Source organism: Paenibacillus glycanilyticus (genome assembly GCF_023715145.1).
Lineage (GTDB): Bacteria > Bacillota > Bacilli > Paenibacillales > Paenibacillaceae > Pristimantibacillus > Pristimantibacillus glycanilyticus_A.
Genome location: NZ_JAMBNP010000013.1, coordinates 57,672 through 173,014, shown reverse-complemented (window position 1 = coordinate 173,014; position 115,343 = coordinate 57,672). Strand labels below are relative to the sequence as shown.

Here is a 115,343-nt window from a genome sequence, read left to right as displayed (position 1 = left end):
ACGTTGCGCTCACTACGGCATTAACAAGCCAGGAATTCGCGTTCACGATGCCGGTTGGCGTTACGGACGAGGAAGGACAGCTGGTATTCGGACTCGGCGGCGATGATTCGGATGTAACGATCGACAACGTCTCCTTGATCCGTACGACCAATAACAACTTTGACTTTACTGGCGTGGATCTGTTCCCGCTGAAGAATGGCGATTTCTTCGCCGGCCTCTTGAACTGGGAGCAAAACTCGCAGGACGGCGGAGCCTCACAGTTCATTGCGGAGAATGGCGCTGCGAAAATCAACGTAACAAGCCTTGGCAATCAGCCGTACAGCAATATGCTCATTCAAGGCGGCATGAGCTTCAAGAAAGGGCTAACCTACACGCTGGAGCTTGATGTCAAAGCATCGGTTGCCCGCGATTTGCAGGCAACCCTTGAGAATGCCTCGTATGTTCGGAGATTTGATTCCGGCGTGCAGGCCGTTGGTACGGAGTGGACACATCTCAAATTCACCGTTCGCCCGACAGCGGACGAATCGCTTGCTCTCAAAATCATGCTTGGCAAGACCCCTGGCGGAGCGGTTGGCACCGTCTGGATCGACAATGTAGTGCTTGAAGTGGAAAATGCCCCCGTCAAGCGTCCGCCGACGATAGTAGCGGATAGTACGGATAATCTGGCAGGTCAGGAGATGGTGATCCCGTTTGCCGATGACGTTGCCTGGAGAGGCGCCGTAACATCGGTGTCCGTAAACGGTGCGGCGCTGAACGCATCGCAATATGCGGTGACGGAAGGAACGCTGACACTTCATTCGGATGTCTTCTCGGTTGACGGCAACTATCCGGTGAAGGTAACGGCAAACGGCTATGGAGATGCCGTCATTACGCAGCAAGTGTTTGCCGGGGACGGGAACCTGGTGCTGAACGGCAGCTTCACGAACGGCACTACGAACTGGGAAGCCTGGAAAGGTGCCGACGACTACTCTTCAATCTTAGTAGAGGATGAGAAGGCGAAAATCCAAATCAACTATAACGGCGGACTGGATCCGCAATGGCATGTTCCTTATACCTGGTCTACGCAGTTCATGCAGTCCGGCATCAAGCTGAAAGCAGGCAAGACGTATGAGCTTAGCTTTAAAGCATCCTCTACGGCTAACCGTCCGATTCTGGTGGAACTGACCGGCTACAACAATAATCAGCAAGTGGCGTTCTTTATTACGGGTGATGAGGCGGTCTATTCGAAGGTGCTGAAGCCAACCGCTGACATCACATTAACCGTGAAGTACTTGCTTGGCAACGTCATTAACGGCGATCAGGTAACGCCGGATGGCGAGCATACGATCACTATCGATGAGGTAGCCGTACGCGAGAAGGTATCGCCGCCGGCCATAGCCGCAGATTCGACGGACAATAAGCTTACCCATCCCATCGAGCTTACCTTCACGGATAACGCGGCTTGGAGAGGCGCAATTACGGGGATTACCATCGACGGGGCAACCGTGAACGCAAGCAACTATGCAATAGCGGCAGGCAAAATCACAATCGACACCGCGCTTTTCCCAGCGGTCAAGACTTACTCGATCGCAATCCTTGCGAATGGTTATGCGGCTGCGGAAGTATCGCAGGAAGTGAAGACCAACGCGAACAATATCGCGCTTGGCAGCACGGCTACCGCATCATCGGGCAATTCGGGCGCCGCAAATGCCGTTGACGGGAAGACCGGTACCCGATGGGAAAGCAGTGCCGAGGATCCGCAATGGATCTCCCTCGATCTGAAGAAGCTTTATAAGCTCGACAGCATCATATTGAACTGGGAAGCGGCCTATGGCAAAACGTATACCGTTCAAGTCGCAACCGCGGATAATCCGGGCGATAGCGACTGGGCGACCGTTTTCACCGAGCCATCCGGCAATGGCGGGCTCGACAACATTACGCTCCACGGAGAAGAAGCCCGCCATGTGCGCGTCTACGGTTCATCGAGAGGCTCGCAATGGGGCTACTCGCTTTGGGAATTCGAAGTATACGGTAATCCGTCTAGCCCGGACCCGGTGCTGCCTGCGGGTCCCGCAATAACAGCCGATTCTACGGATAATAAAGTAGGCAACAGCATTGAGCTTGCCTTCGCCGGCAATGCGGCATGGGAGGGCGCTGTTACGGCAGTGAAGGTGAACAATGCGGCTCTTGCCGCCAATCAATATGCGGTTGCAGCGGGCATTATCACGCTGAATCCAAGCGTATTTGCGGCGGCAGGCAGCTACGCGATTGCCGTAACGGCAACAGGCTACGCGGATAATGAAGTGACGCAGGTCATGACGGCGGATGCTCCGGCAGTTAATCTGGCGCTGAACAAATCGGCAACGGCCTCTTCCGTGCAAGGCGTATTCCTGGCAGCAGAGGCCACTGATGGCGACCAAGGCTCCAGGTGGGGAGCAGACTGGACGGCTAACGCGGATAACCATCCGGAGTGGATTTATGTTGATCTTGGCGCAATCGAGACGTTCAATAAGCTTGTATTGAACTGGGAAGGGGCTTATGGGAAGTCGCTTGAAATTCAGGTGGCACAGCCCGGTGCTGATCTAGCAAGCAATGACAGCTGGACGACTGTTCATGCGATTTCCGGTCAATCGCTCAGCGGCGAAGGCTTGAAGCAGACCATTAACCTATCCGCTTCGGCACAAGGACAATACGTACGAATCTACGTAACGGAGAAAGGCTTTGCGAACTACGGCCCTTCGTTATACGAGATTGAAATCTACTAATCTATTAACTAAAAAAGCCGCCTCATCTACTGCCTGCTGGCAGCCGTTGAGGCGGCTTTTTTTTGCATTGTCTATTAGAGCCGGGAGAAGGCTTGATCAGCTGCCGCTAATGTAACCTCGATATCTTCTTTCGTATGAGCGGTTGTAAGGAACCAGGCTTCGTATTTGGAAGGGGCGAGGTTGATGCCCTGCCCCAGCATCAGCTTGAAGAAGCGGCCGAACATTTCGCCGTCCGTATCCTGCGCTTCATCATAGTTGGTCACCGGATGACTGCAGAAGTGGGTGGAGAATGAACCGCGGATCTGGTTAATCGTCAGCGGAACGCCATGCTTCGCAGCAGAAATGCGAAGACCTTCCGCGAGTGTTGTCGCCAGCTCGTTCATGCGGTCATACACGCCGGCTTCCTGAAGCACTTCCAGGCAAGCGATGCCGGCTGAGATGGATGCGGGATTGCCCGCCATCGTTCCCGCCTGATAAGCCGGACCAAGCGGCGCTACCTGCTCCATAATTTCTTTGCGGCCGCCGTAAGCGCCGATTGGCAGGCCGCCGCCGATAATTTTGCCAAGCGCCGTAAGATCCGGCTCGATGGCTTTGAAGTCCGGGAAGACGTTAAACGTCTGGGTCGTGCCGTAATGGAAGCGGAATGCCGTGATAACCTCGTCATAAATAACGAGCGCGCCAGCTTCGCGGGTCAGCTTGCATACCCCTTCGAGGAAGCCGGGCTCGGGCATAACCATGCCAAAGTTGCCGACAATCGGCTCAATCATGACGGCCGCGGTATCGTCGCCCCAGCGCTCGAGTGCTTCTTTTAAAGCCGGCAGGTTATTAAACGGCACGGTAATCACTTCTTGCGCGATCGAGGTTGGGATGCCGGCGCTGTCCGGAATGCCAAGCGTGGAAGGGCCGGAGCCCGCGGCAACCAGAACAAGGTCGGAATGGCCGTGGTAGCAGCCTGCGAATTTGATGATTTTGTTGCGTTTGGTATAGGCGCGGGCTACGCGGATCGTCGTCATCACGGCTTCGGTGCCGGAGTTGACGAAGCGCACTTTATCCAGAGAAGGGATGGTTTCCTTCAGCATGCGCGCCATCTGAATCTCGAGCTCCGTAGGCGTGCCGTACAGCGTCCCGTTCCGGGCTGCGCGGACGATTGCCTCGGTAATGTGCGGATGGGCATGTCCGGTAATAATCGGGCCGTAAGCGGCCAAATAATCGATATAGCGGTTATCGTCAACATCATAGAAGTAGGCGCCTTCCGCACGCTTCATGAATACCGGCGCACCGCCGCCAACGGCTTTGTAGGAGCGGGACGGACTGTTGACGCCTCCGACGATATGCTGCAGCGCTTCCGCATAAAGCGCCTCCGAACGTGTACGTTGCATAGACATAAAATAAATCCTCCGTATTTCGTATTATGTAAGCCGCTGTTGGAAAGACGAACGGCCTGATTGAAAGAAAAATCGATACTATCCATTATCGCGCAAGCGGAGCAAAAAGCAAGTCATGCTCGCGAGGGTTTCTTGCAAAACAGTTATCTTCCGCCGCGCTGCACGCAAAAATAGGCTGCGCCGCTATGGCAGAGCTTCGTCCGACAAATGCAGGGTCCCCCAGCTCTTTACCCTGCACGAAGTGCAGTATATTTGCCTTAAGGACAGGCAACTGGTTAGTTATGCTGTACCAAATGCAGGATATCATTCGGAAACTAGCTCAACGGGGCAGTTAAGTTTATCTTATCCTGTATTTCGTGCAGGATATATCTGCTCACCGGGCTCAAATTCGTCAATATGCTGTAATTCGTGCAACGTAATGCGCAACTGCCAATGATTAAGTTAATAAATGGTTAACGATCTCCAACTTTAATTGCATGAATGCGAAAGAACCTCCGCATCTGCCGGCTGGCGGACGCGAAGGTTCTTTTTTTCTAATATCTATATCCCTATTGTGTGCTGCTGTTATTGGTGGTTGTGTCTGTTCCGTTCTCCGCCCCTGGGGAAGGAGATGGCGTTGTTACCGTATCGTCCTTCGACAAGGTGTCCTGAACGGAAGCCTTCAGTTCATCCAGATCGCGAACGCCAAGGACGGAAGCGCCGCCAACATGCTCTTCGGCGATGAGGTCCATTGGAGGAACCTGCTGCGTGCCTGCCAAATGCGATTCAACACCCAGCTGGCCAAGCTTCAGCATATCCGTAACCTGCAGGTTGGTCTCGATGTAAGGCGAAACGCTGTCCAGAATTTTTTTCATCTGAACGATGTTCCAGCCGGATTTAAGCTTATCGGCTACAGCGCCAAGAAACTCGCGCTGCCGCTCCGTACGGGTAAAGTCGCTCATCGCATCGTGGCGGAAACGAACGTATTGCAAGGCCTTGTCGCCGTCAAGCAGCTGGTAGCCCTTCTTCAGATCGATATCGTACTTGTTCTCATCCGCATTATCGGTGTAATGCATGTCCTTCTCGACATCGAAGTAGACGCCGCCGATGGTATCGACCAAAGCTTTGAATCCTTCGAAATCGGTGTAGACATAATATTGAATATCGAGGCCAAGCAGATCGCCGACCGTCTTCATGGCAAGCTGCGGTCCGCCAAGCGTAATCGCCGTGTTGACCCGGCCTCTGCCATGACCTTCAATATCGATATAGGTGTCACGGAGAACCGAGAAAAGATGAGCTTTCTTGGTTACCGGGTCAAACGACGCGATCATGATGGAGTCGGAACGCGGTACCTGGTTTTCTTCTAAGCCCCGGGCGTCACCGCCAAGCAGCAAAATGTTGACGCGCTCTTTGCCTTGCCATTCCGGCGGAGCTTCGACGGTTGGGTTGTTCTCGAATTGGCCAAACCGGGAATCATCTTTGTCCTTGCTGAAGTCGTCTAACGAATTGTATACGCCGGTGCCCCAATATACGAGGCCTGCGACGGCAATGACTATAACTACGAGAAAACCGCTGAGTACCCATTTCCAAGGTTTTCTTTTCTTTTTAGCTTGTGTAGCCATGACTGTAGTAGTGCTCCTTTCAGCAACTCATCCTCATAAGTGTGTAAACCCAAATCAGACAGGCAATTCATCGCTCCCGAACCGATGATGCCTGCCATTTACGCACAACCATAACTAATGTAATATTACATATCATAAAATTATAAAGCGGAACGATGGATAGAAGCAAGTTTTATCGTTTTCCTTGGAAAAATATCATAATTCCCCGGGAAATGTCGACCGTTCTAAACGGAGAGGAGAAATTTCGAGCTATGCTGGCAATTGATGTCAAAGATCTGCGAAAACAATTTAAAGTGCAGAAGAACCGGGAAGGACTGTCCGGCGCACTCAAAGACCTGTTCAAACGCGAATATAACGAGGTAACAGCCGTTAAAGATATTTCGTTCCAAATTCCGCAAGGCGAGATTTGCGGTTATATTGGCGAGAATGGAGCAGGCAAGTCTACAACGATCAAGATGCTTACGGGTATTCTTGTACCGACGTCCGGCCAATTAAAAGTAAATGGTTATGTACCGTTCAAAGACAGAGAGAAGTTTGTAGGAGGGATTGGCGTTGTTTTCGGCCAGCGCTCACAGCTTTGGTGGGATATCGGTGTTATTGAGTCTTTCCAGTTGCTGCGCAAAGTATATCGCGTGTCCGAGGAAGATTTCCGCAAAAGATTGGACAACCTGGTGGAACGCCTCGATCTGGGCGATCTGCTGAACCGTCCGGTCCGCAAGCTTAGTCTTGGTCAACGGATGCGCTGCGAGCTGGTTGCATCGCTTCTGCATAATCCGTCGATTCTGTTCCTCGATGAACCAACCATCGGTCTGGATATTGTCGTGAAGACGGAAATCCGCGAATTCCTGAAGGAGCTGAACCGCGAGGAAGGGACAACCATTCTGCTCACGACGCATGATCTGCAGGATATCGAAGCGTTATGCTCGCGTGTCATTATGCTGGATGACGGCCGGATTATATATGACGGGGGGCTTGAGGATCTGAAGAACCGCTGGAGCAAAGGGCGGGAGATCCAGTTCCAATTCAGCACGCCTACCTCGCTCGCCAAGCTTCAGCTGTTAACGGCGGGGCTGGATGTCACTTGGACGATGAGCGAGCAGGGGGCTTCGATGTGGCTGCCTCATACCATTAATGTCTCCGATGCGCTTGGCGTCGTTGTAGGCGGAGCGGATATCCGGGATATCAAAATCCTCGAGACGAACACCGACGATATCGTTCGGGAGATCTATCGCTCCGGATCGGCTTCGGCGACTGCTGCCGCAACGCTTCTGGAGGCAGACTCCCCAAAGCAGGAGGCAGAGGCTGAGGAGCCCGAGAAGGAGACTTCTCTCCGATGATGAGCGCTTATCTCGATTTTATCCGAATCCGGTTTCTGACGATGCTTGCTTACCGCGTTAATTATTACAGCGGTATTGTTATTTATGCGATTAATATTGGCGCTTACTATTTCCTGTGGAAGGCGATCTTCGGCTCAGCGGAGACCCTCCAGGGCTTTACGCTTGCCCAGATGACCACGTACATTGCGGTGTCCTGGATGGCGCGCGCGTTTTACTTCAATAACCTGGATCGCGAAATTGCGAACGACATCCGGGACGGAAGCATAGCGATGCAGCTGATCCGCCCGTACTCGTATTTGTTCGTGAAAATGATGCAGGGTCTTGGCGAAGGGCTGTTCCGCCTTATCCTGTTTATGGGACCGGGGCTCTTCATCGTCTGCCTGCTGTTCCCGGTGAAGCTTCCCAAGGATCCGTCCGTTTGGATTATTTATTTCATCATGCTGATGTTCAGCTTGTTTATTAATTCGCAGCTTAATATTCTGACTGGTCTCGCCGCTTTCTTCGTGGAAAATAACGAAGGGATGATGCGCATGAAGCGGGTGCTGGTTGACCTGTTCTCCGGCGTCCTCATTCCGATTGCTTTCTTCCCGGGCTGGCTGAAGAGCACGATGGAATGGCTGCCCTTCCAGGCCATCACGTATCTGCCAAGCGCCGTATTCACGGGGCGTACGCCGATGAGCGAGGCTTGGGGAGTTCTCGGGCTGCAGGCGTTATGGTTCTTTATTTTGCTTGTGCCCATCATGTTTACTTGGCGTGCGGCCCGCAAGCGGCTGTTCGTGCAAGGAGGTTAATTCGATATGTTGTATGCCGTATTATTCTGGGAGTACATTAAAAACTACGCCAAAACGCGTCTGACGTACCGTGCCGACTTCTGGGTCGAGGTGCTGTCGGACATGATGTTTCAGGGGATGAACCTGATCTTCATCCTGGTCGTGTTCCAGCATACGCCGTCGCTTGGCGGCTGGACGGAGTCGGAAGTGGTCTTCGTGTATGGCTTCTTCATGATCCCGTACGGGATCTTCTCCACCTTCTTCGGGATGTGGAACTTCAGTGAGCGTTATATCGTAAAAGGCGAGATGGACCGCATCCTGACGCGTCCGGCTCATAACCTTTTCCAGGTGCTGCTCGAGAACGTGGATCCGCCGTCCCTGATCGGCTCCGTAGTTGGGGCCATCATTATGGCGGTCTGCTGGAATGATCTTGGACTGGCCTTCCATTGGTATTACGTGCTGATCATGCTCCTGTTCGTGCTTGGCGCCGTGCTTGTGTATGCGGGCATTTATACGGCGCTGTCGGCCATCTCGTTCTTCTCGGACGCGCCGACGGGGATCGTGCCGCTAATTTATAACGTTCAGAACTATGGCCGTTATCCGGTCAACATTTATAATAAAACGATTCGTTTCGTCCTGACCTGGCTGCTGCCGTTTGCCTTCGTTGGCGTTATTCCGGCATCCTACTTCCTGGAGAAAAAGGCGGATGATTTGTCCCAGCTGGCCTGGTTTACGCCGGTGATGGGCATTATCGTGTTCTCGCTTGGGCTGGCCGTATGGAATTACGGCGTTAAGCGGTACCGCGGCGCGGGCTCTTAGGATGTGCAGGTTAAGGAAGGCATTGGAGGTTATATAGGATGAGTGCATTAGAGATAGGCAAGAAGGCGCCGGACTTCAAGCTGCCGGCCTCAAACGGCGAGACCGTGAAGCTGAGCGATTACCGCGGGAAAAAGGTCGTTATTTATTTCTACCCGAAGGACAATACGCCGACCTGTACCCAGCAGGCCTGCGATTTCCGGGATGCCTATCCGGCGATGGCAGGCAGCAATACGGTGGTGCTTGGCATCAGCCCGGATCCGGTTCCCTCGCATGAGAAGTTTATCGCGAAGCAAAGCCTGCCGTTTCTGCTCCTGTCGGACGAGAAGCATAAGGTATGCGAGAAGTACGGCGTATGGCAGATGAAAAAGCTGTATGGCCGCGAGTACATGGGCGTTGTCCGCTCGACCTTTCTCATCGACGAGAAAGGCAAGCTGGTCCGCGAATGGCGCGGCGTAAAGATTAAAGGTCATATCCAGCAGGTTGCGGACGAGGCTGCAAAGCTTTAAAGGATTGGAAGGCGGGCCCGTCGGGGGTCCGCTTTTTTGTTGCGCAATTTCGGTCATTTGCTAGATTTGCCGCTCATATACTCTATTAGATTGATTACGAGAGTAGAGAAGGGTGGCAGAATTGATGCGCTTGCTCATGCAGACCGCGTTATGTTTGGTTGTGATTTGGTTTGGGCTTCTGGGAGCCGGTCCTGTAACGGAACGTCAGGGAGAGGTCGCTCTCGATGCGGCATACGCGGGGCTGGCAAGCGAGGTGGCAACCGCCGCAGAGCGCGTAGCTCCTGGACAAGCCGTTCAGTCTGAAGAGGGCGCGGGCAGCTTGATTCTGGCGGATCAGCTGGTCGACTATAGCGCGGAAGAAGCAAAGGCCGCTGCCAAGCCAACGGTCTACTTGACGTTTGACGACGGGCCAAGCGAGCTCACCAAGGAGGTTCTGGCCATCCTGAAGCGGGAAGAGGTGAAGGGAACCTTTTTCATGCTGGGCAAGGAAGTGAAGCAGTATCCGGGCATAGCCAGGCAAGTCTTGCAGGAAGGGCATGCGATCGGCAATCATACGTATAATCATGTGTACGGGGAGCTGTACGGCGATTTCGCCGTGTTCGCGAAGCAGGTGATGGACACCGATGACGCCATCTTTAAAGCGACGGGTGTGAGGACGAATCTGCTCCGCGCGCCGGGAGGGACGTTTGGCAACTTTGATCAGGGTTATTTCGACGCTCTTGCCAAGGCCGGTTATATCGTGAACGACTGGAATGTGGACAGCGGCGATTCGAAGCGGGTGGGCGTCCCGGAGAAAGAAATCATAAGCGCCGTAGAGGGCTCCAGGTTATCGGGCAAAGTGGTCGTGCTGATGCATGACAGCTCGATTCACGGGGAGTCGGTGAAGGCTTTGCCGGAAGTGATCGCTTTTTTCAAAAAGAAAGGCTATCAGTTCTCCGTCTTGACCGATCAGGTCAAGCCTATCCAGTTCCGGCTCGCGGCTACGTTGAAATGGAAGCGCGCGAAGGTGACGGCGGCCGAGACGTTGACCCTTGTTCAGTATACGGCAAAGACAAGAGCCAAGCCGGCTGCTCCAAACACGCAAAGCCTGCTTGTCCATGCGGGCGAGCGTGAGCTCCAATTTGCACCGCAGGAGTACAGCATGCAAAGCGGCACGATTGCCGTGCCCTTGCGCCAACTGGCTATTGGGCTGCAAGGGATTATTCGCCTGGACATGACGAACGGCATCGTTGAAGCGGTGGTCAATAATCAAAGCGTAAGCTGGACGGCCTCCGAGGCAGGAGGCAGCGGGAAATCATTGCCAAGCCGTATTATGGTCCCGTTGCGGGAGACGCTTCAGAAATTCCATATTGTCATTAATAGAATCGCCGTAACGGCGGATAGAAGGGAGATTTGGGCAGAGCCTTCCGCAATCTAGCAGGTCTAAATAGAACGGGGCATGGCGATACTGAAAGATAGAGAAGCTATTTTTCAGGAGGTCGGTGGAAGAGATGATAGTGCCCAAGTTCGAAGGATCATCGGGGAGACAGGAAGCGCAGCCTTGGCCCGAGTCGCCGCAAGTGCTGCTGCAACGGCTTATTCATAGAGTAGATCATGTATTGCTAGGAAAAAGAGAGACGGTCACCCAGCTGCTGACGGCCATGCTTGCGGGCGGTCATGTGCTGCTGGAGGACGTGCCCGGCGTGGGGAAAACGATGCTGGCCGGCGCTTTTGCCCGCGTTCTCGGCGGAGAGTTCAAGCGAATCCAGTTCACCTCGGATATGCTGCCCGGCGATGTGATAGGCGGAGCGGTCTGGGATTCCCGCATTGGCGAGCTTGTCTACCGGCCGGGGCCCATTATGGCCAATATCGTCCTCGCCGATGAGATCAACCGTACTTCCCCGCGTACGCAGTCCGCGCTGCTTGAGGCAATGGAGGAGCGGAGAATCAGCGTGGAAGGGGAGACCCGCAGGCTGCCGGAGCCGTTTGTGCTGATCGCAACGCAAAATCCATTAAGCTATGAAGGAACCAATACGCTGCCGGAAGCGCAGCTGGACCGGTTCATGATGCGGCTGTCCATCGGTTATCCGTCTATGGAGAATGAAGCCAGGATGCTGGAGCAGTATGCTTCCGACTCCCGGCCCGAGCCTCAGCAGCTGCGCCCGGTGCTGATGCTGGAGGAATGGGTGCGGATGCAGCGCGAGGTAAGGCAGGCGCATGTTCATCCCGGATTATTGGAATATATGGCGAAGGTGACGGACGCGACAAGACGCGCACCTGAGCTGGAGCTTGGATTAAGCCCGCGCGCGGGACGCGACTGGCTGCGCGCCTCGCAGGCCAGAGCTTATGTGGAAGGCAGGCGCTACGTGCTGCCGGATGACCTCTTCGCTACGGGAGAGGCCGTGCTTGCTCACCGGCTGAACGGAGTAAGCGCCGGAGGCAGGCAAGCAGCGGAGGCGTTGAACCGGATTATGAGAAGCACGCCTCTTCCTGCGTCGATTGCGCCTGGTCAAGCCGGGAGGCAGAGATGAAAGCGCAGCAGAAGACCGCGAATGCGACGGCATCGGCTACAAGCCACCAAGTGGTGCAGGGCTCACTTGCTGACGGGAGTAAGGCTGGGGATGCCGAACAAACGGAGGCAGCGCCGGAACAAATGTTCTTTTACCGTACCCGGTGGGGGGCGTGGCTCATTATTACAGGTGGCTGGTCCTTTAGTCTGGTAGGTTTTCTGACCCGCGGCGGAGCGGTGGAGACCTTTATGCTGATCGTGCTCAGCCTGCTGCCGATTTTATCCGTTGCGTTGCCGTTGATCTCGGCTATAGGGCTATCGGTCGGCCGGGTCATACCCGATCCAAACATCAAGGACGGCGGAGAGGCTGCCGTAAAGCTGACGTTGAAGCGCACTTCAGCTGTCCCTTTTGTCTGGCTGGCCGTCCATGACGGAATGACCAACGCGAGTGCGGCCGGAAAGCCCCGATTGGACTACCGGTATATCGTGATGCCTTTGCTTCGGAAAGAAATCGAGATCAGCTATTCGGTCCTTGCGGTAAGGCGCGGGGAGCATCAATTCGGCCAGGTGACGGTGACGGTTGGGGATTGGCTGGGTCTTACGGCTATTCACCGAAGGCTGGAATGTCCGGGTACCCTTATCGCCGTACCGGCGCTTCCGGAAGAGCTGGGGAGACGCGCGGAACGATTGCATGGAGCGGTTGCGGAGCAGATATCCGGCGATTCCTCGGCGGCTTATATAAGCGACAGCGGGGAGATCAGCGAGACCACGGCAGACAGGCTGCTGCAGCAGGCTGGCATTGGACCTGACAGCAGGCCTTACCGCGAGGGCGATTCGATGCGGCATATCAATTGGCGTGCCGCGGCCAAAGGGCGGGGCATGTTCACGAAGCAGCATATGGTTGAGCAGCCGGCGGTAATCATGATGATTGCCGACACGTTCTCGGCCGCTTATAGCCATGACGGCCGGTTATTCGATGCTTCTCTTGCGTGGATGGCAAGAGGCATTGAACGGGCGGCAGCGGAGGGCTGCGAGATCCGTCTTATTGCGGGAGCAGAAGAGGCGAAGCCGGATAAAAAAGCATCCTTCCGCAAGGGAGAGAAGAAGCGGGGCGGTGTGACGGGCCAGCAGGAGAAAGCTTTGCTGGAGCGTCTTGCGAGGCTGAGGCTTGCGAAGTCCGCCGTTTCCGTCGACAGTCTTCGGACCGAGCTAGGCGGCTTGAAGCCGGGCGGAATTGTCCATGTCTATACGGCAGACTGGAAACGCGGCCAAAGCTGGATCCAGCTGGCGGGCTACGCTGCCGATCATAGCTGCCGGATTGAGCTGCATGTCGTGACGAAGCAGTCTGTCCTTACGTATGCGATGCGGGAACAGCAGCGGCTGCTGGAGCAGGCGGGCTTGCTGGTGAACTGGCTGGCTTATCCGGAACGGATGAACCGTCAGCCGCAAACGGCGGAAGGAGGCGGACGGCATGCGTGAAGCAAGGCAAGAGAACGGATCGCTTGGCTTCCGCCTGCTGACGACAGTACTGCTCTTTGGCTTATTGGCGGAATGGATGCTGCCGTGGCTGCATTACGGGGAATGGGCGGATATCTATCAGATTGGTCCGCTGATGACCGTTGTTGGCTGCGTGATGATTACGGGGCTCTTCCGCCCGGCCTGGTATATGTCGCTTCTCATGAACAGCGTATTATGCGTCATGACCCTTATGCTTCTATTTAAAGGCGACGACGAGAATGCCGTGCAATGGCTGGCGAACTATCCCGGCATGCTTGCCGGAGATATCAAAGAGCTGTTTGCTTACGGCATGTGGACCATGACAAACGAGCTGCGGACGCTGCTGCTGTTCGTAGGCTGGGTGATGCTCGCCCCCGCGCTGCAGGCGCTTGTATGGATCAGGCAGATGGCGTTGGGCTTGACGGCCGTTACGGCTTCCTATCTGCTGATTCTTCATACCTGGGTCGGGATGGACGTGTTTGACGGACTGCTTCGAACTTCGGCGGAGGGTCTGCTGCTTGGGGCGGTCGTGACGATTGCAAGAGTAAAGCGCCTGCATGGCGGCACCAGCGAATATGACCGCCAGTTAAATCCGAAATGGGTGGCTGCGGGCGAGTTTCTCGTGCTGCTATGCGTTGGCATCGGCATGCTGATCTCCAGCGGCCAACCTAGGCAGACCGAGCCTTCGGAGTGGACGGTGAACGCGGCGAACCGGCTGGAGCAGGCGATGGCGGAGCTTGGCAAAGCGGATTATTCCGCCGCTATGCAGGCGGCCGTCGGCGCAGCGGGGCAAGGGCGTGCCGTTACCGGCTACGGCTTGGATGACCGCGAGCTTGGGGCTTCAATTAAGCAGGATGATACCGTTGTATTCAGCGGCTTTTCTCCTGTGCAGACCTATTGGCGGGGCGAATCCAAATCGGTCTATGACGGCCGCGGCTGGAGCAGCAGCTGGAGCGGCAAGGTGCTGCATCCGGTGGAGTACGGAGATAAGCTGCCTGAGATTACGGTCAGCACGTCAGCGGACAGCCGGACGATTAAGCAGACCGTCGTGATGACCGAGCCTTCGGGTTCGCCGGGGCTGCCGTTGTTTTTTGCGGGGAGCGCCGGACGCGTAGTCAGCTTGTCCGCCGTTGACCCGAACCGGCAATTAAGCACGTATGTCGAGGATGAACTGGCTGAAGCGCTGTATGCGGCGGATAAGGAAGCGAAGGTCGAGCGGTATACGGTGGAAAGCCTTCTTCCCGTAACCGATGACGCGGCACTTCGCAGCACGGACAGTTCGTCTTCCGCCGGGGAGACCGCCGCGCTGAATCCGAAAGCCGATGAGCCGGATCTCTCGGAGTATCTGCAGCTGCCGGATTCCTTGCCGGGCCGCGTGAAGGCGCTGGCCGACGAGATAGCCGGAGCGGGCCTGACCAGCCGTTATGACCGGGTGAAAGCGGTCGAGCAATATTTGAAGAACAGCTATGCCTATTCGCTGGACAGCGCCGTTCCTCCGAAGGGAGCCGACTTTGTCGACGACTTCCTGTTTGAGCAGCAGCGCGGTTATTGCGTGCATTTCTCAAGCGCGATGGTGATTCTGCTCCGCGAGGAAGGGATTCCGGCGCGCTGGGTGAAAGGGTTCGTATCCGGTACGCCGGTATCAACGGCGGCGGGCGGGGATGTGGCCAGCTCGACCGGGACCCTCTACAACGTGCGCGCGAAGGATGCGCACGCTTGGGTAGAGGTGTACTTCCCCGGCGCTGGCTGGGTGCCGTTTGACCCGACGCCGGGCTTTGCCGGCGGAATGGGTCCAGCGGAGGCGGACGCCGGGTCATCGGCGTCCGGAGGAGCGGCATCGGCGGGCGGAGCCGCCGATGATGCGGGGGCGCCAGATCATGCCGTCGCCGGAACGGACGGCATGCTGGCGCGGTTTGAGGCGGCAGTGGAACGCGCCGCCTCGGGCGTGGCGCGAGGGGCGGATGCCCTCGCGCAGGCGGCGCAGAGCGCCGCCAATGGCGCGGCGGCGGCTTCGCCCGCCGCGCTGGCCGCCGCAGGCGCGGCCGCGCTCTTGCTCGCGGCCGCTGCCGCGGCAGCGGCGCAGCGCAGGCGGCTTCGCCTCGCGCTCTCGCTGCGCCGGTACGGCATGGCGTACGCTGCTGGCCGCGCCGCCGCCGTGCAAGAGCAGTTCGCCGCGGTATCCGCCGCGGCGTGGAGCCTGCTCGGCCGCCGCATGATGGCGCGGCCGCCGCATCATACCGCGCGCGAGTACGCGGACGCCGTATCGGCGTCCATGCCCGGCGCGCGCGCCGAAGCGCTCAAGCGGTTCATCGCCTGGGACGATGCCGCAAGGTTCGGGCAGCGGGCCGACTGGACCGCCCCGCCTCCGGAGGAGCTTGCCGCCGCGATGCATACGCTGCTTGGCAAGCCCGGCAAAGCTGTCCCGGCGGCAGCCGTTCAAGCTGCCGAATAGCTCTAACACCAGCCCGTCACCGTTTCCATTCGGAGACGGGCTTTTTTTGCGTTGAAATAAAAGAGATAAGGGCCCTGAGGGACCTTAAGAGCGGGAAAGAGGGAACTAGCTGGGTGTTTAAGGTCCCTGGGGGACCTTAAACACGGAAAAGAGTTGGCTTCGTGCGCTGAAATAGGGACGAATAACAGAGATAAGGGCCCTGAGGGACCTTAAGAGCCGGAAAGAGTGAGCTAGCTGAGCGTTTAAGGTCCCTGGGGGACCTTAAAGACGGCAGAGCGGCAGATTCATGCCACTAAAATGCAAGCGGAAGAGGCTGTTGGCCGCCTTTATGAATAGACTTTCCGCCAATTGCCATTCTAATAAAATGGAAAACTACGACATGACTATGCGCAGAAGGAGGATTTACCATGTTTAGAGGGTTAGCCGTTGTGCTTATAGCCGGCATGCTTGCGCTTGCGTCAGCAGGCTGCGGCAGTCATTCGGGCGCGGCGCAGAATGAGGGCAAGGAAGCACAGCCCCAGCCTAATGCTTATTCCGATGAAGGAGTGCCGATCCGAATTCAGGAAGACGGGGATGACGATACGCCTGAGCTGGTAGACGGCTCGGAGAAGGCGGTCCGCAAGGAAGAGCCTCTAACGCTTGCAGAGCTGCGCGAGAAGTATAGAAGCACGTTTTTGCTGGAGGGCGATTCCAAGGAGAAGCGGGTGGCGCTGACCTTCGATGACGGTCCGGATGAGACGTTTACCCCGCTGGTACTGGATGTCCTCAAAAAAGCCGGCGTCAAAGCGACCTTTTTTGTCGTGGGCAACCGGATCGAAGCGAACCCGGAGATTTTTCAGCGGATCTTGAACGAAGGGCATGCCGTCGGCAACCATTCCTACAGCCATCCGAATTTTTTGAAGCTGTCCGATGAGGACTTCAGAGACGAAATCAACGCAACCGATAAGCTCATCAAGACCTATATCGGTTACCTTCCTTCGCTCGTAAGACCGCCTTACGGGGGGGTGACGGAGGATCAGATCAATTGGCTGGCCAGCATGGAGAAAAAAATCATTAACTGGAACGTGGATTCCCTGGATTGGAAAGGGCTGAAAGCCGAAGAGGTCTACGCCAATATTATGAACGCAACCAAGAACGGCAGCATTATTTTGCAGCATTCGGCGGGCGGGGAGGGCGAAGATCTGACGGGGAGCGTGGAAGCTCTTGGACGGGTGATCGCCAAGCTGAAGGCGAAGAACATGGAACTTGTTACCGTGCCCGATCTTATCCATTTGAAATAAAGCCCCGATAAGTCGACAGAAATCGAGCTTTCCTCTGCTTCCTGCCTTGACTCGTCCAAAGGGCTATATATATAATTACTACATTAATTGAGGGAGGCTCGGTAATGAACAAGAATGAAATTATCATTGTTCTCGACTTTGGGGGACAGTACAATCAGCTGATCGCACGCCGCATCCGCGATTTGGGCGTTTACAGCGAACTGCTGCCATTTAACACGTCGGTGGAACGGATCCGCGAATTGCAGCCGAAAGGCATCGTATTCTCGGGAGGACCGGCAAGCGTATATGAAGAGAAATCCCCGCTGGTTGATCCGGCAATCTATGATCTGGGCATTCCAATCTTTGGTATTTGCTACGGCATGCAGCTGATGTCGCATCAGCTCGAAGGCAAAGTGGAGCGCGCTGGCAAACGCGAGTACGGTAAAGCAGAAGTTGACTTTGCGGAAGGCAGCCATCTGGCACAAGGCCTGGAAGCGCGTCAAACGGTATGGATGAGCCATAGCGATCTTGTAGTCGAGCCGCCTGCGGGCTTCCGCGTCGACGCAAGCACCGAGCATGCGCCAATCGCTGCAATGAGCCATCCTGATCGCAAATTCTACGCGGTACAATTCCATCCGGAGGTTCGTCACTCCGTGTATGGCAACGAAATGATTCACAACTTCCTGTACAACATCTGCGGATGCGAAGGCAACTGGACGATGGAATCGTTCATCGAAGATACGCTCCAAGAAATTCGTAACGAAGTTGGCGACAAAAAAGTACTTTGCGCCTTGTCCGGCGGCGTTGATTCTTCCGTTGTAGCGATCCTGCTTCACAAAGCAATCGGCGATCAACTGACTTGTATGTTCATCGACCATGGTCTGCTGCGCAAAGGCGAAGCAGAAGGCGTAATGGATACCTTCGTTGGCAAGTTCGACATGAAGGTTGTGAAGATTGATGCGCGTGACCGCTTCATGAGCAAATTGGCGGGCGTAGACGATCCCGAGCAAAAACGCAAAATCATCGGCAACGAATTCATCTATGTATTCCAAGAAGAATCCGCGAAGTTTGACGACTTCGAATTCCTGGCGCAAGGCACGCTTTACACGGATATCGTAGAGAGCGGTACGGCTACGGCTCAAACGATCAAATCCCACCACAACGTAGGCGGATTGCCTGAAGACATCAAGTTCAAGCTGGTTGAGCCTCTTAAAGCATTGTTCAAAGACGAAGTTCGCAAAGTCGGCGAAGAATGCGGTCTGCCTGCTGAGATCGTATGGCGTCAACCGTTCCCGGGTCCGGGTCTTGCGATCCGCGTGCTGGGCGAAGTAACAGAAGACAAGCTGCACATCGTTCGCGAATCCGATGCGATACTGCGCGAAGAGATCGCAAAAGCCGGTCTAGACCGCGAGATCTGGCAGTACTTCACGGCTCTGCCTGGCATGAAGTCCGTTGGCGTTATGGGTGATGCTCGTACGTATTCGTACACGGTCGGCATCCGCGCGGTAACGTCCATCGACGGCATGACAGCCGACTGGGCTCGCATCCCTTGGGATGTTCTCGAGAAAATCTCCGTTCGTATCGTTAACGAAGTCGACAACGTTAACCGTATCGTGTACGACGTAACTTCGAAGCCACCGGCTACGATCGAGTGGGAATAGGCGGAAGAAATTCAATCTTATAAATCGCTTGGAAGCCTTGATAAATAAGGGTTTCCAGCGTTTAGGAAATTGGAGTCTTAAGTACACTGCAACAATAGAGTTCAAAAAATTACTCTCTTTTATTTGCGTTGTTTAGCAAATAGAAGGGAGTAATTTTTATGACCAAAATCAAAGAACGGATTGACGATTTCAAGTTAAACCAAGAAATTTTGGGTATGTGGTAAAGGGGGATGTCGACCTTTGCATGTTTCGACTGCATAGATGGGAGAAGTTCACTGTAGGTGGATTAGGCATTACGGAGATTCCTTTGTCGGGCCTCAAGGCCGATTCGTTCAGCGTCCCCATCGCGCCTTGGAATTCGGTGATTCTGCCATTTTGTTATTGAACGAATTTGAAATCAGAACTGCAGCAGTGAAATGTATTGGATTTCCTCATTCTCCCATTGACAGCAAATGGGGGGATTTTTATGTTTATTTGTTACTACAAAATATAATTAAATAGGAATCATCATTACCATTGACTGGAGTTAATGTGGTTATTATAATGAGGCTTACAATCGGATTAGAGAAGGGGAATCGTAATGGATAATTTGATCGTTCAAGGAGATCCGGATCAAGGGCTATGCGCATTTACATTCGACGATGGACCGCACCGTTACCCGATCGAGCTTTGGCTGGACATTTTGGAACAGGGCGGGGCGACAGGCACGTTTTTCTTCACCGGAGAGTGGATCGATCGCCATCCGGATCAGGTCAGGACGATCCTTGCCCGCGGTCATGTCCTTGCCCCGCATTCTTATCATCACCGCCGCATGGCTCAAATTCCAAGGCATGTGTTCTTCGAAGAATTAAAGCTGACCGAGCTCGCCTATCAGGATGCTGCGGGACAGCCGTGCCCTGCCTTTATGCGGTTTCCCTACCGTTCCTTTATGCCGGAAAACCTTGCTTGGCTTGCCGAATGGGGTTATACGAATGTGGAGGGGGAAGACTCCGGGGATTGGGCGGGCATATCGGCCGAGAGTATTGTCTTGCGGATCGAGCCGCTGCTCCGGAGCGGAACCATCGTCGTCCAACATTGCAACGATATTGCGCTCGGAACGCCTGCAGCGCTTAAAATATTGCTGCGCAAAGCGCACGAAAGAGGACTGGATCCCGTCGGAATTCCCGAAATGCTCAAAGCTTTGGGGAGGAAGATAAGCTTCCGCGCATGGAAGCTGGTTATTGACGTTCCGGCAGAACCGGACTATCCCGCCGATAACTGGGAGCCGGTATCAAGCGATGAGGCGCTGCTCAGGCTGGCCCATGAATCGGCGGATTGGCGTGCGCCTCAATTTACGTTCGCGCATACGCGCGAACGCGATTGGTATGAGCATTTGAGAACGCCGCTGAACTGGGGTGCAATTACGGAGAAGCGCGAGCTGTTGTCTGCCCGCCGTTTCATGGATGCTTACTGGGGTTACGTAAGGGCGGGCGTCGACGGCGACAAACTTGTCTTAATGGATTATGACGCAAAAGAAGCGCAGGCCGATACGCTGGTTTATCTTCTTCGCTGGGCCGTCCAAACTGCGAAACGTTTCGGCTGCGTCCGGATCGAAGCGGTAAGAGATATTCGGAGAATGAGTGAAATGTGCCGTCAGCTCGGCTTCAAATCGGAGCTCGTCCCCGATTCGGAGGCGGCGCTGCGCTTCGGCGTCAGGTAGGCGGCAAAACAATATTGCGATCTAGAGCCTTTTCAAGCTCCTTTTCTATATATGATCATATTTGCGCTCAATGACGAAATGGGACATTTCGGTGCTAAATATGCTTTCGCTGTATTCAATTGGTGTATTATCCTGCAGGAACGAAATGGTTTCGATGTGAATGGAAGGGGAGCCCGGCTCAATATTGAGCAGCTTCGCGATCTCTTCGTCCGCGATGACCGGCTTCAGCGTATCGACGGAACGATCGATACGGTGACCGTATTTATCCTGCAGCAGCTTAAATAACGACCCGATTTCCTTCTCGTTCGAGAGACCCGGAGCGAGGGACCAAGGCAGATAGATGGTTTCATGAGCGACCGGCTGATCGTCCGCCAGGCGGAGCCGGACCAATTTCGTGACGGGCGATTGCTCCGGAATATCAAGATGCAGTTGAAAAGGATGCACGGCCGGTATGACGGAAGCCTCCAAAATCCGGGTCTCCGAACGGCGGCCCAATTCTTCCATGTGATCGGAAAAGCTGACGATCGGAGCGAGCATATGATGAACGATTTCCGATTTGGATGTCGAAATAAACGTCCCCCTGCCTTGTATCTTATTGATACGGCCTTCCAATTCCAACTGCTGAAGCGCCTGACGGATCGTCGTCCGGCTGACGTTGTACATTTTGCACAATTCATCCTCCGTCGGCAGTTGTTCTCCAGGTTGATAATGGCCGGATTTAATGGAATCCAGCAGTTTCTGCTTCACAATGGCATATTTGCTTGTAGACATATCGATACTCCTCAATATTTCTTTTGGATCCATAAGTACAAATGATAATGGAGAGGTATTCATAATAACATATCCGTCAGAACTTCGAAAGTAAAGAATGTATACTTCGCCTATGAATACCAGAGCCGTCATGCGAAAACGTCCTTCGCCCGCTTGATAATGCCCTTGAAATCGCATATTCAAAACGACTGCCGCTAAAAAAATGGGATCAATTGGATTGACTAATTGTAATAACAAATTTATAATTAAACTATAAAAGTAATAACAACTAGGCGGAGCGAGTTTTGCCGACTTTTAATGATGGAGGCTTCAAGCGAATGAAAAAAGATCAGTTGAAAGTGGCGGTTATGGGCGGGGGATCATCCTACACCCCTGAATTGATAGAAGGATTTATTAATAATTACAGCGTATTCCCCGTTCGGGACTTGTATTTGGTCGATATCGAGGCGGGAAGAAGCAAGCTGGAGACGGTAGGCAGTCTAGCGGGAAGGATGATCGAGAAGGCTGGCGTTCCAATTCGGCTTCATACCACCTTTAACCGCAGGGAGGCGATCGAAGGCGCGGATTTCGTCACGTCCCAAATGCGCATCGGCATGCTGGACGCCCGTTCCCGGGACGAGAAAATTCCGCTCAAATACGGATTAATCGGTCAGGAAACGACGGGGGCGGGCGGCTTTGCCAAAGCGCTTCGCACGATCCCGGTCATCTTGGATATCGCCAAAGAGATGGAGGAGCTGGCTCCGGACGCTTATATGATCAACTTTACGAATCCGGCGGGGATTGTTACGGAAGCCGTGCTCAAATATTCGAGCATCCGCACGATGGGGCTGTGCAACCTTCCGATCGGCACCAGAATGCAGATCGCGAGACTATGCGGCGTGGATGCATCCAAAGTAAGCGTTGAAATGGTAGGCATCAATCATTTGACTTGGACGACCCGTATCGTCGTAGACGGTATCGATATTACGGCCGACGTGCTGAACAAAGCGGCAGGAGCAAGCGGACTCACAATGAAGAACATTCCCGATTTCGGATGGGACGCGGAGTTTTTGCAGTCCATGGGAGCTCTGCCGTGCAGCTATCATCGTTATTATTATTTGAAGGATCTCGTGTTTGAAGATATGAACAAGAAATTTCTGGACAAAGGTACAACCCGCGCCGACGACGTCAAAAGAGTGGAGGCCGAGCTGTTCGAGCTGTACAAAGATCCGAACCTCGCGATCAAGCCGCCTCAGCTTCAGCAGCGCGGGGGCGCCTACTATTCCGAAGCGGCCGTGAACCTCATGACGTCCATTTATAACGACAAGCAGGACATTCAAACGGTAAACATCCGAAACAACGGCGTTCTGCCTTTCTTGCCGGAAGACGTTTCCGTAGAGGTTAATTGTGTGATCGATTCCCAGGGGGCGCATCCGGTTCAAATCAATACGCCGATCTCGCCGCAAATAAGGGGGCTGATGCAAGTCGTCAAAGCGTATGAAGAGCTTACCGTGAAAGCGGCCGCAGAAGGAGATTATTCGGCGGGCTTGCAGGCGCTGACGATGCATCCGCTGGTTGGCAGCGCGAGGCTGGCCAAACTACTGCTGGATGAGATCATTGACGCCAACAAGGATTACCTCCCGCGTTTTCAATAAAAGGGAAGAGGAATTATCCATGTCCACGATTATCGACCGCACTTCTCGTGCGGTCGATAATCGTGGACCGGGCGGAATAAACGCTTCAAATCTTTGTTATAACAAATATTTATGAAAGCGTTTACATAATTATGAATTTGGTTATTTACATAAAAGGTAATAACACATATAATGGAACATGCAATGTTATAAAAACGAACATGTACATATCATGAGGAGGTGTGGTTTTTCGAAAATCGATTGTGTTGGAACTGTGTAGTTGGAAATTGTGGATAAAGTGTCCAATTTTGATGGAAGGGGTGAAGATCCTATATGGCGGGTATGCGTCTTAGCAGGAAGACGGAATTTCGTGAGACGAAATATTTTTACTTGTTCATTTCTCCTTGGATTATCGGACTTATTCTATTTACGGGCGGTCCCATTCTGGTATCCGGCTACTACAGCTTTACGCGTTACGACATCGCTCACGATCCCGTGTTTATCGGTTTTGAAAACTACATCAACCTGTTTCATAACGATCTCTTCTGGAAATCTTCAGGTGTAACATTATATTACACAATAGTGGGAGTTCCGGTCGGGCTCGCGGCTTCACTCGCTCTGGCCATGCTGCTTAACGTCCGCATTCCGGGACAGCGCATATTCAGCACCATTTTCTACCTGCCGTCGGTTGTTTCCGGTGTCGTGCTTTCTTTATTGTGGGTTTGGCTGCTGGACCCCGACTTCGGTGTAGTGAACGTCTTGTATTATAAAATTACCGGCATGGCCGGCCCCCAGTGGCTGTCAGATGAACACTGGGTCATTCCTTCCCTGATCATGATGTCGTTATGGACACTGGGCAATAACGTGATCGTCTATCTCGCCGGTCTAAAAAGCGTCCCGGCCAATTTGTACGAAGCGGCCCAGATTGACGGCGCATCGCGATTCCGTCAAATGATCAACATTACGCTCCCGATGATTTCGCCCGTCACGCTGTTTCTTCTCATCACCGGAATTATCGGATCGTTCCAAGTATTCGTCCAGGCGGACATCATGACCAAAGGCGGTCCGAACTATGCGTCGTACTTTTATGTCTACTATCTGTATCAACAGGCGTTCAGGTCGTTTAACCTCGGGTATGCTTCGGCGATGGCGTGGGTGCTGTTCATTTTCGTCGGCGTTCTGACTTGGCTGATGATGAGAGTGTCCAAACGGTGGGTTCATTACGAAGGAGGGGGAGAGTAACGTGTCAACGCAAAAGGTTTCCCGGAGCAGCTCTATTTCTGCAGGCGAGCGGACCGTCAAAGTTGCGGCTTTCAGCATTCTGATCATTTTGTCTGTGCTCATGATTTTGCCGCTTTATATTATGGTAAGCACCGCACTCAAAACGCAGCAGGACGTCTTTTTGTTTCCCCCCGAATGGGTTCCCCGCCCGGCGGTTTGGCACAACTTTATCGATGCGATGCATGCCCGGTCGTTCGGCCGTTTTTTTTACAATACGACCACGTACTCCATTCTCGGAACTTTCGGGGAAGTCATTTCATCGGCCTTCGTTGCCTACGGGTTTTCGCGGTATCGCGGGATCGGCCGCAACTTCATGTTTATGATTTTGCTGGCTACGATGATGATTCCTTATCCCGTAACGATGATTCCGCAGTTCGTGCTGTTCAAAAACTTTGGCTGGATCGACACCTACCTGCCGCTGGTCGTTCCTTCTTTTCTCGGTTCCGCCTATATCATCTTTTTGCTGAGGCAGTTTTTCAATACGGTGCCGGTCGATTTGTTCGAAGCGGCAAGACTTGACGGCTGCAGCGAGCTCCGCACCTATTGGAATATCGCGATGCCCTTGTGCGCACCCGCTTTGGCCAGCGCCGCCATCTTTGGTTTCATGTATAGATGGAACGACTACCTGGGTCCGCTGATCTACCTGAACACCGAATCCAAATTTACGGTCTCGATCGCACTGTCTTCCTTTACGAGCATGTTCAATATCGTGCCGTGGCATCTGCTGATGGCCGCCGGACTTGTCGCCGTTCTGCCGCCGATCCTCCTCTTCTTCGTGGCGCAGAAATATTTCGTTCAGGGGATTGTCGTCTCCGGATTGAAATAGGCCGCCGCTCGATTGGCAGGGAGGTGATGTAGGTCGGGGGAAGCGCTGCATCGCAGCAAAGACGGGTTTTATTATTCAATGTTATGGGAGGGTTACACATGGCGAAGAAGTGGGTAAGCATGGCAACTGTGTTCAGCATCGGGGCGGTTTTGGCGCTTAGCGGCTGCAGCTCGAGCACGGACAATACCAGCAATACCGGCAATACGGGTGAGGGCTCCGCAGGCACAGCCAATGCGCCTGCGGGCGGCAGCAATGCGGACAGCGGCAAAAAGGTGACGATCACCCTGCTTAACGCTCAGGATAACGGGATTCGCGACAAGTTTCTGCCGGACGTTGTAAAAAAGAAATTCGAAGAAGCCAACCCGAATATCAAACTTGAAATTATTAGCGTGCCGTATGATCAGTTCGACTCCAAGATGAACACGATGGTTGCGGGCGGAACGCCGCCGGATGTATGGAGCCATTGGGGGCAAAGCGGGTTCGTCGACTACAATGTCCGCGATATGGTGCTCGATCTGACTCCTTATATGAATGACTTCAACAACCCCAATATTTCGCAATCCACCCTCGACATTTACAAGATCGACGGCAAGCAAAAGGGTATTCCGCTTAATATTTATTCCAGCATGATTTTCTACAATAAAGATTTGTTCGACAAAGCCGGCGTGACGGTTCCGAACTACAAGCCGGGAGACCCCGCATGGACGTGGGATGAATTCGTCGAGCTCGCTAAATCGGTAAGCAAGGATTACGGCAAGCCGAGCGCCGTTTACGGCTTCACGTATGGCATGGGCGAGCATTTTCTGACCTACAGCTGGGATTGGGGACTCGATATATTCGATCCGGCGTATGCAACCGGATTTCTGGGTAAGGCAGACCTGACCGACCCTAAACTCGTTGATGCGACGAAGTTTTTCCAGGACCTCATCTTTAAAGACAAAATCATGCCGACAAAAGCCGCCGAAGAATCAATCAGCAAAATCGGCGATCCTTTACTAACGGGCAAAGTCGCGATGTCGCTGGTCGGCAGCTGGGCCATGGGCGGCTTCAAAGACACGAATATGAAATTCGGCGTTCTGCCGCTTCCGACCGGATCAGCCGGAACGTCCACGCCATTCATCTATGCCGACCCGCTTATGATTTCGTCCAAATCGAAAAACCCGGACGCCGCATGGAAGCTGGTTCAATTCATGACCAGTCCGGAAATGCAGTTGGAAATGACGAAGGCAACCGGTTATCCGCCTTCGGACAGCGTAGCTTACAAAGAATGGTTTAATCAGTATAAGGATCTGACTGATATCCAGTATTTGGAGGAAGTCAACACGGCTGCGATCGAGAAGGGCAAGGAGTCGCCTAACCACCTTATCGCCGGATACGGTGATATTACTTCATTCATACTGAACGAACAGCAGGCGATATTCAATAAGGATGAGGATCCGACGGCCGTTCTGAAAGAAATGAACCCCAAATTCCAACAGCTGCTTGACGATATTAAGCAGAAAGCCGGTAAGTGAGCAGGGTGGCAATTCGCAGCCGGGAGGATCGAGTTTCCGGAGCTCCCGGTTGCGAAATCATGGTTATCAGGCATAGGCCTATTCCACCGACCGGAAGGAGAAATGAGTCATGAAATTCGAACCGTTATTTAACCCTTATCCGTCACAGCGGATGACGACTTACGGTCGTAAAGGCATGGTTGCGACATCTCAGCCGCTTGCCGCCCAGGCGGGGCTGGACATTCTTAAGAAAGGCGGAAACGCCGTCGATGCGGCGATCGCGACGGCAGCTTGTCTAACCGTCGTCGAGCCGAACTCGAACAGTATCGGGGGAGACACATTCGCCATTGTGTGGTCGGAAGGAAAGCTGCACGGATTAAATGCAAGCGGGCCGTCGCCTGCGGCGATTTCACTTGAGCAGGTGAAGGCGGAAGGGCTGGAGCGGATTCCAACGTACGGAATGGTTCCGGTGACGGTTCCCGGCACCCCGGCCGCCTGGGCCGCGCTATCCGAACGGTTCGGCCGGCTCCCTCTGACGGAAGTGCTGCAGCCGGCTATCGACTATGCGGAGCAAGGGTTTCCGGTATCTCCGACAATCGCGAAATATTGGGCGGACGGCTTCAAAAACATCGGTAATTTGCAGCATGAGCTGTACGGGCCGTGGTTCGACACGTTCGCGCCTGACGGAAGAGCGCCCGCCGCCGGGGAAATATGGCGCTCCGAGGGGCATGCCAGGACGCTGCGGTCGATCGCGGAGACGAAAGCGGAGTCGTTCTACAGAGGCGAGCTGGCGGATAAGATCGACCGGCACTTCCGGGAGAAAGGGGGATACCTCCGGAAGGAAGATTTAGCGGCATATGCTCCCGAGTGGGTAGAGCCTATCCATGTGAATTACAAAGGGTATGAGGTGTGGGAAATTCCCCCGAACGGTCAAGGGCTGATCGCGCTGATCGCGCTGAACATTCTGAAAGGCTTCGACTTCGCCGCCAAAGATCTGGTCGATACATACCATAAGCAGATTGAAGCGGTAAAGCTGGCATTCGTCGACGGGCTGAAGTACATTACCGATCCGCGCAGGATGAGCGTATCCGCTGAGCAGCTTCTATCGGAAGCATATGCCGATGAAAGAAGAGCTTTGATCGGAGAACAGGCGCTCGTTCCGGAACCTGGCGAACCGCCGAAGGGCGGCACCGTATATTTGGCCGCGGCCGACGGCGAAGGAAATATGGTCTCGTTCATTCAAAGCCATGCGGGCGATTTCGGAGCGGGCGTAGTTATTCCAGGGACCGGGATTTGCATGCAAAATCGCGGCACCGGCTTCTCTCTGAACCCAGATCACCCGAACGTTCTGGAACCGGGAAAAAAAACGTTCCATACGATCATTCCCGGTTTTCTTACCAGAAACGGGGTTCCCGTTGGACCTTTCGGTGTCATGTGCGGGTCCATTCAGCCGCAGGCGCATGTGCAGATTTTGCTCAATACGATCGAATTCGGATTGAATCCGCAGGCGGCCTTGGACGCGCCGAGATGGCGATGGCTCCGGGATAAGGTTATTGAGGTGGAGCCGCAATTCCCGGATTATTTAGCCCAGGCACTGGCGCGAAAAGGGCATACCGTGCAGCGGGCGCTCGATTCCGGAATGTTCGGCCGCGGGCAAATTATATTTAGAGATCCGGAAAGCGGCGTGCTGGCGGGAGGAACGGAACCGAGGGCGGACGGCGAAGTCGCAGCCTGGTAACGGCTGCATATCGATCGAACCGGTAACGGGCACCTTCGTGGAATTCGTGGGAAACTATGCCAAACCGAATACGAAAGCGACGTATCAAACGATTTTCGTGGCGGTCAGTTCGGGGCTTGGCGGCATTATCGGCAATTCTGCGGGAGGCATAATCTTGGAGTATAAGGGCGCCCCTTTCCTGTACCTGGTTTTATGTCTCCTTTGCACGGCGGCATCCTGTTTATTTCTCGTCATGCAACAGGGCAAATTTACAAGAGCCGATGTAGAGAGAGCCGCGGGATGAACAAAAAGGAATCACCAAAAAAAAGGAAGGAGACAAGGAAGATGGCTTATATCATGGGCGTGGACGGCGGCAACAGTAAGACGTTTACGGTGATTACGGACGAAGAGGGGCGGCTTCTCGGACGCGGACTGGCGGGCTGCGGCAACCATCAGGGTCCGGGTATAGAGGAAGCGATCGCCAATATTTCGAAATCCGCCGATATAGCGCTCGAACAGGCTGGATTGAAATATGAAGATATCGCATTCGTCCAGTACGGGCTGGCGGGCGCCGACCGGGAGAAAGACTTTCAGCTTCTTCGTCCTGCTCTGGCAAGGCTGCCTTTCCCGAAATGGGACGTCGTTTGCGATACGTTCGAAGGATTGCGCACGGGCACTCACGACAACATCGGTGTCGTGCTGGTATGCGGCAGCGGCACCAATGCGGCGGGACGGAACCGGGAAGGGCAGACGGTGCAGACTGGCGGATTCGGCTATTTGTTCGGTGACCGGACGGGAGGCGGCGATATGGCCAAGGAAACGTTCAGTCACGCGGTACGGTCCTGGGATTTGCGGGAGGTTCCTTCGGTTCTGCCGAGTAAAGTGGCGAAATATTTCGGTTATTCCAATATGGGGCGGGTATACGACCATTTCCTCGATAACGACATCAACCAAGTTCCCCGCGACTTGACGCTTGTGCTTCACGAAGCCGGGGACGAAGGCGACGAGCTGGCCGTCCGGCTGTTGCGGCGGGCGGGAGATGAGCTGGGCCGAAGCGCGAATTCGGTCATTCGCCGTTTGGGCGGCTTTCCCGGCGAGACGATCCGGATCGTCATGGTGGGCAGTGTCGTGCAAGAAGGCAGAAATCCGCATCTGCTGGCAGCTTTGCGGGAAAAAATCGCGGAGCAGAACGAGCGGTTCGAATTTATTATACCGAAAATGGCGCCCGTATACGGTTCCTTATTATTGGCGATGGATCGCTTGGGATTGCCGGTCTCGGAGGCGATTGTACAACGGTTTGAAGAGTACGGCGGCTATCAATCATAGAAAAAAAGCCCAATGAAATTAACATTCCATCTTATGTCGCGGAAATCGAGGCATTTTTGATGCAAAAGGGCAGGGATACGCTTGCAATGTTATCCGTATCGTCTACGACGTAACGTCTAAGCCGCCAGCTACCATTGAGTGGGAATAGGTTAGAAGCTGAAAGACGAAGCGCGAAGCAGTTCTCTGCTTCGTCTTTTTTTATTTGAACTCAACATCCCGCGTCAAAGGTAATCACCCACCAACTCAACCTACCAGCTGCCAAACTTTGGCTTACTAGATGAATGCTGGACGGGGCGCTATAATAGACACATTCACAAATAGTTACTTCAAGTAGGAAAGGGAGTTCAGGCATGTCGAAAGCCAAACAATGGACGCTGATGATTCCCGGCATGGCTCTCCTCGTGCTGATCCTTGCAGCGATGCCGCTTGTCATCAAGGCCGGGGACGGAGGAAGCGCCATACAGCTCGCGTGGAGCCAAGGGGCGGAAGCGTTCAAGGGATATTTTGCTGGGATCGGGGACGGGGCGACGTTCCGGTTCTACATGGGCAGTAACCAGTATTTATTCTGGGATCGGATCGGCTATTATTTCAAGACATCGCTCTTGTACGTGACGTCGGGAGCATTGCTGGGTACGGCGATTGGTATATTTGCAGGCTTGTATTTTGCGATCTCGAAGAGGGGCTGGATCAAAAGTATTATTGATTTCCTGGGTTCTCTGCCCGATTTTGTGTTCATCTTGCTGATGCAGTTCGGCATCGTATGGATGGCGAGCAAGACGGGCGTTGTTTTGTTCGAGGTTGCAACGCTGACCTCCGACGATCCGGCCATCGCGCTGCCGCTCATCGCTATGATTGTCATTCCGGCGAATTACATGATTCGGAGCGTGGCGATGCAGATGAGGCTGACGCTGACGGAGGACTATATCCGGAACGCGAAGGCAAGGGGGCTCAGCCGTACTTATATCGTCTTTTATCATGCCCTGCCGAATGTGCTGCCTTTCGTCAAAGGGGATTTGCATAAACTGATGGGCATTATCATGGGCAATTTGTTTATTACCGAATATTTGTTCAATAACAAAGGAGTGACGATGCTCATTTTCACGAACGCGTTCGGCGACGCGGTGTATCAATATAACGTCGTCGTGAACGGCTTGCTTTCGTTTCTGGTGCTGTACGGCATTGGTTACGGCCTGCTTCGGTTGTTTATATTCGGACTTAGAAAGGTGTTCGTTCGATGAATAGGATGAAAATGGGCAAAACGTTGATCGCTGGCATTATTCTCTCCTCATTGATGCTCTTGATTGCGGTATTCGGACCGCTCTTCGCCCCTCATGGTCCGAAGGACCAGGTAAAAATTGAATATGTTGTCGTCGAAGGCGGAGATAGCTACGTGTATGCTCCGCCGATCTCCCCCGGGAAAGACGGGTACCCTTTGGGTACGGACAAAGACGGCTACGACATATTGACCAAGCTGCTGTACGGCGCCCGGTATACGATTCTGTTGTCGCTAGGCATCGCCGCGGCGAGATTAGCGGCAGGCGGGCTCATCGGAATGCTGCTGGGTTACTTCGGGAAACCGACGTCCAAGAAAAGCTCCGGATCATCGGTATGGAGCGTGCTGAACGGCATCCCTACCTTCCTGATCGTCTGGTTGGTCATGCTCGGCATAACTATGAATCCGGCCGCAAGCCCTATTGCCATGTCGCTCCTTCTTGCAGGGGTGCTGACGCTTCTAGGCATTCCATCCATCGCTTCGACGGTCAGGGAGAAGACGATTGTGCTCCGAGAGAGACAATTCGTCACGGCAGCAGAGGCGCTTGGAGCAGGAAGATGGAAGGTCATCGGATCCCATCTGCTTCCCCATCTAAAGGAAGCTTTTCTCATCTTGCTCCTGCAGGAAGTCATCTTGGTGCTGAGCCTGTTCGGACAGCTGGCGCTTTTTCATATTTTTGTGGGCGGGACGACGGAATACTTCGATCCCATCGAATACCATAGCCGTACGAATGAATGGGGCGGTCTGATCGGACAAGCTCGCGGAAGCTTCTACGCGAACCAATGGATTTTCTACTCGCCGCTCTGTGCCTACGTGCTTCTGCTAATCAGCCTCCACCTGCTGTCCAAAGGATTGGAGAAGAGATACAACCGGATGTTCTCTAACTTCTCGCACCTGTGAAACAATGAAATCAATATTGGCTTGCCGGGAGGCTCCGCCGTGAAACCAACTGCTCCCGTGACCCGAGATCATATTTCTCAGTCGGAGGGCGTCAGTCCGCTGTTCCAGCGGCTGCATTGGCATACGGCTCTAGAGATCAACTATATTCCGGGGCAGCGCCTTTCAACGGTTCACGGTATGACTTTCAGCAGGGGGATATCATTCTGATTAACTCCAATGATCTGCACCGGGCGTTTAAACGGAGAAGGTTATGACCGTCATCCTGTTCGATGCCTCGTATCTTGCGCTGGAGCAGCGCTATGATCCGGAGCTGCTTGTCCCGTTCCGGGAGGTCGGCATCCGCGTCGTAATGTCCATCGACGGCATGACAGCCGACTGGGCTCGTATCCCTTGGGATGTACTCGAGAAAATCTCGGTACGTATCGTTAACGAGGTCAACAACGTAACAGCAAAGACGCCGGGAGTTATTCCCGGCGTCTTTGCTGTTTAAAGTGCCACGAGTTCATCATGATTGCATTACGCTGTCCGGAACAAAAACGACGCGATGCAAATTAGCGGCTATACCTGCAGCTGCGAAAGCTCTATCGCTTTGCCAAGCTTGGCTGACAGGTTGGAGGCTTCCATAAGACGGGTCAGGTCAAGAGCCATCTCCAGATTTTGCGTGTTGATCGTGTTCTGTTGAACATGGGAAGCCCATTGCTCCAGATCGGAAGGCAGGGCATCCGGCAGCGGCCATTCGATTACCGGATTGTCTCCGTTGTCCACGCTGGCCACGATCAGCTTCCGATTCTGCAGGCTGAAGGCCATGCTTCCTTTCGTGCCGTGCGCTTCAAGCGTTAACGGGGACAGCGGATTCACAAAGCCGGTTTCGACGACGCCTACAGCTCCGTCCGCATAACCCAATACGGCGACGGCGTTGTCTTCCACATCTCTCCCTGTCACATAACCGTAGCTTGAGATGATGCTCTTCGGCATGCCAAGCAGCATGCGGGTCAAATACATCGGATGACAGCCCAGGTCAATCATGGCACCGCCTCCGCATTGCTCTAGGCTATAGAAGTAAGGAGGCAATCCCGTATCCGACAGCGCTCCCTTGTGAGCCATTCTTACCCGGACCTGCGTAAGTCGGCCGAGCAGTCCTTTGGCGGCCACTTCCCGGGCGGCTTGGGCAAAAGGGGTATTCAGCCGGGGGAGGGAAACGGTAAGCTTGACGCCCGCTTGTTGCACGGCGTCCACAATTTCTTGGGCTTCCCGAATGGTTGCGGCTAGTACTTTCTCGGTGAAAATATGTTTGCCTGCTCGAGCCGCCGCCGAGATCACATCCCGGTGCATCGAAGTTGGAGTCGTGACAATAACGGCATCAATTTCAGGATTGGCAAGCAGTTCGACCAAATCTGCATAGAAGGGCACCTGCCGCGCTTCTGCCTGCACGGCTCCGCGATCCGGGTCCTCGTCCCATATCGCTTTGATAACCATCTCCGGATGCTGCTCGGCCTGGAGGGCGTAATCCCTGGCATGAACATGCCAAAAGCTCAATATAGCTATGTTGATCATCTCTTAAAACCTCCTTTTGGCAGGGCTCTATCAGCTCTATCAATCAAAATAAATGGCCTCGCCGGTGCGGTTGGATTCATAAATGGCTTCGATAATTTCGGAGACTACGCAGGCTTGCTCAGGTAATACAACCGGATCCGTATCGCTAAGAATCGCTTCGATCCACATCCGGCATTCCCGCTCATGCATGCTTTCCTTGCGTCCGTCGAAGAAATCCGCGCCTTTGACGTCGAACTGGATGCTATTGGCGTAGAGACGGCCGTATTTTTCACCGTTAATCCGAAGCGTATCTTTCACGTCCGCGCCGCCTTCCGTGCCGCAAAGCGTGTATAACGCTTCGCGCGTATCCAGCATATTCAGCGCCCAGCTGGACTCCAGCATCAGCGTAGCGCCATTTTTCATGACGATCATGCCAAACGCCGAGTCCTCTACCGTAAATTTGCCAGGATCCCAAGTTCCGCCCGCGTTAGCCGAACCCTTGCGGTTAGCCAGCTTTTGATAAGTGGTTCCCAAGACTACCTTGGGTTCGTAATTGTTCATGAGCCACAGCGTCAAATCCAGCGCATGGGTACCGATGTCGATAAGCGGGCCGCCGCCTTGCTTGTCCTTGTCGAGGAAAACGCCCCAAGTGGGAACGCCCCGTCTGCGCAGCGCGTGGGCTTTGGCGAAATAAATCTCGCCGAGATCGCCGTTGTCGCAAACCTGCTTCAAAAATTGGCTGTCCGGCCGGAAACGATTGTTAAAGCCGATGGTCAGTTTTTTGCCTGTGCGTTTAGCGGCTTCCACCATGCGGCGGGCATCGGCTGCGGTTTTGGCCATCGGTTTTTCGCACATCACGTGCTTGCCTGCCTCTAGCGCAGCGATAGAAATTTCGGCATGGGCATCGTTTGCCGTGCAAACATGCACAACGTCGATGGAGGAATCCGCCAGCAGCTCCCGGTAATCGCTGTACACCTTAGCGTCCGTCGTACCGAATTTTTCAGCCGCCTGCCGGGCTTTCTCGGTCACAATATCCGCAAAAGCCGTAATGGCAACGGCCTCTTGTTTGCTCAAGTTAGGTAAATGTTTGCCAAATGCGATAGCTCCGCAGCCAATAATTCCGACCTTTAATTGTCTGTTCATTTCTCTTCTCCTCCCAGGAATTCATCAATTTCAGCCAGTCTTTCCTTAATGCGGACGGGGACCTCGGCATGAAGCTGCTCCCAAGTGGCGTACAGCGCCGGATCAATGCGATATTCGCGGAATTCCATGGCAGGCTTGAAGCGGAAGCTCCGCAAATAAAGCTCTACCTTGCGGTCCGTTTCGTCATCGGTCGAATAAACCCCGTCGAACGGACCGGTAACTAACAACCCGCGTCTTCCCGCATATTCATCCGTTGCGGACATTAACTCCGGCAGCAGATAAAACATGTCCGCCTGAGGCATGAAGGCATGTTTGCCCGGCTGGGAGTACAGCTTGACATGGGTGCCGTCAACCAGGTTGCTGCGGTCACGCAGAAGCCCTTTGAAATGTCTGCCGTGGAAGCTGGCGTCGCAATCAATGACCTCGTCGTTTTGCCCCACATAAATCCATACATGCTCCAGCTCGTACAGGTGCTGAATATCGTAATCCCAATAGATGGCATACTCGATAATATACTTAAGTCCCGGCTCGTCGAAAGCAAAGGTTCGGCGCGTAGAAGGAGAAGGACCCGCTTCCTCCAGCACGGTAACGCCGACGCGGACAGGGAAGAAAGGTTCGTTGTTGTCAAAATAAATATAAGGCGCGTATTTGGAAATCCATTCGGTATTCATCATTTGGCTTGACCCTCCAACACGAGTAATTTGTTCATGATTTGGTTGTGACTTTGCTCAATCTCCTCGGGCAAACAAGCGGATTTCAGCTCGTATACCCGGACAGGAGCTTTATGGATCATATCCAGGACAACATCGAAATCGTCCTGCCCGCTGTGGACATAAGGACACCAATGATCGGAAAGCCCGATCGTTTCGTGAATGTGCACGCCGGCGAGCGGAAGCTCAAGCTCCCGAAGGTCGCGCAGATTCTCGTACAGCCCCATGCGTTCCATCATCATGGCATGGCCGATGTCGTACCAGAGCCCGACGGGACTGCCCTTCAGGCGGCTGGTCAGCCATTCGGCCTCGCGCAGCGTCGGAATTTGGTAGCAGCGTGCCCTGGTCTCGATACCGATGGCTACTTTGTAGCCTTTCCGCTCGATGAAATCGCTGATCTCCTCCAGGCTGCGATGAATGCGTTCCAGGTTCTGCGGAGCCTGGCTTTGCCTTTGCTCCAGCATCGTGGTCCAGAGCGTTGCGTAGGCCTCCGAGCTTCTGCCTTGGTTCTTGTATATGTCTTTAAGCCGGGCGTCGACGTTGCCCGGAAACGGGACCTCGCCGGGATGTACCACGACGGCTTTCGCGCCGTAGCGCACGGCGTATTCAACGGATTGCTTAAGCAGTTCAAGCGCCCTTCTCCGTTTGTCCTCGTCTTCGTAACCAAGCATGGGCGAATCCGTGTCGAAATCCTTGTCTTCAATGAACGGGAAAGCATGGTGGACGCTGGATATGCCGATGGCGCCGTTTTCGATCATCGGTTCGATCGTGGTCAGATGCTCCCGCGTAACGTTATAATTCAACTCGACATTTTGGAAGCCGAGCGCCATGATTTCTTCCAGCATCGCTCTGCCATTCCGGTGTTTCTTGATGTTCCAGCAAGTCGAAAATGAAAAATCTTCTTTATTCCTCACGATGCGCTACTCCTTTACGGCCCCGATCATGACGCCGGAGATGAAATATTTTTGCAGCCAGGGGTAAACAAGCAGAATCGGCAGCGTGGCAAACATAATGCTTGCCGCTTTGATGCTTTCCGGCAATACGGAAACGACCTGATCGCCCTGCATGGACAAAGGATCGTTGGTCATGCTGTTCATGACGACCTGATACAGCTTTAGCTGAATGGGGTACAGATTCGGATTCGTAATGTACATCAAAGCGTCCATGAAACCGTTCCAGCGGCCTACGGCGTAAAACAGGCTGAGCGTAGCCAGCGCCGGCATCGACAGCGGCAGGACAATTCGGACCAGACTATGGAAATGACTGCTGCCGTCCATTTCCGCCGCTTCAAGCAGCCCGCTGGGCAGCGAACGAAGAAAGGTAAGAAGAATGATCAGGAAAAACGGATTAATCATCGCGGGCAGCAGCAGCGATCCAAGATGATTGGTCAAATGCAGGCTGCGGATGAGCAAATAATCCGGAATGGTGCCACCGCTGAAAAACATCGTAAATAAGATAAGGAACATGACGAACTTTGCGCCCTTCAGCCGTTTGGACAGCGGATAAGCGGCAAACACGGTCATCAGCATGGACAAGGCGGTATAACCCGCCGTCAAGCCTATCGACACCAGGAGCGAACGGATCATGGAAGCATCCTGGAAAATTTTTTGGTACGCTTCGAAATTGATGCCGAGCGGGAACACGGTCACCTCTCCGGAAAGAATAGCCCGGTTGGAGCTAAGCGACATGGAGGCGATATGAAGCAAAGGAGCCAGGCACAAAATGACAAGCACAGCGATGATCCCCATATTAAGGAGTTCGAAAGCTCGGATACCTGGTGCGGACGAATGGGGCCGTCTATGGTTTACAGCTTTCATCAGAACACTCCGTTACCGGTTATTTTCTTGGCGATCCGGTTTGCCGCAAGCAGCAGAATGATGCCTACTACGGCCTGGAACAGCCCCACCGCCGTTGCGAGGGAGAAGTTGGCCGTTTGAACCCCCGTCTTATAGACAAACGTACTGATTACTTCCGAGAAATCCAGAACGCTTACATTGCCGATGACATACGGCCGGTCAAAGCTGATTTGCACGATTTCCCCGATCTTGAGGATAAGCAGCACCACAATGGTCGGCCGGATGCCCGGCAGGGTAATGGACCGCATTTTCCGGAAACGTCCTGCTCCATCCATGGCCGCAGCCTCATAAAGCTCGGAATTGATGCCGGTAATGGCAGCCAGATAAATGATCGTCCCCCAGCCCGCGCTTTGCCACACTCCTACAACCAGGTAAGTGATCAGCCAGTTGTATTTGTCGGTTAGAAACGGAATCGGATCAATCCCCAAATGCCCCAGCAGCAGATTAACAATCCCCGTATTGGTGGCGAAAACTTGAAGCATGATGCCGCCGATAATGACCCAGGATAAAAAATGGGGCAGATACAGAATGGTTTGGGCCCATTTTTTGAACCTGACCCGGGTTATTTCATTAAGAAGCAGCGCAAGCAAAATAGGGGCAGGGAACGAGAAAAGCAGGTCCGCCAAATTCAGCATGAAAGTGTTCCGGAGCGCCTTGTAAAAGGCGCTCATGCCAAAAACCTCGCGGAACACGTCGAACCCGACCCAAGGACTGCCCATAACCCCCTTGAAGAGGTTGAAATCTTGAAAAGCAATCAGGATGCCGTACATCGGGCCGTATTTAAAGATTAGAAAATAGGCGACCGGACCAAGCAGCAGGATATACAATTGCCAATTCCGCAAAAAGTAAAGCCATGATTGTTTCATTCCGATCCTCCAAAAGTTTGATTAGAACAGCAGTCATTTCGCCATTGCTTTGTAGGCTTCCGTACGTTCTTTGATAATGGCGCCGCCGCCGCTTGCCATATAATCTTTAAGGAGATCGTCATAGACCTTGTCGAAATCCGCGGGCTTGGCAATTACGCTTTTCACGATAAGCTGGTCATATTTGTCTCTCAGCGCCGGCATATATTTGTTTTCGGCTTCGATCGGCGTGGTGAAGTTGGCATAACGGGTCGTGTCGGTCAGCGACATCTTGTAAGCGTCGATCACATATTGCCGGAATTGTTCAGGCGCAATAGCCGCGGCCGCGGCCCAGTTCTTCTCGTTGCTGCCGAAATCCTCCCCCTGCGTGATCATGACGATGTCATTGGAATTAAACATCCGCTTAGCGGTTTCTTCCGATTGCGTGCGCTGCGGCAAACCGTCCACCAGCGTATAATCCTCGCCTTCAATGCCGTTCATCAGCGTCAAGAGCACGTCCGGCTTAGCCATCCAGTCGAGATATTTGATGGCTTCGGCACCGCGTTTGCTGGAAGCCGGAACCATCAGGAAGAATCCCGTAGGATCGTATTCCGGTTTTAAGTGTTTGCCGGCATTGTTGGTATAGGGGTCAACAGGGACCAGATTCGCGCCGGGAACATTTTGGGTCAGCACCTTGGCGATGCCGGGATTATCCATGTAGGCGTTGCCCAGGTTATCGCTGAACATGCCGACTTTTCCGTTCATGACGTCCTGGAAGACCTGTTTTTCATCTTTATCAAGCGCAAAATCGGGACTTACGAGGCCTTCATTGTAGAGCTTGTTCAAAAACTTCAATGCGTCTTTATGTCCTGGGAGCAGAAGCGGATATCCGAGATTTTCCGACAGGGTGTAGCGCTGCTCGTCCGTAAGGCCGTCCTGAATGAAAGACCAGACGATCGGTTCGAAGGAGGCCGGCGTCAGCGACAAGCCGAGAGGAATCACTTTACCGCCCGTCTGTCCCGGATCCTTTTCCTTAAAAGCCTTCAGCGTTTCATACACCTGCTCCGTGGTTTGCGGCATCGGCAGACCAAGCTTGTCCAGCCAGTCTTTGCGGATCAGGTTTTCGTATTTGCCCGTGTTGACGCGGCGTCCGGGAATCGAATATTGCACCCCGTCAACCTTGCCGACGTCCAGAGCGCTTCCCAAATACTTTTTAAGGTTCGGGCCATATTGGTCGATAAGCGAATCGAGCGGAAGCAGCCCGCCATCCTTGGCGTAGCTATAAGGCGTCAGTACGTTGGTGCTGGCGAATACGATATCCGGCGCGTCGCCGCTGGTCATCATGACGTTGACTTTGTCGGTGGCATCGGTGCGCGGAATCGGGACAAACTCAACTTTAATATGGTTGGGATCGCCGAAATTTTTCTGGACGTAGTCCGTCCAATAGTTGTCCGTAGCCGTGTAACCGGCAGGCGCATTCCCCCGGTCAAAAATACCGATCTTTAAAGTTACCTGCTTGCCCGCATCTGCGGACGCCGCGCCTGCCGCGGCAGGCGCTTCGTTGCCGCTTCCGGACGAACATCCGTCCAACAAGCCGGCAGCGAAAACGGCCAACAACGCGTAGCTCAACACTCTGTTTCTCATAAACCTTTCTTCACCTCGCCATAAGTTTTGGAGTTGCAATTACGTTATAGCCCGTGCGGGTGAGGCGAGACAATTTACATGTTTCTGCCGACTATGCAAAAGAGCAGAAATGGCGCCGGAGAGGCGCCAATGGAGTGAAGCAAACCTTATTCAGCTAACATGCAAAAAGCCAAACAAAGCCGGAAATAAGGACATTTGGCTCATAAGACGGGGTTAGCTTGACTCTCGGCGTTCCGCATCAGCTTGCGGTAATCGCCGGGAGATACGCCAACCGTTTTCTTGAATATTCTTCCAAAAGAAATGACATGCTCGTAACCGACAAGCCGCGAGATTTCGCTTATGGATTCGTTGGTTTCCCGCAGCAGAATCTGCGCTTGATCTACCCGCAGCCCAATCAGGAAATCGACGAATTTGACCTTGAATTCCTCCTTGAACAATTGGCTGGCGTATTTCCCGTTAATGCCGAATCGGTCGCTTATGGATTTCAATGACAGATCAAAGTCGGCAAAATGTTCCTCGATATATTTTTTCACCTCGTAAATCAGGCGATCTTTGCTTCTGGATTCCAGCATGGCGTTGTATTGCTCGTACAGCTGATCAAGCAGCTCGCTGAACAACAACCGGATTACGGGAGTTTCCTCCATATCTTTGAGCGCTTCGGTCATCCGGGGGTAGGTCACCGTATGCCAATATTCGCTGATCGCGGGCGAAGTGTCCTCCATCTCCCGTGCGAAGCGGTGCGTCAGATAGTTGAACAGGAGCTGCATCTCTTCGTTCTTCAGCAAGTGATTCTCCAGAAGATCGAAGATCCGGGAGAAGTCGTTTTTCCACTCCGGCTGCTGAATCCGGAAATGGTGCACCAAATCTTCTACCCGCTTGAAATAAAGCGGGTTAACGGATTTCTCCCCGTCGCTTATGTCGGGATAAAGGAGAATCCGATTGCTGCCTGCCGTCATTTTATATTGCAGGGCGGTCATGGCTTCCTCGAAAGACTTTTTAATTTGCGGCAGCTCCGGCACAGGGGAGCCGACCCCCATAGTGGTGGTAAACGCCAGCTCACTTTCGGCACTCATCCGGAGCCGCTCAAGGGCGCGAACCACGGCTTGCAGCGGCTCGTCCCGACCTTCGGGTCCATGCTCCGGGTCCGGGGGAACATACATCATGAGGGACAGCCTGTCGGCTGAAATCCAATTCTGAGAGACGGTTTGGGCCTGCAAATCCGGCCGCTCTCCTGCCAGCTTTTCCAGCCGCTGCTTGGAACCCAGCATGTTCTGGCGGTTCTGTCGCATCAAAGGGACGTATTTATCGATTTCCAAGATGGCGATGATCAGGCTGCCATGCTCCGGAAGATCAAACAAGGAAAGATAGTTCCCCCATTCTTCGGCGGGAACGACGTTTTCATAATCCTGCAGCTCGTTGAAAAATTGTTTTCGTTTGTACTGCAGATTTTCGGCTTCCTTAAGATCAATTTGATCCATCCGGAACAGCATATCCTCGAAGGCTTGCTCCAGAATGGCAAACTCGTCGTAACCGGAGGTTTTAAGCTCCTGGCGGTAGGAAGAAACCCTCGTCACCATATGTTCGATCGGCCGATAACTTCTTCGGGTGACGTACAGGATCACGGCTACGATGACGGCCAGCGTTAAAACAATGATCGTTAAGGGAATCAAGGACAAAAAGGCTGCTTGTCCGAGTAAATGCTCATCGGCCGTCCCGCTCGAAAAAGTCCAGCCCATATAATTGGAATAGAATTGGATCGACAGCTTGGAAGGACTGTTTCCGGGTCCGGTTGCGTACAGGAGCTGCCCCTGTTCATCCGAAATGTTCATGAAGCCGCGGGAATGGTTTTTGAGATTGTCGGCTGCAGCGAGCAGCAGGTCCGCCTTTACATTCAAGACGATCCAGCCTTCGGTTCCTATCTTTTGGGTCATGGATATAATTCGCTCGGGAGGATCGATTAACGGGAATTCACTATAAGTACGGAGAGACGACCAGCGGGAGGCTGGGGGGTTCTTTAGCAGGTTTTGAATGAAACAATTGTCGTCGAACTGGGAAAGACCGGTGATGTAACCTCCCGTCAGTACAACCTGGTCCTTGCTCCGGAAAAAATACACGGAATGAATCAGCGGGTTATTGCGAAGTTTAGCTATCTCGCTGGAAGCTTCATAGTTGGTCAGGCTTGTTGTACCATCGCCTCTGTCATCGTCAAAAAAATCACTGACCGCTTGGTTTTTGACGATCTGTTCGGCTAGCGTCCGTTCGATATTCTTTAAGGATGCCGTCATGCTGTCGACTACCCGGCTGGCGTAATCGCCGTTGGATTTCTTTATATCCCGAACCAGGTCGCTGTAGGTGATGGCATATGTGATGCAGATAATAGCGGCACCAAAGCTGCACAGGATGGCTAAATGGGAATAAAGCATTCGTCTCAACCATTTTTTATTTCGCATCTGAATCAAATCCTTCCGTAACACGTTGAGTAATTTCTCGTATTGGGTTGGATAAAGCCCGTTTTTTGTTCATGTTACTCGCCCTGTGTTAACGCAGTGTTTTGGACAGGCAAAGAGAAGGGGGAGCGACTTGTCAGCTCCTGCCGGCAGACTTTCTCGAAACTTGCGATAATAACGGGAACGGAGCGGAAAATCAGCAGATTTTACTCCTTCCAAAGATCGCCTTTTCGGTAAAATGTTTTTTTTGCAAAGCGTAAAATAGGCTGATCTATAAGGTCTGCATCGCTCCGACAATAGGGTGGGAAAAGGAATGAAAAAGCTCCCAGCCAGCTGCTGTAACGCAACTGGTTGGGAGCTTTTTTGTTTCTTGTTTCTTGTTTCTTGACGTTCGTTTTTTTAAATGTTTAAAGCATCAAGCAAGGCGTAAGCGATCTTCACCGCTTCGGCGCGCGTCAAGGTGTCGTCCGGGCGGAAGCTGCCGTCCGGATAACCGCTCACGATACCCGAGGCCGAGGTTTGGTTTACCGCGTCTAGGGCCCAAGCCGGGATAGCCGACACATCGCTAAAGGCCTTGCCGGTGCCGGACGGTGAAGTGCCGGCAGTCTTCAGAACGCGCGCGGCAATGACCGCGATTTCGGCGCGCGTGATCCGCTGCGAAGCGTTAAAGACGGAGCCGTCCTTGGTATCAAAGCCGGTCACATAGCCGGCATCGGTGGCTGCTTTCACTTGTGCCTTCGCCCATGACGGGATGAGGCTGTCATCGGCGAAGCTAGTTGCGCCGGATGCGGCGGGCAGCCCAAGCGAATCTGCCAACAGCTTCACCCATTCCGCGCGGGTGACCGGCTGGTCCGGCCGGAATTTGCCGTCTTCGTAGCCCGAGATCACTCCCATGCCGATCAAGCGCTCGGCGTAAGGTTTGGCCCACGATGCAGTCAGATCCGAGAAGGTGTGAGGCATGTAGCCGAACACTCCGAATTTCGTGAAATGCTTAATGTCGACGGTAATGGTCGTTCCGTTTGCTTTACCGCCGAGGAAGATCCATTTCTTCAGCTTTTCGTTGTAGTAGTACACGGCAGGCTGGCTGGTTGGCGCAGCCGAGCTTATCGCGTAGTTAAATGTCAATTCAACCGGCTTGCCAAACGTCGTGCCCGCATTGCTGGTCATCTCGACGATTGGGCTCAGCGCCTGCAGATTGCCAAGCGGAGGCTGTTGCCCCGAAGGGAGAACCTGCGCGCCGACGGTTCCGTTCGAAGTTAAGGCACCTGCCGGTATCTTGAAGGAGATCACGTCTTTCAAGCTGCCTTCCGCGCCTTTTGCCGGATCAACGGTAACGGAAACGGATGTTGCCGGCGTAGTAACCGGTGGAGTTCCGCCTCCCGGAGTCGAGGTTGAAGGCAGTGCTTTAATCGTAATCGCAAAGGCTTTGGAATCCGATGAATCGCCGCGAGAAGCGGTTGCTTTGAGCGTAACCGACGCATTGGGATGTCCCGCGGCAGGGCGGGTTACTTTAGCGATGCCATTCTCGATGGTGACCGCGTTCGAGGTATCGGTTGTTTCCTCCCAGGCGATAGCCGCACCATGCTCTCCTTCGGAGGGAAGAACGATATTCTCGGTAACCGCGTCAGCATTGCCGAGAGTCAGCTTGCTCAGCGTATCCTTAACCGCTTCTTCATCGGTGTATGCGGCCGTATCCACAAAGACAGGATTCGAGTAGAACCACAGGTCTTTATAATTGCGGTCGTTAATTTCGTTGAATCGGGCCGTTGCATCGGCAGTTGTTGTTTTTGGATCGATTAACGGATTGCCATCCAGCGTCTCGCCCGCCACGTTCATTCCGAGGTTCGTGCCTCTGAGGCGGAAATACTGATCTTTGCTAGCCTTCGGCAGATCGTAGGTGATGACGTTGTAGCCGTTTGCGTCGGTTGTCCAGTCCTCGCTCGTGAAAGTAGCAAGGACGCGGGTGGAATCGTTGGTATCCTTGTCGTAGGCCGGAGTTCCTTTTACTGCCGGGCCCGTAACATCGCCGGCAATCAGGTCGATATGATCAACCGCGGGTTTCGCGCCTGCGGATTGCCCGCTGTAGATCGGATTCTCGTAGTTGTTGGAACCGGGGCTTTTGAACTTGATCGTAAGCGTAAGCTTATCCCCTTCGGTTGCCTGCAGGCTCTCGCCCATTTCGGCATCCGCGCCGCCGTCCGCAACCCGGAAATCCAATGCGTTAATCAGATCGCCAAAGACGGAGAACGATTTGCCCGAGCGCATGCCGTTCAGAATGTCCTGCGTGGATCTTCCTTCGCTCCAAATATAGTTTTTGGCGTATTCGCCCGGCCAGTATCCGCTCGAGTTGGTATCGATCGTCTTGAAATGGTAGTCGGAATTCGCGAAGTTCCAGAACTTGCGGCCTTCGCCAAGCAAGGAATCCCAGACGCCTCCGACCTTCGCTACCATGTAATCGACGCCGCCGTAAGAACGGTTCTTATAGTTGTCGTTGGCCGTTGGATTAGCGGGATCGTAAGCCGAGTTGTAACCGCCGCGGTCCGGCTCCATTTGGTTGCCGAGCATCCCCTCGAAGCCAAACGCGATGTCCGGAGCGGCATTGTTGAAGTCGCGGAAGTCCGAAATCTTGTATTTGCCAACGCCCCGGGAAGGATGGTTGACGATCATGTAGCTGGTTTCCGGGTAATTGCGTTTAAGCCAGTTAATCGCGGACAAGCTGTCCGCATGCGTGCTGTACGCCCGGTCATCGGCGGCTTCCCACTGCAGGACATCGGCCGGATTGAACCAGGTTGCGTCGCGGTTCGTGAACAGGTATTCGAATTGGTTCGCGGCTTTCAGCGCTGCCGCGGAGCCGGGTTCATCCGTAAGAATGCCAACGGAGCCATGCTCGTGTGACGGGATGTCCCATTCAAAGCCGGAGAATATTGTCTTGCCGGCATATTTGCCCGCCTCTTGCAAAGCCTTTATTTTTGGAACCTGGTATTCGAGCAGCCCTTTCGATAACGGAATGGGGCCTCCTGGAATCTCGGCGCCCGTATCATCCCGTTTGGAGGAGCGCAAATGATCCGCCAGCATCAGAAAATCGAGGCCGTAAGTCGTCAGGCCGTGATCAAGCACCGATTCGAGCGAGCTTTGGGCATCGTCCGATTCGAAGGTGTGAGCGTGGAATTCGCCGGTCAGCCATTGCCCTTGACCTTGATCTTGCGCGGCGCCCGCATCGGCGGCCGCTGCTTTAGGAGTTGGAACAGCAAGACCTGTCGAGAGGATGCTTGCCGAGAGAACCATGGGGAATATGATTCGAGCTTGCTTGTTAAATTTCAAAATTCATACACCACCAGTCTGCGAATGTGTTGCCCAAAGATGAAGCAGGGGCATCTAGAGTGTACAAGTCTAATATCAAGGGGGTATTAGGAGGAGGAGCATTTTTGTAAAGCGGCGGTAAATCTTCTGCTATACTAGAATCAACTAACTATCCAGCAGGAGGCCCTCCCATGAAGCCGATTCCTGACGTTTCGCGCGATTTGATTGAGCTGCCAACGGCTTTTCCGATTGTTATTTCCCAATCGGAGGGCGTCAGCCCGCTGTTTCAGCGGCTGCATTGGCATACGGCTCTGGAGATTAACTATATCAGCCGGGGAAGCGGCTATTATTTGATAAACGGTACGCGTTACGACTTTCGGGAAGGGGATATCCTCCTCATTAACTCGAACGATCTGCACCGCGCTTTCGAGAACAAAGAGCTGGTCATGTCCGTCATTATGTTTGATCCGGCGTATTTTGCGCTGGAGCAGCGTTATGATCCGGAGCTTCTGATTCCATTTCGGGAGATCGGCATGCGGTTTGATAATCTTCTTGACCGGAGCCATCCGATGCTGGCCCGCCTGGGAGCGGCGATCGAAGAGATGCGCAGCGAATTTACCCGCCTGGAGCCGCATTACGAGGCGGTGGTCCGTTCGCTGCTCGTTCAGTTCATGTCGTTTGTTAACCGTTACTTTGCGAAGGAGCAAGAGCGGGGAGCCTCCCGCCTTCGCGGAATGGAGACGATTCGCCAAGTATTGAACGCAATGGAAGCCGATGTTGCTCATCCGTGGACGTTAAAAGAACTGGCGGCATACGCACATCTCAGTCCGTCTCGCTTCAGCGCTCTATTCGTTCAGACGGTTGGCACGTCGCCGCTAGACTATTTGATTCAGCTGCGTTTATCGGCGGCCGTCCGCCTGCTCGAGTCCACGGACAAGAAAATGATTGAAATTGCGGAGATAACCGGATTCCGAAATTTATCGAACTTTAATAGGCTGTTCAAGCAGCATATCGGAAAGCAGCCTTCGGAGCTTAGACCTCGCCAATAATTAAAAACAGTAAGATAGTATCAGAACATCGTTCTTTATCAGTAGAGGAGCGGTGTTCTTTTCTTTTATGATGGTCGTACAATACAACACTTTTAATAAGTCGTCAGGAGCGTGGCTATTTATGTTGTTTCTTGGAATAGACGCAGGCGGAACCAAGACGCATGCTTTGCTAACGGATGAGAACGGCCGAGTGCTTGGCAGGGGGAGCGGCGGCAATGGCAATCACCAGACGGCCTTTGATGCGGCGCGGACAGAGATTGACCGGGCATGCTCGGAGGCGCTTCAGCAGGCAGGCGCAACCAAAGAAGAAGTCGATTTCGCATACTTCGGCCTCGCAGGAGCGGACCGCGAACCGGATTACGCGATTCTCCGTCCGATGATCGCCTCGCTGGATTTTCCACGTCACGACATTGCTTGCGATACGATGATTGGCATGCGCGCGGGCACTCATCAATCCTATGGTGCCGTTATTATCAGCGGGACGGGATTTAACGCTGCCGCGCGCAACGCCAAGGGCGAGGAGCTGCAATACGGCGGGTTCGGCTATTTGTTCGGGGACGGCCAAGGCTCCGGCACGGACCTGGCGGTTCATGCTTTCCGAAGCGCCATCCGCAGCTGGGAAGGTCGTGAACAGCCGTCGGTTCTGACGGAGCTAGTGCCTCAAGAAATGGGCTATTCCTCCGTTCAAGCCATGTACGATGATGCGTTGGACAACGGAGTGAGACCTTTGGAGTCTCTATCCAAAATCATGTTCAAAGCCGCGCTGCTTGGAGATGCCGTAGCGATAAGGCTGCTCGAAGACGCGGGATACGAGCATGGGAATGCCGTGAACGCCTTGATCCGAAGGCTTGGCATGGAGCAGGACAGCTTCGATGTCGTGCTGACGGGAAGCGTGCTCGCGAAAGGCAGCTCCCCGCATATGATCAATGCCATTAGAGAAGAAGTAGCCGATACGGCGCCTAATGCGAAGATTGTAAAACTGACGATAGACCCGGTCATTGGAGCAGTCATGAGCGCGATGGACAGCTGCGGCATCGAGATTACAGCGGAGACGGACGCAGCATTGCGCCGGATTACTTTTTAATATTAAGGCTGTTGCTTACGAAGCAAGAATCATCACGAACAGCTTATTTAAGGCTGTTTGTGTGATTATTAAATGCTTACGAAGCAAGAATCATCACGAACAGCTTATTTAAGGCTGTTTGTGTGATTATTAAATGCTTACGAAGCAAGAATCATCACGAACAGCCTATTTAAGGCTGTTTGTGTGATTATTAAATGCTTACGAAGCAAGAATCATCACGAACAGCCTATTTAAGGCTGTTTGTGTGATTATTCTTTTTAGGAGGCATCATTACTATGACTACTAAACAAGGTTTAAAAGTTGCCGTAATCGGGGGAGGCTCTTCCTATACCCCGGAGCTGGTCGAAGGATTTATTAAACGATACGACGAGATGCCGGTTCGCGAGCTTTGGCTCGTTGATATTGAGGAAGGACGCCATAAGCTGGAGATTGTCGGCAAGCTGGCGCAACGGATGGTCGAGCAAGCGGGCCTGCCGATCGATGTCCGTCTAACCCTGAACCGGCGTGAAGCGATTTCGGGAGCAGACTTCGTGACCACGCAGATGCGGGTAGGACTCCTAGAAGCAAGGCGGCGGGATGAGCATATTCCGATCAAGCATGGCGTTATCGGCCAGGAGACGACCGGTCCGGGAGGCATGCTGAAGGCGCTTCGGACGGTTCCGGTTATTTTGGACATATGCCGGGATATCGAAGAGCTTGCACCCAATGCGTGGATGCTGAACTTTACGAATCCGGCGGGCATCGTGACGGAAGCGGTGCTGAAGCACAGCAAGGTGAAGACGGTAGGTCTGTGCAACTCGCCGATCAACTTCCAGAAGTACCTGGCCAAGCAATACGGCGTTTCGGAACGCGAAGTGCTGCCGGAGTTCGTGGGCATCAACCATTTGCATTGGATAACGGCTGCTTACGTGAATGGTGAAGATAAGCTGCAAGAGATGATAGGCGGCGGCAATGATTACTCGGCCACGAACGTTACGGCCTTCGACTGGGATCCGGAATTCCTTCGTTCGCTTGGCGCGCTTCCGACCTACTATCTGCGCTATTTCTATATGACGGATACGATGTTCGCGGAGATGAAAGAATCGCTGGAGAAGGATGGTACTCGTGCAGATGTGGTCAGCCGGGTAGAGGGAGAGCTCTTCGAGCTGTATAAGGACGTTAATCTGAAGGAGAAGCCAAAGCAGCTGGAGAAGCGGGGAGGAGCGTTTTATTCCGAGGCAGCGGTTAATCTGATGCATTCCTTGTATACGGATCGACGGGACATCCAAACGCTTAACGTACGCAATGCGGGGATTATCGGCTTCCTGCCGGAGGATGCCAGCATCGAGGTAAATTGCGTCGTGACGGCGCAAGGTCCGGTGCCGCTGCCGCTGCAGCGGGTTCCCGAGCATATCAAGGGTCTTCTTCACGCGGTAAAAACCTACGAATCGCTCACGATCGAAGCTGCGGTTACGGGGGATCGTGGGATCGCGCTTCAAGCGATGGTGCATCATCCGCTTGTGCCAAGCGTATCCGTTGCCAAGACGCTGCTTGGTGAAATGCTGGAAGCGAACAAGAAGTACTTGCCGAGCTTTTTTGAATCCTAGAATGCTATTTCTAAAGCCGCATCCTTGCGGCTTTTTTTGATTTATGGATGGGTTGTCGCCTCCCTATGCCCGTTCATAGTTGTAACTTTATGCCAGAACCGGGACGAATGGCCTACCATTTTTTCGGTAAAAGACGAATGTTTGGTTTCGGAAATAACACGAACGTTCGTAAAAATTCATTGACAAGGAGCGGGTTCCTTATTATATTAATGTACGGATAACAACTACTAATATAATAACTTTTCGTATAATCTCAAGAATTGGCTTGAGAGTCTCTACTCGATCACCGTAAATGATCAGGCTACGAAAAGAGAGGAAGAGTGCCGCGCAATGTCATTCCGTTATGATTTTAACGGTATGGCATTGACTCGGTCCGCGGTATACTTTTCCCCTTTTTGCGGAGCCTAGGAGATAAATGCGTATTTACGCATCTTTTCCTAGGCTTTGTTGCAATTCTAAGGCTTTATGAGTTTTAGATAGAGCTTAGAATTCGTCGGATATCGAAGCGCTCTGCACCATGAGAGGACGGAGCAACGTTTCGCCTTGGCTTGTACACATTTTTGGGGGGTTAATGGGAAAATGGAACGGTTCTTTAAGTTCAAGGAACATGGTACAAACTTCAGAACGGAAATTATGGCAGGTCTGACCACTTTCATGACGATGGCTTACATTCTGGCGGTCAACCCGATCATTCTGACGCCAACTGGTCTTGACTGGACGGCAGTATTCCTCGCGACAGCAATCGCAGCGGGTATTTTCACCATTGCAATGGGCTTGTTCGTGAACTTCCCGGTAGCTTTGGCACCAGGAATGGGACTTAACGCGTACTTCGCTTCAACCGTCATTGCTTCGCAGGCTACGGATAAACCAATCTCGGTAGCAATGGGTCTGACAGCGGTATTTATCTCGGGTATTATTTTTATCATCCTAACGCTGACGCAAATTCGTCAAATGCTGATTACCGCTGTTCCGGACAGCCTGAAGCATGCGATTACCGTTGGTATCGGTTTGTTCATTACGATTGTTGGCTTGAAAGGCAGCGGCCTGATGACGGTTGCCGTAACGGCCTTTGGCGATATTAAGGCAAATGCGTATACGGATGTATCCGGTTCGGAAACGGTTATTCATATCGGCAGCTTCGCAAACGAAACGGTTATCATGACCGTAGTTGCCTTGTTCATTATCGGGATCCTGATGGTTCTGCGCGTACCGGGCGCAATCCTGTGGGGTATCCTTGGCACTACCGTGCTTTCGATCATCCTTGGTCAAGTTGATTTCAAGAAGACATTTACGGATCAAACGTGGGTACCTGACTTCTCGACCATGAACATCGGTCACTTCGATTTCCCGGGCGTGTTTGAAGTAGGTATCGTAACGGTCGTATTAACCTTTACCTTCGTTGAATTGTTTGATACATTCGGCACCCTGGTTGGTACAGCTAACCGCGCAGGCTTCATGAAAGATCCTGCCCAAGGCAAAAAACGCGTTGGCAAGGCGATGTTCGTTGACGCCGTGGCCGTAAGCGGCGGCGCCTTGCTTGGCACAAGTACAGTAACGGCCTTCGTAGAGAGCTCGGCTGGCGTTGCGCAAGGCGGACGTACAGGTCTGACTTCGATCACGACAGGCGTATGCTTCCTGCTTGCGATCTTCCTGTCGCCGGTCGTGGCGCTGGTTCCAGCGGCTGCAACTAATGCAGCGCTGATCATCGTTGGCGTATTGATGCTTCAATCGGTGAAGGAAATCGACTTCTCCGATATGGTTTACGCTATTCCTTCGTTCTTGACGCTGGCGCTTATGCCGTTCACTTACAGCATCGCTAACGGCATCTCGTTTGGTATCGTATCGTACGTAGTTCTGGCGACAGTAGCTAACGTATCGAACAAAGGCAAATATAAAGTTCACTGGCTCATGTGGATCCTGGCGATTCTGATTGTCGCTCGCTACGTATTCATGGGAACTGAGTAATCTATAATAGAAGAGAAAAAGCAGCGCTGGACCGGCGCTGCTTTTTTATGCTTAAAAACCTTGCAAAAACCTGTTGCCGACAAAAAAACAATTCCAGGCTCGTTGAGCCTGGAATTGTTTTTTGCGGCTAATCATTTAAAAAACAAAAAATGCGTCGGCAGTTTTCGAAGCTGCCCATCGGACGGTTTGTTAATGACGCGGCCGTTCCAGATCAGCGAGGAGGAACCGCCGCCGTCCAGGTTATAGCCGTCAACGGCGCCGTAACGCTGCAGCAGCAGCTGCATCTCGGCCAGCGTTGCGCCGGAGCTGCCGCCTTCGTTGCGTCCATCGGCAACAATAATAAGCAGCTGTCCATCCTTATAATTGGCAATTACCGTTCGCGGCGCGCGCACCGGACTAATCTGCCATTTGGTTGGAATCGTTGTTGGGTTGCCGTTCTTCATCAGAACAGGCACAAACGAAGCCCCAAATTTGACATTCAAGTCATCGAGCTGCTGCTTGTTTGTGAACTTGCCGCCAACAAGCTTGTTGGCGGCGTTTAGGCCAACAAAGAACAGATCGGAGCGAGTAGGCTCGAAGCCGTCAACATAACTGCCGTTTAGAACCGTGGTGCTAAGCGGATAACGCTTGCCCCCGCCGTCTGCAAAGCCGCCGGCGTTAACACCGGCGACAGCACCGTAACGCTGAACGGCAGCAAGCGTTGTTTCGGCACCGCCAACCTTATCCTTGCCGAGCACCATCTTCATGGCATCGCTCGATTTCAATTTGATTTTAAGCGCATAGCTTTGGAAGTTGTCGGCCTTTATGTAGAATAATTGCGCGCGCAGCTTGTCCGAGCTGATGGTGCCAGAAGGAGAACCGAGCCGTCCCGTGATGATTTTATCGTAGATAACTAGCGGCCGGTTAGCCTGCGCGGAAGCTGTCTTGACGATTTGAGCCATATCGGCGTTTGTCTGGTTATACAGCTTCAGCTGTTTCTTAATGGAAGCACTTGTCTGGGCAGCAGTCTGATGGGCCGCATCAAGTCCGCTCGCAAGCGATTTGGTACGGTCTGCCGCGGCACTTTCCTGTTGGCTGCTCTCAGGGAAGCTGCTATACGGCAATATGATCGAGATCTGGGTTACCATGAGCCATAACAGCATAGCGACAAACGGTGTGCAGGCAAGCAGCATCGTTCGGTTTAGCATTTGGATGGATGAGCTCATTTGAGCACATCCAGATTTTTTTGCAGTTCGCTCAGCTTCTTCTTCACTTCGTTCAATTGGCTGTAAAGCTTGTTGCTGTTATCGGTTTTGACATCAGCGTTATCCTTCGTAAAGGTCAGCAGCTCGTTAAGCGCTTCTACCTTGGACTCCAATTGCGACAGCTCACTTTGATAACCGGTTTCCATCTTGGTCATCCGGTCTTCGTATTGCTTTTGCATTTCGGCAATCTGGGCGGCAGTCTGTCGCTGGACATCGGCAGCAATCTGCTGCTGAACATGCTCGCTGTACAGCTTGGCTCCTGTAATGCCGGAAGCAATCAGAATGACCCAAACGCATACAAAGATGACAAAAGCACGCTGTTTAGCTGCCTTGCGTGGTTTTGCCTCGTAAGAAGCATTTGTTTCTAAAGCGGTATTGCTCATTAGGCGTTCACCTCGTTCTCTCATTTATATGGAAGAGAGAGTGAACGGACTGCAAAAATAGCATTAAAGCTAGTCTAACATGTTAAACGAACGAACGATGCCCAAGGTTAAGGCTGTCACTACATTGTAACAAAGATTACGCGGGATGACGGCAATCATTTTGTGGGAATTGAAGGATAAGGTATAATAAAGATTAAGCTTCGTTCACGTTTTTGAAGCAGGAATGTTTACAAATCGTTTTGAACGCCGCAATTTGGGTGACAAATTCTTTAAGCTTATGCTTACGAAGCAAGAATCGCTTCGCAATTCTTTAAGCTTATGCTTACGAAGCAAGAATCGCTTCGCAATTCTTTAAGCTTATGCTACGAAGCAAGAATCGCTTCGCAATTCTTTAAGCTTATGCTTACGAAGCAAGAATCGCTTCGCAATTCTTTAAGCTTATGCTTACGAAGCAAGAATCGCTTCGCAATTCTTTTTAGGAGGTAATCGAAACATGACCACATCTGTAGAACAAGCCATGTTTGCCGGAGGATGCTTCTGGTGCATGGTATCCCCGTTTGAAGAAACGCCGGGCATTTTGTCTGTCGTATCGGGTTATTCCGGAGGCCATACAGCAAATCCAACTTACGAGGAAGTTTGTTCCGAAACGACAGGACATGCGGAAGTTGTTCATATTACGTTTGATCCATCGATATATTCTTACGAGAAGCTGCTGAACGTGTACTGGCAGCAGATTGATCCGACCGATGCAGGCGGCCAATTCCATGACCGCGGGGAATCTTACCGGACAGCTATCTTCTATTATAATGAAGAGCAGCGCCAGAAGGCGGAAGCTTCCAAGGCGGCGCTGCAAGAAAGCGGTAGATTCAACAAGCCGATCGTAACGGAAATTCAGCCGGCGAAGGAGTTCTACCCGGCGGAAGATTACCATCAAGGCTACCATCGGACGAACCCGTTCCGTTATAAAATGTACCGCAAAGGCTCCGGCCGCGACGCGTTCATTAATAAGCATTGGACCGTTAAAAAGGAAGAAGGCGAGCTTCGCTCCCGTCTTACGCCAATGCAATATGAAGTAACGCAAAACAACGCGACGGAACGTCCGTTCACCGGCGAGTATTGGGATCACAAGGAAGAGGGACTGTATGTCGATATTGTATCCGGCGAACCGCTCTTCACGTCCCGCGAGAAATACGATTCCGGATGCGGCTGGCCTAGCTTTACGAAGCCGGTGAAGGAAGCGGCCATTACGGAAGTGCTCGACACCAGCCATTTCATGGTTCGTACCGAGGTTCGCAGCAAGGAAGGCGATTCTCATCTGGGTCATGTATTTGATGACGGACCCGGACCAAATGGACTTCGTTATTGCATTAACTCCGCTTCGCTAAGGTTTATTCCCGTGGCGGATCTCGAGAAAGAAGGATACGGGGAGTACGTTGGTTATTTCAAATAACTAAAATATTGGAGGAGAAACGATGCATATTGAAGAGGCGATCCGAACGAGACGTTCCATTGGGCGCGTTAAGAAAGATCCGGTTGATCGTAATCTGATTGAAAAAGTGCTGGACGCGGCGACATGGGCGCCAAGCCATCACAACACGCAGCCGTGGAGGTTTATCGTCATGACCGGGGAAGGACGCGCAAAGCTTGGGGAAGGCTACGCGCGCGTGGCGCTTGCAACGCTTGGGGCAGGGGAAAGCCCGGAGCTTGAGGAGCGCCTCCGCAAGGAACGCGTGAAGGCATACCGTTCGCCTGTCGTGATTGCGGTTGTGTGCTCGCCGTCGGATGATCCGCGGGCAACCTTGGTGGAAGAGATTGCAGCTTCGCACAATTCGGTTCAAAATCTGCTGCTGGCCGCTCATGCTAACGGTCTGGGTGCCATCTGGCGTTCCGGTGATCCGATGTACCATCCGCTGATGAACGATACCTTTGGTCTCGCGGAGAATGAGCAGATTGTGGCATTGGTTTATATGGGATATCCGGATATGACATCGCCGGAGCCAAAGCGTACACCTGCTGCGGAAAAAACGATCTGGCTTGAATCTTAAGTTATATACAAAAGGCGCCCATCAGGAGACCGCTGCAAAAGTACCTATTTAGAAAAAACACAAAAATCAGGGGGGCAAAATGACCTCCTGAACAAGAAACGAGCCTTAGAAGCGATTCTGGAGGCTCGTTTTTCTTTGATTTTGTCTTGGTCTAAAAAAGTGGACTTTTGCAGGGCGCCCATCAGGGCGTCTTTTTTGTGCCGAACAGAGCGTTTAAGTTAATGAATCAGGCGTCGAATACACTCCAATAGGAGTCTTTTTTATTTGGACAAACGGGAAAAAATAAATTACGGGCAATGGATTGACTGATTCACAAAAAAGATATATAGTAGTAAATGCTTTATTAATAATTTATTTAGTATTAAAATATTAAATACTAACGAATTAGATCGGGCGAGGCCAAAGCCGGAATGGAAAGGAGAGAGGAAATGACGAATGCCAACGAAGAAATGATTGGTTTTATCGGCCAGTTCCGGACTTTCCTGAAGAACGTGAACAATGAATGGAGCAAGAAAACAATGAGCGGCATGAACTATACGCAATTCAAGCTGCTGTTCACGCTCCATACCTCGGGCTCGCTTAAGGTGTCTGACATTGCTGATGTTCTGGGACTCACATCCGGCGCAATAACGGGTATAGCGGATAAGCTGGTTGCGGAAGGCTGGATCAGCAGAGAACGCGCCAATGATGACCGCCGGGTCGTGTACATTGAATTAACGCCAAAAGGCAAGGCTATGGTGGACGATGTACTTGAATCGCAGAAGGAAACCTTTTCCTCATTCTTTCATGTACTGCCAGTAGAGGATATCCAGCATCTGAGAAGGATCTTCACTCAGTTGCTTGCGAATATGGATAACAAATAGGGGTATCAGCTTGAACCTACATCACCACAGAAAAAAGGAGAGAAAAGACCATATGAGTAATGCTGTAGCAGCATTTAAAAGAGGTCCGATCGTCGCATCGGTACTTATCGCGGCTTTTGTCGCGCTTCTGAGCCAGACGCTGCTTAACGTCGCGCTCCCAAGCATTATGACTGACCTGAATGTCAGCGCAAATACCGTTCAATGGTTATCAACCGGTTACCTGCTTGTCAATGGCGTCCTTATTCCGATTAGTGCTTATTTGATCAGTCGGTTCTCAACCAGGTCATTGTTTGTCGTTGCAACAAGTTTATTTACAGTAGGTACCATCGTCAGCGCCGTGGCGCCGAGCTTTGAAATCCTGCTTACCGGACGTATTATTCAGGCAGCGGGCGCAGGTATTCTGATGCCGCTGATGTCCATCATCTTCCTGACGATTTTCCCGATTGAACAACGTGGCAAAGCAATGGGCATGATGGGGATCGCGATGATCTTCGCTCCAGCTGTTGGTCCAACGCTGTCGGGCTGGGTTGTCGAGCATTATGACTGGCGCGTTCTATTCTACATCGTTTTGCCGCTGTCGTTATTTGGCCTGATTTATGGCGCATTCTCCATGAGGAACGTAACAAAAACAGCGAAATCCAAGCTGGACATTTTTGCGGTTATTTTATCCACGCTCGGCTTTGGCGGCCTGCTGTACGGCTTCAGCGATGCCGGTACTGACGGCTGGGATAATGTAACGGTGTACACAAGCTTGATCATCGGGGTTATATCCCTCGTTGGCTTCGTATGGTATCAGCTCGTTGTTAAGAAACCTATTCTTGAAATGCGCGTATTCAGATTCGGTATGTATTCCTTAACGACAGTCATTAACGTTATCATCACGATGGCTTTGTTCTCCGGTATGATTCTGCTGCCGATCTATCTGCAAAGCATCCGTGGCTTTACGCCGCTCGAATCCGGTCTGCTCCTGCTTCCAGGTGCAATTCTAATGGGGATTATGTCCCCGATTACGGGTATGATCTTCGATAAAGTCGGCGCACGCTGGCTGGCGGTTGTTGGTCTTATTATTACGGTATTCTCGTCATACGAATTCAGTCAATTGACTGATCATACGACGTACGGCTATCTCATTACGATGTATACGCTGCGGATGTTCGGTATGTCCATGCTGATGATGCCGATTCAAACCGCCGGCATGAACCAATTGCCGCAACGTCTTAATGCTCACGGCTCCGCAATGTCTCAAACGCTTCGTAACGTGGCGGGCGCGCTGGGTACGGCATTCCTCGTTACCTTGATGACGAATAAAGCCGCTTCCGAGACTAAGCATATCGTGGCTACGCAAGGCATTGATACAACGGACAAAGCAGCAATGGCACATGCCGTTCAAGAAGCTACCATTGTCGGTATCAACCACTCGTTCGTAGTCGCCACTTGGTTCGCTGTTGCGGCGCTGGTGCTTGCGTTCTTCATCCGCAAAGTTAAACCGCATGAAGAATCTGCTAAGGTAGTAAGCGACGACCTTACGGAAGCCCATTTTGCGGCAGAATAAGAGATGACAATAAAGCGGCCATGCAGGTCATAAAAACCTGCATGGCCGTTTTTTATTTCATCCATTTTTGAATATGGAAATTATGCTCCAGCACTTGCCAGAACGCCGGGAATGGTATATCGAGCACCCAGCCGCTGATGCCGCGCAGATGATAGCATTTGACCAGGTCCAGCTTCGCCTGCACGCTCCTCGCATCCTCGAACCAAACCTGATGGTCGCGTCCATACTCATCCCTGTAACCGTAATACGGTGACTCCGCCATCAAATCGTAATGAATGGCTGTGCCGTATTTGGCTGCTATCCGGACCGCATCATTCGCGCTGATGGATAACGCAAAATCCTGGCCCGGGATATACGGAAGGGTCCAGTCGTAGCCGTAAAGCGGCATCCCTAGCACGATTTTGCTTGCGGGAATAAGGGACAGGGCGTAATGGAGCACCTTGGCTACCTCATTCCTTGGCGCAACGGGCATCGGCGGTCCTCCGGCCCAGCCCCATTCATAGGTCATAAGGATAACAAAGTCCAGAATTTGTCCCTGCGCGGCGTAATCCTGTCCTTCAAACAGCTGGCCTTCCTGATCGGGCGAGCTTGAAGGGGGCAGCGTCGAGGACACAAGACATCCGATCGCATGAAGAGAACTCGCAAGCCTTTCCAGGAATTGATGATACAGCTTGCGGTCGGCAGCCTGGATGAAGGCGAAATCAACATTTAAAGCCCAATACCTGTTCGCTCGCATGACGCTGATGATTTGCCAGATCAAGCGATCTATCACGGCTTCATTCGATAGAATAAAATGTGCCAGGCTGGGACTGAACGTATAGCCGTCAAAGTTCGTGATAACCATCATTGGCGTTGCCCGGTTGCGGTAAGCTTCCTTAATGATCGGCTGATCGTGCAGGGCGCTGAGGGTGCCGTCCGGTCTGACCTGGTAGCTGAACGGACTAAGGAAGGTCAGATGTCTGGCTGCAGCGGCTGCCGGGACGGTAACGCCGGTGGCCGAACTGGACGGCTCGGTATATCCGTTCACTTCAATACTCATCTTGCGCGGATTCGGAATGCGGAGCCGCATGCCGGGAAGAATAAGGGCGGGATTGGTAATATGGTTGACCCGCGCCAGCTCCTGCAAGGTTACGCCGTATTTCTGCGAGATCAGCCATAAGCTTTCGCCCGGCATGACTTGATGGCTGTCGACCTCCACCGGCAGAATAAGCGACTGTCCGGAGACGAGAGGCTCGGATTGCAGCATGCCGTTGGCGGCAAGAATGGCTTCTGGTGATAAGCTGTTTTGCTGTGCCAGGCTCTGTACGGTATCCCGTCCTTTGACGGTGTAGATCTGCATTGCCTCTCGCCCCCTTAACCAATCGAATAATCTCTTCTATTATTCTATTCCGCTGCTCCCCAAACTTAACACCACGCCAATTAATTTGATAAAGGTAGGAAAAGGAATGGAATAATGTTGCAATTCAAGACAAAAACGAACTTTATTTGAACTCATTTATTTTAATGTTCGTATTTTATATGCTTTTCATTGACAGACATAGGGGGATTGGATAAACTAAAATAGGTTAAGGCGGAACATTCGTCGAATGATCCGTAAATAGGTTGAAATTCCTCGTATATCCTCGGGAAAAAGGCCCGGAAGTTTCTACCCGAAAACCTATATTTTCGGACTACGAGCATGATGGAACAAATAGACAGGTTGCCCGCAAGTACGGGCAGCCTTATGCTGTCTTTGCATTACCGCATTAATGTAGTAAAGACAATTGTTGCCATCTGCTCGGGTCCCGGCAGCATCCATAGCTTTTATGGTTGCAGCGCGGGATTTTTATGTTTCTGGAGGTTGGTTTTCGCGAGATGTACACAATTTATAGATGAAGGAAGGTTTGAGCGCATGTCTGCGAAAGTAGGCGTCATCATGGGCAGCAAGTCGGATTGGGATACAATGAAGCTTGCCTGCGACGTGTTAGAAGAACTGCAAATTCCGTACGAGAAAAAAGTTGTTTCCGCGCACCGGACACCGGATCTGATGTTCGAATATGCGGAAACGGCTGCAGAACGCGGCCTGAAAGTAATCATCGCGGGTGCCGGCGGTGCCGCGCATTTGCCGGGCATGGTTGCTGCGAAGACGATTCTGCCGGTCATCGGCGTGCCAGTCAAATCCTCCAATCTGAGCGGTCTTGATTCGCTCCTGTCGATCGTGCAAATGCCAGGCGGCATTCCGGTTGCGACGGTAGCCATCGGCAACGCCGGCGGTACAAATGCCGGACTGCTGGCCGCTCAAATGCTGGGAGCTTTTGATCCGGAAGTACAAGCCCGGGTGGAAGCGCGGCGCGAGCGGATCAAGCAGGAAGTGCTGGAAAGCAGTGAAACCTTATGATGACGGAAGATAACAAGCGGACGCTTCTGCCGGGCAGCACCATTGGTGTCCTTGGCGGCGGGCAGCTTGGCCGGATGATGGCGCTCGCAGGCAGCGCGATGGGTTACCGCTTTGTTGCGCTCGACCCGACGCCGGATGCGCCTTGCGGACAAGTAGCCGAACAGATCGTGGCGGCTTACAACGACCGCGATGCAGCTCGCGAGCTGGCGCGCCGGGCGGATGTTATTACGTACGAATTCGAGAATGTCGACGCCGACGTGGCTGCGATGCTGATGTCCGAATCGTATGTACCGCAAGGCAGCGAGCTGCTCTACACGACGCAGCACCGGCTTCGCGAGAAGCGCGCGATTGAAGCGGCTGGCGTACGGGTTGCCCCTTACAGCGAGATCCGGAGCAGCGAAGAGCTTCGCGCCGCGGCCGAGAAGTTTGGTCTTCCATGCGTGCTGAAGACGGCAATGGGCGGTTATGACGGCAAAGGGCAATGGGTGATCCGGAGCTTCGACGAGATTGATGAAGCGTACGAGACCTTAAGCCGTGCCGGCGTAGAGCTCGTGCTGGAGCAATTCATTAAGTTTGACAAGGAATTATCCGTTATTGCGGCAAGAAGCCCGCAGGGGGAGATAAAAGCGTTCCCCGCTGCGGAAAATATACATGTCGAGAACATCCTGCATCTGTCGATCGTTCCCGCCCGCATAGCGGAGAGCGTCCAGCAGGAAGCGGAAAAGCTGGCGATGAAGATTGCCGAAGGACTTGGCGTTGTAGGCTTGATAGCGGTCGAGCTGTTCCTGACAGCGGACGGCGAGCTGTTCGTTAACGAATTGGCGCCGCGCCCGCATAACAGCGGACACTACACGATGGAAGCATGCAGGACCTCGCAGTTCGAGCAGCATGTACGGGCGGTATGCAACCTGCCGCTCGGCGATACGCAGCTTCTTACACCGGTTGTTATGGTGAACGTGCTTGGTCAACATGTTGAGCCGCTGCTTGCGCGGATGGCAAAGCATGATGAAGCGGCAGCCCGATTCAACGTGGCCCCGAAGGTTCACTTGTACGGCAAGAAGGACGCGGTGTTCAAGCGGAAGATGGGCCATGTTAACGTGCTTGCGCGCGATGTGCAGCAGGCGCTTGATTGGATAGAAGAGACAAACATTTGGAAGGTGTGAACGGTACATGTTAGAGCGTTACAGCAGACCGGAAATGAGAGCAATTTGGACGGAGCAGAACAAATTCCAGGCATGGCTCGAGGTTGAGCTTTGCTCCTGCGAGGCTTGGGTAGAGCTTGGCGTAATTCCTAGAGAAGATGTTGAGGCGCTTCGCGAAGCAGCTACCTTCAATATCGACCGCATCTATGAAATCGAACAAGAAACCCGCCATGACGTTATCGCGTTCACACGCGCTGTATCCGAGACGGTTGGCCCGGAACGCAAATGGGTTCATTACGGTCTGACTTCGACTGACGTTGTAGACACGGCGAACGGCTACCTGCTTCTTCAAGCAAATGCCATTCTGAAAAAAGACATCGAGCGCTTCATCTCGATCCTTCGCGAGAAAGCCGTTCAATATAAAGATACGCCAATGATGGGCCGTACGCACGGCGTACATGCCGAGCCAACTACCTTTGGTTTGAAGATGGCCCTCTGGCATGAAGAAATGAAACGCAACCTGGAGCGTTTTGAGCATGCGGCGAGCGGTGTTCAATTCGGCAAAATCTCCGGTGCCGTTGGTACTTACGCGAACATCGATCCATTCGTGGAAGAGTTCGTCTGCAAGAAGCTTGGTATCAGCCCGGCTCCAATCTCGACTCAAACGCTGCAGCGCGACCGTCACGCCGAATATATGGCGACGCTGGCACTCGTTGCTACGTCGCTTGATAAATTCGCTACCGAAATCCGCGCTTTGCAGAAGAGCGAATTCCGTGAAGTGGAAGAAGCTTTTGCAAAAGGTCAAAAAGGCTCGTCCGCAATGCCGCACAAACGCAACCCGATCGGCTGCGAGAACATTTCCGGCCTGTCCCGCGTCATCCGCGGCCACATGCTGACAGCGTACGAGAACGTACCGCTGTGGCATGAGCGCGACATCAGCCACTCTTCGGCTGAACGCGTTATTTTGCCGGACGCGACGATGCTTCTGAACTACATGCTGAACCGCCTGGGCAACATTATTCAGAACCTGACCGTATTCCCTGAGAACATGAAGAAAAACATGCAGCGCACGTTTGGCGTACCGTTCTCCGGCCGCGTCATGACGAAGCTGATCGATAAAGGCCTGAGCCGCGAGCAAGCGTACGACACCGTTCAACCGCGCGCGATGCAAGCTTGGGAAGAGCAGCGCCAATTCCGCGACATTATCGAATCGACGCCGGAAATTACAAGCCTGCTGTCGGCGGAAGAAATCGACGATGCGTTCAATCCGGCTTGGCACTTGAAGCATGTGGACACGATCTTTACACGTCTTGGCTTGAACTAAGAGGCAAAGGGGATTCGAGGAATGAATGCACAATCGCAAGCTTTATCCACGGCGGCGGACTACATCAAAGCTCCGCTGCTGTATAAAGGGAAAGTACGTGAGCTTTACGATCTCGGCGAGCATTATCTGATCGTCGTGACGGACCGCATCTCGGCATTTGACTATGTGCTGGATCCGGCTGTTCCTCAGAAGGGCAACGTGCTGAACCGCCTGTCGGCTTTTTGGTTCGAGCAAACGGCTTCGATTCAAGCGAACCATGTTGTCCATACGGACGTAGAAAAGCTTGGAGACATTATTACGGCTCCCGAGCTTCTGAAGGACCGGATCATGGTAACGAAGAAAGCACAGCGCATTGATATTGAATGCGTCGTTCGCGGCTATATCACCGGGGGCGGCTGGAGACAATACCAGCAGACGTCCGCGATTAACGGAATCGAGCTTCCGGAGGGCATGCGCAAGAACGAGCGTTTCCCTAAGCCGATCTTCACGCCGGCAGCGAAAAACGACGTTGGCCATGACGAGGATATCCCGTTCGAGCGCATGCAGGAGATGGTAGGCGCCGAGCTGGCCGAAGAGCTTCGCGATCGCAGCATCAAGCTGTACGAGTTCGCTCACGAATATTGCGCGAAGCATGGCATCATCCTTGCCGACTGCAAATTCGAGTTTGGACTCATCGACGGCAAAGTCATTCTGATCGACGAGATCTTTACCCCGGACTCCTCGCGTTTCTGGGCGGAGAAGAGCTTCGCTTACGATATCGAGATCGACAGCATGGACAAAGAACCGGTCCGCACTTACCTTCTCGGCTCCGATTGGGATAGAGACAGCAAGCCGGCTCCTCTTCCTGAATCCGTAGTAAACGAAACAACCAATCGTTACCTCGACATTTACAGCCGTCTTACCGGCCGTTCGCTCGGATAGATAGGAATTATATTAACTTTTATCATTTAAGCTTTGATCTTATGCTTTGTTTTTCTCTTTGGCGTTAAGCACGGTTAGTGCGCTAACGCCCAGCTGCGGTACACACGACTACCCGGGAGGGTGTTGGAAGTCCGGCTGCCGGGAGTGAGGGAGCAAGGGTATCTATCGGAGAGCGACAGCGTTCGCCTTTGAAATTCGGAAAATAACCGCTGAGCGGTTCTAATCAAATTTTCCGATTTCAACAGCGGCGCAGAGAGATACCCTTGCGACCGAGCGACCTAACAGCAGCCATCACATCCCACCACAGGACCGGAAAAACCATTTTCAGGAGGCCCTACTATGAAAGCAAAAGTCTATGTCACTATCAAACAAAATGTACTCGACCCGCAAGGTCAAGCCGTTCAAGGCTCGCTGCACACCATGGGCTTCGCGGAAGTTGAAAAAGTTCGCATCGGTAAATACCTTGAGCTTGAACTGGACACAAACGACCGCTCGGAAGCGGAAGCTCGCGTGAAGGTTATGTGCGAAAAGCTGTTGGCAAACACGGTAGTCGAAGATTTCCGTTTTGAATTGGAGGGATAATCGATGAAGTTTGCAGTTCTCGTATTCCCCGGCTCCAACTGTGACATCGACTGCTTCAAAGCGGTAGAAGATACAATCGGCCAAGAGGTTGATTACGTATGGCATACAGCGACTGACCTGTCCGGTTATGACGCGATTCTTGTACCGGGCGGCTTCTCATACGGCGACTACCTGCGCTGCGGCGCGATGGCTAGTTACGCTCCGGTCATGAGCGAAGTTGTCAAAGCGGCAGAGCAAGGCAAGTTCATTCTTGGCATCTGCAACGGCTTCCAGATCCTGACCGAAGCTAACCTGCTGCCAGGCGCGCTGATCCGCAACACGGGCCTTAAATTCCGTTGTCAGCAGCAGCTGCTTGAAGTGGTTAACAACGGCACAGCTTTCACGAACCAATACTCGCAAGGCGAGATTATCGATATTCCGATCGCGCACGGCGAAGGCAACTACTTCTGCGACGATGCAACACTGGCTGAACTGGAAGCGAACAATCAGATCGTATTCCGTTACGCGGGCGACACGAACCCGAACGGTTCGGTTGCGAACATTGCGGGCATCAGCAACAAAAAGGGCAATGTCGTGGGCATGATGCCTCACCCTGAGCGCGCGATTGACCAAATCCTCGGCTCGGAAGACGGCAAACGGATGTTTACATCGATTTTGAATGCATGGAGGGAACAACATGGCGCAGCAATTAACGGCTAAGGAACCAACAGCCGAACAAATCGTCGAGCAAAAGATTTATCAACAATTCGGTGTATCGGATTATGAATTCGAGCTTATCTGCGGTTTTCTCGGCCGTACACCTAACTATACGGAAATCGGCGTATTCAGCGTTATGTGGTCGGAGCATTGCGCGTACAAGAACTCCAAGCCAATCCTGAAGAAATTCCCGATCACCGGCCCTCGCGTCCTGATGGGACCGGGCGAAGGCGCGGGTATCGTGGATATCGGCGACAACCAAGCGGTTGTATTCAAGATCGAATCGCATAACCATCCATCCGCGGTTGAGCCTTATCAAGGCGCAGCAACGGGCGTGGGCGGCATTATCCGCGACATTTTCTCGATGGGCGCACGCCCGGTGGCTCTCTTGAACTCGCTTCGTTTCGGCAAGCTGGAGAACGACCGCGTGAAATACTTGTTCGAGAACGTCGTAAGCGGCATCGCCGGCTACGGCAATTGTATCGGCATTCCTACCGTTGCGGGCGAAGTGATGTTCGACGAGAGCTACGAAGGCAATCCGCTCGTTAACGCGATGTGCGTAGGCCTTATCGATCACGACAAAATTCAGCGCGGCGTAGCAAAAGGCGTTGGCAACCCGGTATTCTACGTGGGTCCTGCTACAGGCCGCGACGGTATCCACGGTGCGACTTTCGCATCCGTTGAGCTGTCCGAAGAATCCGAAGAGAAACGTACGGCGGTACAAGTCGGCGATCCGTTCATGGAGAAGCTCGTTATGGAGTCCACGCTTGAACTGATCAACTCCGGCATCGTACTTGGCATTCAAGATATGGGCGCAGCGGGCCTCACTTGCTCGAGCGCGGAGATGGCTTCCAAAGCCGGCAACGGCCTGGAGCTGTACCTTGATGAAGTTCCGCAGCGCGAAACGGGCATGACGCCTTACGAAATGATGCTGTCGGAGTCGCAGGAACGCATGTTGTTCGTTGTTGAACCGCAGCATGAAGCGCAAGCGCAAGAGATTTTCGACCGTTGGGGCGTTATTTGCAAAAAAGTCGGCAAAGTAACCGACGACGGCCGTCTCCGCCTGTTCCACCAAGGCGAGCAAGTAGCCGACATGCCGGTTAAAGCGCTCGTTGACGAGTGTCCGGTATATAACAAGCCATCCTCGGAGCCAGCTTACTACCGCGAGAACGCAGCGGTTGATACGGCTGCGTTCGCGGAAATCGCGGATCTGACAGGCGCTCTCGAGAAGGTACTCGCTTCGCCGACCGTGGCAAGCAAAGAGTGGGTTTACAATCAATATGACTACATGGTTCGTACGTCCACAGCGGTTCAACCCGGCTCCGACGCGGCAGTGGTTACGATTCGCGGCACCCGCAAAGGTCTTGCGATGACGACGGACTGCAACGGACGTTACGTATATCTCGATCCTGAAGTTGGCGGCCAAATCGCCGTGGCGGAAGCTGCCCGCAACATTGTGTGTTCCGGTGCAGAGCCGCTTGCGATTACGGACAACCTGAACTTCGGCAGCCCGGAGAAGCCGGAAGTGTTCTGGCAAATCGAGAAATCGGCAGACGGCATGTCCGAAGCTTGTCGCGTACTCGATACGCCGGTTATCGGCGGCAACGTCAGCTTGTACAACGAGAACGCAAAAGGCGCGATTTACCCGACGCCGGTTATCGGCATGGTTGGTCTCGTGCATGATGTGGATCACATCACGACGCAAGGCTTCAAAAAAGAAGGCGACGTTATTATCCTCGTTGGCGAGACAAAAGCAGAGTTTGGCGGCAGCGAGCTGCTCTACGTTCTGAACGGCTCGGCGGCAGGACGTCCGCCGCAAATCGATCTGGTAACAGAGAAGAAAACATTGAACGCTGTTCTGACGGCGATCCAAGGCGGTCTGGTTGCTTCGGCGCATGACCTGTCCGAGGGCGGTCTGGCCGTAGCTCTTGCGGAATCCGCAATCAGCGGCGGCATCGGCGCGGAAGTAAACGTAGCAACGGACCTTCGTCCGGATCACCTGCTCTTCAGCGAATCGCAATCGCGTATCCTGCTCTCGGCAACGCCTGAGAAAGCAGCGGCATTGCAAGCGCATCTGAGCGAGCAAGGCGTAGTGAATGCAGCAATCGGTACTGTCAAAGGCAGCAGCCTGACCATCAACGTAAACGGCAAATCCGGCGTTAACGCACCGGTACAACAACTGGAGAAGGTTTGGAAGGATGCGATTCCATGTCTGATGAAATAAGACAGCATAAGCTGTGGACGGGAGATCATTACAACGAAGGCATTGGCCGTGACGATATGTTTGACAAATTGCGCGAGGAATGCGGCGTGTTCGGGGTATTTAACGTCCCGAACGCGTCCTCCCTCAGCTATTACGGTCTTCATGCTCTTCAGCATCGCGGCGAGGAAAGCGCGGGGATCTGCACGGTCGATACGGCGGAGAACAATCGCTTCGCTTACCACCGCGGTATGGGGCTTGTGAAGGAAGTATTTGACAAAGAGCGGATTCAATCGCTCACCGGCGATCGCTCCATTGGCCACGTTCGTTATTCGACGGCGGGCGAGAGCAAGCTGGCGAATGCGCAGCCGCTTATTTTCCGTTACCGGGACGGCGATCTGGCCGTTGCAACAAACGGTAATATCGTAAACGCGCCGGAGATCCGCAAGGAGCTGGAGAGCCAAGGCTCGATCTTCCAGACTTCGAGCGATACGGAAGTTATCGCGCATCTGATCGCGCGTTCTCCGAAGAGCTTCGAGGAAGCGGCGAAGGATGCCCTGCAGCGTATTATCGGCGGCTTCGCGTTCCTTATTATGACAAACGACAAGCTGCTTGTGGCTTCTGATCCGAACGGTCTTCGTCCGCTCGTGATGGGCCGCATCGGCGACGGTTATGTCTTCTCTTCCGAGTCCTGCGCATTTGAATCGATTGGCGCGGAATATGTACGTGACGTTCAACCGGGCGAATTGCTGTATCTTGACGCCGACGGCATGCGCGAAGACCGTTATGCGGAAGTCGAGCGCCGGGCAACCTGTGCGATGGAATACATCTATTTTGCCCGTCCGGACAGCGATATTAATACAATCAACATCCATTCCGCGCGCAAGCGGATGGGGAAACAGCTTGCGAAGGAATCGTTTGTGGACGCGGACATCGTCATTGGCGTACCGGACTCGAGTATTTCGGCGTCTATTGGTTATGCTGAGCAGACGGGCATTTCTTATGAGCTTGGACTTATTAAGAATAAATACACAGGGCGTACGTTTATACAGCCATCCCAAGAGCTTCGGGAACAAGGCGTGAAGATGAAGCTGTCCGCCGTGCGCAAGGTCGTGGAAGGCAAACGCGTTGTTATGATCGATGACTCGATCGTTCGCGGCACGACATCCCGCCGGATCGTGAACATGCTTCGCGAGGCTGGCGCGACGGAAGTGCATGTGCGGATTACATCGCCGCCATTCAAGAACCCTTGCTACTACGGTATTGATACCCCGGATCGCAAAGAGCTGGTTGCTTCTTCGAGAACGGTGCAGGAAATGTGCGAAATGATTAATGCGGACTCTTTGTTCTTCCTTAGCCAAGAAGGTTTTATCGATTCGGTAGGCGGCAATGACGGCGCGTATAACCGCGGCATGTGCCTCGCTTGCTTCGATAACGATTATCCAACGCCGGTGGACGAGGAATCGGATAAGAGCTGCAGCTGTTAATAGACAAGTTAATAAAAGGGGTTGACTGGTGTGTCAGAAGCGTACAAAAAAGCCGGAGTCGATATTGCGGCCGGCAATGAAGCAGTCGAACGGATGAAGAAGCACGTTAAGAAGACTTTCCGTCCTGAAGTGCTGACTGATCTCGGCGGATTCGGCGGTTTGTTTGGCCTTAACAAAGACAAATACGAGGAGCCTGTACTCGTATCCGGAACGGACGGCGTCGGCACCAAGCTGAAGCTGGCGTTCATGATGGATAAGCATGATACGATCGGCGTTGACGCGGTTGCGATGTGCGTAAACGATATTATCGTACAAGGCGCTGAGCCTCTCTTCTTCCTCGATTATCTGGCATGCGGTAAAGTCGTTCCGGAAAAAATCGAAGCGGTAGTCAAAGGCATCTCCGACGGCTGCGTGCAAGCAGGCTGCGCATTGATCGGCGGCGAAACGGCCGAAATGCCTGGCATGTACCAAGGCGATGAGTACGATATTGCCGGCTTCACCGTTGGCGTTGTGGATAAAAAGAAAATCATCGACGGTACAACAATCGCTCCCGGCGACGTTGTTCTTGGATTTGCTTCTAGCGGTATCCACAGCAACGGCTACTCGCTGGTGCGCCGTCTTCTTCTTGAAGAATGCGGCTATGCGCTCGACCAACGCCTGCCTGAGTTGAACGACGAGGTTCTTGGCGACGTTCTGATCGAGCCAACCCGCATCTACGTGAAATCGGCTCTGAAGCTGATTGAGCAAGTGAATGTAAAAGGCATGGCGCATATTACGGGCGGCGGCTTTATTGAGAATATCCCGCGCGTTCTTCCGGAAGGCGTAAACGTAAACGTGGAATACGGTTCGTGGCCAATTCTGCCGATCTTCCAGCTGATGCAGGAAAAAGGCGCAATTACAAACCGCGACATGTTCACAACGTTTAATATGGGCATCGGGTTAATCGTAGTTGTTCCAGCTGAACAAGCAGAAGAAGCTCTTAAAGCAGCGGCTGAGCTTGGCGAAGCAGCATACCGAATCGGTACTGTAACGGAAGGCAACCGTGTCGTTACGTTCACGGGAGCGGACGTTTAATGGGAGGATTGCGAATAGCCGTGTTCGCGTCAGGGCAAGGAACAAACTTCCAGGCCCTGGTCGATGCGGTGCAGCAAGGAAGGCTCGATGCTAACATCGAGCTTCTTGTTTGTGATAAGCCTTGCGCGCCTGTTGTTGAACTGGCGCGCAAGGCGGACGTGGATACCTTCGTCTTTGTGCCGAAGGAATACGCGTCCCGCGAAGCGTATGAAACCGAAATTCTGGCGGAGCTTCAGCGCCGCGGCATTGAACTGGTCGTCCTGGCCGGCTATATGCGGATCATCACATCGGTTCTCGTTGAGCCGTTCTATGGCCGCATGATCAATATTCATCCTGCTCTGCTGCCTTCATTCCCTGGCGTGAACGGAATCGGCCAAGCGCTGGCTTACGGCGTGAAGGTGACGGGAGTTACCGTTCACTATGTGGACGGCGGCATGGACAGCGGACCGATAATTGCGCAAAGCGCTGTTGAAATTCTTGCCGGCGATACGGAAGAGACGCTTGGCGGACGCATTCACGCAGCCGAGCGGCAGCTGCTGCCGCAGGTCGTGCAGTGGATGGCGGAGGGCCGCGTAGCCCTTGAAGGCCGCAGCGTTACGGTGACAGCGTAGCTTATACAGCTTAATAATATAAGTACCTATTTTGAGGAGGCAATTTGGCGTGGCAATTCGTAGAGCGTTAATTAGTGTATCGGACAAGACTGGTATTGTGGAATTTTCTCGTGAGCTGGCAGCTCAAGGCGTACAAATCATCTCGACGGGCGGAACGTTCAGCTTGCTGGAGAAGGAAGGCATTCCGGTCATCGGAATCTCCGATGTAACGGGCTTCCCTGAAATTCTGGACGGCCGCGTTAAAACTCTTCATCCGGCGGTTCACAGCGGACTTCTGGCAATCCGCGATGACGAAGAGCATCAGAAAGTAATGGAGGAGCTGGGTCTCGACTACATCGATCTGGTTGTCGTGAACCTGTACCCGTTCAAGCAAACGATCTCCAATCCTAACGTCGCTTATGCGGATGCGATTGAGAACATCGACATCGGCGGTCCTACCATGCTTCGTTCGGCAGCGAAAAACCATGCGTTCGTTACCGTTGTTGTCGATGCGAACGACTACGCTGCCGTGATCGAAGAGATCAAGGCCGGCGGCGACACTAGCCTCTCGACGCGCAAACGCCTGACGGCAAAAGTATTCCGCCATACAGCGGCATACGACGCGCTGATCGCGGATTACCTGACAAAGCAAGTTGGCGAAGAGCTGCCTGAGTCTTACACCGTTACTTACGAGAAAGTGCAGGATCTGCGTTACGGCGAGAACCCGCATCAGAAAGCGGCATTCTACAGCAAGCCTCTGGCGGCAGTTGGCAACATTACAACAGCTGAACAGCTGCACGGTAAAGAATTGTCCTACAACAACATTAACGACGCGAATGCGGCGCTTGCCATCGTGAAGGAATTTGACGAGCCGGCTGTCGTAGCCGTGAAGCATATGAACCCTTGCGGCGTTGGTATCGGCGCTGACATTCACGAAGCTTATCAAAAAGCATACGCGGCTGATCCTACTTCGATCTTTGGCGGCATCGTTGCGGCGAATCGTACAATCGGCGCGGACACTGCTGAGCTGCTGAGCCAAATCTTCCTTGAAATCATTATCGCGCCTGACTTTACTCCGGAAGCGCTGGAAGTGCTGACCAAGAAGAAGAATATCCGTCTTCTGAAGCTTGGAGAGCTGTCCGCATCGGCTGCTGAGCGCAAATCCGATTGGCTGTCCACAACCGTTGACGGCGGCATGCTCGTTCAGGAGAGCGATGTTCGCAGCCTGACCGAAGCGGACCTGCAGTTCGTTACGGACCGCAAGCCGACGGAAGAAGAGCTGAAGCAATTGCTGTTCGGATGGAAAGTCGTGAAGCACGTGAAATCGAATGCGATTTTGCTGGCGAAAAACAACATGACCATCGGCGTAGGCGCCGGCCAAATGAACCGCGTAGGCGCTGCTCGTATTGCCATCGAGCAAGCGGGCGAGCAAGCGGTTGGTTCGGTCCTCGCATCCGATGCCTTCTTCCCGATGGGCGATACCGTTGAGCTGGCTGCCAAAGCAGGCATCACGGCGATCATTCAAACCGGCGGCTCGATTAAGGACGAAGAGTCCATCGCGGCAGCAAATGCCCATAACATCGCTATGGTGATGACAGGCGTTCGCCACTTCAAACACTAAGAACGAATAACAGCGGAGCGTCTTGCCGCGTCTCTTTCGAGGCGGCAGGATCAGCTTCGCTTTTGGTCATAATCCGATCTATTCTACCAGGGGGTAAAGAAAAGCGATGAGAATTTTAGTTGTTGGCGGCGGCGGACGCGAGCATGCGATTGTCTGGGCGCTCAAGAAAAGCGAGAAGGTCAAAGAGGTATTTTGTGCACCGGGTAATGCGGGGATCGCGCAGATTGCGGATTGCGTGCCAATCGCGGTTAATCAATTCGACGAGCTTGTGAAGTTTGCGAAGGACGCGTCGATTGACCTTGTGTTCATCGGTCCGGATGATCCGCTTGCAGCAGGTATCGTCGATGCGTTCGAAGCGCATAACATTCCGGTCTACGGGCCGAACAAAGCGGCAGCCGAAATCGAAGGCAGCAAGATCTTCATGAAGGATTTGCTCCGCAAGTACAACATTCCTACGGCTAAATACGAGACGTTTACGGATTATGAGACGGCTCTTGCTTATCTGCGCCAGCAATCGGCTCCAATCGTCGTCAAGGCGGACGGCCTTGCCGCGGGCAAAGGCGTTACGGTTGCGTATTCGCTGGAAGAAGCGGAGCAGGCTCTGAGAGAAGCAATGGTAGACAAGGTATTCGGCGAAGCCGGCAACCAGATCGTTATCGAGGAATTCCTGGAAGGCCAGGAGATGTCGATCCTTGCTTTTGTAGACGGAGAGACCGTTAAAGCGATGGTTCCCGCACAGGACCACAAGCCGGTATTCGATAACGACAAAGGCCCGAATACGGGCGGCATGGGTACGTACACGCCGCTGCCTCATATCGAGCAATCCATTATCGACGAGTCGATCGCGAACATTATTATTCCGACGGCTAAAGCGATGGTAAGCGAAGGACGTCCGTTCCGCGGCGTATTGTTCGCCGGTCTGATGATTACCAAAGACGGTCCAAAGACCATCGAATTTAACGCTCGCATGGGCGACCCGGAAACACAGGTTGTTCTCCCGCGTCTGAAGACGGAGCTGGTTGACGTCGTTCTGGCTTCCCTGAACGGACGTCTGGATCAGCTTGAGCTTGAATGGAGCGAGGAAGCGGCAGTCTGCGTTATTGTTGCCTCGGAGGGTTACCCGGCAGCTTATCCGAAAGGCCGCGAGATCACGGGTCTTGAGGCAGCGGAAGCGCAAGGCGCGCTTGTATTCCACGCCGGCACTGCCGAGCAGGACGGCAAGATTGTAACAAGCGGCGGACGAGTGCTTGGCGTTGTTGGCCGCGGCCGCGACATTGCGGAAGCGCGTGCCCGTGCTTACGAAGCGGTTAGCGTAATTCATTTCGACGGCATGCACAGCCGTACCGATATTGCAGCCAAAGCGCTGAAGGGCTAAGTAAGCCCACGGCCTGAGGCATAACAAAAAGACCTGCTTCCCGCCTAATGGCGAGAAGCAGGTCTTTTTTACACGGCTCGTCTTTACTATCCTACTCCTTGTAGAACAGCAGGCTGCGGTCAAGGATGATATATAACACGGCAACCAGGATGCCGGCTAGCAGTAAAACCGTCAGCCAATGCTCGGTGAGCCAGGATATCCACATCGGCATCGGAATCATCTCCTTGGTACTGGCATGAATGTGCTGATTATAGATTGAACCGAGAGCCGCGCAACTATTCGTCAGAGGAGCAAATTATTCGATCGGCCCTGCGGGCACAATAAGACTATTGACACCATCCGGAAACAGATGATATTATGAACCTAATTAAATTCATAGTATTCGGGTAGGAATTATAATAGATAATAAGAACGGACTGCAGGAGGACTTATCGTTATGGAAAAACAATTATTGCTGCGCCATGAAGGGCTCGAGCTTACAGCGACGCTCCACTATCCGAGCGATAGTACGAAGGACAATACGAAGAAGCAAGCCATTATTATTTGCCATGGATTTATCGGCAGCCGGGTTGGTGTAGACCGCTTGTTCGTGAAGACGGCAAGAGCGCTTGCGTCGGAGGGCTCTTACGTCATCCGCTTCGATTACGGCGGCTGCGGGGAGAGCAACGGGGATTACGGAGCACTGGGCTTCGAAAGCATGATCGACCAGACTCGTACCGTTATTGATTACATTGCAGAAATTGATTGCGTAGATCCAAGACGGATTGTTCTGCTTGGACACAGCCTTGGCGGCGCGATCGCCATCATGACGGCTGTTAGAGACAAACGGGTGAAGCGTCTTGTTTTATGGTCTCCCGTGGCGTATCCGTTTAACGATATTGTAAGGATTGTAGGGCGTGAAGGTTACGACGAGGCGGTGCAGAAGGGCAGTACCGACTATGCGGGCTTTACGCTGCAGCCTGTATTTTTCGAATCGCTGCTTCAGCATCAGCCGTTCCAGGCGGCAACGCGCTTTAGCGGAGAAGTGCTGCTCGTTCACGGTACAAGCGACGAGTTAATTCCGGTTGACTACAGCTTCCTGTACCAGAAGGTGTTCTGGACCCGCAGCGACGGGCTTTGCGACAAGGAGATTATATTCCAGGCGAACCATACGTACTCGAGCCGCCATCATCAGGAGGAAGCGATCCGCGTCACCTCCGAGTGGCTGGAAGGGCTTGATAAGAAGCAGCAGGAATGGCATAACTGGAGTATTTAGGAAGACATGTCCCGATTTTTGTGTTTAAATGGTAGTATTCGATTCGAACTCTATCATTTTTACTAAAAAGGCGGGGAACTCATGGGCAGACGTATACGCGGTATGTGGTTGATTAGCATGGTTATTCTACTTGTTGTGTTAACCGCATGCAGCAGCGGCGCGGGCAAGAATACCGAAGAGGCGACAACGGCCCCGACGGCATCTTCGGAGCCTGAGGCAACGCCAACAGCCGAGCCGACACCGGAGCTTGCTTTTACAGCGCCGCTTACGGGATTGAAGCGGGAGACCGAGGCTGCAGCAAGGCCCGTTGCCGTTATGATTAACAATTTGAAGCCGGCGCGTCCGCAATCCGGACTGACCAATGCCGACGTCGTGTGGGAAGTGCTAGCCGAAGGCGGAATTACGCGGCTTGTAGCGATCTTCCAAAGCACGGATAAGGGAACCGATCCGATTGGTCCGATCCGCAGCATCCGCCCTTACCTGATTGATATCGGGGAAAGCTATGGGGCTATTCTGGCCCATTCAGGCGCCAGCAATGATGCCTATGATATTTTGCAGCATCAGGATAAGCCTTATCTCGATGAGATCTCGAACGCAGGCTCGTACTTCTGGCGGAGCAAGGACCGCAAAGCGCCGCATAACTTATATTCGGAGCTAGATAAGCTTCGGGCAGGCGCCGACAAGAAGAACTACCGGAGCGAGGTAACCGTGCCGGCCTATCCTTTTGCCGAGGAAGGGGCTACCGCGGCGGGAGCAGCGGCGACTTCGATTCAGATCAAGTTCCTTCTGAAGGATTACAAGGTCTCTTACGAGTATGATGCTGCTGGCGGGTTGTATAAGCGTTCAATTAACGATGAGCCTCATACCGATCTGAACAATGGCGAGCAGCTTTCGGCGGTTAATGTGGCCGTGCTTGGCGCGAATCACAAGACGCTTGACGATGCGGGACGGCTTTCGGTTGACCTGCATGCGGGAGGCCCGGCCCTCTTGTTCCAGAGAGGCAAAGTGATCGAATGCGAATGGGTGCGCGGCAATGACAATATGGTCCGGCTGATGAAGGATGGGGCAGAGCTGCCTTTTATCCCGGGGAAGACCTTCTTCCAGGTTGTTCCGAATACGCCGACTTTTGCTGAGCATGTGATTTATGGGTAAAAAAAACGCAAGTCGGACACACTCTAATTAGGTGTAGAGGGTGCCCGCGTAAACAGCCACAAAGGATATAAATGGCGGTGCGCTCCTGTGCGGAGCGCGCCTTTTTATATTTTTTTTGCAAAAACGCAAACTTTTCATAAATCCTTTACATTCCCTTAACAATTATAAAGTAAACTGTGTTAAGATATTGTGGGCTCATTTCGAAATGATGCCTAACCATCCAGTCGGGTAAAGGGGATTAAGATGTTTAAGAAAAAGGATATTTTCTTTAAAACGTTTGAGGAAATGGCTGATACTCTGGTTGATGCAATTGAATATTTCGCAAGCGGTGTTTCGAACCTGTCGGATGTCACTCAGTTCGCCAAAACGATGAAAGAGCATGAGAGCAGAGGCGACCAATACGTACATACCATTCTGAAAGAACTGAACAAAACGTTCATTACCCCAATTGAGCGGGAAGATATTATGGCATTAACTTCGTCTCTCGACGATGTGCTTGACGGTATTGAAGCTTGCGCATCGCGGTTCGAGATGTACAATATTCAAGAAAAAGACGAGTACATAACGCTCTTTGGCGATATTCTGCTTCGTTCGGCTAACCAGATCAAGAAAGCCATCTACTTGTTGACTGACAAAAAGCTCTTGGCTATCCGTGAGCCGAATATTGCGCTTAACGAGCTGGAGAATCAGGCGGATGACCTGCTCCGTGTCAGCATCAAGAGCCTGTTCACGAATGTGACCGACCCTATTGAACTGATGAAACGCAAAGAAATCTACGAGATGTTGGAGCAAACGACCGACTACTGCGAAGACGTAGCGAATACGCTGGAATCGATCATTATGCGCAACAGCTAAGCTTACACGGAGAGTAGGAGTCAATTCAAATGGATTCAATCACATTATGGATGGTTGTCATATTAGCGCTCGGCTTTGACTTTATTAACGGTTTCCACGATACGGCGAATGCCATTGCAACAACCGTATCGACCCGCGCGCTAAAACCAAGGGTTGCTATCATTATGGCAGCCGTAATGAACTTTGTTGGTGCAATCACGTTTACCGGCGTTGCGAAGAAAATCGGCAGCGGCGTCGCAAACCCGGCCGATCTGCCAAACGGGGTAGAAATCGTTATAGCCGCGTTATTATCGGCGATCATTTGGAACTTGCTTACCTGGTGGTTCGGTATTCCGTCCTCCTCGTCGCATGCCCTGATCGGTTCCCTCGCGGGTGCCGTAGCATCGGGAGCAGGCTTCGATGCGATTAATGCAAGTGGTTTTGTCGATATCATTAAAGCGCTTATCTTCTCGCCATTGATTGCCTTTACGATTGGTTTCATCATCATGTGGATTTTAAAAATTATATTTGCGAAGACAAGCCCTCATCAGGTGAACAAAGGCTTCCGCTTCGGACAGATTCTGACTGCGGCATTCCAATCGTTCTCGCACGGTACGAATGACGCTCAGAAGGCGATGGGTATTATTACTTTCGCTCTGGTAGCGGGCGGCATTCAGGATCACTTTGAGGTTCCCCTCTGGGTTAAGCTGTCGGCAGCACTCGCTATGGCGCTTGGTACATCCATTGGCGGCTGGAAAATCATCAAGACGATGGGCACCAAGATCTTCAAGATTGAACCTATTAACGGCTTTGCGGCTGATATTGGATCCGCTGGCGTTATCCTGTCGGCTACCGTGATGGAGCTGCCGGTCAGCACAACGCATGTTATCACTTCGTCGATTCTCGGCGTAGGCAGCGCGAAGCGCTTCTCCAGCGTCCGCTGGTCGCTTGCCGGCAAGATTGTTGTCGCTTGGGTCATCACGATTCCGATTACAGCGATCTTGGCAGCAGCTATCTATTGGGTAATCGATCAAATTTTCTTTTAAGAGATAAGGAAAGTGCCGGGGATGGATTCCCCGGCACTTTTTTGTTTTCGACCAAACCTGCTTATTGAAGCTGCCAAAGCGCAGGTACATTCGCCGGCTCCCACCCCGTTAATGATGTATGGGCCTGCAGGCATTTGTAAGTTGAGCCATTGTAGGTGACTAGCGCGCCTACCGCGTAGGAAGTATTGGCAGCCCAGGCGGGAGCACCCGTGGAAGCGGCGGTCGTGCCGCTGACCGTGCTTGCCGTAGATTGGTTGCCTGACGCATCGATGGCATAGACCGAGAAGCTGTAGGCTGTGCTTGCCGCAAGTCCGGTCACCGTATAGGATGTTGCGCTGCCGGAGGTGGTTGTGACGAGTGTCGAGCCGTTGTAAATTTTATAGCCGGCAACGGCTACATTATCGGTAGACGGGCTCCACATCAGCATCAAGCTGGAGGAGGTTGGAGCGCCCATAATATGAAGTCCGCCAGGAGCGGAAGGTGCAGTCGTATCGACGGCAGGCGGCGCTGTTGTTGTGACGCTTAAGCTGTTGCTGGCGCCGGATTCGTTCCCGGCAGCGTCAATAGACTTGACTGTGAAGGTATAGGCCGTGCTTGCGGTCAAGCCGGTAACGGTATAGCTTGTTCCCGTGCTTGAGGTGGTTGCCGCTAGAGTAGTGCCTCTATAGATTTTGTAGCCGGTTACGCCAACATTATCGGTTGACGCGTTCCAGGACAAGGTCACGCTGGTGGCTGCCGTGGCAGTTGCAGCAAGCGAAGTTGGTGCCGAAGGAGCTGTCGTGTCGACCGGATTTGTTCCCGTGAAATTCACGTCGATTACGTTATAGAAGGCGTTGGCGGTATCGGCAACTTCCCAAACGGCGAGAATGACCTGATAACCGCTGCGCTGAGGAACGTTACAGGTGTTGGAGTAGCTGAAGGGCGGCTGTGCACCGTTATAGGCAACGGAGCAGAATGGCGTCAGGTCAAACGAATCGCGGGTAAGCGCGGCATTCGGGTTCCAGGTTGGCTTGGTGATGTAATACTTCCAGCTTGCGGTGGAGTGGTTCGCCGTCAGCTTCCAGGTGAAGGTATTCGTGCCGGAGGAGATGTTTACTTTCGCCCAGCGGGTTGCGGATTGTTCGTCAAGCTTTGGAAAAGCTCCGTTTGCGCTGGCGATTTTACCGTCGGCAGGTCCTGCGGCAGGGAAGCCCTTTGGCGCTTCCAAGCTTTGCGGTTCATACACGATAGCTCCGCAATCGGTATTGGCTCCGCTTTTGCACAGCGCTGCCCGGCTGGCGGGTCCTTCCACATAGCCATGCGAATACGCTTTGTCCTTCGTGAATAGCATCGAGATGGCGGTGAGCACGAGGAGAGCGCAGATCATCAATAGTTTTGCTGGAGCAGGCCGCGATAATCGAAATACGGTCATTATTTATTCCTCCTAAGAAATTGGTTTATATAAACTCTGCGAGCTTATATCGGCCAAACGGGCAGGATTGGGTATGTATGCTGCAGCGGCTTAGGGTGGAACTGGTGGCGGGGGATGGAAGGGTAGCATGAGAAGAGGTGGGGCAGAACAGGTGGATAAAAGTTATAAGGTTATAATGATTGTAGGTGAAGTTAAGGAATTCCTCATGAGTCTTTTGGATTAAAATTCCAAAATTATGAAGGTTATGGTCAAAAACGAGAGCCGTCTGTGCAAAAATCCGGAATAGCGGTTCGTAGCAAGAGGCCTGATTGGATTTTTCGACATTGCGGTTAGGTCAAAGGTCATGTAGGGGCTTGGACAGATATGTCATCACTCGACAAAATAAAAAAACCACTCCGATTACAGCTAAGGCTGCAATCGGAGCGGTTCATCATACTTTGTAATTAGCGTTGCCGCTTCCGCTTGCGGCGGCGGCCTGCGGAGCCGGTTGGTTTCTTGCGGCGTTTGCGTTTCTTCGGCACGACTTCAATATCGTCGTCCAGGGAGTCGCTGCTGGAGTCTTTTTTGAAGGAGCCGAAAATAACCTTGACGAGAGGAGCCATCTGCGACACACTGGATACGACCTTTTGAACCTTGCCGACTGTGGTCAGAATGCCGTCCAGACCGCCGATCCGGTCGACAAAGCCTTTAATGTCAGTCAAGCTCGGCATGTTAAAGCTGCCGGATTTGGTCGTTGTTGTCGCCTCCACCAGTTCTGCCGCTGTTGCCGGTACAACGACAGGCAAGCTGTCCTCTGTTTGTATAATAGTCTCTTCGGTTGAAAAGACAGGAGGCGCAGGTGGAATCGGCGCGCCGTCGGTACCGAAGCCAAGGGGGTTCTGGAAGCTGTTCATTCCCTGGCTCGCTTGATTCCGAACATAGCCGCGCCGGTGATGGCCGCTATGCGGCGAGTGCGGCGGATACTGGTGAGGGTTTGGATGCCCGCCTCCACCAGGGTAGTTCCGGTAATTCACGCGGATCACAACCTTTTATCAAAGTTTATGGAACAATGGCTTCCCTACTCCGTCCGCTTCCATCCGGGGCGGTCAGCCTGCACGCAAGGCCCGGTCCCGTATGCCGTATAGGGAAGTATTCTTGGTATTAGTCTATGGCATAGGCAAACGTGGCGATTGGACGAATGACCCGATTTTACATAAATAATGTGGATAATAACCTACGGGCTTCTCTTCCATCCTGTAAAGCGTGAATACGGTGATGCTTGAAAAAGCCCCCTAAAAAAGCTACAATGAGAGCATTAGACATTAATGATAATGCCTGAAATGCGCGTGTAATCACGCCCCCGAGGAGTGGATGATAATGCAGCTTAAGAAGCTGAACGATAAAGCGATTGACCAATTATTCGAAGCCATCCTGACATTGAAATCGGTCGAGGAATGCTATATCTTTTTTGATGATTTGTGCACGGTGAATGAAATCCAGTCGCTGTCGCAGCGTTTGGAAGTGGCGCGCATGCTCGGCAAGGGCAGCACGTATAACCAAATCGAGGCAGAGACCGGCGCAAGCACGGCGACGATCTCCCGGGTTAAGCGTTGTTTGAATTATGGCAACGATGGGTATAAAATGACTTTAGAGCGTTTAGGCAGATAGTGTCATGAAACCAGGCATTCTCGTGATCAGTCATGGTTCGAGAGAAGCAGAATGGGTTCGGCTGGTTGATCAGGCGGTAGAGGCTGCAGCTGCTTCTGCGCGTGTGCCGGTTTATTCTTCTTTTCTCGAAATCGTTGAAGGCCGTTTGATTCAGGATGGTATAGATGCGTTAGAGCAGCAGGGAGTTACGGATTTATTCGTACTGCCTTTGTTCATTTCGTCCGGCAGCACGCATGTCGATGAAATCGGGCAGGCATTTGGTCTGCCGCCGGCAGCCGAGCTTGAAGGCGATCTTGGAACCTTTCGGGTGAACGCCAAGGTTCATTACGGCATGCCGATTGACGATGATCCCGATATTGCGGAGCTGCTGCTGTCGAATATTAAGCCGCTGTCTATCGATCCTGAAGCAGAGACGGTCATGCTCATTGCCCATGGAAGCAAGGAAAAGGTCTTTCATGAGCGCTGGCAGCACGGTCTGAACCAGCTCGGGGAACGGCTGCGGAAGCTGGGCGGCTTTGCCCACTTCGCGACGGCGATGCTGCTGCCTGATCAGGCGGCGGATCATTTGAGAGCTCTGCAAGAGGAGCGTCCGGATGAAGCGGTGATCGTCGTTCCTTTGTTTTTGAGCAAGGGTTATTTTACGAATACGGTCATTCCATCGCGGTTACGAGGTCTGGATTACCGGTATAACGGGCAGGCGATGCTGCCTCATCCGGCAATTGAGCGGTGGCTGGAGCGGCGAATGACGGCCTGGCTTCAGGCGAAGTAAATGACCGTCTTTTGAAAGAAATGGTGGGTTAATCGATGAAGCGTGCAAGATTGATTTACAATCCGACATCGGGAAGAGAAGAGATGAAGCGGCGTCTCCCGGATATTCTGCAGAAGCTTGATCAGGCGGGTATCGAAACAAGCTGCCATGCGACAATTGGGGCAGGCGATGCTACGCTTGCCGCAGCGGATGCGGCGGACCGGGATTATGATCTGATCATCGCGGCGGGCGGTGACGGGACGATCTATGAGGTCATTAACGGGCTTGCGAATAAGCCGAATAGACCTCCGCTTGGTATTTTGCCGCTTGGGACAACGAACGATTTTGCCCGGGCGATGGGCATCCCGAAGCATTGGGAATATGCCTGCGATCTTATTATTCAGAATTACACGCGGCCGATTGACGTTGGTCAAGCGAATGAGCGTTATTTCATTAATATTGCCGGAGGCGGCTCTCTGACCGAGCTGACCTATGATGTGCCGATTAAGCTGAAGACGATGATCGGGCAGCTGGCGTATTATTTGAAAGGCTTAGAGAAGATGACCCGCTTAAGCCCGACGGAGCTTGTCATTGAAGCAGAGGGTGTGGGCAGCTTCCATGAGGAATTTATGCTGTTCCTCATTTGCAACAGCAACTCGGTTGGCGGATTTGAGAAGCTGGCGCCGGATGCAAAGCCTGATGACGGGCTGTTTGACGTTGTGCTTCTGAGGAAGTGCAACCTTGCGGAGTTTATCCGGATTGCTACGCTTGCGCTTCGGGGCGAGCATTTGAATGATTCCCATGTCATTCATTTCCGGACCAATAAGATGAAGGTGACCTCGCCAAGTTATGTGCAGATTAACCTGGATGGTGAGTACGGCGGTACGCTGCCGTTTACGTTCTCGGTGCTGCCGTCGCATCTGCAGATTTTTGCCGATGAGCATGGCGAAGCTTCCTATCGGAATCGTTAATAGCAGTTGGAAGAAACCTCTAATAGTGAGCCTGGGGCTTGCTGTCGGAGGTTTATTTCTTTTATCAGATGCATTACACTATAGGGATAATAGCATGAGGAAGCGGGAGCAATGATGAATAGAAATCAAACGCGTAATGCGGGTTCAAATAGAAGAGGTAATACGCAGGCAGCGGCGGGCGGCCGGAAGAACGGAGGAGCGAGAAGGGCTCCAGCCTCGCAGGCCGTCGTAGATGCGCCGGTCCAAAAGAACGATGAAGTGGTTGTCGATATCATCGGTCTGACCCATGACGGAGAAGGAGTGGGCAAGGCTGACGGATATACCCTGTTTATTCAGGGGGCGCTCCCGGGGGAACGGGTAAGGGCCAAAGTGATGAAGGTAAAAAAAGCCTACGGCTACGCCCGCCTTCAAGAGCTGCTGGATGCAAGCGCGGACCGCGTAGTTCCGGTATGCGGTATCTACGACAAATGCGGCGGCTGCCAGCTGCAGCATATGGATTATACCGCACAGCTGAACTGGAAACGGCAGCATGTTGTTGATGCACTGGAGCGGATTGGGAAGCTGCAGATTGCGGGAGAAGCCGCGGCGGAGCCGGGCGGGATTATTGTTCATCCAACGGTCGGCATGAGCGAGCCTTGGCGTTACCGCAACAAAGCACAAGTGCCGGTAGGTGCTTCGGCGGGAGATGGGGAGCTGATCGCGGGCTTTTATGCCAAGGGCAGTCACCGCATTATCGACACGGACGAATGCCATATTCAGCATGACCGGAACGACGAAGTGGTCCGCATCGTGAAGACCATTGGACGCGAGCTGGGGGTACCCGCGTATGACGAGGAGTCCGGTCAAGGGCTGCTCCGCCATGTCATGACCCGGACGGGCTTTGTGAGCGGCGAGATTATGATCGTGCTCGTTACAAACGGGCGCAAGCTTCCTAAAGCGGAACAGTGGGTAGAGCGGATCCGCGCGGCGCTGCCGGAAGTGAAGAGTATCGTGCAGAACGTGAATACTCGCGATACGAATGTCATCTTTGGCGATGAGACCCGCGTGCTATGGGGCAGCGAGGTCATCTATGACGAGCTGGACGGCATCCGGTTCGCGATCTCGGCGCGGTCGTTCTATCAAGTAAACCCCGCGCAGACGGTTGAATTGTACCGTAAAGCCGTAGACTATGCGCAGCTTACCGGAACGGAGTCGGTTATTGATGCTTACTGCGGCATCGGGACAATTTCGCTCTTCCTCGCCCGCAAGGCCGGTCGCGTGTATGGCGTAGAGATTGTGCCTGAAGCGATCGAAGACGCGAAGCGCAATGCGGAGCTGAACGGCATTAATAATGCCTCCTTCGAGGCAGGACCGGCAGAGGTTGTTATCCCTCGTTGGCGCGAGGAAGGCATTATCCCCGACGTCATCGTCGTAGATCCGCCGCGCAAGGGCTGCGACCCGGCGCTGCTGGATACGATCCTGAAGATGCAGCCGGAGCGGGTTGTATATGTCAGCTGCAATCCATCGACTTTGGCGCGCGATCTTCGCACGCTCGAAGACGGGGGTTATAAGACGGTGGAGGTTACGCCGGTTGATATGTTTCCGTGGACGAGCCACGTGGAGAGCGTTGTGTGGATGAAGAAAATAGATTAATAAGATGACAAGAGGAGAGCGTCTCAACGAGACGCTCTCTTTTTTTATTGAATGCTAGAAAATCCACCCGCTTTTGAGCCATACATGCTTCGGATTATTTTGGAAAGAATAATCGATGACTCCATAATCAGGTAATTTGAGGAGGATGTAATATTGTCCGATATTCTTTCATCTCTATATAGTCTGAACGAAAGACAAGATTCGGTTCCTTTGCTGGATCTGTTAAGAGAAGCATTTGCGGATTCGAGCGATTTCAAAGCGGCGTTGGTTGGAACCGTTGAAGATGACGAATTGTATTTGTGCTACTTTCAATCCCTTTGCTCTGCGCAAAAGCTGGATTTTTTGCTGGTAGACGACAACGGGGGAGATTTGTCCTTTAGGCTTGCCCGATATAGCGGAGCCGGTCTGAGCGAGGGGGATTTTCAGCGCTGCGAAGCAGCGGTGTGCAACGGCTTTGCTATTCTATGCAAGCTGAAGTCATCTGAAGGTCTGATTCTGCAATTATCGGAAAATCAGCAAAGAGCCATCGGTTCTCCCATTACCGAAAATGTGCTACAAGGCCCGATGAATGCCTTTATCGAAAGTCTTGACGTGAACACCGCCTTGATCAGACAACAGATTCATTCTTCCAAGCTGAAAATGTGGGAAACCGTTATCGGCACGGCTAGTCATACACGCGTTGCCCTGTTTTTTTATGCGGATGCGATTGATCCTGACCTGTTGTCCCAGCTCAAAGAACGAATGGCGAGCATCCGGACGGAGGCCATTCAGGACAGCGCGCAATTCTTGCGTCTACTGATGTCTCGGAAAAGAATGCATCTGTTTCCCTTGGCGATATCCACCGAAAGACCAGACCGCGTCTCGATGGATCTGCTTAAAGGCAAGGCCATTATCATGATTGACGGGTCCCCGTTCGCATTAAGCGTTCCTTCGGTATATACCGATTTCTGGCATTCCCCCGAAGATAAATATGTAAATCCTTATGTTACTTATTTCCTTCTTACTCTGCGGTTTATGGCTATGTTCATTAATTTATTTCTTCCGGCTGTATACGTCGCGCTGACCTCAATAAATGTTGACGTCAATCGTCTGGAGATTAGTCTGGCAGCGGCTGCTAGCCGGGAAGGCGTGCCTTACCCTGTCTTCGTGGAGACGTTTCTTATGCTCATCATGATTGACTTTATAACGGAGGCTGGCTTGCGGTTGCCCAAAACCGTCAGCTCGACGGTTACCATGGTTGGGGGCGTAGTCCTTGGACAGGCGATCATCCAGGCGAATATCGTGAGCAACCTGCTTATTATCATTGTGGCCGCCACGGCCATTACAAACTTTATCGTGATTGATTACCAGATGGGGCTTGTACAACGGATTCTGAAGTATTTCATTGTAGTTGGAGCTTCCATCGCCGGACTTTTGGGCATTGTTTTCTGCTTTGCCTGTTTGACTATCTATCTTAGCTGCCTAGAAACGTTTGGGACTCCTTATCTTAATTCCTTATGGCCGAAGAAGAGAAAGCTGACCTAGCCATTTCATTCGATCTGAAAGGAGCGTATTATGAAGCGCTTATCAACCATCGGCGGTTATGACATGCTGGTCATTCAAATGCTGTATACAGGCGCGGCGGCAGGCTTCATCTACCCATGCTTCATCATTCGCAGCACGGAAGGGGCTTATTGGATTCCGTTAGTGATATGGGCAATTGGTGCTCTTCTTAGCTCTTGGATGTACAGCAGGCTGCTGGCTCGACTAAACGGAGAGAAGCTTTTAGCCCGAATAATTGCCTCTATAGGCGTGGTCTGGACATGTATCATCTGCTTGCCCGTATTTCTGTTTTTATTTGCGGCTCTCGTCACTATGCTGAGGGCATACTCGGAAATGATCACGATGACGATGCTTCCTACCACCCCGATAGCCTTTCTGAACGGAATGCTCCTTGCTCCGGCTGTACTCGCCTTAGCCGGGATGATGCCTATCGTGCGGGCGGCCAGGGTGTTTTTCCTGTTCACCGTGCTGTTAACTTTGGGGTTGTTGATTGTTGGTCTAAGCGATGTCCATTGGACGCTTGGTGCTCCATGGATCAGAACAAACGGCGACTTCTTCTACGATAAAAGCTTCTATGCCGGATCGTTTATGTGGATGGGGTTTGTTATTACATCGTTTATTGGACCCTATACAGGGCAGTCGGCACGGCGTGCCTGGAAGGCGTATGCGACGGCCATTCTGTGCGGGCTCCCTTTTATCGCCGGGCATATTTATTTGCCGATTGTGACTTTCGGGAGAGAATTAAGCAAGCGCCTGACATTCCCCTTCATTTCCAAAATGGATGCCATATCTCATTATTGGGTTTTGGTTGAGAACTTGACCGCTATTTTTGTATCCGTAACGATGTTCTACATTTTGGTTATTATGGCTCTGAAGCTGCGCGCCGTAGGCGAAATGTTTAGCGGCTTAATACCAAGGGCGAATATACGCATTATTTATGCGTTGGCCTTCTTGGCCGTATATACGGCAGCAACCCTGTTGACCTCCTGGAGGACTGTTGAAGAGATTACCCTATTAACAATCGGTTTCAGGCTCTATGTCATGTTTATTTTTCCTTTGCTTGGATGGCTTGCGCTGGCGTACGGCCAGAGAGTCGGGAAGGAAGAGAGCTTATGAACAGGAAAAGGTGTGGATGGAGGATTGTCAGCCTATTCGGTTTGCTTATGTTCCTAACAACCGGATGCTGGGATGCTAAAGATATCGATAACCGCATGATGGTTGGCGTTATGGGTCTTGAGAAGTCCTCCGGTTCTGATATTAACGTATGGTTTCGGTTTCCGTTGCCAAAGGGAACGCTTGCCATGTCGGAAAAAGATTTTTTTACGATGAGCCAATATGGGCAGACCGTTTCGGATGCGATGAACAAAGCGAAATACAAGCTGCCAAAAGCACTTGATCCTTCTTCTACCCGTGCGATTCTGGTGGATGAATCATTAGCCAAGTCGGGAATTGAACCCTATTTGGAATTTGCGGTAAGAGAGCGTTCCGTTCCGCTGGATGCCGTTGTAGCGATAATAAGAGGCGATATGGAGCGCATCTTTACAAGGACAAACCCTACTGGCGAGCTGTCGGGCATTTATACCAAGCTCTTTTTCGAAACTTACGCCGGAGGCGTTCCCAGAAAAAACAAAACGATGCTGTGGGAAGTATACGCTAAATTGTATAACCCCTTCCATGCCAATCTGATCCCCTTGCTAACGGAGGGAAGACAAAATTCCTTTGTTCTTGCCGGCAATGCGATATTCGTCAATGATAGGATTGTTGGAGAGTTAAACAAGGACGAGTCGCTTTTGTATGAAATTTTCACGCACCGGTTCCACGATTCGGAGGTTGAGCTGATGAGCAAATCGGATATTCGAATCGTAAATAATCATAGTCGCATCAAGACCGCTCTTCAGGATGGCAAGCCGATTATCCGAATCGATTGCTCGCTTGTCACAACGTTAATCGACAGCTCCCGTTCCCGGAAGCAGAATGCTCCGCAGATATTAGCCGAGCTGGAGTCTGATCTGAACAAGCACGCCAAATCCATGTTTGAGAAAACGCAGCGGGAAGGCGCCGATGTATTTGGCTTTGGCGATCGCTTCCGAAGCCGCTTGAAGCCTGCCGAGTATGAGAAATGGCCGGAGATGTTCAAGCGTGCGGAAATCAGCTATACGTTTCATATCGACTTGAGAAATACGGGATTGGAGTTTCTGGACTGAAGGTTATCTGTTCGACCAAATAACGATAATTTGGGTACCGGGGCTGCTGCAGCTCCGGTTTTTTTGTTAATTGGAACCAAATTTCAAAGGGTTCCGCGCTGAAATTGAACATATGAAAACCTTAGAAAGTTTAGGACTAAAAAATTAATATTGGGATGACAATTGTCGGAATTAACGGTGCTATAATGCAAATGGGGTAAGGCTGACCAGCTATTTTTGGGGAACTTTTTAGAAGAATTTTGCGGAAAGGAGTCATCATCTCTTGCGATGCGTAAATAGGAATCGAAAAGCCGCGATCCGTTAGCTTTTGGCGGGGCGCACGGACCGCGGCTTCTGAAGAAACCGGCTTATCGGCGGTTTATTTGCCGTTGACAAGCAAGTCCTGTTTATTTTATCACCATACAGCTTGGCCTACCTCTGTTAAGGACTTTCTCATTACTGATTAATTGAACGGAGGCATTTGAGTGGGTTATTCGGCGTTAAAAAATAAACGCGTATTCGGCATCGTTTTATCCGTTATGATGCTTCTGACGCTGCTCCAACCGGGCAGCATGTTGCCTCAGGCAAATGCGGCATCGGCGGTAACGCTCGCGAAATGGGACGGGACCGGCACGGGAGTGGCGGATCTTCCCGCGAACCAGAGCGTTACGCTAGATATCAATAAGGACAAGAAAATCACGACAAGCTTGCCAACCGTGTCGTTCTCCAACGATGCATCGACTCCCGCAATGTCAGTAGTCAGCGGGAAAGATTGGAAAGTGGGCGATTACTGGCAGGTTTCCCTGGTGACCACCGGTTATACGAATCTAAAAGTATCGTCGACTCAACGTGGTTCAAATACGGGACCGAGAGACTTTCAGCTTCAATACAGCTTAGACGGGACAAGCTGGACTGATGTTGCAGGCGGCACCGTAAAAGTTCAAAACAATTGGACAACAGGCGTGCTAAGTAACGTAGCGCTGCCTTCCGGCGTTGATAATCAATCATTGATTTATTTGAGATGGACGATTTTTGACAATTTATCTGTTCGTGCGGGTACAGGGACATCTCCGGAAACGGATGCATTCCAATCCACTGGCACAAGCCAGATCGAAAATATCATCGTTGCCGGTGAATCGACTGACGGCTCCGGCGGCGACGGTGGAGACGGCGGCGATGGCGGTGCGCAAACAACGACGCCTCCTGTAACCAGTAAAATCACGTTCGTGGACGACTATTCGACATTGAACGGCGATGTCGGAGCCGTGCCTGCGAACGCGGAAGTTAAAGGATACGGCGCGGACAATACAACGCTTGGCAACACGACCGCCAATGCGGACGGTTCCTTTACTTTGGCGATCAGCAATCCGACGCATGCGGGTACCGTGGCGTTGACGGCAACGGAGACCGGCAAGGAAGAGAGCGCGAAGGTGAACGTATCGGTCGGACAAACAGCCGCTCCGAACGCTTCCAAAATCACTTATTCCAGCTACTCGACAGTGTCGGGAGCGGCTTCCGCCGTAGTTGGCGGCTCGGCCGTTACGGTTTATTTGGCGGACGGCACGACGCCGGCCGGCACAACGACAGCCGAAGCGGACGGATCGTTTACGGCTAGTCTTACCAATGCGGACGGCAATTCGAAAGTATTCGTGACTGCCAAAGCAGCGAATAAGCTGGTCAGCGCCATGACAGGCGTGAACTTTGCGATTGAGAACCCGAACAAAGCCAATCCGGGCGACGTTGTCTTCAGCATGCTGAACGTCAGCGGAACGGCAAACGGCGTTTACAAGAATAAGTTTTTCGAGCTTTATAATCGTACCGACCACGATATCAGCCTGAAAGGCTGGGTCATCGATTACACGGCATTGACCAATCCGGCAGCGACGGGAAAAGGAACCGTGCTTACCGGAACCATCAAAGCGCATGGTTACTATCTGGTGACCGGAGCAGCCAATACTAGCGCGTTGTCTGCCGTTCCGGCAGCAGCTGACGATACCGGATCGCTTGGGCCAAATGCAGGCTCGTCGGGCGGCGGTATCGTCATTCTGACGCAAGCAGCGACGGCGACTTCCGATCCGAACAACGAAAATATCGTCGATTTGTTCGCTTACGGCAGCGCATCCTCTTTCTTTGACGGCAAAACGTTCTTATGGGGAACGCCGTTTATCGCATCGGATATCGCAAGCGGCGTCATGGTCCGCAGAACCGAGATTGGCTCGGACCCGCGTGCGGCTGTTGGCATGCATAACGGTGCTTACTTCACGAAGGATCCGTCCAAGGATTTCGTGACCTTTGTGCCGAAATCGCCTGCGGCGCCGTCTGAAATCATCGTGAAAAATGCTTCTTATAAAGAAGCGCCCGTAGCTGCCAATATCACTTTTGACGGTTCAACGTCGGTGAGCGGCACGGCGGATGCCGTTGTGGCGAATTCCGCGGTGAAAGCTTATGCCTACGTTGGCGGCGCGTTCACGGCAGTTGGTCAAACGACGGCTGGAGTTAACGGTTCGTTTACGATGACCATCGAGAATGCGACCGGCATTCAATCGGTGTATCTCACGCATACATACGCCAATGCGGAAAGTCCGTATACGCGTATTGATGCTTCTTCCTACAACAAACCGGCCATCACGGCTATCAGCGACGTACGTGCTTCCGATGCAAAAGGCATGACGCAGCAGGCTGCTTATACGGCAACCGTGGAAGGTATCGTTACCGCGGCTAACGGAACGTTGGGTACGGAGCCGACCCATTTCTATATGCAGGACGCTACCGGCGGTCTTACTGTCATTGCCGGGGCGGCACCAAGCATTTCCATTGTACCGGGACACAAAGTGAAGGTTACCGGCACAATCGCATTTACGGCAGGCATGATTCAGCTTCTGGCTTCCTCGATGGAAGACGAAGGCGAACAAGAGCAGCCGGCCGCAGCAGCGTTTACGCTTGCGCAGGCTTCAACGCCGGCTGTTATGGAGCCGCTTGAAGGCAAGCTTGCCGCCATTAAAGGCAAAGTCACCAATACGGCTGCATCGGGCGCGGATACGGACGTAACGCTGACCGATGATGCGGGCAATACGTTTATCGTCAGGGTGACGGCAGGCTCGGGCATTGCTATGTCCGGCAATACCATCGAGTTAAACGAAACCTATACCTTTACCGGCATTGTTGGACAAGCCGACCGGGTAGCTCCTTATGACAGCGGCTACCGATTGATGCCGCGCAGCTCGGCGGACGTCAAGGGCGAGCTTCAATTCAGCCATACGCCTCTTGCGAAAGCTTATACCGGGGTAGACGTGGGCTTTGAAGCCATGGCGAAATTCGCCGATTCCGTAACCCTGTATTACAAAGGGGCGGAAGGCGAGGATTATCGCTCCATTCCGCTGACAGCCGCGGATAAGGTGCACTATAACGGCCATATCCCGCAAACGGATGTTCCAACGACGGGCAAGCTTTTCTATTACATCGAAGCGGCGTCCGGAGAGGTTAAGGCCGGTTCCGGCAGCAGCTTGGAGCCGATCGCTATCGATATCGTTGACGATCAAGACGGCCCTGTTATTACGAGCTTATCACCTGCCGAAGGGGACAAGCTCCAAACGCAGCATCCGGCTATCTCCGCATCTTACAACGATCCGAGCGGCATTGAATTCTCCGATGCCACGTTGAAGATCGACGGCGCTGACTATACACAGCGCACAACCTTTACGGCAACGCAAGCAACGCTTACGCTGACGACAGACGATGATTTGGCTGTTGGCGACCACACAATCCAATTGGTTATCAAGGACACGCTTGGCAACAAAACGGATAAGTCGTGGACGTTTACAATCGAAGAGCGTTTTTCCGGCGGCAATCATTACTACGGCACAACGCATAACCATACGAATATTTCGCATGACGCGCATGGGGATCCTCAAACCGCGCTTGATCAGGCCAAATATTACGGCTATGACTATTTCGCGTTCTCCGACCATTCCCACGATATTGATGCATCCATTCGGGGAACGGAGGCGGATGCAGCGACCCATGGCGGCATGCCTGAGCGCAAGGGCGGCGAAAGCTGGGCACTCACCAAGTCGCTCGCAAAATCAAATACGGTTGACGGACAATTCGTCGTATTCCCGGCATTCGAGATGACGTCGACGACTTGGGGCCACTCGAACGTATTTGGCACGGAGAACTTTATCGACCGGGTTGAAGACGGCGGCATGTACCAGGACCTGGACAAGTATTATTCGTGGGTCATGTCATACGATGACATCGTTGCCCAATTCAACCATCCGAACGCGCCAACGGGCTCGTTCAACAGCTTCCTGCCGTATAACAAACAAGTAGACAAGCTGTTCACCATGTTCGAAGTCGGCAACGGCTCGGGCAACTACTCTTACGTAAACCTTGAGAATATGTACTATAAGGCACTCGATATCGGCTGGCATGTTGCTCCAACCTTCGGGGAAGACAACCATGACGCGACTTGGGGCCAGACAAAAAGACGTACGGTCATAGTATCGAAAGATTTGACGACGGATTCCCTTATGGATGCGATGCGCAACATGCGCGTCTACATGACCGAAGATCCAAACGCTAAGCTGGACGCGACGGCAAACGGCTGGTATATGGGTTCGACCGTCGACAGCAAGACGCTGAATTTCAATATTTCGGGCAGCGATGACGTGCTCGAAAACAAATCCGACCCGCGTTACAGCTATATCGCGACGCAGTCCAACGATAACATCGCGAAGGCCGAACTGATTACGAACGGCGGCGTGGTAGCGGCATCGTATACGCCGGCGTCTAATGAGACTTCGTTCAACTGGAAGCCAACCGTTACGGTTGCAGGCGGACAGCAATGGTTCATCGTCCGCGTTACGCAAGCTGACGGAGACCGGATTTACTCCGCGCCGTTCTGGTCGGAGGAAGAAGCGGTCGCTGTGAAGGTTGGTACGGTTGTAGCCGCGGAAGGCGCCATTATTGGCGGCAATGCTGCGACGCTGAACGCTTCCATCAGCAACCAAGGCACGGAAACGATTAACGGCATGACGGTTTCGTACTACTACGATCAACAAGACAGCGGTCATTTGATCGGCCAGACGACAATCGATTCCCTGGAGAGCGGGAAATCAACGACGGCAAGCGTCATCTGGAGCAATCCGTTGGCCGGCAATCATGATATTATCGTGGTTCTGACTACGGCAGAAGCGACGTTAAACGAGTATCACCAATCCTTCTCCATCAAAGCGCCGCTTGGAAAGAAAATTCTGATCGACGCTTCGAAGAACAACGAGAACACGACAAAAGATACCGGCAGCTATAAAGACAATCTGAAGTCGTTTACGAACCAAATGAGACTTCAAGGCTATACGGTTGCCGAGAATACGGCGTCCGCAATTAACGACTCCGTTCTTAACGGCGCTGCCGTGCTCTATATTTCCCATCCGTCTGCGGCTTACAGCGCGGATGAAATTACGGCGATCAAAAACTTCGTCAATAGCGGCGGTTCGGTCTGGTTGGCGGATAAGAGCAACTATGGCGCCACAAACCAGAATTTGAATCCGCTTCTTGAAGGAATCGGCTCATCCATTGTGCTGAATAACGATGAGGTGGTCGATGAGACGAAGGACGGCAACTTCTGGAGCACGCCGCTGACTTCGAACTATTCCGTCCGTTTGCATCCTAAGCCGATCAGCAATTACTTGACGGATTTCGTATCGACAATCGAGTATTACAGCGGATCGAGCTTGGCGAAAAACAGCGGTGGTCCGGTCAAGGCGGGGCTGACCGACAGCGATACGGTAACGATTCTGGCAAGAGGCAATGAATCTACGTTCCAGCTTGCTTCACAGATGAAGAGCGATACGTACGCGTACAATGTCTCGGCTTCCCCGGCTCCTACGGATCTGACGGGAGGCTCGGCGATTCCGGTCATTGCGTCGGAAACGCTTGGAGCAGGAAGAATCATCGTTTCGGGCATGAATATTTTCAACGATAAGCAAATGGACGAAAGCTACAACGCAAAGGGCAATAACGAATTTGCGCTTAACGCGATCAATTGGCTTGCGCACCGCGAGACGGTTGTTAGCTCCATTGCGGAAGCGCGCGCGCTGCCAGTCGGTTCGGATGTTGTCGTACAAGGTACCGTAACATCCGATTCGGAAATCTTCTTTGACGCGTTCTACCTGCAGGATGCAACCGGCGGCATGATGGCGTTTAACGAATTGCCAGAGCATACGCTCTCCTTGGGAGACGTCGTGCGGGTATACGGCCATATCAGCGAATTCGAGAACAACATTGAACTTGAGTACAACGGCTTTGCGGCCAGCGTAGTAAAAGTCAGCTCCGGCGCAGCAGCTGAACCGAAGCCGGTCAGCACGCATGATGCGGTGGCTGCCGCAAACTTGGGTCAACTGGTGAAGGTGACCGGTACGGTCACTTCGATACCGGACAGCAATTCCTATGTTATCGATGACGGAAGCGGACCGTTGCTTGTGTTCGCGGATGGCTACATCGTTGATCAGAGCGGACCGATTCCGGTTCTGAGCGTCGGCGAAACCCTGCAAGCGGTAGGGTTGTCAGGCGGTTATTCCGGAGGCCTGCGGATCCGTGTACGGAATACGAAAGAGCTGTCCAAAGTGGAACAGACCGCTGCCGGAATAGCCGCGGCGCTGACCAGCCTTCCGGCACCGGCGAAGGATGCGACATCCTGGACATTGCCGGCAGCGCCGACCGGATTCACTTATGCAATCAAGAGCGTGACGCCAACAGGAGTAATAGCAACGGATGGTACTGTAACACCGCCAACTGAAGCTACTACGGTTCAAGTTGTCGTGACGGTAACAAGAACATCCGATCAAACAACGGCGGATACGGCAGCGATTTCGGTGATCGTTCCGGCGAAGACACCACCTGGTAATGACAATGGTGGTCAAAAAGAAACCGCAGCTGAAATAGCCGCGGCGCTGACCAGCCTTCCGGCACCGGCGAAGGATGCAACATCCTGGACATTGCCGGCAGGACCAAGCGGATTCACGTACACCATTAAGAGCGTGACACCAGCAGGCGTAATAGCAACAGATGGCACTGTAACACCGCCAACGGAAGCTACTACGGTTCAGGTTGTCGTGACGGTAACAAGAACATCCGATCAAACAAAGGCGGATACGGCAGCGATCTCGGTTATCGTTCCAGCGAAGACGCCGGCCGAACAGACCGCTGCTGGAATTGCCGCGGCACTGACAAGCCTTCCGGCACCGGCGAAGGATGCGACATCCTGGACATTGCCGGCAGCGCCAAGCGGATTCACGTACACCATTAAGAGCGTGACGCCAACAGGCGTAATAGCAACGGATGGAACGGTAACACCGCCAACTGAAGCTACTACGGTTCAAGTTGTCGTGACGGTAACAAGAACATCCGATCAGACAACGGCGGATACGGCAGCGATCTCTGTGATCGTTCCGGCGAAGACTTCTAGCAATAACGGAGGCAACAACGGCGGAAATAACGGCGGCGGCTCGACCGGAACGCCGACTAACGTTACTCCGATAACGGCCGACATGCTTAAGCAAGGCGTTACCACAGTAGTCTTGAAGCCGGACACGACGGCATTCAGCTTGCCTGGCAATGCATCCGATCTTCTGAACGGCCATCCGTTAGTTCTTCAATCGGGAAGCGTAGAGCTGCAATTGCAGCCGGAGCTGCTGAAGCAATTGACGGCACAAGTGCCTGGAGCGGACCTTTCGAAGGGGACGATCTCCATCCAGATGTCGCCGCTAAGCACGGCTGACGCCAGCCAAGCGATTGATAAGAGCGAAACGGGCAGCCATTCCGTCATCCAAGTCGAAGGCCAGATTTATGAATTCAGCCTTTCCTTCACGACAGCTGCCGGCGAGACATCGAAGCTCACGCAATTCAATGAGCCGATTACGCTCCACCTGAAGGTCGATCCTTTGGTTGTAGCGGCAAATCCGGGACTGTATGGCATCTTCTATATCGGTGATGACGGCAAGCTGGAATACATCGGCGGCGAATACGCAAACGGCGTAATGACAGCTCAGATCCGCCACTTCAGCAAATACGCCGTACTGAAGGTTACCCACAACTTCAGCGACGTAACGTCGAGCTTCTGGGCGCACAACGTTATTCAAGAAATGGCTGCCAAACAAATCGTCAACGGTACGAGCGATACGACCTTTGAACCAAACCGGGCGATTACGCGCGGCGAATTCACGAAGCTGCTCGTCAATGCGCTTAAGCTGACTGCTTCGACGAGCAAATCGTTCTCGGACGTACCAAGCAGCGCTTATTACGCGGAGCCGATCTCGATTGCGTACAGCAATGGCATTGTGACCGGCCGTACCGTAACAACGTTTGATCCGCAAGGCATCATCACCCGCGAGGAAATGGTTGCCATGATGATGAGAGCTTATGCGGTTGTGAAGAAACAACCACTTGATACGGTAAACGAATCCTCGTTTGCGGATATGAGCACCGTATCGGACTGGGCTAAAAATTACGTCAATGCCGCCGCCGAGCTTAAGCTGATTAATGGCCGCTCGGGCAATAAATTTGTTCCGCAAGGCATCACTACCCGCGCGGAAGCGGTGCAAGCGATTTATAACCTGATGAACAAATAGAGTCAGCAGTATCGCATTAATTTTTTAAAAAGCAAGCCAGGGTGCCCCAGTCGCCAGACCGGCACCCTGCTCCTTGTTTTTCTTGAAATATAAGAAAGTATAAGTTTTCTCTATACTGTGCTTATATTTCTCCGCGATAAACGTATGCTGCTCCTCCAAAGGACGGCGCAGCCGTTTACGCTTGATCGAAGGGAGACCGGATCATGTTTGCGCTCAAATTAGGAAAGGTTATCGCCGGTATTGGCGGCACCATTGCTATTGCATTGGCGGCCGTTTCGTTTCCGTTGTCGGCATCCGCGCATGCGTACAGCGCAAGCTATACGACCGTGGATTTGACGAAATCCGGTACCGTTGTCACTTATGCGATTGACGAGCTATCCGTCATCGAATGGGTAGGCGGCGATGCCAACGAGAACAAAATGCTCGAGCCGGAAGAGTTCGAAGCGGACAAAGATCCTTTTGCGGAAGTCTTTGGCAAGAACATAACTTTGAAAATAGGCGGGAAAGCTCAGGCGCCGGTTCGGATCGAGAACTATTATCTGGACCGCAAAGGCGATGCGACGCAGGTATTTATGCAGGTTCGTTATCCGGCCGCATCCGGAGGAGATTCGCTCTCGCTTTCAGATACGCTTTACGAGAAAGATCCCAAAACCAACTACGTCAATTTGCTGACGATCCATTACGGTTCCGGCCAAAGCACCGCGGCATTAAACGGCGGCGACCGGACATGGGCGATGCAAGTCACCGATGATCAATACGCGGCATTGCCGGCGGATGTACAAGCAGTCGCCGCAAGCGGAGGAGATCAAACTACCGATACGGCGGGAGATGCCGCAGTCCCGGACAGCGCCGTTGCAGAAAGCGGCGACAGCTCGACTTCCGGATGGTATTCGTTTTTCAAATTAGGCATGCATCATATTCTCGGCGGGTATGACCATCTGCTGTTCCTGTTCTCGCTGCTGATTGCCAGACAAACGATCCGGCAGTATTTCGTCATGATCACCGCGTTCACCGTCGCGCACAGCATAACGCTGACCATGACGGTCCTGGGCTGGATCCATGTTCCGGGCGCGTTTGTAGAACCGATGATCGCATTAAGCATCTGTTATGTAGCGATCGACAATATGGTGCGTCCGAAGGTCAGCTACCGCTGGATGCTTACGTTCTTGTTCGGCTTGATCCATGGCATGGGCTTCGCAGATATTCTGGTTGGCATGAATATTCCCCATAAGGAGATGGGCGTTGATCTGGCAAGCTTTAACCTGGGCATTGAGGCGGTCCAGCTCGGGATGGTTTGCATCGCGCTTCCGATTATCTTGGGTATTCATCGTTTCCGGCATGCGAGAACATTTGTATTGGCCGGATCGAGCACGGCGCTGCTATTAGGCGGGATTTGGCTTGTTGAACGGGTATTCATCGGTTGATTCGGGAGCGTGAACATATGGAAAATACGACAATGCAACGCAGGACGGCATCCTCGCGCACCAATCTCTTCGCTGCCGTCAGCCTGCTGATTATTCTCGGGCTTTACTTATTTTCGAGTAAAGCTTCCGGGACCTGGCTGGCCGATCCCAAGCTTCAGTTGTTCAAAACCTTATTCATCAGCATCATGCTAGAAGCCATGCCCTTTATTCTGGTTGGGGTAATCGTATCGGCGCTGCTGCATGTTTTTGTATCGGATGCTATGATTCGCCGCTTTATCCCTTCCAATCCCGTGCTTGGAATTCTGACGGCAACGGTGCTGGGCATCCTCTTCCCGATCTGCGAATGCGGGATGGTACCGGCTATTCGCAACCTTATTCGCAAAGGAATGCCAACGCATGTAGCCGCGGCTTTTATCCTGGTGGGGCCGATTATTAACCCGATTGTTTTTTGGTCGACGTTTACGGCTTTCCGCAGTCATCCCGAAATGGCGTATATGCGCATGGGGCTCGCTTTCGTTATTGCTTTCCTTGTTGGCCTCATTGTCTACCGCTTTGTGCGATTCGATCCGCTGCGGGAAGCAAAGAATGCTCCGATCAGCCACGCCCACGAGCATGCGCATGCTCATCATCAGCATCATGATCAACATGATGCTGACCATGAACATTCTCAGGCTCACCGCTCAGGCAAAATCGCCGAGGTTATGGGTCATGCGGTGAGCGAATTTTTCGATATGGGCAAGTTTTTATTAATTGGCGCGATCTTGGTTGGTCTTTTGCAGACCTTTGTCTCTAACGCCGACTTGATGGCCTTGGGCCATGGTCCCGGCAGCTCGAACGCGCTGATGATGGTGCTTGGTTTTATGTTGTCGCTCTGCTCGACGTCGGATGCTTTTGTCGCGCAGTCGTTTCTGAACACCTTCGATAAAGGCGCGCTGCTTGCCTTTATGGTATTTGGTCCGATGCTGAATCTGAAAAGCCTGCTTATGATGCTTGCGGTATTCAAAGCGAGGTTCGTGCTTATTATAGGCGCCTGCGTGACCGTGCTTGTGTACGTCGGCTCGCTGCTTGTCTTGAACTAGGGAGGGAAAACATTGATACGCTGGAAACCCGCATTTACCGAAGCCTTTGACCACTCCTTTAAAGGGCTTATTCTAATTGGCTTTGCTGCGCTTATCCTTTACTTGTGGCAAACGGGAGATATGCTGCTCTACATTGCGCCCGATCTGGTGCCTTATGTCGTGGCGGCTTCCGTCGTATTGCTTGCGCTGGCAGGCTCCCAATTCCGTCTGGCCGCTCGTTCGCTTCGGGAGAAGGTCGTCGTCTGCGACTGCGGGCACGATCATGAACATGATCATGGAGCCGCGGGGCATCGGCAAGGAGGCACGCGCCTGCTGCTCAAGAAATCGGGCATATACGGTCTGTTCCTGCTGCCGCTGCTCCTTGGCGCTGCGCTTCCGAACACGGCATTTGCCGGAGCGCTTGCCGTCAATAAAGGAATGAACATGGGAGCGGTTCCCGTGGATGACGGGAAGGCGGATCTCGAGCTTGTGGAGCTGGAGGGCAACGTGGACAGCGGACTGAAGGAGCTTTTCCGCACACAGCCTTACAACCTCGATTATGCGAAGCTGGGCATGCTCCTCTATCAACAAGACCTGATTGAAATGAAGGATCAGTGGTTTATTGAGAAGCTTGAGGCTATTAATCGCTTCGTGGACAATTTCCAAGGGAAAACGATTCAGATTACGGGCTTTGTTTACCGGGACAAGCAGCTGCCTGGCGGTCAGTTGATCGTTGGCCGAATGGCGATGACGCATTGCATTGCGGACATTGCGCCTTACGGCATGATTGTCGAGACTCCTTCCGCGGATGATTACGCCAACGATACATGGATTACGGTGACGGGCACGATTGGCAAAACGCAAGCGGGAGGGCGAGATATCATGAAGATTGTCGCAACCGATATCGAAGCAGCCGAGCCTTCCGCGGTGCCTTATGTATACCCGGATATCAACTTTGCATCAAAGCTATAACATCATTCTATTAAAACGTCGAGAGAGAGGCTCCTTTTATGGGATTAGATATTGGAAGCTTATTGCTCGTGCTGGGTGCAACGGTATACTTGATGATCGCGGGAACGGCTAACAGGACGATCGCGATAGCCCTTATCTTCCTTGCGTCCGCGGCGCTTGGCTTCCTGCTTATTGAAACGCTCGATTACAGGCTGGGACTATCCGCCGTAATTGCGGGGGCTGCGGTAACGGCTTTGGGCATGGGTTATATGAAAAAATACGGTGTTGCAACGGCTGTTAACGCCGCCATTACGGGATGGCTGGGTGCGGGAATCGGCTTGTTCGCAGGCGCGCGATTCTATGTATCGGATGCCGTCATGATTAGCGCAGATATAACGTTTGTCGCTCTAGCATTCCTCATGCAGAAGGCCGCCGAACGGTACGATCGAAATGCATCGGAGCCCGCAGGGACGAAGAGGAAGTCAGCGGTGAAGACAAAACGCGCATTCTCCGGTGTTCCGGCGTCCGCCGCGTATGCGGTGGCCGTTGCCCTATTTTTCTCCGTGCTGCTGTCTCATGCGAATCACTCAAACGCGGCCAAGATTGGGCAAACGTCAACCGCCGATGCCGTATATGACGCCGACAACGGCTTTCAGACGGCTACGGTTGAAGTGAACGGGGCAGGCTTTAACCCTCGCAATATCAACTTCCGATCGGACGTTATGATTAAGCTGGTGTTCCATGTTACGTCGCTGTCCGCGGACGGCATGACGTTTGTCTCCGAGGATTTGAACCTCGAGGCGCCCCTGCATAAAGGGGATAATATCTTCATGCTGAAGAAGGCTCTTCCCGGCGTTTACGGCTTCACGGTTCAAGGCTCGAGCGTGAAAGGCACGTTTACGGTGCAGGCTATTTCTTGATTGATTCCATACAACGGCAGCGCATGGTTAAACTATGCACTGCCGTTTTTATTTCCTTCCATATGAGTTATCTATTTCTTCTAACAAGCATACACATTAGTAGTCTTGCTTTGGAAGAATTATAGATTCCATGGAGGGTTCGATGCGAATGATCGTGCTTAAGTATTTGGCAGCTTTGCTTATTTTTCTTGTCTTTAATCTGGAGGCGGCGGGCAATGTTACCGCTGTAGCAGCATCCGTAAAGTCTGTCCCTAAAGAGGATAAGCCCATTGAGATCAGCTTTGGCGGGGATATTTTGCTGGACGGGAAGGTAGCAGCGAACATCGAGAAATATGGAGTGAATTACCCTTTCGAGAAGGTCCGCGATATTTTATCGGGTTCGGACATCAGCTTCGCCAACCTGGAGACGCCGATCTCCACACGCGGGCAAAAGGCCAATAAAACCTATACCTTCCGTTCCGCTCCCCAAACGCTCCAAAGCATCATCAATTCCGGAATCGACGGCGTATCCATCGCTAACAACCATACGCTTGATTACGGGGTTAACGCATTAGCCGATACGCTCGCTTACCTGGATGAGTACAAGCTTGGACGGACCGGGGCCGGCCGCGATATCGACGAGGCTTTTACCGCTTATTCCAAGAAAGTTAACGGCAAGAAAGTAGCCATTGTTGGGATCAGCCGGGTGCTGTCCGGCCCAAGCTGGTATGCGGGGGATGGCAAAGCAGGCATCGCTTCGGGATACGACTTCGATACGATGATGCGCTACGTCAAGAATGCGGTCAAATATTCGGATCTGACAATCATATATATCCATTGGAACAACGAGTACCAGGATTATCCGGAAGATTATGCAAGGACGTATGCCAAGGCTTTTATCGATGCCGGCGTGGATGCCGTTATCGGAAGCCATAGTCATTGCCTGCAGGGGATCGAGACGTATAAAGGCAAGCCAATCTTTTACTCGCTGGGCAACTTTGTATTTACGCCAACGCAGCGTTCCAATAAGGCATACGACTCCATGATTGCTACTCTGACGTTTGACGGGGACAAGGTAAGCAGTAAAATTACGCCGGTCAGATTAGAAAATACAAGGCCGATTCTCCGAAACGCGGCTTACAATGAGACGACCTACTCGAAGCTGAACAAGATTTCCTTTAACGTTAGAATCAACGAGGACGGATCGGTAACGGCAAAATAAAGAAGAGGTTATGAAGAGACTCCAGCGAATATATTCCAATGGATAAATATCGCAGGAGGTTGTTATATTGAGAAGAAGTCGGTCTAGATATAGATTTTTTATCTATTTAGCTTTGTTTATTATTACGGTTGTGGTCATCAATGTCGTGTCCAAGTATGCCGATGTGTCGAATGTAGCCGTCTCAACCGTGAAAACCGAGATGAACGGCAAGCTGAGCTTGAAGATTGGCTCTCTGAAGGGCAGCTATGACGTGGATGATTTCTCCGTTTCGGATGCAGGCCCGATAAGCATTCCCTTTGAGGCGTCAACGGAAGAGGGTACGTTCACCATCAAGGTAAGCAGCAATGACGAGATCGTATGGGAGAAAACCGTTTCGGAGCCGGCAACCGGAGCCATAGCATTTGATGGGGTGAAAGGACATTACGAGATTACGGTCGAGACCGAATCAGCGAAAAAGCTTGTCCTCAAGCTGTCCCGTTAAGGCTTAATAGCAAACAGCAAGGCCCCCGATCATAAAGATCGGGGGCCTTGCTCTTGTTACATCGCTTCCATCTTCTGAGCCGTGTACAGCTTGTAGTACCGGCCGCGCATGGCCATCAGCTCGTCATGCGAGCCGGCTTCGGCGATGCCTTTGTCCGCCACGTACAAGATCCGGTCGCAGTTCTTAACCGTAGACAGACGGTGCGCAATAATAAACGACGTCCGTCCTTTAAGCAATTCGTTCAGGCCCTTCTGAAGCAGGCGCTCGGTCTGCGCATCAATCGACGAGGTAGCCTCGTCGAGAATAAGGATACGCGGATTAGCGAGCAGCGTGCGGGCGAACGAGATCAGCTGGCGTTGACCCTGGGAAAGCTTCGAGCCGCGCTCATTCACTTCAGTCATATAACCCTGCTCGAACTCGCGGATGAAATCATCGGCGCATACCGTCTTGGCAGCGGCAATGATCTCTTCTTCCGTAGCATCCAGCTTGCCGTAACGGATGTTGTCCATAATGGTGCCGGAGAAGATAAAGCTGTCCTGAAGCATGATCCCCATCTGGCTGCGCAGCGACTTAAGCGTCACGTCCGCAATGTCATGTCCGTCGATCAGAATACGGCCATCGGTGACATTGTAAAAGCGCGAGATCAGATTGACGACGGTTGTTTTGCCTGCCCCGGTAGGACCTACGAGAGCGATGCTCTCGCCGGCCTTCACATCGAACTTCAAATTCTGAAGGACGTTGACGCCAGGGTCGTAAGCAAAGGTCACATCGTCAAAGGTAACCCGGCCTTTAATTGCCGGAAGCTGGCGTGCGTTCGGCACGTCGCTTACGGTTACCGGCTCATCCAGTGTTTCGAAGATCCTCTCCAAATAAGCGACAGCGTTGATAAAGCTGTTATACAAGTTGGAAATGTTAAGGATCGGCTGCCAGAAGCGGGCCGCATAGCTGCTCATCGCAAGGATAACGCCGAAGGTGACCTCTGCCGGGCTAAGAGCCAATAAGCCCACGAAATAGATGGACGTCGTCACGAGCGTCGTCAGGTTATCTACCGAGAACGGGACAAGGAAGTTGAAATACATCGCTCTCATCCAGGATTTGCGGTAGTTCACGGACAGTCGGGTGAAGGTGCCTTCGTTATGCTTTTCCCGGGTGAAGATCTGCGTAACGCGAATACCGCTGATGCTCTCCTGCAAATAAGCATTCATGTTGGAGCTCTTATTCGATACCGCCTGCCATGCCCGTCTTTGCTTCGTCTTAATAAGCAGCATGATGCCGATGAAGATCGGCAGACCGCCCAGGATAAGAAGCGACAATCTGGCGTCAACGGCGAACATAAACGCCGCAATGAAGATCAGGTTGAGAATCTCCAGAATCAAGTTGATAATCCCGTTGGACAATACATCGGATACCGAGTTGACGTAGTTGACGACGCGGATCAGAATTTTGCCTTGCGGGCGGTCGTCATAATATTGGAACGGCAGCTCCTGCAAGTGCTTGAACAGATCGGAGCGGATATCGAAGATAATATCCTGCCCGACGCGCGTCATAATGCGGGAGCGGATCGTCGCCAGAATAACGCTGACCACAATGGTGGCGAGCATCAGCATCGACAACCAGACAAGACCGCTTTTATCCTTCGCGGGAATCGTAACGTCAACGACATGCTGCATGATCAGCGGTGCGGAGAGCGCGATGCCCGCTGACAGGGCGCTCAGAACGAAAGCGAGGATCATCGGTTTCTTCTGGCGCTTGATATAGACGAGCGCGCGTTTGAAGTGCTTTATGTTAAAGGGTGACTCCAGATTCTCGTCGATGTCGAATTTATTCCTTGCCATGTGCAGTCACCTCTCTCTCGATGCCTTCGTTCTGCAGCATAAACACGCCGTAATAATAGCCGCGCTTCGCGAGAAGCTCGGCATGGGTGCCTTCTTCGATAACTCGGCCGTTTTCCAGGATGAGAATACGGTCAGCCTGCGACGTTGTGGACACCCGCTGCGCGATGATAATTTTGGTGCAGGAGAATTCCAGCTCCTTCAGACTCCGCTGAATATGTTCTTCCGTTTCGTTGTCGACGGCCGATGTGGTGTCGTCAAGAATAAGAATCGGAGGCTGCACGGCCATCGCGCGGGCCAAAGCAATACGCTGCTTTTGTCCGCCGGACAGACCAACCCCGCGTTCGCCGACGACCGTATCATACCCCTCCGGCATTTTGCGGATAAAGTCATGAGCCGCAGCGAGCGTTGCAAACTTCGTTACTTCTTCCTCCGGCATATCCGGATTGCCATAGGCGATATTGCCGTCAATCGTATCGGAGAAGAGCAGAACGTCCTGCGTGGCTACCCCGATATTGCCGCGAAGCTCATCCAGCTCAAGCTTGCGGACATCCTTGCCGTCCACGAGAACGCGTCCCTTCGTCGCATCATAGAAGCGCGGAATCAGATTGATCAGCGTTGTTTTGCCGGAGCCGGTCGCGCCCATGATGGCAATGGTTTCGCCCGGTGAAACTTTAAAGCTGATATTTTCCAGCACCGTAGCACTGTCGTATTTGAAGCTGACATTGTCGAACTCGATGCTGCCCTTGTAGCGGTGCTTCACAACCGGTTTGTGCTCATTTACGATCTGAGGCTGGGCATAGTACACATCGATGATTTTGCTAAGGCTGGCGAAAAACCGCTGAATATCATTAATAATGATGCCGATGTTGCGCATCGGGTTGGACAGGCCCCAGATCAGCGCGGAGAAGGCGGAAAATTCGCCAAAGGTGATCCTTCCGTTCATGACGAGCAGGCCGCCAGCCAACATGAGAATGACGTTAAAGGCCTGGGACAAGGTCTCCAGATACGGAAAATAATCGAGCCAGACCAACGCGGCTTTCTTATTCGCCGTAGAATAGTTGACGTTCTTCTCGGTAAACTTTTGAACCTCGAATTCCTCGCGGGCAAATGCCTTGACGACACGGTTGCCCGCAATGTTTTCCTGAGTCGTTGTATTCAGCTGCGACAGGCGCTCACGGAGATCGACATACATAGGACGGACGCGTCTGGCGAAGATAAAGGCTACGATAAGGATCGGCGGCGACAGAAGCAGCAGCCATAGCGTAAGCGAGACATCAATGAAGAAGAAGTAGACGACCGCTGCCAGGAAAATCGTGAGCGATTCGATAATCGTCTTGATAATCCACGCCAAGGAGTGGCGAACCATCTCAAGGTCGCCTGTCATCTTGGTCATCAGGTCTCCCGTACGGTTGCGGTCATAGTATTGCATGTCTTGCCCTTGAATTTTGTTGTACAGGTAAATCCTAACGCGGAACAGCATGTTCTGCGATGCGCGTTCGTAGAGCAGGGTTGTGAAATAAGCCAGCCCCGTGCGCAGCAGGGAGAAGCCGATCATGCCAAAGCATAAGCCGATCAGCAGCGACCGTTCATCCGTCAGGTTTTGCACCGCATTATCGCCTGCGATAAAGGTATCGACAATGCGCTGACCGATGTACGGGTTAATAATCGTGAGCGATGAGCCAATGACTGACAGACATAGGGCGATGATATATCGTGCCCGATCACCGTTCAGATTGTGCCAAAGCCACTTGAATTGAAACATGTGTGATCACCGATTTCTGTAGTAGTGTAGATGCTTTATTGGTAAAAAACTATGGAGATTATATCACAAATACTCCAATATCCAACGGGTTTTTATAAGTTTATCTGAATAAAAATAAATGACGAAAGGGCTGTCTTAATCTTGCAGAATGTATGTCTGAATATTGGAGTATGAGGATTGGAGAGTAGACATACAATTTAATTTTGGATAATAATGGAGGTAAGCATGCGTTCCGGGAGGAGGTCGTCTATTTGAAGGGTGGCATGGCGGATATTGATGCCTTTTTGGGAAAAGCGGTGAACGCATTCAAAGCGGTGTTGAAAGAGAATTTAACAGGCATTTATTTGCACGGTTCATTGGCGATGGGCTGTTATAACCCGGAGAGAAGCGATATCGATCTTATCCTTGTCGCAAAGGAGAAGCTCTCAGGAGAGGAAGTGTTGTCGATTACGAGACAAGTCTTGCTCCTCCACGAAGATTCGCCTGGCGGCACAGGGATGGAGCTTAGCATTATTTTGGAGTCCTATGTGTTGGACTTTGTGTATCCCACGCCATTCGAATACCATTACTCGGAGCATCACCGGGAGCGGTATCAAGCAGATCCCGGCTACCTTTGCGGAGGAATCGACGATCCCGATCTTGCCGCTCATCTTACCGTTATTTATCATAGGGGCTTAACGTTATGGGGCGTTCCGGTTCAGGAGCTGTTCCAGCCGATCGAGAGTAGATATTACATACAATCCATTCTTCAAGATGTTAGCGAAGCCGCCGCGGAGATTACCGGATCACCGGTCTATTATGCCTTGAATCTATGCAGGGTCCTGTTCTATTTGCGGGAAGGCGCCGTGTCCTCCAAGAAAGAGGGCGGGGAATGGGGACTGAAAGCTTTGCCGGACAAGTACCATTTCATTATAAGGACCTGCCTGGATGAATACAGCGGGAACGGACTAGGAAATCCACAGAGGTTGGATGATGAGCAATTAGTGGAATTTGCCGAGTACATGCTGGGCGAGATAGATAGAGCTATGAAAAAAGTTTAGGAGGAGAGAAGGCTTGAAAATTGAAATAAAAACACTCCAGGACTTTATTGATATTAAAGCAAAAATGGAAGGTGTTATCGTAATTACAGATAAGCCGACATCTTCGAATAAAACCCATAGATTATCATGTCCTTATCTAGAGGAAAGGCATTTCACTCAGAAAGTTGTCCAGAATAAAAACCTTAATGGACATTATTTTTGAGGTAGTACATTCCAATTGGATACCCATAGAGATGAAGAAAAACGGTGAAATAGAAAAAACTTTTAATAATCTTCAAGAGTGCTATAGATTTTTAAGATCATTGGAGTCAACAGCCGGGTATAGCAATAATGATGTTTATGAGATCATTAACAAGGGAATTGACAACGATATGCCATGGGGAGAATATGAGTTTCAGACTACAGAGGAAGCTCGCGAATTAAGATCTACTCGCAAGACAAGGAAATTCTAGCTGTTTGGCAGGAGGTAACCAAATGAAACATCTCTATATCGTGCGTCATTGCAAAGCGGCCGGGCAGGAGCCGGATGCTCCTCTAACGGAGACAGGCATTCAGCAGGCCGAAGAGCTTGCGGAGTGGTTCTCCAATAAAGAGGTGGATTTCATTCTATCCAGCCCTTTCGACAGGGCTTATCGCACCATCTTTCCATTGGCTAGCAGACTTGGGATAGAGATCACGTTGGATAATAGATTATCTGAAAGAATCTTGTCGAGCGAGAATCATGCGGATTGGCGAGAGAAATTGAGCAAAACCTACGAGGATTTGGATTTATGCTATGAGGGCGGGGAGTCCAGCAACGCAGCAATGAGCCGAGCGGTTAGCGTGGTTGTGGAAGCTCTGAACAGCGGCAAGAAGAATATCGTCATCGTCTCGCACGGCAACCTGATCTCGCTCCTGCTCAAGCATTTTGACAGAAGCATTGGATTTAAGGAATGGGAAGCGATGTCTAATCCCGACGTGTTTCAACTCACTTTTTCGGCAGAGAATAAATCTAGCAAAATCAGCAGGATTAATGGTTAGTCCGATGTTTATTTTTACCCGGTTTGTGTTAATTCTAGTAATAGGTAAAAAATAGAGTTAAAAGGGGACCTGTCCGTATGCCGCAAGGCAAGTGGTTTCGCATTGGTTATGGCATTATCGTTGTCTTATTAATCGCCTACTTGGCGTCCAAGGTTGATTTCGTGTTCGATCCGATCGGCAAGGTGCTAGCCGCGTTATTCGTACCGCTATTGATCTCGGGCATGTTCTATTATTTGTTCCGGCCGTTCGTGAGGCTGCTCTCCATGAAGCTTCCAAAGACGCTCGCCATTCTGCTGGTCTACATCGGCGCGATTGGCGTCTGTTACTTATTCTTCTGGATGATCTGGCCTCCAATCCGGAACCAGTCCGTTAATCTGATTAACAACTTCCCGCAGATCGTCGATTCCGTCCGTACTTGGCTCGAATCCGTGCAGCAGCACGAGTGGCTGCAGGAAATCGGGCAGAAGGACGCGCTTTCCACGCAGAATCTATCGGATAAGCTGACCGGTTCGCTGGATGAATTGCTTAATTCCATCGTTGGCAGCGTGCGCAACATTTTTAATTTGATTATGAACTTCTTCTTCCTGCTGGGTCTCGTTCCGTTCATGATCTATTACTTGCTGAGCGAAGGGGATAAATTCCCGGGCCTCATCCTGCGGATGCTGCCGGATCGTTATCATCTCGAGGCCAAAGGCGCGCTTAAGGAGATTGATGCGTCAATCGGCTCGTTTATCTTGAGCAAAGTGCTTACGTCGCTGCTTATCGGCGTGCTGACCTTTATCGGGTACCTGTTGATTGACATGCCGTATCCGCTGTTGCTTGGCTTGATCGCGGCAATCACGAACTTTATTCCGTACATCGGACCTTTGATCGCCTTCATTCCGACGGCTCTTGTTGCGCTTACCGTCTCGCCGATGACGGTACTTCTGGTCGGAATCGTGCTTGTCGTCTCGAATCAGATCGAAGCGAACCTGATCGGCCCGCGGATCATCGGCAAGCAAATGAACGTTCATCCCTTTACCGTCATGCTGCTCGTCATCGGCGCCAGCTCGATTATCGGGGCGCTCGGAATGGTCATCGTTGTTCCCGTCTACGCGATCATCAAGATTATCGCGACCCGCGTCTATGCTTTCCGCAAGATAAACCGAATTCCGCAGAAGGATCCCCTTGCGGAGGTTACCGAACGCCACTAGATTACACTGTCCAAGATGAAGCCGTCCGCTTGCCGGGCGGCTTTTTATTATTACCGCCAGCCCGTCTCTTTCCTCTTGCTGAATTTTTTTCCATCTCTATGAGCATGATAAGAAAGCCGATTTTGGGCATATCACGTGGGAGGAGGGGATAAGTCATGGTGACTCTGAGGCAGATGGCCATCATGGTCATTCTGTTTTTGATTGGCAGCTCCTCTTTATTCTTGCTTGGCGGCAAGGCGGAGCGGGACGCGTGGATGTCGGTGGCGGTAGGCGTGCTGGCAGGCTTCGTATTAATCAGCTTCGTTACGCTGCAGATCCAGAGGCTTGAGCCTGACCGGAACTTGATTGAGATTTTCAAGCTTTATTTCGGCAAAGTCATTGGATTCGTCTTTGGCTTCATCTATGTCATCTACTTTTGCTACAAATGCACCCGTAACGTTCGGGAGTTCGCAGACCTGTCCATCATGTTCCTGCTGTCGGATACGCCGCTTTCGGTCATTATGCTTATCATTTGCATCATTGGCGGCTATGCCGTCATGGGTGGGCTCGGTGTTTTCTTTCGAATGGCCGAGGTACTGCTGCCGATTCTGCTTCTCATCTACGCAGTAATCTATATGCTGCTCATATTCACCGGGACAATTGATTTGGGAAGGCTGCTCCCTATACTGGAAAAAGGGTTTAAGCCGGTCTGGGATTCCGCCATTCCGGAAATTATTTCATTTCCGTTTGGCGAGATGGTGCTGTTCCTTATGTTCTGGCGGTATATCGACAGAAGCAGCTTCAGTCAGGTCATCAAGGTAACGCTGAACAGCTATTTGCTTGCCGGCGTTTTTATTACGGTCATGAATGTGGTCATTATCGCGAGCCTTGGCTCCTTAGCCGGATGGAGTACCGTACCGCTGCTTCAAGCGACAACCTTTGTGGCGATCGGGGATGTATTTGAGCGGTTTGATCCGCTTGTAGCCTTGCTTTTTTTCACCGCGGTGTATGTGAAGCTGACGGCTTACTATCTTGGCGCATCGCTGGCCTTGGCCTATCTGCTTCGAATTTCGCTGCGTATTGCTGCCATTCCCGTCGGGATCGGCATATTCTTTGGTTCGTTCTGGTTTAAAAGCTACATGCACCAGGTTAACGTCGGATTTGAGCAGAACCTTAAGTATCATTTTCCGATCTTTCAAATCTACATCCCGTTACTGTTATTAATCGTTATGCTTCTCCGGTCAGGAGTACGGTCGAGCAGCAAGCATCAAAGCCAGCCATCTAGCGAGGACAGCAACCATGCCAAATGACAAGAATACAATAAGTTCCGGGAAGCAGAATTCATCTTTATCCGGGAAAGTCAAACAAGCCGAGCAGGTGCTGCTTCCCGATCTGGATGTCAATCTCGAGCGTCTGCATCGCTTCCTTGGCGGCGGCGAGGATATCGCATGCCGCACGCTGCAGCATCGTTCTTTTGACAATACGCGTTACGCGCTTCTATATATTGACGGCATCGTAGAAGGAACGTCGATCAACACGATGCTGCTTAGCCTTCTGGACGATGCCAACAACCAGTATAGCGATTCCGTTAGCGGGGAGACCCCGGATCTTTATCGCCATTTGACCGACAGGTCCATCGCAATCGGCAGGCTCAGCGAAGTGAGCACGATTGAGCAGGCAGGTTATGCCATGCTGGAGGGATGCACCGTCCTCGTGGTGGATGGCTGCCTTCGGGCAATTGTAATGGATACATGCGGGGGCAAAACCCGGGCGGTAGAGGAGCCAAGCAGCCAGACGGTTATTCGGGGGCCCAAGGAGGGCTTTACGGAAAATCTGCGGACCAATACCTCGCTTATACGAAGGATTATCAAGTCGCCCGATTTGCGGTTTGATTACAAAGTGATTGGGCATCAGACGAGGACCAATGTCGCGGTCGTCTACCTGGAGGGAATTGCGGAGCAGGAAATCGTGAAGGAGGTTCACCGCCGATTAGACAAGATTGATATTGACGGGGTGCTCGAAAGCGGTTATATTGAAGAATTTATTCAGGACAGGGCGTTTACGCCATTTCCGCTTCTTCAGAATACCGAGCGTCCGGATACCGCCAGCGCCGCGCTGCTGGAAGGCCAGGTTGTTATTATCGTGTCCGGAACGCCGTTTGCTCTTGTAGCCCCGGTCACCTTTGTGAAGTTCTTTCAATCCAGCGAGGATTACTACCAGCGGTACGATATTGCGACCTTTCTGCGGATAATCCGGATGGCTTCCTTCTTTATATCGATGCTGCTGCCGTCGCTGTACATTGCGATTACTACCTTCCATCAGGAAATGCTGCCGACCTCGCTGCTTATCAGCTTGGCCGCACAGCGTGAGGGCATTCCTTTTCCTGCACTGCTGGAAGCGTTCCTGATGGAGATTACCTTTGAGATTTTGAGGGAAGCAGGCGTACGGATGCCGCGCATTATCGGACCCGCCATCTCGATTGTCGGAGCGCTCGTGCTTGGCCAGGCCGCGGTTCAGGCCGGCATTATTTCCGCAGCCATGGTTATTGTCGTATCCTTTACCGCGATCGCAAGCTTTGTTATTCCAGCCGTCAATATGGGGATTGCCGCCAGGCTTATCCGATTTGTGTTAATGATACTGGCGGGCACGTTTGGTCTCTTTGGCATTATGTCCGGGCTTATGATTCTGCTCGCTCATTTGTGCGGTTTGCGTTCCTTCGGCAAGCCGTATATGATGCCGTTTGCGCCGTTTGTCGCTTCCAATCTGAAGGACGTGCTGCTTCGCGTGCCCTGGTGGGCCATGCGCAAACGTCCGCTTAATATATCGAGTGACAATAATTTAATAAGGGAAGGTACCGGGCAGAAGCCCAAGCCGGATCAGGAAGGAGCCTAAAGCCATGAAGCCAGCTATTTCGACCGCTCAGACAGTCGCATTAATCCAAAGCGCCATTACGCCTACCATGGTATTGGCATTGCCTAGCGTGATGGTCAGCATCGCTCATCACGATGCCTGGATTTCGGGCATCGTAGCGGCAATAGTTGGTCTCGTTATGGCTCTAGGAATAGCGATGATAGGCAGGGCTAATAAGGGGCAGCTTTTTGTTGCCTGGATGGAGAGTCGTTTCGGCAGACCAATTGGCGTGACAGTCGGCATCATGCTGGGCATCTATTACTTCAACGCCTTTTGCGTCATTGTCCGGACGTTCGCTAATTTTGTGTCCGATATCGTTCTTGATGCGACCCCGCTTTTTTTGTTGACGGGCATTATGGTGTTGGTTGCGGCATTTACGGTTATGCAGGGGATTGAGGCTATTGCGCGCTCCGCTTTTATGGTGCTGCTTCTCATTATGGTTATTATTCCGGTATCCGTCTTTATCCTCTACACGGACATCAGTTTCGAGCGGTTAATTCCGGTACTCGATACAAACCTGGTTAGGATAGCCGTCGCTTCGTTTCCTCCCATAGGCTTGCTGTCGGAAGTTTCGGTTCTGCTGTTGATAATTCCCTATATGAAAAAGCCCGCATCCTGCCTGCGCGCGAGCCTGATCGGTACGTTGCTCGGCTCTTCACAGCTGGTGCTTGTTATTTTGCTCGCCTTGACCATCTTTGGGCAGCAGCTGGTTCCGCTGATGTCCTATGCGTTTGTGAACGTCATGGCGATCGTCGAGGTCGGCGAATTTCTGGAGAGAATCGAGGTCTTCACCGTGTCGGTCTGGTTTCTCACGATGTATATCAAATTGGCGGTGTTTCTGTTCGCAACGGTTCATTGTCTATTCCATTCCCTTCGTCTGCATAGCGAGCGTCATACGGTAATCGGCATTAGTATTCTCGCAGTCGCAACGACATCGGGCGAATGGCCTCGCAATATGAATACCGGCATGATGGCGACATTGGTGAATATGCCCGTGCTGCTGATCATGAATATTGCAATGCCCGTTCTCATTGCGATAGGACTCCTGATTACGAGGGGGAAAAGCAAGCAGAAAGGAGGGATGCAGGGGCCATGAGTATACGTATGAAAAGCGTATTAGGCGCTGTCCTCCTAATTTTTTTCGCAATGATCACAACCGGCTGCTGGAACCGAATCGAGCTCAACGAGGTGGCCATTACCTCCGCTACCGGTGTCGACTGGGACGGAGAGAATTGGATTGTATCCTACCAGGTCTTAATACCCGCCGCGATCTCTTCGGTAATGGGAGGATCGGGAGGCGGAGGGCCGAAGTCGCCCATCATTGTATACTCCACGAAGGGCAGGACCATCCGCGATGCCATCATGCACAGCTATTCCGAAAGTCCGCGCAAGCTGTTTTTCGCGCATAACCGGGTAGTCGTGATTGGGGAAAAAGCTCTGCAGCGCGGAGTAAATGAGCTGATTGACGTTTACTTCCGCAATTCGAGCACGAGGGAGACCGTAAGCGTGCTCGCAACTCCCGGCACTGCAAGGCGGATTTTGGAGCAGTTCATGCAGCTGCAGGCCATTTCGGGCGCAGGGATGAAGGAAATTATTTTATCCGAGATGAAGAACACGTCCATTCTGCCGAATATTCCCGTCTATCAGCTGGCCATGGAAGTGACGGGAGACGCGAAGAGCGCGGTAGTCCCCGAAATATTTGTGTCCGGGAAGGAGGATACCTCTTCTCTGGAGTCATTTGGCACTACCTCCATTCCGTCCAAGCTGAAGCTCGGGCGTCTAGCCGTGCTAAAGGGCGACAAGATGATCGGCTGGATGAACCGGAAGGAATCGCTTGGCGCCGCCTATCTGAGGGATAGCGTGCAGCAATCCTACATTGTTGTTCCTTGCGAGGACGATAAAGGGAATACGGGGTTTAATACCATTCATATTTTGAAATCCTCCACCAAGGTCATCCCGAAGCTGAAGGGGAAGCAGCTTGCCTTCACGGCGGATGTCCAGGTTACCGGAACCTTAATGGAATCCAACTGCGCGCAGGATTTATACAAGCCGGGCGTTATTCAGTCTCTTGAGCAGGGAGGGCAACAGCAGGTCGGTATCTTGCTGCAGGAAGCATGGGCAAAAGGGCAGCAGATGAATACGGATATATTCGGAGCAGCGGAGAAGACGCATCGCAAATTCCCGAAGCAGTGGAAAGAATGGAGCAAGAATTGGGAAGAAGTATTCAAGGAAGCGCCGCTTGAGACGAAGGTTAAATTCCGAATGGCCCGGATGGGGCTAAGCAACAAATCATTCCGATACCTAATGGATAAGAAGGAGAAATAGTCCATGCCATACATTGCTCTCCTTATCCTGCTTTCGTATGTCGCGCTGCTCATCGTTGGCGGCAAACCGCTATTCCGCAAAAAATGGTACAAGGATTTAATCCTGTATGTCGCGCTTTTGACCTGGAGCGCTTTTATAGCGGTAGGATGGGTTCTCGAATGGCCTGCTGCGGCTGTGGGGACAACGGTGGCTATAATTAATATGGGCGTGGAGCCCATAAGGCTAATGATGGAGGGGATGATCGGCTGGGGCATGGAGTAAAAGGATAGGGCTTTGATCCTTGTGTAGGATAGGTACATCGGTTATGGATAGTTCTGGAGAAACCCGCGAAAGCGGGTTTCTTTTTTATGCTTCTCCTACGAATGCATCAATTGTTGGAGTGAGCTGCGGAGCAAGAAGGAATCCTGACGAAACTTAGCGAAACAGATGACCGCTATTATTCCTACAGAAGGTGTGATCATCGTTGAGCAGGCAGTCGAAGTGGGTCCTTTGTATGATTATGATTATGATGGTAGTGGTGAGTTATCCCGGAAGTTTGGGCGCTGCGGCGGACAAAACTCCCGGAATGACCGTTTCGTACACCATCCAACCGGGGGATACGTTGTTTGGCATCTCGAAGAAGTATTATTTGACGGGCAGGTTTGAGCAGGTGGCGAAAGCGAATGGCTTGAATCCGCAAGCAGGCTTGAAAGCCGGGACGGTGATCAAGCTGAAAAATCCGCTGGTCCTGGATTACTACGAGGTACGGCAAGGAGATACCCTGTTTGCCATTACCAAGCATTATTTCAACCGCGGTAACTATATGGATGCCCTCATGACTTACAATGGCATATCGGATCCCGATACTCCATTAAAGATCGGCATGACCCTTCGCGTACCGCTCCCTTCAGGTGAAGGAAGACATCATGTCGTCAAGGGGGATACCTTGTACAGCCTGTCCGTCCGGTATTTCAAACCACAGGACTATCAGAAGGCGCTTGCTCAGACGAACGGGATTAATACCGCTTCGGGTCGGATTCAAGCGGGTCAAGAGCTGCAAATTCCTAACCCTTATTACATGGCTCGATCGGAGAGCACAGCCTCGGCAGCTGCGCCTGCCAAGCTCTCCATTGATATTGATATTACGCGCAACAAGCTGTACGTGAAAGCCGGCGGAGCAATCAAGAAAACATTTGATATTGCCAGCGGGAGAAAAGCAGGCTTAACGCCGACCGGAAGCTTCGAGATTATGACGAAGATCGAGAATCCCTGGTACTCCGCCAAAGGAATTCCGGGCGGCGATCCGAAAAATCCGCTTGGCAGCCGCTGGCTTGGATTAAGCGTCCCGAATACGCAAGGGACGAAATACGGCATTCACGGCACTAACGCTCCTGCGTCAATCGGAACAAATGCCAGCGCCGGATGCATCCGGATGTTGAATGAGGATGTAGAGTGGCTCTACGATGCGGTGCCAAATGGAACAAAGGTGAGGATTCATACTTAATAGGAATCAAGAGGAAAGGCCTCTCTTCTGCAGAGAGGCCTTTCCTTTCTATTAGGAACGCATAAGCCTGGAATCTTTCGGCAGCAGGAGCGCGCATAAGCCAAGCAGCGGGAGGAAGGAGCAGAGCTCGATTGTAAAAGCGACCTCCTTCACGTCCGTCAGCCAGCCGAGCAGAACGGAGCCTAGTCCGCCCATGCCAAACGCGAGTCCGAAGAAGAGGCCGGATACCGTGCCGATATGCCGGGGCAGAAGCTCCTGCGCATAGACGATGATAACGGAGAAGCCCGACATGAGGATGAGGCCGATCGCGCAACACAGGACGAGGGCGACGCCCGGGCTTGCGTAAGGAAGCAGCAGCGAGAACGGCGCTGTGCCGGCGATGGAGATCCAGATCATGGTCTTGCGGCCAAACTTATCGGCGAGCGGTCCGCCAAGCAGCGTGCCCACCATGCCAGCGAATTGCAAAGCAAACAGGCAAATTTGAGCGCGGGAGAAAGACAGGCCGTAATGGTCAATGAAATAGAACGAATAATAACCGGTCATGCCCGCAATGTAGACAAACTTGGAGAACAACAAAATGATTAACACGGTTATCGTACCCGCTACAAACAACTTGGAATGCGGTGTTTCCTGATCAAGCAGGCGGTTTGCGGTCTTTTT

At 52.5% G+C, this 115,343-nt stretch carries 91 protein-coding genes, 1 pseudogene and 2 riboswitches (2 of these 94 cut by a window edge); of the genes and pseudogenes, 72 read left to right on the top strand and 20 right to left on the bottom strand.

Annotated elements, in window-relative coordinates; genetic code table 11:
• Positions 1-2,744: the final stretch of a hemoblobin-interacting domain-containing protein gene (locus M3194_RS26580; RefSeq protein WP_251657150.1), read on the top strand. The gene continues 5,917 nt to the left of window position 1, outside the view; the window shows 2,744 of its 8,661 coding nt (coding positions 5,918-8,661); its start codon lies beyond the left edge, outside the window; the stop codon is at positions 2,742-2,744.
• A 74-nt stretch (positions 2,745-2,818) separates the two neighbouring features.
• On the opposite strand, the gene M3194_RS26575 is transcribed toward M3194_RS26580, so the two are convergent.
• Complete coding sequence (locus M3194_RS26575) at positions 2,819-4,129, bottom strand: glutamate-1-semialdehyde 2,1-aminomutase (RefSeq protein WP_251657137.1); 1,311 nt, start codon at positions 4,127-4,129, stop codon at positions 2,819-2,821.
• Between the two features lie 548 nt (positions 4,130-4,677).
• Complete coding sequence (locus M3194_RS26570; protein WP_251657136.1) at positions 4,678-5,730, bottom strand: LCP family protein; 1,053 nt, start codon at positions 5,728-5,730, stop codon at positions 4,678-4,680.
• Between the two features lie 251 nt (positions 5,731-5,981).
• On the opposite strand from M3194_RS26570, the gene M3194_RS26565 reads away from it, so the two are divergent.
• The 11 genes from M3194_RS26565 to M3194_RS26515 all read left to right on the top strand — a co-directional run bounded on the left by M3194_RS26565 (position 5,982) and on the right by M3194_RS26515 (position 20,218).
• Entirely contained in the window at positions 5,982-7,067 is a 1,086-nt protein-coding gene (locus M3194_RS26565) for an ABC transporter ATP-binding protein (protein ID WP_251657135.1), read from the top strand.
• Entirely contained in the window at positions 7,064-7,858 is a 795-nt protein-coding gene (locus M3194_RS26560) for an ABC transporter permease (protein ID WP_251657134.1), read from the top strand. Before M3194_RS26565 ends, M3194_RS26560 begins: the two co-directional genes overlap by 4 nt.
• A 6-nt stretch (positions 7,859-7,864) precedes the next feature.
• Positions 7,865-8,656 (top strand): ABC transporter permease, encoded by a 792-nt coding sequence (locus M3194_RS26555; protein ID WP_251657133.1) that lies wholly within the window; start codon positions 7,865-7,867, stop codon positions 8,654-8,656.
• A 38-nt stretch (positions 8,657-8,694) separates the two neighbouring features.
• On the top strand, positions 8,695-9,162 hold the full coding sequence (bcp, locus tag M3194_RS26550) for a thioredoxin-dependent thiol peroxidase (protein ID WP_251657132.1): 468 nt from the start codon (positions 8,695-8,697) through the stop codon (positions 9,160-9,162).
• 112 nt (positions 9,163-9,274) lie between these two features.
• The gene (locus tag M3194_RS26545) at positions 9,275-10,579 is read left to right on the top strand and encodes a polysaccharide deacetylase family protein (protein ID WP_251657130.1); all 1,305 of its coding nucleotides are present in this window, start codon (positions 9,275-9,277) and stop codon (positions 10,577-10,579) included.
• Between the two features lie 73 nt (positions 10,580-10,652).
• Positions 10,653-11,672 carry an AAA family ATPase gene (locus M3194_RS26540; protein WP_251657129.1) on the top strand — a complete coding sequence of 340 codons (1,020 nt, stop codon included), beginning with the start codon at positions 10,653-10,655 and terminating at the stop codon, positions 11,670-11,672.
• Positions 11,669-13,129: a DUF58 domain-containing protein gene (locus M3194_RS26535; protein ID WP_251657128.1), complete on the top strand. Its 1,461-nt coding sequence runs from the start codon at positions 11,669-11,671 to the stop codon at positions 13,127-13,129. The genes M3194_RS26540 and M3194_RS26535 overlap by 4 nt, the downstream gene beginning before the upstream one ends.
• On the top strand, positions 13,122-15,599 hold the full coding sequence (locus tag M3194_RS26530) for a transglutaminase TgpA family protein (RefSeq protein ID WP_251657127.1): 2,478 nt from the start codon (positions 13,122-13,124) through the stop codon (positions 15,597-15,599). Before M3194_RS26535 ends, M3194_RS26530 begins: the two co-directional genes overlap by 8 nt.
• Positions 15,600-16,006: 407 nt before the next feature.
• Entirely contained in the window at positions 16,007-16,879 is an 873-nt protein-coding gene (locus M3194_RS26525) for a polysaccharide deacetylase family protein (protein WP_251657125.1), read from the top strand.
• A gap of 104 nt (positions 16,880-16,983) precedes the next feature.
• A complete protein-coding gene (guaA, locus tag M3194_RS26520) occupies positions 16,984-18,519 on the top strand; it encodes a glutamine-hydrolyzing GMP synthase (protein WP_251657124.1) in 1,536 nt (511 codons plus the stop codon).
• Between the two features lie 580 nt (positions 18,520-19,099).
• Complete coding sequence (locus tag M3194_RS26515; protein ID WP_251657122.1) at positions 19,100-20,218, top strand: polysaccharide deacetylase family protein; 1,119 nt, start codon at positions 19,100-19,102, stop codon at positions 20,216-20,218.
• Between the two features lie 45 nt (positions 20,219-20,263).
• Here M3194_RS26515 and M3194_RS26510 read toward each other — a convergent pair whose 3' ends face one another.
• A complete protein-coding gene (locus M3194_RS26510; RefSeq protein ID WP_251657121.1) occupies positions 20,264-20,989 on the bottom strand; it encodes a GntR family transcriptional regulator in 726 nt (241 codons plus the stop codon).
• 317 nt (positions 20,990-21,306) lie between these two features.
• On the opposite strand from M3194_RS26510, the gene M3194_RS26505 reads away from it, so the two are divergent.
• From M3194_RS26505 to M3194_RS26460, 12 genes and pseudogenes are all read left to right on the top strand, one after another.
• Positions 21,307-22,623, top strand: a complete 1,317-nt coding sequence (locus M3194_RS26505) for a 6-phospho-beta-glucosidase (RefSeq protein ID WP_251657119.1) — start codon at positions 21,307-21,309, stop codon at positions 22,621-22,623.
• A 312-nt stretch (positions 22,624-22,935) separates the two neighbouring features.
• On the top strand, positions 22,936-23,844 hold the full coding sequence (locus M3194_RS26500; protein WP_311292132.1) for a carbohydrate ABC transporter permease: 909 nt from the start codon (positions 22,936-22,938) through the stop codon (positions 23,842-23,844).
• A gap of 1 nt (position 23,845) precedes the next feature.
• Complete coding sequence (locus M3194_RS26495; RefSeq protein ID WP_251657117.1) at positions 23,846-24,709, top strand: carbohydrate ABC transporter permease; 864 nt, start codon at positions 23,846-23,848, stop codon at positions 24,707-24,709.
• Positions 24,710-24,807: 98 nt separating this feature from the next.
• Positions 24,808-26,223: an ABC transporter substrate-binding protein gene (locus M3194_RS26490; RefSeq protein ID WP_251657116.1), complete on the top strand. Its 1,416-nt coding sequence runs from the start codon at positions 24,808-24,810 to the stop codon at positions 26,221-26,223.
• Positions 26,224-26,332: 109 nt separating this feature from the next.
• Positions 26,333-27,940 (top strand): gamma-glutamyltransferase family protein, encoded by a 1,608-nt coding sequence (locus M3194_RS26485; RefSeq protein WP_251657115.1) that lies wholly within the window; start codon positions 26,333-26,335, stop codon positions 27,938-27,940.
• Positions 27,941-27,977: 37 nt separating this feature from the next.
• Positions 27,978-28,223, top strand: a complete 246-nt coding sequence (locus M3194_RS31745; RefSeq protein WP_397334385.1) for an MFS transporter — start codon at positions 27,978-27,980, stop codon at positions 28,221-28,223.
• Between the two features lie 41 nt (positions 28,224-28,264).
• On the top strand, positions 28,265-29,245 hold the full coding sequence (locus M3194_RS26480; protein ID WP_251657114.1) for an N-acetylglucosamine kinase: 981 nt from the start codon (positions 28,265-28,267) through the stop codon (positions 29,243-29,245).
• A gap of 28 nt (positions 29,246-29,273) precedes the next feature.
• Entirely contained in the window at positions 29,274-29,393 is a 120-nt protein-coding gene (locus tag M3194_RS31740) for a GMP synthase (glutamine-hydrolyzing) (protein ID WP_397334387.1), read from the top strand.
• 202 nt (positions 29,394-29,595) lie between these two features.
• Positions 29,596-30,483 carry an ABC transporter permease subunit gene (locus tag M3194_RS26475; RefSeq protein ID WP_251657113.1) on the top strand — a complete coding sequence of 296 codons (888 nt, stop codon included), beginning with the start codon at positions 29,596-29,598 and terminating at the stop codon, positions 30,481-30,483.
• A complete protein-coding gene (locus M3194_RS26470; RefSeq protein ID WP_251657112.1) occupies positions 30,480-31,418 on the top strand; it encodes an ABC transporter permease in 939 nt (312 codons plus the stop codon). The genes M3194_RS26475 and M3194_RS26470 overlap by 4 nt, the downstream gene beginning before the upstream one ends.
• Positions 31,419-31,457: 39 nt before the next feature.
• Positions 31,458-31,625, top strand: coding sequence for a hypothetical protein (locus tag M3194_RS26465; protein WP_251657111.1), 168 nt, complete (start codon positions 31,458-31,460; stop codon positions 31,623-31,625).
• Between the two features lie 124 nt (positions 31,626-31,749).
• Positions 31,750-31,908: pseudogene (locus tag M3194_RS26460) on the top strand (GMP synthase (glutamine-hydrolyzing)); the annotation flags it as partial.
• A 68-nt stretch (positions 31,909-31,976) separates the two neighbouring features.
• Here M3194_RS26460 and M3194_RS26455 read toward each other — a convergent pair.
• The 9 genes from M3194_RS26455 to M3194_RS26415 all read right to left on the bottom strand — a co-directional run bounded on the left by M3194_RS26455 (position 31,977) and on the right by M3194_RS26415 (position 44,914).
• The gene (locus M3194_RS26455; protein ID WP_251657108.1) at positions 31,977-32,972 is read right to left on the bottom strand and encodes a Gfo/Idh/MocA family protein; all 996 of its coding nucleotides are present in this window, start codon (positions 32,970-32,972) and stop codon (positions 31,977-31,979) included.
• Positions 32,973-33,011: 39 nt separating this feature from the next.
• Positions 33,012-34,094, bottom strand: coding sequence for a Gfo/Idh/MocA family protein (locus M3194_RS26450; protein ID WP_251657106.1), 1,083 nt, complete (start codon positions 34,092-34,094; stop codon positions 33,012-33,014).
• On the bottom strand, positions 34,091-34,768 hold the full coding sequence (locus M3194_RS26445) for a hypothetical protein (RefSeq protein ID WP_251657105.1): 678 nt from the start codon (positions 34,766-34,768) through the stop codon (positions 34,091-34,093). Before M3194_RS26445 ends, M3194_RS26450 begins: the two co-directional genes overlap by 4 nt.
• A complete protein-coding gene (locus M3194_RS26440; RefSeq protein ID WP_251657148.1) occupies positions 34,765-35,721 on the bottom strand; it encodes a sugar phosphate isomerase/epimerase family protein in 957 nt (318 codons plus the stop codon). The genes M3194_RS26445 and M3194_RS26440 overlap by 4 nt, the downstream gene beginning before the upstream one ends.
• A 3-nt stretch (positions 35,722-35,724) precedes the next feature.
• The gene (locus tag M3194_RS26435) at positions 35,725-36,621 is read right to left on the bottom strand and encodes a carbohydrate ABC transporter permease (protein WP_251657104.1); all 897 of its coding nucleotides are present in this window, start codon (positions 36,619-36,621) and stop codon (positions 35,725-35,727) included.
• Entirely contained in the window at positions 36,621-37,526 is a 906-nt protein-coding gene (locus tag M3194_RS26430) for an ABC transporter permease (RefSeq protein ID WP_251657103.1), read from the bottom strand. The genes M3194_RS26435 and M3194_RS26430 overlap by 1 nt, the downstream gene beginning before the upstream one ends.
• A gap of 33 nt (positions 37,527-37,559) precedes the next feature.
• Positions 37,560-39,146: an extracellular solute-binding protein gene (locus M3194_RS26425; RefSeq protein WP_251657102.1), complete on the bottom strand. Its 1,587-nt coding sequence runs from the start codon at positions 39,144-39,146 to the stop codon at positions 37,560-37,562.
• A 200-nt stretch (positions 39,147-39,346) separates the two neighbouring features.
• Positions 39,347-41,596: a helix-turn-helix domain-containing protein gene (locus tag M3194_RS26420; RefSeq protein ID WP_251657101.1), complete on the bottom strand. Its 2,250-nt coding sequence runs from the start codon at positions 41,594-41,596 to the stop codon at positions 39,347-39,349.
• A 396-nt stretch (positions 41,597-41,992) separates the two neighbouring features.
• Complete coding sequence (locus M3194_RS26415; protein ID WP_251657100.1) at positions 41,993-44,914, bottom strand: S-layer homology domain-containing protein; 2,922 nt, start codon at positions 44,912-44,914, stop codon at positions 41,993-41,995.
• Between the two features lie 170 nt (positions 44,915-45,084).
• Here M3194_RS26415 and M3194_RS26410 point away from each other — a divergent pair, with 170 nt between their 5' ends.
• The 4 genes from M3194_RS26410 (at position 45,085) to M3194_RS26395 (ending at position 50,577) form a co-directional block, all read left to right on the top strand.
• A complete protein-coding gene (locus M3194_RS26410) occupies positions 45,085-45,942 on the top strand; it encodes an AraC family transcriptional regulator (RefSeq protein WP_251657099.1) in 858 nt (285 codons plus the stop codon).
• Positions 45,943-46,063: 121 nt separating this feature from the next.
• Complete coding sequence (locus M3194_RS26405) at positions 46,064-47,026, top strand: N-acetylglucosamine kinase (protein WP_251657098.1); 963 nt, start codon at positions 46,064-46,066, stop codon at positions 47,024-47,026.
• 275 nt (positions 47,027-47,301) lie between these two features.
• Entirely contained in the window at positions 47,302-48,612 is a 1,311-nt protein-coding gene (locus tag M3194_RS26400) for a 6-phospho-beta-glucosidase (RefSeq protein ID WP_251657096.1), read from the top strand.
• A 223-nt stretch (positions 48,613-48,835) separates the two neighbouring features.
• Positions 48,836-48,936: riboswitch (purine riboswitch) on the top strand.
• A gap of 255 nt (positions 48,937-49,191) precedes the next feature.
• Positions 49,192-50,577, top strand: coding sequence for an NCS2 family permease (locus M3194_RS26395; RefSeq protein ID WP_251657095.1), 1,386 nt, complete (start codon positions 49,192-49,194; stop codon positions 50,575-50,577).
• Positions 50,578-50,708: 131 nt separating this feature from the next.
• Here M3194_RS26395 and M3194_RS26390 read toward each other — a convergent pair whose 3' ends face one another.
• Together M3194_RS26390 and M3194_RS26385 are read right to left on the bottom strand one after the other, a co-directional pair.
• On the bottom strand, positions 50,709-51,782 hold the full coding sequence (locus M3194_RS26390; RefSeq protein ID WP_251657093.1) for a phosphodiester glycosidase family protein: 1,074 nt from the start codon (positions 51,780-51,782) through the stop codon (positions 50,709-50,711).
• The gene (locus M3194_RS26385) at positions 51,779-52,204 is read right to left on the bottom strand and encodes a hypothetical protein (protein WP_251657091.1); all 426 of its coding nucleotides are present in this window, start codon (positions 52,202-52,204) and stop codon (positions 51,779-51,781) included. The genes M3194_RS26390 and M3194_RS26385 overlap by 4 nt, the downstream gene beginning before the upstream one ends.
• A 493-nt stretch (positions 52,205-52,697) precedes the next feature.
• Here M3194_RS26385 and msrB point away from each other — a divergent pair, with 493 nt between their 5' ends.
• The 4 genes from msrB to M3194_RS26365 all read left to right on the top strand — a co-directional run bounded on the left by msrB (position 52,698) and on the right by M3194_RS26365 (position 56,664).
• Positions 52,698-53,654, top strand: coding sequence for a peptide-methionine (R)-S-oxide reductase MsrB (msrB, locus tag M3194_RS26380; RefSeq protein WP_251657090.1), 957 nt, complete (start codon positions 52,698-52,700; stop codon positions 53,652-53,654).
• 22 nt (positions 53,655-53,676) lie between these two features.
• Complete coding sequence (locus tag M3194_RS26375) at positions 53,677-54,249, top strand: nitroreductase family protein (RefSeq protein ID WP_251657089.1); 573 nt, start codon at positions 53,677-53,679, stop codon at positions 54,247-54,249.
• Between the two features lie 428 nt (positions 54,250-54,677).
• Complete coding sequence (locus M3194_RS26370) at positions 54,678-55,112, top strand: MarR family winged helix-turn-helix transcriptional regulator (RefSeq protein WP_251657088.1); 435 nt, start codon at positions 54,678-54,680, stop codon at positions 55,110-55,112.
• Positions 55,113-55,164: 52 nt separating this feature from the next.
• Positions 55,165-56,664, top strand: a complete 1,500-nt coding sequence (locus M3194_RS26365; RefSeq protein WP_251657087.1) for a DHA2 family efflux MFS transporter permease subunit — start codon at positions 55,165-55,167, stop codon at positions 56,662-56,664.
• Positions 56,665-56,716: 52 nt separating this feature from the next.
• Here the strand turns inward: M3194_RS26365 and M3194_RS26360 are convergent, their stop codons facing one another.
• A complete protein-coding gene (locus tag M3194_RS26360; RefSeq protein WP_251657086.1) occupies positions 56,717-58,003 on the bottom strand; it encodes a glycoside hydrolase family 18 protein in 1,287 nt (428 codons plus the stop codon).
• Positions 58,004-58,256: 253 nt separating this feature from the next.
• A riboswitch (purine riboswitch) is annotated at positions 58,257-58,357 on the top strand.
• Between the two features lie 198 nt (positions 58,358-58,555).
• Here M3194_RS26360 and purE point away from each other — a divergent pair.
• From purE to M3194_RS26280, 16 genes are all read left to right on the top strand, one after another.
• Positions 58,556-59,041 carry a 5-(carboxyamino)imidazole ribonucleotide mutase gene (gene purE / locus M3194_RS26355; RefSeq protein ID WP_015842486.1) on the top strand — a complete coding sequence of 162 codons (486 nt, stop codon included), beginning with the start codon at positions 58,556-58,558 and terminating at the stop codon, positions 59,039-59,041.
• Entirely contained in the window at positions 59,038-60,204 is a 1,167-nt protein-coding gene (purK, locus tag M3194_RS26350) for a 5-(carboxyamino)imidazole ribonucleotide synthase (protein ID WP_251657084.1), read from the top strand. Before purE ends, purK begins: the two co-directional genes overlap by 4 nt.
• Positions 60,205-60,211: 7 nt before the next feature.
• A complete protein-coding gene (gene purB, locus M3194_RS26345) occupies positions 60,212-61,507 on the top strand; it encodes an adenylosuccinate lyase (RefSeq protein WP_251657083.1) in 1,296 nt (431 codons plus the stop codon).
• Between the two features lie 21 nt (positions 61,508-61,528).
• Entirely contained in the window at positions 61,529-62,428 is a 900-nt protein-coding gene (locus M3194_RS26340) for a phosphoribosylaminoimidazolesuccinocarboxamide synthase (RefSeq protein WP_251657081.1), read from the top strand.
• Between the two features lie 339 nt (positions 62,429-62,767).
• Entirely contained in the window at positions 62,768-63,010 is a 243-nt protein-coding gene (gene purS / locus M3194_RS26335; RefSeq protein WP_251657080.1) for a phosphoribosylformylglycinamidine synthase subunit PurS, read from the top strand.
• A gap of 3 nt (positions 63,011-63,013) precedes the next feature.
• The gene (gene purQ / locus M3194_RS26330; RefSeq protein ID WP_251657079.1) at positions 63,014-63,709 is read left to right on the top strand and encodes a phosphoribosylformylglycinamidine synthase subunit PurQ; all 696 of its coding nucleotides are present in this window, start codon (positions 63,014-63,016) and stop codon (positions 63,707-63,709) included.
• A complete protein-coding gene (purL, locus tag M3194_RS26325; RefSeq protein ID WP_251657078.1) occupies positions 63,687-65,930 on the top strand; it encodes a phosphoribosylformylglycinamidine synthase subunit PurL in 2,244 nt (747 codons plus the stop codon). The genes purQ and purL overlap by 23 nt, the downstream gene beginning before the upstream one ends.
• Positions 65,915-67,393, top strand: coding sequence for an amidophosphoribosyltransferase (gene purF, locus M3194_RS26320; RefSeq protein ID WP_251657077.1), 1,479 nt, complete (start codon positions 65,915-65,917; stop codon positions 67,391-67,393). The genes purL and purF overlap by 16 nt, the downstream gene beginning before the upstream one ends.
• A gap of 30 nt (positions 67,394-67,423) precedes the next feature.
• On the top strand, positions 67,424-68,467 hold the full coding sequence (purM, locus tag M3194_RS26315; protein ID WP_251657076.1) for a phosphoribosylformylglycinamidine cyclo-ligase: 1,044 nt from the start codon (positions 67,424-67,426) through the stop codon (positions 68,465-68,467).
• Positions 68,467-69,078, top strand: coding sequence for a phosphoribosylglycinamide formyltransferase (gene purN / locus M3194_RS26310; RefSeq protein WP_251657075.1), 612 nt, complete (start codon positions 68,467-68,469; stop codon positions 69,076-69,078). Before purM ends, purN begins: the two co-directional genes overlap by 1 nt.
• A 49-nt stretch (positions 69,079-69,127) precedes the next feature.
• The gene (purH, locus tag M3194_RS26305) at positions 69,128-70,678 is read left to right on the top strand and encodes a bifunctional phosphoribosylaminoimidazolecarboxamide formyltransferase/IMP cyclohydrolase (RefSeq protein WP_251657074.1); all 1,551 of its coding nucleotides are present in this window, start codon (positions 69,128-69,130) and stop codon (positions 70,676-70,678) included.
• Positions 70,679-70,784: 106 nt separating this feature from the next.
• Positions 70,785-72,053 (top strand): phosphoribosylamine--glycine ligase, encoded by a 1,269-nt coding sequence (gene purD / locus M3194_RS26300; protein WP_251657073.1) that lies wholly within the window; start codon positions 70,785-70,787, stop codon positions 72,051-72,053.
• A 436-nt stretch (positions 72,054-72,489) separates the two neighbouring features.
• Entirely contained in the window at positions 72,490-73,308 is an 819-nt protein-coding gene (locus M3194_RS26295; protein ID WP_251657072.1) for an alpha/beta hydrolase, read from the top strand.
• Positions 73,309-73,389: 81 nt separating this feature from the next.
• Positions 73,390-74,460 carry a DUF3048 domain-containing protein gene (locus tag M3194_RS26290; protein WP_251657071.1) on the top strand — a complete coding sequence of 357 codons (1,071 nt, stop codon included), beginning with the start codon at positions 73,390-73,392 and terminating at the stop codon, positions 74,458-74,460.
• A 243-nt stretch (positions 74,461-74,703) separates the two neighbouring features.
• Complete coding sequence (locus M3194_RS26285; protein WP_251657069.1) at positions 74,704-75,315, top strand: DUF47 domain-containing protein; 612 nt, start codon at positions 74,704-74,706, stop codon at positions 75,313-75,315.
• A 29-nt stretch (positions 75,316-75,344) separates the two neighbouring features.
• The gene (locus tag M3194_RS26280) at positions 75,345-76,340 is read left to right on the top strand and encodes an inorganic phosphate transporter (RefSeq protein WP_251657068.1); all 996 of its coding nucleotides are present in this window, start codon (positions 75,345-75,347) and stop codon (positions 76,338-76,340) included.
• Between the two features lie 61 nt (positions 76,341-76,401).
• Here M3194_RS26280 and M3194_RS26275 read toward each other — a convergent pair whose 3' ends face one another.
• Complete coding sequence (locus tag M3194_RS26275) at positions 76,402-77,751, bottom strand: lytic polysaccharide monooxygenase (protein ID WP_251657067.1); 1,350 nt, start codon at positions 77,749-77,751, stop codon at positions 76,402-76,404.
• Between the two features lie 443 nt (positions 77,752-78,194).
• Complete coding sequence (locus M3194_RS26270) at positions 78,195-78,764, bottom strand: hypothetical protein (protein WP_251657066.1); 570 nt, start codon at positions 78,762-78,764, stop codon at positions 78,195-78,197.
• A gap of 343 nt (positions 78,765-79,107) precedes the next feature.
• Here M3194_RS26270 and M3194_RS26265 point away from each other — a divergent pair, with 343 nt between their 5' ends.
• From M3194_RS26265 to M3194_RS26200, 14 genes are all read left to right on the top strand, one after another.
• Positions 79,108-79,398, top strand: coding sequence for a YerC/YecD family TrpR-related protein (locus tag M3194_RS26265; RefSeq protein WP_015842506.1), 291 nt, complete (start codon positions 79,108-79,110; stop codon positions 79,396-79,398).
• Between the two features lie 4 nt (positions 79,399-79,402).
• A complete protein-coding gene (locus M3194_RS26260) occupies positions 79,403-80,167 on the top strand; it encodes a sirohydrochlorin chelatase (protein ID WP_251657065.1) in 765 nt (254 codons plus the stop codon).
• Positions 80,168-80,202: 35 nt separating this feature from the next.
• Positions 80,203-81,117, top strand: coding sequence for a diacylglycerol kinase (locus M3194_RS26255; RefSeq protein ID WP_251657064.1), 915 nt, complete (start codon positions 80,203-80,205; stop codon positions 81,115-81,117).
• A 114-nt stretch (positions 81,118-81,231) separates the two neighbouring features.
• Positions 81,232-82,749, top strand: coding sequence for a 23S rRNA (uracil(1939)-C(5))-methyltransferase RlmD (gene rlmD / locus M3194_RS26250; protein ID WP_251657147.1), 1,518 nt, complete (start codon positions 81,232-81,234; stop codon positions 82,747-82,749).
• A gap of 153 nt (positions 82,750-82,902) precedes the next feature.
• Complete coding sequence (locus tag M3194_RS26245; protein ID WP_251657063.1) at positions 82,903-84,273, top strand: spore germination protein; 1,371 nt, start codon at positions 82,903-82,905, stop codon at positions 84,271-84,273.
• 30 nt (positions 84,274-84,303) lie between these two features.
• The gene (locus M3194_RS26240; RefSeq protein WP_251657062.1) at positions 84,304-85,407 is read left to right on the top strand and encodes a GerAB/ArcD/ProY family transporter; all 1,104 of its coding nucleotides are present in this window, start codon (positions 84,304-84,306) and stop codon (positions 85,405-85,407) included.
• Positions 85,404-86,495, top strand: coding sequence for a Ger(x)C family spore germination protein (locus M3194_RS26235; RefSeq protein ID WP_251657061.1), 1,092 nt, complete (start codon positions 85,404-85,406; stop codon positions 86,493-86,495). Before M3194_RS26240 ends, M3194_RS26235 begins: the two co-directional genes overlap by 4 nt.
• Positions 86,496-86,959: 464 nt before the next feature.
• Positions 86,960-95,101: an S-layer homology domain-containing protein gene (locus tag M3194_RS26230; protein ID WP_251657060.1), complete on the top strand. Its 8,142-nt coding sequence runs from the start codon at positions 86,960-86,962 to the stop codon at positions 95,099-95,101.
• Positions 95,102-95,304: 203 nt separating this feature from the next.
• Complete coding sequence (locus M3194_RS26225; protein ID WP_251657059.1) at positions 95,305-96,525, top strand: HupE/UreJ family protein; 1,221 nt, start codon at positions 95,305-95,307, stop codon at positions 96,523-96,525.
• A gap of 17 nt (positions 96,526-96,542) precedes the next feature.
• Positions 96,543-97,604: a permease gene (locus M3194_RS26220; protein ID WP_251657058.1), complete on the top strand. Its 1,062-nt coding sequence runs from the start codon at positions 96,543-96,545 to the stop codon at positions 97,602-97,604.
• 12 nt (positions 97,605-97,616) lie between these two features.
• Entirely contained in the window at positions 97,617-98,555 is a 939-nt protein-coding gene (locus M3194_RS26215; protein ID WP_251657057.1) for a TIGR03943 family putative permease subunit, read from the top strand.
• A 38-nt stretch (positions 98,556-98,593) separates the two neighbouring features.
• Positions 98,594-99,454, top strand: coding sequence for a cupredoxin domain-containing protein (locus tag M3194_RS26210; protein WP_251657056.1), 861 nt, complete (start codon positions 98,594-98,596; stop codon positions 99,452-99,454).
• Positions 99,455-99,602: 148 nt separating this feature from the next.
• The gene (locus M3194_RS26205; RefSeq protein ID WP_251657055.1) at positions 99,603-100,655 is read left to right on the top strand and encodes a CapA family protein; all 1,053 of its coding nucleotides are present in this window, start codon (positions 99,603-99,605) and stop codon (positions 100,653-100,655) included.
• Positions 100,656-100,722: 67 nt separating this feature from the next.
• Positions 100,723-101,136 carry a hypothetical protein gene (locus tag M3194_RS26200; protein ID WP_251657054.1) on the top strand — a complete coding sequence of 138 codons (414 nt, stop codon included), beginning with the start codon at positions 100,723-100,725 and terminating at the stop codon, positions 101,134-101,136.
• Positions 101,137-101,192: 56 nt separating this feature from the next.
• Here the strand turns inward: M3194_RS26200 and M3194_RS26195 are convergent, their stop codons facing one another.
• Both M3194_RS26195 and M3194_RS26190 read right to left on the bottom strand, forming a co-directional pair.
• Positions 101,193-102,971: an ABC transporter ATP-binding protein gene (locus M3194_RS26195; RefSeq protein ID WP_251657053.1), complete on the bottom strand. Its 1,779-nt coding sequence runs from the start codon at positions 102,969-102,971 to the stop codon at positions 101,193-101,195.
• Positions 102,958-104,733, bottom strand: a complete 1,776-nt coding sequence (locus M3194_RS26190) for an ABC transporter ATP-binding protein (protein WP_251657052.1) — start codon at positions 104,731-104,733, stop codon at positions 102,958-102,960. Before M3194_RS26190 ends, M3194_RS26195 begins: the two co-directional genes overlap by 14 nt.
• 251 nt (positions 104,734-104,984) lie before the next feature.
• Here M3194_RS26190 and M3194_RS26185 point away from each other — a divergent pair, with 251 nt between their 5' ends.
• The 10 genes from M3194_RS26185 to M3194_RS26140 all read left to right on the top strand — a co-directional run bounded on the left by M3194_RS26185 (position 104,985) and on the right by M3194_RS26140 (position 114,683).
• A complete protein-coding gene (locus M3194_RS26185; protein WP_311292102.1) occupies positions 104,985-105,773 on the top strand; it encodes an aminoglycoside adenylyltransferase domain-containing protein in 789 nt (262 codons plus the stop codon).
• A 13-nt stretch (positions 105,774-105,786) separates the two neighbouring features.
• Complete coding sequence (locus tag M3194_RS26180; RefSeq protein ID WP_251657051.1) at positions 105,787-105,975, top strand: hypothetical protein; 189 nt, start codon at positions 105,787-105,789, stop codon at positions 105,973-105,975.
• 272 nt (positions 105,976-106,247) lie between these two features.
• Complete coding sequence (locus M3194_RS26175) at positions 106,248-106,793, top strand: histidine phosphatase family protein (protein WP_251657050.1); 546 nt, start codon at positions 106,248-106,250, stop codon at positions 106,791-106,793.
• 77 nt (positions 106,794-106,870) lie between these two features.
• Positions 106,871-107,986: an AI-2E family transporter gene (locus M3194_RS26170; RefSeq protein ID WP_251657049.1), complete on the top strand. Its 1,116-nt coding sequence runs from the start codon at positions 106,871-106,873 to the stop codon at positions 107,984-107,986.
• A 155-nt stretch (positions 107,987-108,141) separates the two neighbouring features.
• The gene (locus tag M3194_RS26165; RefSeq protein WP_251657048.1) at positions 108,142-109,275 is read left to right on the top strand and encodes a GerAB/ArcD/ProY family transporter; all 1,134 of its coding nucleotides are present in this window, start codon (positions 108,142-108,144) and stop codon (positions 109,273-109,275) included.
• Entirely contained in the window at positions 109,265-110,857 is a 1,593-nt protein-coding gene (locus M3194_RS26160; RefSeq protein WP_251657047.1) for a spore germination protein, read from the top strand. Before M3194_RS26165 ends, M3194_RS26160 begins: the two co-directional genes overlap by 11 nt.
• 4 nt (positions 110,858-110,861) lie before the next feature.
• Positions 110,862-111,971: a GerAB/ArcD/ProY family transporter gene (locus M3194_RS26155; RefSeq protein WP_251657046.1), complete on the top strand. Its 1,110-nt coding sequence runs from the start codon at positions 110,862-110,864 to the stop codon at positions 111,969-111,971.
• Positions 111,968-113,200, top strand: coding sequence for a Ger(x)C family spore germination protein (locus M3194_RS26150; RefSeq protein ID WP_251657045.1), 1,233 nt, complete (start codon positions 111,968-111,970; stop codon positions 113,198-113,200). The genes M3194_RS26155 and M3194_RS26150 overlap by 4 nt, the downstream gene beginning before the upstream one ends.
• A gap of 3 nt (positions 113,201-113,203) precedes the next feature.
• Positions 113,204-113,461, top strand: coding sequence for a hypothetical protein (locus M3194_RS26145; protein WP_251657044.1), 258 nt, complete (start codon positions 113,204-113,206; stop codon positions 113,459-113,461).
• Positions 113,462-113,693: 232 nt separating this feature from the next.
• The gene (locus tag M3194_RS26140) at positions 113,694-114,683 is read left to right on the top strand and encodes a LysM peptidoglycan-binding domain-containing protein (protein WP_251657043.1); all 990 of its coding nucleotides are present in this window, start codon (positions 113,694-113,696) and stop codon (positions 114,681-114,683) included.
• 51 nt (positions 114,684-114,734) lie between these two features.
• Here M3194_RS26140 and M3194_RS26135 read toward each other — a convergent pair whose 3' ends face one another.
• On the bottom strand, positions 114,735-115,343 hold the 3' portion of the coding sequence (locus M3194_RS26135; protein ID WP_251657042.1) for an MFS transporter. 606 nt of this gene lie beyond the right edge of the window; only the last 609 of its 1,215 coding nucleotides appear in the window; its start codon lies beyond the right edge, outside the window — the gene reads right to left on this strand; the stop codon is at positions 114,735-114,737.

What these genes read in the sequence shown, in the direction of transcription:
- purF (WP_251657077.1), top strand. Translation starts at nt 65,915, where the DNA reads ATGTCTGATGAAATAAGACAGCATAAGCTGTGGACGGGAGATCATTAC.
- M3194_RS26425 (WP_251657102.1), bottom strand. Translation starts at nt 39,146, where the DNA reads ATGAGAAACAGAGTGTTGAGCTACGCGTTGTTGGCCGTTTTCGCTGCC.
- M3194_RS26400 (WP_251657096.1), top strand. Translation starts at nt 47,302, where the DNA reads ATGACTACTAAACAAGGTTTAAAAGTTGCCGTAATCGGGGGAGGCTCT.
- M3194_RS26450 (WP_251657106.1), bottom strand. Translation starts at nt 34,094, where the DNA reads ATGAACAGACAATTAAAGGTCGGAATTATTGGCTGCGGAGCTATCGCA.
- M3194_RS26285 (WP_251657069.1), top strand. Translation starts at nt 74,704, where the DNA reads ATGTTTAAGAAAAAGGATATTTTCTTTAAAACGTTTGAGGAAATGGCT.
- rlmD (WP_251657147.1), top strand. Translation starts at nt 81,232, where the DNA reads ATGAATAGAAATCAAACGCGTAATGCGGGTTCAAATAGAAGAGGTAAT.
- M3194_RS26435 (WP_251657104.1), bottom strand. Translation starts at nt 36,621, where the DNA reads ATGAAAGCTGTAAACCATAGACGGCCCCATTCGTCCGCACCAGGTATC.
- M3194_RS26480 (WP_251657114.1), top strand. Translation starts at nt 28,265, where the DNA reads ATGGCTTATATCATGGGCGTGGACGGCGGCAACAGTAAGACGTTTACG.
- M3194_RS26410 (WP_251657099.1), top strand. Translation starts at nt 45,085, where the DNA reads ATGAAGCCGATTCCTGACGTTTCGCGCGATTTGATTGAGCTGCCAACG.
- purK (WP_251657084.1), top strand. Translation starts at nt 59,038, where the DNA reads ATGATGACGGAAGATAACAAGCGGACGCTTCTGCCGGGCAGCACCATT.
- M3194_RS26360 (WP_251657086.1), bottom strand. Translation starts at nt 58,003, where the DNA reads ATGCAGATCTACACCGTCAAAGGACGGGATACCGTACAGAGCCTGGCA.
- M3194_RS26490 (WP_251657116.1), top strand. Translation starts at nt 24,808, where the DNA reads ATGGCGAAGAAGTGGGTAAGCATGGCAACTGTGTTCAGCATCGGGGCG.
- M3194_RS26235 (WP_251657061.1), top strand. Translation starts at nt 85,404, where the DNA reads ATGAACAGGAAAAGGTGTGGATGGAGGATTGTCAGCCTATTCGGTTTG.
- M3194_RS26530 (WP_251657127.1), top strand. Translation starts at nt 13,122, where the DNA reads ATGCGTGAAGCAAGGCAAGAGAACGGATCGCTTGGCTTCCGCCTGCTG.
- guaA (WP_251657124.1), top strand. Translation starts at nt 16,984, where the DNA reads ATGAACAAGAATGAAATTATCATTGTTCTCGACTTTGGGGGACAGTAC.
- M3194_RS26255 (WP_251657064.1), top strand. Translation starts at nt 80,203, where the DNA reads ATGAAGCGTGCAAGATTGATTTACAATCCGACATCGGGAAGAGAAGAG.
- M3194_RS26150 (WP_251657045.1), top strand. Translation starts at nt 111,968, where the DNA reads ATGAGTATACGTATGAAAAGCGTATTAGGCGCTGTCCTCCTAATTTTT.
- M3194_RS26395 (WP_251657095.1), top strand. Translation starts at nt 49,192, where the DNA reads ATGGAACGGTTCTTTAAGTTCAAGGAACATGGTACAAACTTCAGAACG.
- M3194_RS26445 (WP_251657105.1), bottom strand. Translation starts at nt 34,768, where the DNA reads ATGATGAATACCGAATGGATTTCCAAATACGCGCCTTATATTTATTTT.
- M3194_RS26265 (WP_015842506.1), top strand. Translation starts at nt 79,108, where the DNA reads ATGCAGCTTAAGAAGCTGAACGATAAAGCGATTGACCAATTATTCGAA.
- purQ (WP_251657079.1), top strand. Translation starts at nt 63,014, where the DNA reads ATGAAGTTTGCAGTTCTCGTATTCCCCGGCTCCAACTGTGACATCGAC.
- M3194_RS26210 (WP_251657056.1), top strand. Translation starts at nt 98,594, where the DNA reads ATGGGATTAGATATTGGAAGCTTATTGCTCGTGCTGGGTGCAACGGTA.
- M3194_RS26195 (WP_251657053.1), bottom strand. Translation starts at nt 102,971, where the DNA reads ATGGCAAGGAATAAATTCGACATCGACGAGAATCTGGAGTCACCCTTT.
- M3194_RS26525 (WP_251657125.1), top strand. Translation starts at nt 16,007, where the DNA reads ATGTTTAGAGGGTTAGCCGTTGTGCTTATAGCCGGCATGCTTGCGCTT.
- M3194_RS26555 (WP_251657133.1), top strand. Translation starts at nt 7,865, where the DNA reads ATGTTGTATGCCGTATTATTCTGGGAGTACATTAAAAACTACGCCAAA.
- M3194_RS26500 (WP_311292132.1), top strand. Translation starts at nt 22,936, where the DNA reads ATGGCGGGTATGCGTCTTAGCAGGAAGACGGAATTTCGTGAGACGAAA.
- M3194_RS26575 (WP_251657137.1), bottom strand. Translation starts at nt 4,129, where the DNA reads ATGTCTATGCAACGTACACGTTCGGAGGCGCTTTATGCGGAAGCGCTG.
- M3194_RS26140 (WP_251657043.1), top strand. Translation starts at nt 113,694, where the DNA reads ATGATTATGATTATGATGGTAGTGGTGAGTTATCCCGGAAGTTTGGGC.
- purL (WP_251657078.1), top strand. Translation starts at nt 63,687, where the DNA reads ATGGCGCAGCAATTAACGGCTAAGGAACCAACAGCCGAACAAATCGTC.
- M3194_RS26430 (WP_251657103.1), bottom strand. Translation starts at nt 37,526, where the DNA reads ATGAAACAATCATGGCTTTACTTTTTGCGGAATTGGCAATTGTATATC.
- M3194_RS26420 (WP_251657101.1), bottom strand. Translation starts at nt 41,596, where the DNA reads ATGCGAAATAAAAAATGGTTGAGACGAATGCTTTATTCCCATTTAGCC.
- M3194_RS26390 (WP_251657093.1), bottom strand. Translation starts at nt 51,782, where the DNA reads ATGAGCTCATCCATCCAAATGCTAAACCGAACGATGCTGCTTGCCTGC.
- M3194_RS26175 (WP_251657050.1), top strand. Translation starts at nt 106,248, where the DNA reads ATGAAACATCTCTATATCGTGCGTCATTGCAAAGCGGCCGGGCAGGAG.
- M3194_RS26510 (WP_251657121.1), bottom strand. Translation starts at nt 20,989, where the DNA reads ATGTCTACAAGCAAATATGCCATTGTGAAGCAGAAACTGCTGGATTCC.
- M3194_RS26225 (WP_251657059.1), top strand. Translation starts at nt 95,305, where the DNA reads ATGTTTGCGCTCAAATTAGGAAAGGTTATCGCCGGTATTGGCGGCACC.
- M3194_RS26470 (WP_251657112.1), top strand. Translation starts at nt 30,480, where the DNA reads ATGAATAGGATGAAAATGGGCAAAACGTTGATCGCTGGCATTATTCTC.
- M3194_RS26565 (WP_251657135.1), top strand. Translation starts at nt 5,982, where the DNA reads ATGCTGGCAATTGATGTCAAAGATCTGCGAAAACAATTTAAAGTGCAG.
- M3194_RS26340 (WP_251657081.1), top strand. Translation starts at nt 61,529, where the DNA reads ATGAATGCACAATCGCAAGCTTTATCCACGGCGGCGGACTACATCAAA.
- M3194_RS26370 (WP_251657088.1), top strand. Translation starts at nt 54,678, where the DNA reads ATGACGAATGCCAACGAAGAAATGATTGGTTTTATCGGCCAGTTCCGG.
- M3194_RS26515 (WP_251657122.1), top strand. Translation starts at nt 19,100, where the DNA reads ATGGATAATTTGATCGTTCAAGGAGATCCGGATCAAGGGCTATGCGCA.
- M3194_RS26275 (WP_251657067.1), bottom strand. Translation starts at nt 77,751, where the DNA reads ATGACCGTATTTCGATTATCGCGGCCTGCTCCAGCAAAACTATTGATG.
- M3194_RS26560 (WP_251657134.1), top strand. Translation starts at nt 7,064, where the DNA reads ATGATGAGCGCTTATCTCGATTTTATCCGAATCCGGTTTCTGACGATG.
- purD (WP_251657073.1), top strand. Translation starts at nt 70,785, where the DNA reads ATGAGAATTTTAGTTGTTGGCGGCGGCGGACGCGAGCATGCGATTGTC.
- purE (WP_015842486.1), top strand. Translation starts at nt 58,556, where the DNA reads ATGTCTGCGAAAGTAGGCGTCATCATGGGCAGCAAGTCGGATTGGGAT.
- M3194_RS26205 (WP_251657055.1), top strand. Translation starts at nt 99,603, where the DNA reads ATGATCGTGCTTAAGTATTTGGCAGCTTTGCTTATTTTTCTTGTCTTT.
- M3194_RS26240 (WP_251657062.1), top strand. Translation starts at nt 84,304, where the DNA reads ATGAAGCGCTTATCAACCATCGGCGGTTATGACATGCTGGTCATTCAA.
- M3194_RS26570 (WP_251657136.1), bottom strand. Translation starts at nt 5,730, where the DNA reads ATGGCTACACAAGCTAAAAAGAAAAGAAAACCTTGGAAATGGGTACTC.
- M3194_RS26220 (WP_251657058.1), top strand. Translation starts at nt 96,543, where the DNA reads ATGGAAAATACGACAATGCAACGCAGGACGGCATCCTCGCGCACCAAT.
- M3194_RS26165 (WP_251657048.1), top strand. Translation starts at nt 108,142, where the DNA reads ATGGTGACTCTGAGGCAGATGGCCATCATGGTCATTCTGTTTTTGATT.
- bcp (WP_251657132.1), top strand. Translation starts at nt 8,695, where the DNA reads ATGAGTGCATTAGAGATAGGCAAGAAGGCGCCGGACTTCAAGCTGCCG.
- M3194_RS26170 (WP_251657049.1), top strand. Translation starts at nt 106,871, where the DNA reads ATGCCGCAAGGCAAGTGGTTTCGCATTGGTTATGGCATTATCGTTGTC.
- M3194_RS26145 (WP_251657044.1), top strand. Translation starts at nt 113,204, where the DNA reads ATGCCATACATTGCTCTCCTTATCCTGCTTTCGTATGTCGCGCTGCTC.
- M3194_RS26475 (WP_251657113.1), top strand. Translation starts at nt 29,596, where the DNA reads ATGTCGAAAGCCAAACAATGGACGCTGATGATTCCCGGCATGGCTCTC.
- M3194_RS26365 (WP_251657087.1), top strand. Translation starts at nt 55,165, where the DNA reads ATGAGTAATGCTGTAGCAGCATTTAAAAGAGGTCCGATCGTCGCATCG.
- M3194_RS26190 (WP_251657052.1), bottom strand. Translation starts at nt 104,733, where the DNA reads ATGTTTCAATTCAAGTGGCTTTGGCACAATCTGAACGGTGATCGGGCA.
- M3194_RS26540 (WP_251657129.1), top strand. Translation starts at nt 10,653, where the DNA reads ATGATAGTGCCCAAGTTCGAAGGATCATCGGGGAGACAGGAAGCGCAG.
- M3194_RS26385 (WP_251657091.1), bottom strand. Translation starts at nt 52,204, where the DNA reads ATGAGCAATACCGCTTTAGAAACAAATGCTTCTTACGAGGCAAAACCA.
- msrB (WP_251657090.1), top strand. Translation starts at nt 52,698, where the DNA reads ATGACCACATCTGTAGAACAAGCCATGTTTGCCGGAGGATGCTTCTGG.
- M3194_RS26535 (WP_251657128.1), top strand. Translation starts at nt 11,669, where the DNA reads ATGAAAGCGCAGCAGAAGACCGCGAATGCGACGGCATCGGCTACAAGC.
- M3194_RS26405 (WP_251657098.1), top strand. Translation starts at nt 46,064, where the DNA reads ATGTTGTTTCTTGGAATAGACGCAGGCGGAACCAAGACGCATGCTTTG.
- purB (WP_251657083.1), top strand. Translation starts at nt 60,212, where the DNA reads ATGTTAGAGCGTTACAGCAGACCGGAAATGAGAGCAATTTGGACGGAG.
- M3194_RS26155 (WP_251657046.1), top strand. Translation starts at nt 110,862, where the DNA reads ATGAAGCCAGCTATTTCGACCGCTCAGACAGTCGCATTAATCCAAAGC.
- M3194_RS26505 (WP_251657119.1), top strand. Translation starts at nt 21,307, where the DNA reads ATGAAAAAAGATCAGTTGAAAGTGGCGGTTATGGGCGGGGGATCATCC.
- M3194_RS26295 (WP_251657072.1), top strand. Translation starts at nt 72,490, where the DNA reads ATGGAAAAACAATTATTGCTGCGCCATGAAGGGCTCGAGCTTACAGCG.
- M3194_RS26290 (WP_251657071.1), top strand. Translation starts at nt 73,390, where the DNA reads ATGGGCAGACGTATACGCGGTATGTGGTTGATTAGCATGGTTATTCTA.
- M3194_RS26485 (WP_251657115.1), top strand. Translation starts at nt 26,333, where the DNA reads ATGAAATTCGAACCGTTATTTAACCCTTATCCGTCACAGCGGATGACG.
- M3194_RS26455 (WP_251657108.1), bottom strand. Translation starts at nt 32,972, where the DNA reads ATGATCAACATAGCTATATTGAGCTTTTGGCATGTTCATGCCAGGGAT.
- M3194_RS26375 (WP_251657089.1), top strand. Translation starts at nt 53,677, where the DNA reads ATGCATATTGAAGAGGCGATCCGAACGAGACGTTCCATTGGGCGCGTT.
- M3194_RS26280 (WP_251657068.1), top strand. Translation starts at nt 75,345, where the DNA reads ATGGATTCAATCACATTATGGATGGTTGTCATATTAGCGCTCGGCTTT.
- purN (WP_251657075.1), top strand. Translation starts at nt 68,467, where the DNA reads ATGGGAGGATTGCGAATAGCCGTGTTCGCGTCAGGGCAAGGAACAAAC.
- M3194_RS26260 (WP_251657065.1), top strand. Translation starts at nt 79,403, where the DNA reads ATGAAACCAGGCATTCTCGTGATCAGTCATGGTTCGAGAGAAGCAGAA.
- purS (WP_251657080.1), top strand. Translation starts at nt 62,768, where the DNA reads ATGAAAGCAAAAGTCTATGTCACTATCAAACAAAATGTACTCGACCCG.
- M3194_RS26160 (WP_251657047.1), top strand. Translation starts at nt 109,265, where the DNA reads ATGCCAAATGACAAGAATACAATAAGTTCCGGGAAGCAGAATTCATCT.